Consider the following 115343-nt stretch of genomic DNA (forward strand, 5'->3'; position numbering starts at 1 on the left):
GGCATGTCCCAGGTTGGGGCTAGGGGTGGGCATGTCCCGCGGCTGGGGCTAGGGGAGTGCTCGTCCCGGGGGCCGGCGCGGCGTGGCGGGCGGCACTTCCTTGGCCGCCACGACGAGCCGGAGCGGGATGACAACGTCGGCGCGGCGGGTGCGGACGGTGCAGCCGCCGTCGGGCTTCCCGACGAGTTCGCCGAGCGCGTCCGTAAGGCCTCCCTCGATCCGGTACCGCACCACTACGCGGGTGCCCAGGGGCGCGTCGGAGAGGAACTGCTGCGGCTGGGGGATCGGTGAACTCACCCGTTCATAGTAGGACGCGCAGGCTCTGTGACGCCCGGCTAGGTTCGCGGGATCAGACTGGGAGATAATAGGCTCGGAAGTCAGCAGCCCGGCGCTCAGGCCGGGAGCAAGATCCGGCGGGACGCCGGAACCAACGTGGAGAGGCCAGGGACGTGACGTACGTAATCGCGCAGCCGTGTGTAGATGTCAAAGACAAGGCATGTATTGAAGAGTGCCCCGTCGATTGCATCTACGAGGGTGAGCGTTCCCTGTACATCCACCCGGATGAGTGCGTGGACTGCGGTGCCTGCGAGCCGGTCTGCCCCGTAGAAGCCATCTACTACGAGGACGACACCCCCGAGGAGTGGGCCGACTACTACAAGGCCAACGTTGAGTTCTTCGACGTGCTCGGTTCGCCGGGTGGCGCCGCCAAGATCGGCAACACCCACACGGACCACCCGATGATCGCCGCCCTGCCGCCGCAGAACCAAGACAACTAGGACGGCGCTCCGGTGACTTCTGCGGTGCGCAGCTTCGGCCTCAGCCTGCCCGACTACCCGTGGGAAGCCATGGCCCCGTATCTCGCCCGGGCCGCGGAGCACCCGGGGGGCGTAGCCAACCTATCGATCGGAACCCCGGTGGACGACACGCCGGCCCTGGTGCAGGAAGCGCTCCGGGCGGCGGCCAATGCGCCCGGCTACCCGACGGTGCACGGCACCCCGGCGCTCCGGGAAGCGATCGCGGCATGGTTCCACCGGCGCCGTGGCGTCCCCGGGCTGGACCCGCAGAATGTGATGCCCACCGTCGGGTCCAAGGAGCTCGTGGCCTGGCTGCCGTTCCTGCTTGGCCTCAAGGCCGGCGACGTCGTCGTCCGCCCGACCGTCGCGTACCCCACATATGACATCGGGGCCACCTTCGCCGGGGCGGAGCACGTGGCCGCGGATGACCTTGACGAACTCGACGCCGGCACCCGCTCTCGCGTCCGGCTCGTCTGGGTTAACTCCCCGGCCAACCCCACCGGCAGCGTCCGCGACGTCGCGTCGCTGCAGCGGATCGTCGGCCAGGCGCGGGAACTCGGTGCCGTGGTCGCCTCCGACGAGTGCTACGCCGAACTCGGATGGGGCGAATGGGACGTCCAGCGCGGCGGCGATTCGGTCCCCAGCATCCTCGACCCACGGGTGGCCGAGGATTCCCATGAAGGCCTCCTGGCGGTCTACTCGCTGAGCAAGCAGTCCAACCTCGCCGGCTACCGCGCCGCCTTCGTGGCCGGCGACGGCGCGATCATGGCCAACCTGGTGAACAGCCGCAAGCACGCGGGCATGATTGTGCCGTACCCGGTCCAGGAAGCCATGCGGGTGGCCCTCGGCGACGACGCCCATGTGGCGGCGCAAAAGGACCTGTACCGCGGCCGGCGCGAACGGATCGTCCCGGCACTGGAGCGTTTCGGGCTGGACATCCGTGAATCCCGCGCCGGACTGTACCTCTGGGCCACGGCGGGCGAGGCGACCTGGGACACCGTGGGCAGGCTTGCCGATCGTGGAATCGTCGTCGGGCCCGGCGTCTTCTACGGCGACGCCGGCAACGGCTTCATCCGGGTGGCGCTGACTGCCAGCGACGAGCGGATCGACGCCGCCGTCGAGCGGCTGGCTACGGGACCGTAACAATGCTGTGAGGAGGGCCACAAGATGCGCCATTTGGTCGTCTTGGGACCGCTCCGGATTAGTGCCACCCGCGAACTGGCGGTAGTTTTTAACTGACTATCAATGGTGGCTTTCCACAAGAAGGCAGCGCAGCCGTTGGAATCCGTGTCCAGATACAGGTTCCGTGGGCCGCTTCACCAGATGTTGGATCAAGCTTTCAACAGGGGCCCAGACGCCTCATGAGGAGAATCCATGACTGAGACCACCAGCGCAACCCTGCGTCATGCGGGCGGGGAGCTCGAGCTCCCGCGCATCAAGGTTGTTGAAGGAAACGAAGGCTACGACGTTTCCAAGCTGCTGAAGCAGACCGGCGCCGTCGCCTTCGACCCCGGTTTCATGAACACCGCGGCCACCACCTCGGCCATCACCTACATTGACGGTGACGCCGGCATCCTGCGGTACCGGGGCTACCCGATCGAGCAGCTCGCCCAGCACTCCAGCTTCCTGGAAGTTTCCTACCTGCTGATCTACGGCAACCTGCCGACTCCGGCCGAGCTGGAAGCATTCGACCAGCGGATCCGCCACCACACCCTGCTGCATGAGGAGCTCAAGGGCTTCTTCAGCGGCTTCCCGCGCGACGCCCACCCGATGCCGGTGCTGTCTTCGGCCGTCTCCGCCCTGTCCACTTTTTACCAGGACTCGCTGGATCCGTTCAACGCCGAGCAGGTAGAGGTTTCCACCTACCGGCTGCTGGCCAAGATGCCGGTCATCGCCGCGTACGCCTTGAAGAAGTCCGTCGGCCAGCCCATGCTGTACCCGGACAACTCCCACAACCTCGTGGAGAACTTCCTGCGCCTGAGCTTCGGCCTTCCGGCCGAGCAGTACGAGGTGGACCCGGTGGTCGCCAAGGCACTGGACCTGCTGCTGATCCTGCACGCTGACCACGAGCAGAACTGCTCCACCTCCACGGTCCGGCTGGTCGGCTCGTCCAACGCCAACCTTTTCGCCTCCGTCTCCGCCGGCATCAACGCGCTCTTCGGCCCCGCGCACGGCGGCGCCAACGAGGCCGTGCTCAAGATGCTCCGCCAGATCCAGGCCGACGGCATCAAGCCCGAGGACTACATGGAGAAGGTCAAGAACAAGGAAGACGGCGTCCGCCTGATGGGCTTCGGGCACCGGGTCTACAAGAACTACGACCCGCGCGCCAAGATCGTCAAGGCCACGGCTCACGAGATCCTCAGCAAGCTCGGCGGCAACGACGAGCTGCTGGAGATCGCGCTCCGCCTCGAAGAGAAGGCGCTGCAGGATGACTACTTCATCCAGCGCAAGCTCTACCCGAACGTGGACTTCTACACCGGCCTGATCTACAAGGCCATGGGCTTCCCGGAGAAGATGTTCACCGTGCTGTTCGCGATCGGCCGCCTGCCGGGCTGGATTGCCCAGTGGCGTGAAATGATCAGCGACCCGAACACCAAGATCGGCCGCCCGCGCCAGCTCTACACGGGAGAACCGGAACGGAACTACCCTTCGGTCTAAGCCAGAAACCGCTGACGACGCCGGCCGCGCACCTCGAGCGAGAGGAGCGCGGCCGGCGTCGTTGTTGGGTCACCGTGGTGCTGGAGTGAATGTGGCTGGAGTTGCGGGTGTGACCGGCGTGGGGCACCCGGGTCGGGGCACATCCGTGCTAAAAAGGGGCAATGCCCAAATTTGTCGACGCCGCATTGCGGCGCCAGGAAGTTGTCGAAGCCGTCTTCAGGATCGTCGCGGCGGACGGGCTCGAACGGGCCTCCCTCCGCGAAGTAGCGGACGAAGCCGATCTGGCGGTGGGCTCGGTGCGGCATTACTTTGCCAGCAGCGACGAACTCCTGGCCCACTCCTTCGGCGTCGTGGTGGACCGCATCGCCGGCCGGCTCGACGCCGCCGAGGACCGGCTGGCGGAAACCGCCCCGGGCACGGCCGAGCACCGGCGCGGTGTGTTAACCCTGCTGGGGGAACTGCTGCCGCTGGATGAGGAACGGGCCGTGGATGCCTGCGTCTGGATGGCCTTCAAGAACGCGGCCCGGACCAGGCCGTTCCTCGCCGCGGAAGCCGACCGCAGCCACCGCACGGTGGCGGCCGTCGTGGGCAGGTTGATGATGGACCTGGCCGGCATCGACGCCGCGGGCGGCACGGGCGGCCCCGGGCAACAGCGGCTCGTCACCGAGGCCGAGCGGCTGCTGGCGACCCTGGACGGACTCACCATGCACGCTCTGCTGCAGCCGGAATGGATGACGGCGCAAATGTGCCACGATGTGCTGGAAGCCCATCTGGCGAGCCTGGACAGCCGCGCTGCCAGCCATTAACGTGCGCTACCTTCAGGAATAGACTGGAAAAGTACGTCATGCCAAGGGAAGGCAATCGGATGCACCACACAGGCGGTCCCGGCTGGCGGATCACCATGGACACCTCAGGTCCCATGCTCATAGCGCTTTACATCCGCGACGCGGCCGGCCTGGACACCGCGGGCCACCCCGCGCTCTCCCACGTGGCACCGAAAATCCGGTCCTCCGACCATACGCACCTGATTGACGAGGTCGGCGGCATGCCGGCCCTAAAGACCGAGTGGGAAGCATGGTGGGCGCAGATCCTGAAGGCCCACCCTGAGATGGAGCCTGAGCTTGGCCCGCCTGGATTCCGGGCATTCGGTAACTCGCCGGCCCTCCGGCGCGTGCTGCAGGCCCACTTCGGCGCCGCCCTCAGCTGGGCCCGGGAACGCCGCGGCGAGTATCTTGCCCTCGAGGCCGAGCGGGACGCCAGCGGGGCCACCCAGGTGCTCGCCGACATGGTCGACGACCGGCTGCTGGAAGTCGGCCGGGCCGCGCGCGACTTCGAACTGACCATCATCGAGCTTCCCCTCGCCGAGCCCCGGGCCTGGTACCTGGAGCCGGACAAGATCATCATGAGCTCAGCCTTGCTGTCCGAACCGGAGCTCTTCCGCAGCTACGTCCAGCCGGTCGTCGAGCTGCTGGTCTGAGCGGGCCGGGCAGCTACGACGCGGGTCTGTCGGCGACCGTGATGGTGACCTGCCCCGCAGGCCCCTCCGCGGCTTGCCAGCCCTTGCGCGACACCCTGGTCCAGCTCTGCCCGTCCACCCGCACTTCGGTGACGGACAGGGCCTTGGCGTTCGCCACCGCCCACTGCGCCACCGCCCACGCCTCGTTGCCCTGGACCCGGACTGTCAGCGTCCGGCCGGCCGCCGTCGCCGGGGTGGTCCCGAAAGCGGCCAGCAGGCGCTGGCGGACCTGGCCGGCGTCCCCGGCGGTATCCGGCTTGCGCAGCGAGCAATCGACGCCCTGCGGGGTGTAGCCGGTCAGCGCCGAGGCGAAGGCGCGAGCCATCGGTTCGTGCTGCGCATAGGCGCCCGGGTACGCCGAACGCTGGACCCGCTGCGCGGCCTCGGTGATAGGAAGCGATTCGTAGCCCGGGATCTTCACCAGCGCATCGTAGAAGGCGTTCGTGGCGTGGTACGGGTCCATCACCTGCTGCTCGGTGCCCCAGCCCTGCGACGGCCGCTGCTGGAACAGGCCGCGGGAATCCGGTCCGGCCTGGTCGCCGTGGCCGATGTTGCGCAGCTTCGATTCCTGCATGGAGGTGGCCAGGGCGATGCTGACGGCGCGTGCCGGCAGCCCGCGCCGGACCGCAACGGCGCTGATCAGGGCGGCATTGGCGGCCTGGTCGGTGGCGAGATCTTCGCCGCCGGCGCCTACTGCGGTGCAGCGCTCCGTGATCAGGGTCTCGGAGCGCTGCAGGAATCCCACCGCCGTGTAGATGGCACCCGCCACCATGGCCAGGGTCAGCAACAGCACGATCCGACGGCGCCAGCCACCTCTGCGTGCCACGTAACTACTCCCTCAAGCCCGGACGGGCCGGTTCGTTCTTCAGCCGGTTGGTTGGCGGCAGCCGCCTAGTTGGCGTGCAGGGCCTCATTGAGCTCAACAGTCTGTCCCTTGCGGGGCAGTACTTCCACCTCGCCGCTGGAGGAGTTGCGGCGGAAGAGCAGGTTCGGGACGCCGGAGAGCTCGACGGCCTTGACGATTTGGCTGGTGTCCTCGCCGTCGGCGTCCTTCGGCCCGATCACCCGCACCCGGGTGCCGGCCGTGACGTAGAGGCCGGCCTCGACGACGGAGTCGTCGCCGATGCTGATGCCCACGCCGGAGTTGGCGCCGAGCAGGACTCGCTCCCCGAGGGAGATCTTCTCCTTGCCGCCGCCGGAGAGGGTGCCCATGATGGAGGCCCCGCCGCCGACGTCGGAGCCGTCGCCGGCCACCACGCCGGCGGAGATGCGGCCCTCGACCATGGACGTTCCGAGCGTGCCGGCGTTGAAGTTCACGAAACCCTCGTGCATGACGGTGGTGCCCTCGGCCAGGTGCGCGCCGAGGCGGACCCGGTCGGCGTCGGCGATCCGCACGCCGGAGGGGATGACGTAGTCGACCATCCGGGGGAACTTGTCCACGCCGTAGACGGTCACCGCGCCGCGCTTGCGCAGCCGCGCGCGGGTCAGTTCGAAGTCCTCGACGGCGGCCGGGCCGAAGTTGGTCCACACGACGTTGGGCAGCTTGCCGAAAATGCCGTCCAGGTTGATGCTGTTCGGCTGCACCAGACGGTGGGAGAGCAGGTGCAGGCGCAGGTACGCGTCCGCGGTGTCGGCCGGTGCTTCGTCGAGGTGGATCTGCGCGAAGACGACCTTTTGCTCGGTGCCGCGGTCCGCGTCGGCGCCGTGTGCGGCGATGTCGAGCAACGACTGGTCCGCGTTCGCGACGTCGCGCAGGTTTTCTGCAGCGGTTCCGAGCGCCGGCGTCGGGAACCAGACGTCCAGCATGGTGGCCGTGCCGTTGCGGGTGGCGATGGTCGCGAGCCCGTAACCGTAGGCGGAGCGGGAGTCGTCGGGCACAGCAGCAGAAGCGGGTTCAGTCATGCGTCAAGTCTATAGAGGGCCCCCGCGCTCCCCGAAACCGGTGACGGGGGCCGGGCAGATACAGTGGAACGGTGACTGAGCATACTGCCCCCGCCCGCCTGGATCTGCGCCAGGACGTTGCCCTGCTGACCGCGGACATCATCGACATTTTCAGCGTCTCCGGGGAGGAACGCCGGCTGGCTGACGCCGTGGAGCATGCCCTCCGCGCCATCCCGCAGTTGGAGCTGACCCGCGACGGCGACGCGATGATCGCCCGCACCAACCTCGGCAGGGCGGAGCGCGTCATCCTCGCCGGGCACCTCGACACGGTCCCGCTGCCCACCACCGAAGGCGCGCTGGGCACCGTCCCCTCCTACTGGCCCTCCGGGGCGCCGGGGGAGGGCATCCTGTACGGGCGCGGTGCCACCGACATGAAGAGCGGCGTCGCGGTGCAGCTCGCGCTGGCAGCGGGCCTGTTCGACGGCGGCGCGGCACCGGATAAGGACGTCACCTTCGTCTTCTATGACCACGAGGAAGTCGAGGGGGTCAAGAGCGGCCTCGGCCGGCTTGTCCGGAACCACGGCGGCCTGCTCGAGGGCGACTTCGCGATCCTGCTGGAACCGACCGACGGGACCGTCGAGGGCGGCTGCAACGGCACCATTCGCTTCGAGGCGACCACCCTCGGTGAGGCGGCCCACTCCGCGCGGGCCTGGATGGGCAGCAACGCCATCCACGCCGCGGCCCCGATCCTGGCCAGGCTGGCCGCCTACCAGCCGCAGACCGTCACCGTGGACGGACTGGATTACCGGGAGAGCCTCAACGCCGTGCGGGTCAACGGCGGGACGGCGGGCAACGTCATTCCGGACCGCTGCGTCGTGGAGATCAACTACCGCTTCGCGCCGGACAAATCCATGCAGCAGGCCGAGGAGCACGTCCGAGAACTGCTCGCCGGCTTCGACCTGGTCCGCACCGACGGGGCCAACGGGGCCCGGCCCGGCCTGAACCACCCTGCCGCCGCGTCCTTCGTCGCCGCTGTCGGCGCGGAGCCGAAGCCGAAGTACGGCTGGACCGACGTCGCGCGGTTCAGTGAGCTCGGCGTCCCCGCCGTGAACTTCGGGCCGGGCGATGCGCTGCTGGCGCACAAGGACGACGAGCACGTCGACGCCGAGGCGATCCGCGAGTGCCTGCGGGCGCTGCGGAGCTGGCTGGGCGTGTAGTCCTGCTGGGGGCGAAAGCTCAACCGAGTCCGCGTCAGCGTAGCGTCATTTAATGCGCCGTGCCGCCCTTTCTTAAGCGGTCAAGCCTGCAAGGGCCTTGGCGTCGATGTCCTCCGGGCCGCGATCATTGCCGCCGGGGCCTCCGAGAACAGTCCAGCACGCGACGAGCCCGGCGATGACCGCGGGCCCGGGTACCAGGTCCCGCGCCGGGTGCGGGCGCTCCGCCCGCAGCCCCAACACCGGCCTAGCGCCCGCCGCGCATGATCCCGGTTTCAGCCCCTAAGTTCCCCCGGCTTATCCAGTATCCGCGCCAACTTGGCGTGCCCCTCGCTGGCAACTTCTCGGCGTGCTCTGTGTGACGACCTTTCGCTGGCCCATCGTCAGTCTCATCTCTCAAAACGTGCTCGTCGGGAACTTGCCGGATCTTCAAAGGAGGCGACAAGACGGGCCTGTACGGACGGCTTCCCTGAGTCAACTCGAGCTGTTGACTTCCTCAAGTCACGTTTGTAACGTGAACTTGCCGATATTAGTCATATCGATTTAGAAAATGGGGAAGCAAATGACAAAAGTGTCACGAAACCTTCTTGGCCTGTTCTGCGCTCTGGTCCTAACACTTGCGGGGAGCTCCGCGGCCGTCGCCCAAACCGACGGTGCGCCACCAGGCGAATCGACTCAAGCAGGCACGCTCGGCTGCGTGGCAGAGGCCGGTTTGACCGTGGGGGCAACCGTCGTCTCGTCCGGGGCGGGTCGCTGTAGCTGGGTAGCCAAGGGTATGAACCTCGGGGTCACGGTGGCGACCTACGTGGACGGATGGTACGTCGATAGCTCCTACCGCGAGTGCTGGATTGCGGTAGGAGCAGGCGATACATGTCCCGGTACAAACGTTTATTCGACGCGCGGTCCGGGTCAGTATTGCACGAAGGTATGGCTCGATTACCAGGAGAGCGATGGGATATGGCAGCAGAAATCCACGACGATGGGCGCGGGGTGCCCGTGAAGCGACTTAAATTGCTGAGCTCGCGTCCGATGCAAAAAATAAGCATCCTGGTTGTGGCCCTGCTGGTGTCCGCTGGATTTTCACTTACAACCGCTCCTGCCAGTGAGGCGGCGAGTTGTTCAATCCAGTCTTGGGGGGAGGTCGACGGCTACCACGGCGTATATATCATATACCCCAGCATCACCTGTTACGGTGCCGACCTCACAGCGATTTCCATCTCCTCGATGAAGCCCGATTTTTCCTACACTCCGACAGCGTCCTATGCCCCGGTGCAGTCGGGAGCGTCCTATCCGGGCTACGGGGTCGAATTTAATCTCAACGACGGCAAATATTGCGCCTTCATTACTGCCACGATAGGAACCCTTACCGGTCCGAAGTACGAAAGCGTGAATCACTGCTATACGCGGTAAACAATCTTGAGGTTTACAGCTTTTGGGCAGGCTGCCTGATTTACCTTCTCAAGCTGTGGTGGATGTCGTGCCGAATGGTGCCGCGAATCGCGAGTATTTGCGGGAGCAGTGGGGCTGGCCGAAATTCTGACCTAGAGCAAAAGGAAGGCCCGGAACCTGTTGGTTCCGGGCCGCTCCTTGCTCCGGCGCCCCGTGGGCGCCGTCGTCCTGTCGTTACACCTCCGCGGGGACGCTGGCCGCCGGAACGACGGCGACGCCGGGCTTCCGGGAAAGCCGGCGCTCGAGCCACTTGGCGAACGCGGCCAGGATCAGGCACATGCCGACGTACAGGACGCCGGCGACGATGGCCGCCGGGATGATCGGGGACCCGTACTGGATCTGGCTGCCGAAAAACTTCGCTTGGAAGAGGATCTCGTTGTAGGTCACGATGAACCCGAGCGCAGTGTCCTTGAGGATCACCACGAGCTGGGAAATGATCACGGGGAGCATGGAACGGACAGCCTGCGGGAGCAGGATGCTGCTCATGACCTTGCTCTTGGGTAGCCCGATCGCGTAGCCGGCCTCGCTCTGGCCGCGGGGCAGAGACTCGATGCCGGCGCGGAAGACCTCAGCGAGGACGGATCCGTTGTAGAGCACCAGACCCGCTACGACGGCGGTGAACGGCGTAATGCCCTGCACCCCGACGGTCGGGAGGCCGTAGTAGAAGATCATCATCAGGATCAACAGCGGCACCGCCCGGAAAAGCTCGGTGAAGCCGTAGCAGGGGACGCTGATCCAGCGTCGGTCCGAGAGCCGCCCGAACGCCAGGAATACGCCGAGGACCAGGCTCAGGACTGCTGCGGTGCCGAACGCGGCCAGTGTGGCCCCGACCGACTGGGCAATGGTCTGCTGTACGAGCGGAAACGTGAACAACTGCCACTTCTTGGCATCGAACTGGCCGCTCTGGGCGAAGCGCAGGACGATGAAGCCCACGATCAACAGAATCACGAGGGCAGTGACAACGCCGAGCACCCGGTAACGGGACCGGGCCTTGGGGCCGGGGGCGTCAAAGAGCACAGAACTCATCGGGCAACCTTCCACTTTTGTTCAAGCTTTCGCTGCAATGCGGAAAGGATGAAGACAAGGATGACGAACACGAGCGCAATCCACAGGAGGCCGGTCAGGGCCGGCTCGCCGCGCTCCGAGAGGTTGGCCCGGATTGCTCCGGCCTCGAAGACGGAGAAGCCCGCGGCGACTGTCGTGTTCTTTAGCAGGGCGATGAACACACTGAACATCGGCGGGATCACGGCGCGGAACGCCTGCGGCAGGATCACGAGGGTCAGCGTCTGGGCGAAGGGCAGCCCGATGGCGCGGGCGGCTTCCGCCTGTCCCACCGGGACGGTGTTGATACCGGATCGGACAGCCTCGGCCACGTAGGTGGCTGTGTAGAGGCTCAGGCCGATGATGGCCGCCGTCGTGAAGTCAATGGGCACCAGACCGAGCTTCGGGTAGCCCAGTGCGAAGAAGAACAGCACCAGGGTCAGCGGCGTATTGCGCACCACGTTGACGTACAGCGTTGCCGCCGCGCGCATGGCGGGAACGGGCGAGACGCGCAGGGTGGCGACGATGGTGCCAAGGATGAGGGCAAAGATCGCGGAGAAGAAGAAGAGTATGAGTGTGTTCCGGAACCCCGTAATGAAGAGATCCGAATTGTTCAGCAGCGTATTCACAGAATCGTCGCTTTCAGCAGGTGCTGAGGGGGCGGCCTTGCGGCCGCCCCCTCAACGTCGGTTTAGTAGTTATCTACTGCGGGCTGCTTGACCTTCGTGCCCGACTGGCCCAGCGTCTGGTCATAGAGCTTCTGCCACACGGCGCCGCCGTCGGTGAACGTCTTGTTGATGAACTGGCGCAGCGCGGTGTCGCCCTTCTTCAGGCCGACGCCGTACTTCTCAACGGTGAACGGCTCGCCGACAACCTTCAGGCTCTCGGGATCCTGGGAAGAGTAACCGAGCAGGATGGCCTGGTCGGTGGTGACTGCGTCGACCTGGCCGCTCTTGAGTGCCTCGACGCACTGCGAGTACGTGTCGAACTCAGTGGTCTTGGTGCCCGGGAAGTTGGCCTTGATGTTCTGGATCGGGGTGGAACCGGTAGCCGAGCAAACGTTCTTGCCGGAGAGGTCCTTTTCGCTGTTGATGGTGGAGTTGTCCTTCTTCACCAGCAGGCCCTGGCCGGTGACGAAATACGGGCCGGCGAAGTCGATCAGCTGCTTGCGCTTGTCAGTGATCGAGTAGGTGCCGACGTAGTAGTCAATGTCGCCGTTGGTGATGGCCGACTCGCGGTTGGCGGAAGGGATCGGCTTGAACTCGATCTTGTCTTTGCTGACGCCGAGGGACGCCGCGATCCACTTGGCGATTTCGATGTCGAAACCGGTGTACTCACCGGTTGCGGCGTCCTTGAAACCCAGGCCGGGCTGGTCCTGCTTGACGCCGATCCGCAGCTTGCCGCTGGACTTGATGGTGTCGAAGGTGGGGCTTCCGGAAACGGAGACGTTCTCGGCGACCTTGTAGGGTGCTTCCGAGGCGGCAGGAGCGCCGGCGCCGCCGCCCGTTCCGCCGCAGGCGCTGAGGGAGAGGGCCAGGGCCGCAGTTGCTGCGACGAACATGGGCTTCTTCCGGGTAAAGAGTTTCTTCATCGGATACCTTTCATTGGGCGGCCGCCGCGCGGCGGCCAGAGACAATACCTTGTGGTCTAGTGCGTCAGGAGCTTGGACAGGAAGTCCTTGGCGCGATCGCTCTTCGGATTCGTGAAGAACTCCTCGGGCGTGGCGTCCTCGACAATCTGGCCGTCCGCCATGAACACCACCCGGTCCGCGGCCTTGCGCGCGAAGCCCATTTCGTGGGTCACCACGATCATCGTCATGCCTTCTTTGGCCAGCTGGACCATGACGTCGAGGACCTCGTTGATCATTTCCGGGTCCAGCGCGGAGGTGGGCTCGTCGAAGAGCATCACCTTAGGCTTCATGGCCAAGGCGCGGGCGATTGCCACGCGCTGCTGCTGGCCTCCGGAGAGCTGGGCGGGCAGCTTGGGGGCCTGTTGGCCGACGCCGACACGCTCCAGCAGCGCCATGGCGTCCTTATCCGCCTCGGCCTTGGATACTCCCTTGACCTTGATCGGCCCAAGCGTGACGTTTTCCAGGATCGTCTTGTGCGCAAACAGGTTGAAGGACTGGAAGACCATCCCGACGTCGGCGCGCAGCTTGGCCAGCTCCTTGCCTTCCGCGGGCAGCTCCTTGCCGTCAATCTTGATGACGCCGTCGTCGATGGTTTCCAGCCGGTTGATGGCGCGGCAGAGCGTTGACTTGCCGGAACCCGAGGGGCCGATGACAACAACGACCTCTCCCTTGCGGACGTTCAAATTGATGTCCTTGAGGACGTGCAACTGGCCGTAATGCTTGTTCACGGCATTCAGGGAGACGAGGGCATCGCCGGGCACTTGAGTAGTCATAAGAAGAATCTAGCGAACATTAGCGGATTATGACCCCAATCACTCGGAGTTGGTCAACATCGTGACCCAAGAGATATCCGCAGGTCAGGGGGCACGTTGCCGGGTCCGGCGGCCCCGTCGTGCCGAAGCGCCCGGCCTGCCGATCCGCGCTAGCCTATGGGCATGAGTACCGAGCCGCAGCCCACGTCAGAGCAGAACCCAGCACCGGACGCCGGGTCCGGGCGGCGGGACGCCCCGCCGGCCAACGGCATCCGGCACAAGGGCCCGTTGGAGCTGCGTCGCAAGGCTGCCAGGGTCACGATGTCGGACCAGACGCTGCTGGACACCAAGGGCCCCGGACAGTTTGTGCACACCGACCCGTGGCGTGTGCTGCGGATCCAGAGCGAATTCGTGGAAGGTTTCGGCGCCCTCGCCGACCTCGGCCCGGCGGTCAGCGTGTTCGGTTCCGCCCGGACGCTGCCGGGCAGCCTTAACTATGAGCTGGCCGTCGACGTAGGCCGCAAACTGGCCGAAGCCGGCCTGGCCGTGATCACCGGCGGCGGCCCAGGGTCCATGGAAGCGGCCAACAAGGGCGCGGTCCAGGGCAACGGGGTGTCGGTAGGCCTGGGGATTGAACTGCCCTTCGAACAGGGCATGAACCAGTGGGTAGACCTGGGCATCAACTTCCGCTATTTCTTTGCGCGCAAGACCATGTTCGTGAAGTACGCCCAGGGATTCATTGTCCTCCCCGGCGGCCTCGGCACGCTGGATGAGCTATTCGAGGCCATGGTCCTGGTCCAGACCCGGAAGGTGACTTCCTTCCCGATCGTACTGATCGGGACCGCCTTCTGGAGCCCGATGCTGGACTGGATCCAGACGACCTTGGTCGCCGAGGGCATGATGGCGGAGGAAGATCTCGACCTGGTGCAGGTGGTCGACGACCCGGCGCTCGCCGTCGAACTCATCGTCGAAGGCGCCGCCCGCCACCGCAACCCGAACGGAACCAACCCCGGCACGGGAAACGGCAGCTACGGCGGCAACGGCGCAGCTAACGGTCCGCGGGCCTGAGCTGCCCGCACGGCCGGGTCTGGCACGATGGAGCTGTGAGTTTCTTCCTGGTTTTCGTGGCGATCGTGCTGGCCGCCGTCGCCATCCTCGTCGGCACCGACCTGGTGCCGCGGATCTTCCGCCGACGTGCCGGCGAACAGCCCTTCAACGACGGCTTCGACGAGCCGGTCGCCTCGCTGCCGGCCGTGCTGCTGCCCGCCGACGCGGAACCGGCCGACGTCGACCGGATCCGATTCGCCGTCGGGCTGCGCGGCTACCGAATGGACCAGGTGGACCAGGTCCTCGACGAGCTGCGGGACCAGATCGCCCGGAAGGACCGAGAAATCGCCCGGCTCCGCACGGAGCGTGAGGCAACGACGCCGGAACGTTCCCCGCTGGAACACCCGCTGCCGGAAGGGGCGCCGGAACGGCACCCGGACACGGCGCCGGACCCGGCCCCGTGACCCCGGTGGCGCAGGAGAGCCTGAACTCCGCCGTGTGGAGCCGGATTGCGGCCGCCGGCACGCGCACCGCCCGCTGGCCATGGTGGCTGCAGGTCGGCGGCCTCTACCTCGCCGCGCGGCTGGTCAGTGCCTGCATCTTCATGGCGGCCGCCCTGCACCAGGGCGTGAACCCATGGTTTCCGGCGAAGCCCGACTATTGGAGCTTCATCAATATCTGGGACGCCCGCTGGTACGGCGAGGCCCTGCGGAACGGCTATCCCGCCGAACTGCCGACCGACGACGCCGGCGCGGTGCAGGAAAACACGTGGGCCTTCTACCCGCTCTTCCCGCTGCTTGGCCGGATCCTCGCCGGGCTGGCCGGAATCGCGCCCGCCGCCGCGCTCACCATCATCGCCATGCTCTCCGGACTGGCGGCGGCCCTGGTGGTCTACCGGCTATTCCGGCGCAAGGCCACCCACCGCACGGCGCTCTGGGGCACGGTGTTCTTTTGCACCTTCCCCATTTCGCCGATCCTGCAGGTTCCATACGCTGAGTCCCTGAATCTCCTGCTGCTGGCCGCGGCGCTGCTGCTCGTCCTGCGCCGGCGCTACCTTTGGGCCATGCCGGTGGTGCTCCTGATGTGCCTGTCGCGGCCCACCGGCGTGCCCTTCGCCGCGATGGTCGGGCTGCTGTTCCTGTACCGCGTGTACCCGCGCCTCGTTGCGACGTTCCGCGGCCGGCCCCGGACCGACATGGTGCACAGCCCCGCCGCGGGGACCCCCGCCGCCGGGCCGCACACCCCCGGAGAGCTGTGGTCGCTGGCCGGCCTTGCCGCCGTCAGCGGGCTGGGGGCGTTGTTGTGGCCCGCGTTTGCCTGGGCGGTCACGGGCGACATCCAGGCCTACACCAAGACCGAAACGGTGTGGCGCGGGCAGGACCTGGTGCCGTTCAAACCCTGGTTCGACACCGGCGTCCAGCTCTTCGGACCCGTCCTGGGGCTACTGGCGCCGTTCGTCTTCGTGGCCGCCTTTGTCCTCGTGATGATGTCCCGCCCCGTGGCGGCGCTGGGCACGGAGCTGCGGCTGTGGTGCGTTTGTTACGTGGGTTATCTGCTGGTGTTCCTGCACCCGCAGACCAGCACCTTCCGGATGCTGCTGCCGCTGTTCCCGCTGGCCCTCGGCGCGGCACTCGTTTCCCGCTCCCGCGCCTACCGCGCGACGGTTGTTGTCATGTTTATTCTGCTGCAAATCGTCTGGATCGTGTGGCTTTGGGCGTGGGCCCAATTGCCCGGCGGCGGCGACTATCCGCCGTGACGCCGAACACCTTTTCCTGCCATAAGAGCGGCATTCCCAAGGAGCATAGAAAGTCCATCGATTAGCTACAAGCGCGTAATTACGGGATAATGGGCCATAAGCTAAGGAAAACTAAGTGTTGAGCCACGGCGGCTGCCATCACGGCCGCCAGGCGGCTTGTTTGACCAAGCGGACACAGCCCGGCCGGGCTGGTAAGTCACGGGACTACTGGAGGGGATATTCCTCATGGCGGCTATGAAACCACGCACCGGCGACGGCCCTATGGAAGTGACCAAAGAGGGTCGCAGCCTGATCATGCGGGTTCCGCTCGAAGGCGGGGGACGGCTTGTGGTCGAACTCAACGCTGCCGAAGCGACAAATCTCAAGGAATGCCTGGTCGGCGTTACCGAATAGCCTTTTCGTCACAGGGAAAGGGGCCCGCAGCCGGTTGGCAGCGGGCCCCTTTCCGGCGTCCGGGGCTATTTCTTGACCGCCACCAGCAAACCGTCGCCGGTGGGCAGCATGGCTGAGGCGAGGCGGTCGTCGTCGCGGATGGATTTGCCGACCTGGCGCAGGACGACGGTGGTTGCCTCGCGGGCAGCGGGGTTGGAGACGCGGTCCTTGTCCAGGGCGTCGTTGACGATCAGCAGGCCGCCGGACTTGAGCAGCCGGATGGCCTGCTCCACGTAGCCGGGGTAGTTGGGCTTGTCCGCGTCGATGAACACCAGGTCGTAGGCGCCGTCGGTCAGGCGCGGCAGCACGTCGCCGGCACGGCCGGAAATGGTGCGCGTGCGGTTGGCGGGGCTTCCGGCCTCCTGGAAGGACTCCCGCGCGGCGCGGAGGTGTTCGACGTCGACGTCGATCGTCGTCAGCACGGCCTGCGGTCCGAGGCCCCGCAGGATGCAGACGCCGGAAACGCCGGCCCCGGTGCCGATTTCCACCGCGGTCTGAGCCTTGGAAGCGGCCGCGAGTACGGTCAGGACGGCGCCGACGCCGGGCCCGATCGGGGTGACGCCCAGTTCGAAAGACCGTTCGCGCGCGTGCAACAGAACCTCATCCTCGGCAGGCAGATCTTCTGCGTAGGACCAGCTCGTGGACTTATCGGCGCTCATGGGTATCGCTTTCCGGGCAGGAGGGGAGTGTTTCATACAGCGTACTGTGTCCTGCATGGTCTTCGGCGTTCCGCCGTGGGCGGAAGAACCCGCCACGTCAGGAAATTCCCAGCTTATTTTGAAATGATAGTTATCCGCTCATCCGCGTGGTGATCGGCGCCGAATCTAGGGGTGTAAAGGCTTGCAGAAGCAAGTGCCATCCAGGCGTAAGCACCATCCGCGAGGGGAGTGGACAATGTCGGTTGTGGCAGCTGTCCCGGTAACTGACGAGTCCCAGCCCACGGCCGAGGCCGAATGGGTCAGGCCGACGTGGGAAGAGGTGGTGACCAACCACTCCGCCAAGGTCTACCGCCTGGCGTACCGGCTCACCGGCAACAAGTACGACGCCGAGGACCTCACCCAGGAAGTCTTCGTCCGGGTCTTTCGCTCGCTGGACAACTTCAAGCCCGGCACGCTCGATGGCTGGCTGCACCGCATCACCACCAACCTCTTCCTCGACCAGGCCCGGCGCAAGAGCCGGATCCGCTTCGATGCGCTGGCCGAGGATGCCGAGTCGCGCATTCCCGGCCGCGAGCCCGGTCCGGAGCAGAGCTTTGAATTCAACAACCTCGATCTGGACGTGCAGGCCGCCCTTGAGGAGCTGCCGCCGGATTTCCGCGCCGCCGTGGTGCTTTGCGACCTTGAGGGCCTGTCCTATGACGAGGTTGCCGTGGCGCTGGACGTCAAACTCGGCACCGTCAGGTCCCGGATCCACCGCGGCCGGACGATGCTCCGCGAGAAACTCGCCCACCGCGACCCCAGGCCGCAGCCGGCCGCAAAGCAGTCACTGAAGCCGCGGCTCAAGATGCCCCGCATCGCCGGCCTCCTCTGAACCGGGCAATGGGTCAACTGAAACACTTCCTCGCGGGCCTCACGTGCACGTACTTCGGCCGGAAACCGGGCCGGGCCCGGCCGGGCGCGCAGCCGCTCACCGGCAGGGCCCAGGAGCGGCGCCGGAAACACCTTGAGCGGTGCACCGCTTGCCGTGCCCGGCTGCAGCGCGAACGCCAATACCTCGAACGGCTGCGCGGCGCCGCTGTGCCCGCCGCAAGCGAAGACCTGACCGCCCGCCTGCTGGCCCGCACCGGGGTCCTGGCCGCCGGGCAGCAGGACGCGGGGACAGAGGCGGCTACCGCGCCCGGTCCGCCCTCGGTTCCGCCGCAGCGCACGCTGCCGCAGCAGGGGAGGCCGCTGCGGCTCGCTGCCCAGATCGCCGGCGGCGTGGCCGCCACTGCCGTCCTGATGGGCGGCGCCGCCTACCTCATGGGCAGCGACACGGCGCTGCCCGCCGACGAGGCGTTCACCTCGGCCTTTCCCGGGACGAGCCCGTCCGGCCCGGCGCTGTCTTCCGAGAGCATCTCCGTGGCCGCGTGGAAGCTCAGCGGCGAGCCGGACGTCACGCCGGCCGGCTCGCTGAGCGCCGACCAGCTCTCCGCACTGCGTGCCCGTGGCTGGACCTGCCCGGAACTGCGGGAGCTGGGCTACCACCTCGTCTGGGCCCGCGGCGGAGTCGCCGACGGCTCGGAAGTCCTGGAGCTTCGCCTCACCGACGGCCGGCACTTTGCGACGGTCCTGGAACAACACGCCGATGGCACCGCCGTCCGGCACGGCGCGGCCGGCACTGCGCGGCCGACCCCCGGGCCGGCTGCCCCAGCACAGTCGGACGTTCCACAGTCGGCCGCGGCACAGCCCGCCGCCGGGCCGCCGGTGAACGTGCTGACCGGGCACCCGGCCACCGAGGACGGCTTTGTTGCCGCCCGGCTGGACACCGCCGCGCCGGACGGCCCCGCCGGCCCGGCCGGCTCGCTCTGGATCAACAAACAAGCGCCCTTCCGCGCCATCTACCGGACGTCCACGGCCACCTTCACGTATATCTCTGAGCTCCCGGCGGAGCAGGCCGACGACGGCGTGGGCGCCCTGGTGCATCCCCGTCCGGTCAAGGCGCCGCCGGCACACGGCGGCGAGGGAGTCCCGGCCCGCCTTGAGCGGGGCCTGGAACGGATTGTGGAGCTGCTGGCACGATGACCCGCGCCATGGCCCCGCACCATACCGGGGCCCGTCAGCCGGGCCCGGGCAGCGCTTTCTGGAATCGTCGCGCGCAGGACTGAGAGGGTAATCTTCCTAGGGTGCTTGGAATCAACGGACCGGAGTTCATACTTCTGCTGATCATCGGCCTTTTGGTGATCGGACCCAGCAGGCTGCCCGAATACACGCAGAAGCTGGCCAACATCGTCAAGGAAGTCCGCCGGATGGCCTCCGGCGCCCGCGAACAGATCAAGGAAGAAGTCGGCATCGACATTGACGATGTGGACTGGAAGAAGTACGACCCCCGGCAGTACGACCCCCGCCGGATCATCAAGGAAGCCCTCCTGGAGGACGATACCAAGCCCGTGAGCGCCGGTGCGCCCGCCGCGGTCGCCACCGCCGAAGAGCGCCGGCCGGCCCGGGTCATCGAGCGGCTGCCGGAGGGCGAGGCCGCGCCGTTCGACTCCGAGGCAACCTAAACAGGGCGTCCGGCCGGACCCGGTCCGGCCCGTGTCAGCGCGGCTGGAGGCCCAGCGACAGCCCTTTCAGCCCGCGCGGGCTGGCAGCCAGCTTGCCGGCAATGCCCGCCAGGGCCAGCGCGGCCGGAGTTTCGGGCCGGCCAAGCACCAGCGGGACCCCGGTGTCGCCGCCTTCGCGCAGCAGGATATCGAGCGGAATCTGGCCCAGCAGCGGCACCTCGGTGCCAACGGTGGCGGAGAGCCGCTCGGCGAGCACGGCGCCTCCGCCGCTGCCGAAGAGTTCCATCCTGCCGCCGTCGGGCATTTCCAGATAAGACATATTCTCCACGACGCCGGCCACTGACTGGCCGGTCTGGACCGCGATCGCCCCGGCGCGCTCGGCCACGTCGGCGGCCGCAGCCTGGGGAGTGGTCACGACCAGGATCTGCGCCTTGGGCAGCAGCTGGGCCACCGAGATGGCGATGTCGCCCGTGCCCGGCGGCAAATCCAGGAACAGGGCGTCGAGGTCGCCGAAGTAGACGTCGGTGAGGAACTGCTCGAGGGCACGGTGCAGCATCGGCCCGCGCCAGGCGACCGGCTGGTTGCCGGTGACGAACATGCCGATGGAGATGACCTTGACGCCGTAGGCCACCGGCGGCAGGATCATGTCGTCCACCCGGGTGGGTGCCTGGCTGATGCCCATCAGCGCCGGGACCGAGAAGCCGTACACGTCCGCGTCGACGATCCCCACCCGCAGCCCCTGCGCCGCCAGGGCGCAGGCCAGGTTCACGGTCACCGAGGATTTCCCCACCCCGCCCTTGCCGCTCGCCACGGCGTAAACCTTGGTCAGGGAGCCCGGCGCGTTGAAGGGGATGCCGCGCGCACCGCCCGGGCCGCGCAACCGCTCCTTGAGCGCATCGCGCTGTTCCTGGCTCATGACCTTGAGTTCGACGTCGACGGCGGTCACGCCCGGCACGGCGGCCAGCGCCGCCTCGCAGTCCGCGGTGATGGTGCCGCGCAGCGGGCAGCCCGCGATGGTGAGCAGCACGGCAATCCGTACCCGGCCGGAGCCGGAAACGTCCACCGAATCGACCATGCCGAGCTCGGTGATGGGGCGGCGCAGTTCCGGGTCGATCACGGTGGCCAGTGCCGCGTGCACGGCCTGTTCCAGGGGGGAACTCGGGCCGTTGTCCGCGGGGTTGTCCAGCGGGATGCCGTCAGGCGTGGTGCTCATGCGGTGAATGCTCAGCTTTCGGGATAGGTGCGTGGCGCCGGCGGGCCCGCGGCGCCCGGACCCGGCCCGGACTGTTTGTCAGGCTTTGCCTCACTCTTGACCCGGGGGATCTGCTGGGTGCGGGGGCCGCGTTGCTTGTCCCGGCGTTCCTTCAGTTTTTCCTTGACCTTGTCCCGCGGGGACTCATGGACACCCGCGGAGGGATCATGCGTGCGGAGTTCCTCCTGGGCTTCCAGCATGTCCTCGAGCAGGCTGCGCAGTTCGGCCCGGACGTAGTCGCGGGTGGCGACCTCGCGCAGGGCGATGCGCAGCGAGGCGAGCTCCCGGGTCAGGTACTCGGTATCGGACAGGTTCCGCTCGGCGCGTTGGCGGTCCTGTTCCAGCGAGACGCGGTCCCGGTCGTCCTGGCGGTTCTGCGCCAGCAGCAGCAGGGGCGCGGCGTAGGAGGCCTGGAGGGAGAGCATCAGGGTCAACAGCGTGTATCCGAGCGCCTGGGAGTCGAACTGCCACTCTTTCGGGGCGAAGGTGTTCCACACCAGCCAGAAAACGCAGAACACGGTCATGTAGACCAGGAACGTCGGGGTGCCCATGAAGCGCGCGAAGCCCTCCGTGGCGTGGCCGAAGGCGTCCGGGTTGGGGGAGAACTTGGGCAGGATCCGCGCGCGGCCGCTCAGGGGCGTGTCCAGGCTGCCCTTGCCGGGCGCCTTGCTGCCGGGCCGGACGTTGGAGGTCCGTGGTGCGGTGGGATCAGCCAATGCGGCCTCCAAGCTTCCTTATCGGGGCGTCGTCCTCGTGGGCGCGCCAGTCATCGGGCAACAGATGATCAAGCACGTCATCAACAGTCACCGCCCCGACGAGCCGGCCGTCGTCGTTGACCACGGGGAGTGAGTTGAGGTTGTAGGTGGCCAGGGTGCGGGCGACCTCGCTGATGTGCGCCTGGTCAGAGACCGGTTCGAGGTTCTTGTCCACCAGGTTGCCCAGCGGTTCCGGCGGCGGGTAGCGCAGCAGTTGCTGGATGTGCACGACGCCGAGGAAGCGCCCGGTCGGCGTCTCCAGCGGCGGACGGGCAATGAAGATCGAGGAGGCCAGCGCGGGGGAGAGCTCCTCGCGCCGGACGTGGGCGAGGGCCTCGGCGACGGTCGCTTCCGGCGGCAGGATGACCGGCACGGGCGTCATCAGGCCGCCGGCGGTGTCCTCGTCGTATTCGAGCAGGCGGCGAACGTCCTCGGCGCCTTCGGGTTCCATCAGCTGCAGCAGTTCCTCGGCCTGGGCGCTGGGGAGTTCGGCGAGGAGGTCGGCGGCGTCGTCGGGGTCCATCTCCTCCAGCACGTCGGCGGCGCGTTCGACGTCGAGGGCGGAGAGGATTTCCACCTGGTCGCCCTCGGGCATTTCCTGCAGGACGTCGGCGAGGCGTTCGTCCTGGAGCTCGCTGGCGACCTCGAAGCGTCGCTTGTCGCTCATCTCCTGAAGGGCCTCGGCAAAGTCGGCGGGCTTGAGGTCCTCGTGGGTGGCGACGAACTGGGTGGCGGCCTGGGGCTCGGTGCGGGCGCCCTGCTGGGCATCGGCCCAGTCGATGATCATGGTTTCGTTGCGGCGCAGCCGGCTCAGCGGCGAGAGGGAGTGGCCGCGGCGGACGAAGAGCTTGCTGACAAACCAGTCGCCGGAACGGTGCCGGTCCATCGCGATGTCCTCGATGGTGGCGTCCCCGCTGCCGTCGGCCAGGGTCACGCGGCGGTCGAACATCTCGGCGACCACGAGGGTTTCCGCGCCGCGCTGTTCGAACCGGCGCAGGTTCACCAGCCCGGTGCAGATGACCTGGGTCTGGTCGATCGAGGTGATGCGGGTCATCGGCACGAAGACGCGCTTCTTGCCGGGGACCTCGACGACGATGCCCACCACGTGCGGGGCGCCGCGGTTGCCGCGGGAGAGCACGACGACATCGCGCAACCGGCCCAGACGGTCGCCCAGGGGGTCGAAGACGTCCAGTCCGAGGAGGCGCGCGACAAATACCCGCGAAAGAGTTGTGCTCACACCTACAGGCTACCGAGTCCGCTCTCTTTTAGCTGAATTTGCAGGCGCTGCCCAGCTGGATGGGTGAGAATGGGCGTATGTCAAACATTTTTGGTGGTCCAAAGGCCGGCGCTCCCGGCGGGGCGGACGAGTCCCGCGCTGTTCCCAAGGGGGACACCGTCGGTTCCTACAACTCCTATCTGGACGCCCAGAAGGCGGTGGACTACCTGGCGGACCAGCAGTTCCCCGTGCAGCTGGTCTCGATCGTCGGCAATGACCTGAAGATGGTGGAGCGCGTCACCGGCCGGCTCACCTACCCCCGCGTGGCGCTGTCCGGCGCGCTGAGCGGCATGTGGTTCGGCCTCTTCGTGGGGGTCATGCTCTCCTTCTTCTCGGAGTCCGGCGGCTACTTCTCGATCGTCACCTCCGTGTTGATGGGTGCGGCCTTCTTCATGCTGTTCGGCATCGTCACGTACGCCATGCAGCGCGGCAAGCGTGACTTCACCTCCACCAGCCAGGTGGTCGCAACGAACTACGACGTCGTGGTGGCCTTCGAAGCCGCCCATGAGGCGCGCCGCCTGCTGCACCAGCTACCGATGACGCAGCATGACGCCTCCGCCCCGGGCTTCCAGCAGCACGACCACCAGCACCAGCCGTTCCAGCCCGGCCCGCAGCAGCCCGGCCCGCAGCAGCCCGGCCCCCAGCAGCAGCCCGGCCAGCAGGGGCCGATGCCCCAGCGTCCCGCGGGCTGGAGCGACCCGTATGGCCAGCGGACCACCGATGCCGGCCAGCCGGCGGCCGCCGGTGAGCCCGCCGCGGAGGAGGAACCGGTGCGGCCCTCCGGCGTCAGCTACCCGGACCTGCCCGACGGACGGCCGCAGTACGGCGTCCGGGTCACCGACGAACCCCGGCAGGGAGAGCACAGCCCGGACGGACCCCGCCGGGACGGCGAGCAGCGCTAAGGCCGCCAGACAGCAAAGGCAAGGCACCAGGCAAGAGAAAGGGAGGGCCGCCGGATCACACCGGCGGCCCTCCCTTTCCACTTACCCCGCTGCTAGGGCAGCTGGGCCTCAACGTCCTGGTAGATGCCTGCCATCCAGGACTCGACGTCGTCGGCCTTCCGCGGCAGCGCGGCGCTCAGGTTGACCGGGCCGTCCGCCGTCATCAGGATGTCGTCCTCGATCCGGACGCCGATTCCTCGGTATTCCGCCGGAATGCCAAGGTCCTCCTCCTTGAAGTACAGTCCCGGTTCGATCGTGAAGACCATGCCGGGGGCCAGGATCCCGTCCAGGTACAGCTCACGCTTGGCCTGGGCGCAGTCGTGCACGTCCAGGCCCAGGTGGTGGCTGGTGCCGTGCGGCATCCAGCGGCGGTGCTGCTGGCCTTCGGGGCTGATGGCTTCCTCGACGGACACCGGCAGGAGGCCCCATTCGGCGAGGCGTTCGGCCAGCACGGTGGTGGCCGCGGTGTGGATGTCGCGGAACTTGGTGCCGGGCTGCGCGGCGGCAAAGCCGGCGTCGGCGGCGTCAAGCACGGCCTCGTAGACCTTGCGCTGGACCTCGGAGAAGGTGCCGTTGGCCGGCAGGGTGCGGGTGATGTCCGCGGTGTACAGGGAGTCGGCCTCGACGCCGGCGTCCAGCAGCAGCAGCTCACCGGCGGTGACCTTGCCGGTGTTGCGGGTCCAGTGCAGCACGGTGGCGTTGTTGCCGGAAGCGGCAATGGTGTCGTAGCCGAGTTCGTTGCCCTCCTCGCGGGCCCGGGCGAAGAACGCGCCCTCGACCACGCGCTCGCCGCGGCGGTGGGTGAGGGCCCGCGGCAGGGCCTTGACCACCTCGGTGAAGCCTTCAACCGTGGCGGCCACGGCGGTCTTCATCTGCTCGACTTCCCATTCGTCCTTGATTAGGCGCAGCTCGGAGAGGGCCTCGCTGAGCTTCTCATCAAGCGCGTCCAGGACGCCCAGGTCCAGGTTCTCCGGATCCTTGGCGGTGTTGTAGCGGGCCGTGTCCACGAGCGCGTCGATGTTCTCGTCCACCTTGCGCACCAGCCGGATGGAGATGCCGCCGATCTCCGGGGCGCCGACGTTCTTGGTGATGGCGAGCTCGAGTTCGGCCAGGTCGGCGGTCTCCAGGCCCAGCTGGGCCTTGAACTCGGCGAGGGTCGGCCGGGCGCCGATCCAGAACTCGCCCGAGCGGGAGTCGGCGTAGAACTGCTCGGTGTCGCGGCCGGCCAGCGGACGGAAGTACAGCGTCGCGCGGTGGTGTCCGCCGTCGTCGCCCTTGCCTTCGTCGGCCGGCTCCAGGATCAGCACGGCGTCGGGCTCGTGGTCCAGGCCCAGGCCGGTGAGGTGGGCGAAGCCCGAGTGCGGCCGGAAGCGGTAGTCGCAGTCGTTGGAGCGGACCTTCAGCGGGCCGGCGGGGATGACCAGGCGTTCACCTTTGAACAACTCTGAGATGGCCCGACGGCGGGCGGCGGCGTGGCCGGCGACGGCGTCGAGTTCCGGCAGCTGCTCCCGGGACGGGGCCCAGTTGCTGGCCATGAACGCCTTGAAGGCATCGGAGCTGGGCCGCTGCGAGCGGTTGTTGACGCGCTCTTCGAGGGGCTGGGAAGCGGAGACTTGGGTGTTATCTGCATCGTTCACCGTCCCATAGTCTCACCAGCTGCGCGGCTTAGGCCAACAAGCCGCCCCGGCGAATCTACTAGGCTAGGGAGGTGAGGATTGACCTGCATGCCCACTCGAATGTTTCCGACGGCACCCAAGCGCCCGCGGAGGTGATCGCGTCCGCTGCGGGGGCCGGGCTGGACGTCGTCGCCCTGACCGACCACGACTCCACCGACGGCTGGGCCGAGGCCTCCGCCGCCGCCCGGGAACACGGCGTGGCCCTGGTCCCCGGCATGGAGATCTCCTGCCGGACCAGCGAGGGCATCAGCGTCCACCTGCTCAGCTACCTGCACGACCCGGCCCACCCCGGGCTGCTGGACGAAATCACCAAGGCCAAGGACGCGCGCTTCACGCGGGCCGAGCGGATGGTCAGCCTGCTCGCCGAGGACTACCCGCTGACCTGGGACGACGTCATCCACCACGTCGCCCCCGGCGCCACCCTGGGCCGGCCGCACATCGCCGACGCCCTCGTGGCCGCGGGCGTGGTCGAGGACCGCAGCGAAGCCTTCGAATCGATCCTGACCTCGCATTCCCGGTACTGGGTGCAGCACTACGCACCCGACCCGGCGTACGCCGTCGAACTGGTCCGCGACGCCGGCGGGGTGCCCGTGTTCGCGCATCCCGTGGCATCCTCCCGCGGACGGATCGTGGGGGACCGCACCTACCGGGAGATGATCGACGCCGGCCTGGCCGGGCTGGAGATCGACCACCGGGACAACCCGGAGGAGGGCCGCGCCTTCCTGCGCCGCCTCGCGGAACGGCACGGACTGCTCGTGACCGGGTCCTCCGACTACCACGGGGCCGGCAAGCCAAACTTGCTGGGCGAGAACCTGACCGCCCCCGAGGTCTTCGCGCGGATCGAGGAACTGGGCACCGGATCGTCCGTGGTGCGCTGATGGAGTGGATTGACCTCCAGCTCCTGGCCTCCGTGATCGTCACGCTGTTCGTGATCATGGATCCGCCCGGGACGGTGCCGATCTTCATGTCCTTGACGGCCCAGATGGACGTTAGGGACCGCAACCTGTCGGCGCTGCAGGCGCTGCTCGTGGCCACCGGCGTGATCGTGACCTTCGCGATTTTCGGGCAGTCCATCCTGAACTACATGCACATCTCGCTCGCTGCGCTGCAGGGGGCCGGCGGCCTGCTGCTCGTGCTGATCGCGCTGCAGCTGCTGACCGGCTCCACCAGCGGCGAGGAGAACGCCGCCAAATACAAGAACGTCGCGTTTGTGCCGCTGGGGACGCCGCTGATGGCGGGCCCGGGTGCGATCGTGGCCGTCATGGTGTTCGTCCAGCGCTCCGACAGCATGGCGCAGTACCTCGCCGTCGGGCTGGGGATCGCCGCGACGCTCGCGTCCCTGTACCTGGCGATGCGGTTCGCCGGCGTCGTGCAGCGCGCCCTGGGCGAGAACGGCGTCGAACTGGTCACCCGGATTGCCGGCCTGTTGCTCTCCGCGATTGCGGTGCAGATGATCGCCGACGCCGTGCACGCCTTCGTCAAGAGCTGGACCTGACGGCGCCGCCCAACTGACTGGCAGTTGTTGTCGCTTTGAGCGTCAAAACGACAACTACTGCGAGCTAGTTGGGGAGGGCCGGCGGCGGGGTGCCGGGCAGCGCGGTGAAGTCCGCGTGCGCGCCGAGCCGCTTGGCCATGACGTCGACGGCGGCCTGGTTCTGGTCCACGCAGACGAACTTCCGGTCGAGCTTGGCCGCGACTGCGCCGAGCGTGCCGGAACCGGCGAAGAAGTCCAGGCACCAGTCGCCGGGGCGGCTGGAGGCCGCGACCACCCGCCGGATCAGGCCTTCGGGCTTCTGCGTCGGGTAGCCGGTCTTTTCCTTGCCGGTGGGCGAGACAATCGTGTGCCACCAGACGTCGGTGGGAAGCTTGCCAAGCTCGCGCTTGGCCGGCGTGACGAGTCCGGGTGCCATGTACGGCTCCCGGTCCACCTCGGCGCTGTCGAAGTGGTATTTCGCCGGGTTCTTCACGTACACGAGGATGTTGTCGTGTTTGGTTGGCCAGCGGAACTTGGCCCGGGCGCCGTAGTCGTACGCCCAGATGATCTCGTTGAGGAAGCACTCGCGGCCGAAGATCGCATCCAGCATGACCTTGGCGTAGTGCACCTCGCGGTAGTCGAGGTGCAGGTAGAGGGTGCCGTCGTCGGCGAGCAGCCGCCAGGCTTCGACCAGTCGGGGTTCCAAAAAGGACCAGTAGTCGCTGAAGGCGTCGTCGTAGCTGTGCAGCGCGCCCTTGATGGTGTCGTAGGAGCGGCCTTTGAAGCCGACGCGGTCGCCCTCGCCGCCGGTGTTGAGCACCATTTTGGTTTCCTGGCGCCGCTGCACCCGGCCCGTGTTGAAGGGCGGATCCACGTAAATGAGTGTGAAGGCGCCGTCCGGCAGCGTCGGGAGGTACTCCGCGTTATCCGCGTGCACCACCAGGTTGCTGCCGTCCGGCGCCCAGACGGTGTCAGACATGTTGGGGATTAGGCCTCGGCGCTGCGTGCCGGAGCGCCGCCCTGTGCCTCGCCGGCCACCACTTCGCCGTTGCGGCGGCGGGTACGGGTCCGGCGGCGCGCCCGGGTGGCCCGGTCGACCTCGGTCGGAGCGCTCGCCGTTGCCGGGGCGCTTGCCTCGGCGGGTCCGGTGGCGGTCTCCTTCTCGGGGGAACGACGACGGCGCTCACCGGAGCGTCCGCTGTCACGGCCGCCCTCACGGGAGCCGTCGCGGCCGCCGTCGCGGGAGCCGGAGCGTCCGCCCTCGCGCCCGCCTTCACGGGGGGCGCGTCCGCCGTCGCGTCCGCCGGTCCTGGCGCTGTCCCGTCCGCTGGGACGGGCGTTCTTCTTGCCGGTCTCGCCGAGGTCCTCGAGGACTTCGGCGTCGACGCCGGCGAGCACCCGCTTGTCGCGCGGGAGGCGGCCCTTGGTGCCCTCCGGGATGTCCAGTTCCTCGAACAGGTGCGGCGAGGAGGAGTAGGTCTCAACCGGCTCGGGAACGCTCAGGCCGAGGGCCTTGTTGATCAGGCCCCAGCGCGGCATGTCGTCCCAGTCGACGAAGGTCACGGCGGTGCCCTTGTTGCCGGCGCGGCCGGTGCGGCCGACGCGGTGCAGGTAGATCTTCTCGTCTTCGACGCACTGGTAGTTGATCACGTGCGTGACGTCGTCAACGTCGATGCCGCGCGCGGCGACGTCGGTGGCAACGAGGACGTCCACCTTGTTGTTGCGGAAGGCGCGGAGCGCCTGCTCGCGGGCGCCCTGGCCGAGGTCGCCGTGGATGGCGGCCGCAGCAAAGCCGCGGTCCACGAGTTCCTCGGCGACCTTGGCGGCGGTGCGCTTGGTCTTGGTGAAGATGATGGTCCGGCCGCGTCCGCGGGCCTGCAGGATGCGCGCCACCACCTCGATCTTGTCCATGCTGTGGGCACGGTAGATCAGCTGGCGGATGTCGCGCTTGGTCAGGCCCTCATCCTCGGGATCCGCGGCGCGGATGTGGGTGGGCTTGGTCATATAGCGGCGTGCCATCGCGACGACCGGGCCGGGCATGGTTGCGGAGAACAGCAGGGTCTGGCGGACGGGCGGGGTGCCGGCGATGAGGGTCTCGACGTCCGGCAGGAAGCCCAGGTCCAGCATCTCGTCGGCCTCGTCGAGGATGACCATCTTGACGTTCTTGAGGACGAGGTGCTTCTGCTTGTAGAGGTCGATCAGGCGCCCGGGGGTGCCGACGACGATCTCGACGCCCTGCTGCAGCGACTCGACCTGCGGCTCGTACGCGCGGCCGCCGTAGATCGTGGTGATGCGGGCGTTGCGTTTGCGGGCCGCGTTCTGCAGGTCGCCGGCGACCTGCACCGCGAGTTCACGGGTCGGCACGATCACGAGGGCCTGCGGTGCGCCGGGGGCCGGGAGGTCGGCGAAGCCCGCGTCGTCGCGTCCGATGACGCGCTGCAGGGCCGGAATGCCGAAGCCGAGGGTCTTGCCCGTGCCGGTCTTGGCCTGGCCGATGATGTCGTGGCCGCCCAGGGCGACCGGCAGCGTCATGGCCTGGATCGGGAACGGGTGGGTGATCCCGGCGTCGGCAAGGGATTCAACAATGTCGGCGCGGACGTTGTAGTCGGCGAAGGACTTTTCCGCAATTTCGTGCGGGGTTTCGTCCGAGATGATGGTCTCTTCCGGCTCGATCGATTCCGTGCCGGATTCGTCAGTCAGAAGCTGGTGCGTGTGCAATTCACTCACAGGGGAGTTTCCTTATTCATTTGGGCTGCGCTGCTTGCTCAACGGGGCCGGCCGAGGGCCGTTCCGGAGCACGCTCAGGGGCGCAAGCAAGTCCAGTGGAAGCCGATCGCGGGCTATCTAAATGCTGGCACTGGGACCAGCGGGTGTGTCTCAAGATCGCGTAGGGGCGGGCTTGTTGAATTCGAAAAACATGGAAATCAACGACCGGGCATCCATTACTACCCTTCCAGTCTAGCTGTTCGCCGTTCGGAACCTCGACCGGGGCCCGCGGTGCGGCGCGGCAACGGCCCGGCTGCGCGGCGCAAGCGCGGCGCAATATCAGCCCACGAGTTCGAGCCGGACCTCCCGCGTGACGATGTCCGAGGACAGGACCCGCACCCGGACCTGGGTGCCGGATTCCAGTTCGCCGGGGCACCGTGCGGTCACCGCGGGCTCCGCGATCTGCACGATCCCGGACGGGCCGTTGCCGTTCCCGTTGCTGCCCTTACCGTTTCCGTTCGTGGTGCCGTTCTTCGCCGGCTTTGAGCCGGAGATGACGACGGCGTCGAACTCCTGCCCGATGTGATTGCTCAGGAGGGCCGCCTCCACGGTGTCCAGCGACAGCCGCTCCAGCTTGGCGGCCAGTTGGTCCGAGGCCGCCATGATGGCCGGCAGCGAGGGGAGCGCTTCGCGGGCCCAGCCCGGAACCTCGGCGCCGTTGGACAGGGCCTCGCAGATGACCAGGACGAAGCGGTCGATCAGGCGCCGCAGCGGTGCGGTGGAGTGGGCATACGCCGCGCCGATGGCGGACTGGATGGCGTCCTCCGGGACGGCGCCATCGAAATGGGTGTAGCCGGCGCCGCGGAAGAGCATCCCGGCCGAGTGCACGATGGCAAGCTGGCGCGGGTCGGTGGGGTCCAGGGTGCGCAGGTATTCCCCGTAGCTGATCCGGCCGTCCCAGGGCTTGCCGAGTGCGCCGGTCTGGCGCCGGAAGTGCCGCAGTGAGCTCTCATCCGGAGCGGGCATGGTCCGCAGGATGCCGACCTTGCCCTGCAGCATGAGCTCGGCTGCGGCCATGCCGGTCATCAGCGAAATCTGGGCGTTCCAGTCCTCCACCGGCAGCGGCGGCGCGGCGACGATCCGGTAGCCGCCGTCGGGGAGCTGCTCGATTTCCTGCTCCGGCATGTTCAGGCTGGCCCCGCCGCGCAGGCGCTCCAGCTCCACCCGCTTGCTGCCGACTTCCTTGAGCAGCTGCAGTACGGGGTGCGCGGTGCCGCCGTCGAGTTCGGCCTGCACGCCGTGATAGCTGAGCTTGGCCCGGCTGCGGACCTGTGCCCGGCGCACCAGCACGGAGGACACCTCGGCGGCGGCGTCGAGCTCGAACTCCCAGACGAAGGCCGCGCAGAGCTGGCCCGCCAGCAGGCTGCCGGCCGCCTCGCTGATGACCTCGGGGTGCAGGGGGATGCGGCCGTCCGGGGTGTAGAACGTCTGGCCGCGGCGCCGGGTCTCGGCGTCGAGCGCACCGCCGGGGGCGACGAAGGATGGGACATCGGCGATCGCGTAGAAAACCCTGTACCCGTCGCCGGCGCGGTCAATGAACAAGGCCTGGTCCAGGTCCGTCGAGGACGCCGGGTCGATGGTCACGAATTCCACGTGCGTCAGGTCCAGCTCCGGCAGCTCGTGGGAGGCGACGGCCGCCTCGGCGTCCCGGAGCACGGCTTCCGGAAACGGCCCCGGCAGCTCCAGGACGGTGCGCAGTGCGTTGAGCGCCTGGGCAAGCTGGTTCTTCTGCTGGCGGACGCTCGGAGTCAGGCGATGATGAGACACGGAATCAGGTTAGCCCGATTTCCGCTACTAGTCTTGAAGCATGAGCACCTCCCCGGCCGAGCCCGCCCGCTACAACCTTTTCCTCCGGGACCTGCTGGGCGTGATGGCCTACGGGGAGCTCTCGGCCTTCGAACGGCTCTCCTCCGACGCCCGGTATTCGCCCACCCTGCACGACCGGGCGGTGCTGGGCCGCCTCGCCGTCATCGAGTTCCAGCACTTCGAACTGGTCTGCGCGAAGCTGGCGGAGATGGGCATTGACGCGGAGGAGGCCATGCTGCCGTTCCAGCCTTCGGTGGACCACTTCCATGAGCGCACCCGCCCCGCCGACTGGCACGAGTCGCTCATGAAGGCCTACGTGATCGACACGGTCTCCGCGGACTTTTACCGGTCCATTTCGGGCTACGTCGACGCCGAGACGGCCGGGCTGATTGAACTGGTCCAGGCGGCCGGGGACGCCACGGTGGTGCTGCGGGACCGGCTCAAGGCCGCGCTCGCCGATGATCCCCGGCTGGCGTCCCGGCTGGCGCTGTGGGCGCGGCGGTTGCTCGGCGAGGCGATTACCCAGGCCCAGCGGGTCAGCGTGGAGCACGCCTTCCTCGGCGGCCTGACCGGCGCGGACGAGGCCCGGGCCGGCGAACTCGCCCGCGCCCTGACCGCCGAGCTTGCCGCCGCGCATTCCCGTCGGATGTCCGAGCTGGGACTCGCCGGCTAGTTGTCCGCGGCCCCGCTGCGGACGTCGGCGTCGGCGTCCGCCCCGGCGTCGAGCGCGGCAAGCAGGGCGCGTGCGGCCCCGGCAGGATCAGCGGCCTCGGTAATCGCCCGGACCACCACGATCCTTCTGGCTCCGGCGTCGACCACCTGCGCCACGTTGCCCAGGTCGATGCCGCCGATCGCGAACCACGGCACCACCCCGGCGACTTTCCCGACGTCGGCGGCCTCGGCCCGGCCGATCGCCGCGGCGGCGTAGCGCACCAGGTCCAGCCCGACGGCGGCGCGGCCCGGCTTGGTGGGGGTGGCCCAGACCGGCCCCACGCAGAAGTAGTCCAGCCCGCCCCGGCCCGGGGACGCAGCGATGGCCGCATCCACCTGTTGCGGCGTGTGCGTGGACATGCCGATCACGGTGCCCTTGCCCAGGAAATCCCGGGCCGCGGCGAAGGGGATGTCCTTTTGCCCAATGTGGAACACCGGCGCCCCGGCCAGCGAGGCCAGATCGGCACGGTCGTTCACCGCCCAGAGCCGGCCGTGCCGCCGCGCCACGGAGTGCAGGACCTCCAGCAGCTCAAGCTCCTCGGCCGCCTCCAGCGACTTGTCCCGCAACTGGATGATGTCGACGCCGCCGGAAAAGGCGGCGTCAACGAAGTCCTCGAAGTCACCGCGCTCCTTCCGGGCATCGGTGCACAGGTACAGGCGGGCGGTGGTGTGGACATCCTGGCTCATGCCCCAAGCCTAGTTCCTCTAAACTGGGCGCATACCGCGGGAGCCCGCGCGAGCCGTCAGACGGCCGCCGGGCTGAGAGGGCGTCAGAGCCGACCGCTTGACCTGATCCGGCTAGTACCGGCGTAGGGAAGGAACCCCATGGACATATCCGCCGCACCACCGGATTATTACGACGTCGTCGTGATCGGCGGGGGACTGATCGGCCACGGCATCGCCTGGGAGGCCCGCCGTTCGGGCCGTACCGTCGCGCTGGTCGACGATGCCCCCGGCACCGGCGCCAGCTGGGCGGCCGCCGGCATGTTGGCGCCCGTGAGTGAACTCCACTACCAGGAGGAGGAGCTCCTGGCCCTGATGCTGGAAGCCTCAGGGTTGTGGCCGGAGTTCGCCGCCGGCCTGGCCGGCGGCAGCGACGGTAGCAAGACTGACGGCGGCGGCACCGGATATCTCACGACGCCGACCCTCGCCGTCGGCGCGGACGCGGCCGACCGGCGGGCGCTGGCCGACCTGCGGGCCGCGCAGCAGGCCTGCGGCCTGGCCGTGGAGCCGCTGACCGTGCGTGAGGCACGCAACCGCGAACCGCTGCTCAGCCCGGGCATTTCCTGCGCCTTCGACATCCCTGCCGACCACCAGGTGGATCCGCGGCGGCTGCTGGCGAGGATCGGTTCACTGCTGGCCACCGACAGCGGGTTCACGGCAGTGCCCCGCCGCGCGGCCGGGCTGCTTTGGCAGGGCGGCCGCGTCGCCGGAATCCGGTTCGAGGGCGGCGGAGAGCTCCGTGCCGGCGAGACCATCGTCGCCAACGGCCTGGCGGCGGCGGAACTGCAGGGCCTGCCCGGGGGACTGTCCCTGCCGCTGCGTCCGGTCTACGGGGACATCCTGCGGCTCCGGGTCCCGGCACGGCTCCGGCCACTGCTGGGCTCGACCGTGCGGGGCCTGGTCCGCGGGGTTCCGGTGTACATCGTCCCGCGGGAGGACGGCACGGTCGTGATCGGCGCAACCCAGCGGGAGGATGCGCCCTCCGAGGCCAGCGCGGTCTCCGCCGGCGGCGTGTACCAGCTTCTGCGCGATGCCCAGCAGCTGCTCCCGGCCGTTGCCGAGCTGGAACTGCTCGAGGCCACGGCGCGGGCGCGGCCCGGGACCCCGGACAACGCCCCGCTGCTGGGGCGCGTGGCCAACGCCGGATCCGGGCAGGACGTCGAGGGACTCATCATTGCCACCGGGTTCTTCCGGCACGGGGTCCTGCTCACCCCGGTGGCCGCCGCCATCTGCCGGGCGCTGCTGGACGGACAGCCGGACCCGCGCTGGGCGGGCTTCCGCCCGGACCGCTTCTCCAGCCGCCGCCCGGTTTCTCCAGCCCACGACTTATCCGTGCGGGACGCTTCGCCCGCGGACGCTTCAGCGAAAGACAGGACAACAGCATGAATATCAGGCTCAACGGAGCGCAGCACGCCCTCGCCGACGGCGCCACCGTCAGCGCCCTGGTCAGCGGGGTCACCGGCCGGACGCTGGCCGCCGACGGCCAGGCCACGGACGGCCGGAAGCTCGGCGTCGCCGTCGCCCGCAACGCCGAGGTGGTGCCGCGCAGCCAGTGGCACGCGACCGCGCTCGCCGAGGGCGACGACGTCGAACTCGTCACGGCAGTACAGGGAGGATGAAGGCCATGGGAGAAACAGCGCTGACCGGGACCCAGCAGGCGCGCCGGGACCCGCTAACGGTCGACGGCGTGGAACTGGGCTCTCGCCTGATCATGGGCACCGGCGGTGCCCCCAGCCTGGACGGCCTCGGCGCCGCGCTGGTGGCCTCCGGAACGGAGCTCACCACGGTGGCCATGCGCCGCTACTCGCCGGCCGAGAGCGGCTCGCTGTTCCAGTTGCTGGCGGACCACAACATCCGGGTGCTGCCCAACACCGCCGGATGCTTCACCGCACGGGACGCCGTCCTCACGGCCGAACTGGCCCGCGAAGCGCTGGAGACGGACTGGGTGAAGCTCGAGGTGATCGCGGACGAACACACCCTGCTGCCCGACGCCCTGGAACTTGTGGAGGCAACCGAACAGCTGGTGGCGCGCGGCTTCAAAGTCTTCGCCTACACGAATGACGACCCGGTGCTGGCCCTCCGGCTGGAGAACCTCGGCGCCACCGCCGTGATGCCGCTGGGCGCCCCGATCGGCACCGGCCTGGGCATCCTGAACCCGCACAACATTGAACTCATCGTCTCCCGGGCCTCGGTGCCGGTGGTGCTCGACGCCGGCATTGGCACCGCCTCCGACGCCGCGCTCGCGATGGAACTGGGCTGCGACGCCGTGCTGCTCGCCACCGCCGTGACCCGCGCCCAGGATCCGGCGCTGATGGGTGAGGCGTTCCGGCACGCCGTCATTGCCGGCCGGCTGGCCCGACGTGCCGGCCGGATCCCGCGCCGCGAGCACGCCCTCGCCTCGTCCGCGATGGAAGGACGCGCCGAGTTCCTGTAGCGGCCCCGGCCAGGGAAACCGGCCGGAGTACGATTCCTGAAAAGAAAATTGGCGGCAGGTGTCCTTTTGGCGGCGTCGTCTTCGTCGTACTGATGTAACGACCTACTAGAAGGAGTCACCGTGGACTACATGCTTTTCATCTGTACCGACCCCACAGCACCGGAATATGTGCCCGCAGAGGACAATATCGAGGAATGGGCGGCAGAGATAGAAGCCCGAGGCATCGCCCGCCACGGCGACAGGCTCCGACCTGTCGAGGACGCGACCACCGTCACCGTGCGCGGAGGCGAGGTGATTGTCGCGGACGGCCCGTTTGCCGAGACGAAAGAATGGGTCGCGGGCTATGACATTATCGCCTGCACCGATCTCGACGAGGCCATTGAGGTAGCGTCCAAGCACCCGATGGCTAAATTCGGCAAGATCGAGATCAGGCCCGTGTGGCCGTTCGGTTCCTAGCCCTCCGCCCGAAGCAAGAGACAGCGGGACGGGGGACCGCGTGGCAGCGGAATTGACCGTGCGGACCGCCATCGAAAGCGCCTCCGCTGCGGAGACGGCAAGGATCATCGCCACCCTCATCCGCGTGACGGGCGACTGGAGCCTCGCGGAGGATTGTGTTCAGGACGCGTTTGCGCGCGCCCTCGTCGACTGGCCGGAGCGTGGAATCCCCGCCAACACCGGGGCGTGGCTGACAACTGTCGCGAAGAACAGGGCGATCGACCGGATGCGGAGTGCGGCCAGCGAAAAGAGGGCGGTGCGGGAACTCACAATCCTGGCCGAGCTCGAAGAGCTGGCTGACGAGCCACCCGGCGATCCAGCTGCCGATCCAGCTGGCGACGACGACCGGCTGCGGCTGATCTACACCTGTTGCCACCCCGCCCTCCCGCTCGAGGCCCGGGTGGCATTGACATTGCGCACAGTGGCGGGCCTGACGACAGGCGAGATCGCACGCGCGTTCCTCGTCCCGGAGGCCACCATGTCGAAACGGCTCGTCCGCGCCCGCGGCAAAATCCGGGATGCCGGCATTCCGTACCGGGTGCCGCCGCCGGAGCTGATCTCCGAACGCACGGCCGGGATCCTGTCCGTCCTTTACCTCATGTTCAACGAGGGATATGCGGCCACCGGCGGCACCACGTTGATCCGCGAGCCCCTTGTCCGCGAGGCGATCCGTCTCAACCGGCTGCTGATCCGTCTACTCAACGGGTCTCCGCAGGAACCGGAGGCCCTTGGCCTGCTGGCGCTCATGCTGTTCCAGCATGGCCGCCGGAAAACGCGGACGGACGCGGCAGGGGACCTGGTGACACTGGAGGACCAGGACCGCGAACGATGGGACCGGGCAGCGACGGCGGAGGCCGTCGCGCTCCTGGCGGCCGCCGACCGGCTCGGGGCTTCCCGCGGCTCCCGGCCCGGGAGCTACCGGATCCAGGCCGCCATCGCCGCGTGCCACATGACCGCCCCCGACTTCGGCAGCACGGACTTCGCCCGCGTGGCACTGCTGTACGACCGCCTCGCGCAACTGGCGCCCTCGCCGGTCGTCGAGCTCAACCGTGCCGTCGCCGTCGCGATGTCCCAGGGGCCGGAGGCGGGGCTGGCCCTCATGGAGCAACTGGACCGGACGCGGTCACTGGAGCGGTACTACCTCCTGCCTGCCGCGAAAGCCGATCTCCTGCGGCGCCTGGGCAGAATGCACGAGGCCGGCCGCGACTACCTGCGCGCCCGGGCACTCGCACCATCCGAGGTCGAGCGCCGCTACCTCAGCAAACGCCTGGCGGAGACCGGCGCCGAGGGAACCGGGGTACTGTGATGCGCATGGAGATGCGCCTCGAGGTCATACAAGTGCCGGTCGCCGACGTCGATAAAGCCAAGTCGTTCTACATCGACCAGTTGGGATTCGACCTGGACCACGACGTGGAATACATCCCCGGGATGAGGGTCGTCCAGCTCACCCCACCCGGATCCGCCGCCTCGATTGTCATCGGGACGGGAATGACCAGCATGGCCCCCGGAAGCCTGGAAGGCCTGCAACTCGTCGTACCGGACATGGCATCCACCCGCGCCGAGCTCCTCCGCCGCGGGGCAGAGATCAGCGAGGTCCAGGACCTTGGCGGAATCGCCTTCGCATATTTCAGCGACCCGGATGGCAACCGCTGGGTCATCCAGGAATCCACGTCCCCGGACGTCAAGGAAGCTCCCCGGCGCTAACGGCTTCAGCCGGTTAAAGCACTGTGGCCACTCACCCGAGGGGGAGTGGCCACAGAGCTTTACGACTTAGCCGCCCGCTAGAGGCGCAGGATGGCGGTCATCCGGGCAGTGTCCTGCCGGGTGCGCGACCTACCGAGGTAGAGCACCGCGCCGACCGCCGCCGCAGCGCCCAGCAGCAGGGGCAGGACCCACGGGATCCAGGTCAGTCCAGGCTGGTAGCCGAAGCCTGCCGCCATGAAAATGATCCAGCTCAGCATCCCCACGCCGAGGGCGATTCCGGCCGGCACGGTGATGCCGTACTTGGCGTGCCGCTTGTCGTTGGCCCAGACCACAAAACCCGCCGCTACGGCCACCATGGCCACCACAATCAGGGACAGCATTCAGACTCCTTTGGGAACTGCGGGTTGGGGGCGGGTTGAACGGTAGGGGTGCGGGTCCGGGGCGTTGCCTAGAGGGCGCCGAAGCCGACCCGGCGGACCTCTTCGGCGCCGATTTCCACGTAGCCCAGGACGTTCGCCGGGATGATGATCTGGCGGCCCTTCTCATCGGTCAGGCGGAGTTCGGTGCCCTTGGACAGGGCCTCTTCCACGAGCTTCGCCACTACGTCCGCTTCCTGGTTGGATTCGAGGGCAATTTCGCGGCCGATGTTCTGAATGCCGATCTTTACTTCCACAGCAAGGCCTCCCAGCCAATCAAAGTGTTCAAGTTTTCTCTGCGAGGGTTTTCTCTACGAGTTCCCTCTAGGAGGTGTTCTCTATTTGTAGTCTAGGACTCTTTGGGAAAGCGGGAGATTCCGCGCCAAGCTAAACGGTAGATCAGGTCACTGGCCACATCGATGTCCAGGTTACCGTCGGTTTCCAGCCAGTACCGGGCACTGACCTGCGCCATTCCGGACAGCCCCCGGCCCAGGAGTTGGGCTTCCAGGAGCGGCAGTTTGGTGTCCTCGGCGATGACTTTCGCGATCGCGTCGGCGAAGGTCTTGTTGAACGTTTCCAGCCGCGCGCTCACATCGTGGTCGTTGACCAGGTCGGATTCGAAGACCAGCCGGTGGGCCTGGTCATCGTTGGCGATGAAATGGAAGTAGGCCCGCATGACGGCCTGGACGCGCTCGTCGTTGTCCGTCGTGGAGTTCAGCGCACCGAGCAGCAGGTCCGTAAGCCCCGACAAGTGGCTGTCCAGCAGGGCCAGGTACAGCTCGCGCTTGGACGGGAAGTGCTGGTACAGCACGGGCTTGCTCACGTGCGCGGTCTCGGCGATTTCGTCCATGGCGGCGCCATGGTAGCCGTTGGCCACGAAGACCTCCTGCGCGGCGGCGAGCAGCTGGGCCCGTCGTTCATCGCGCGGCAGCCGCGCCGAGCGCTGCGTCCCGCTCCGCGTCTGGGCCGCCGACGACTTTCCGGTGTGTCCCCGCTCAACCGGTGCCTGATGAACCACTGTCGGCCTTCTTTCCTTCGCTGTTAGCTCCACTTTACGCGGGGGTAATATGACCTGGCGGCATCTTCGGGCATACATTGAAGTATGGCTTCCCAGTTGACCCCAAACGGAACCCCCGCAACCCCGCCGCCGGCGCCAGGACCGCTGGTCGAACCTGCGGACGCGCTGACGCCGGAGGAGGTGGAGCGCTACTCCCGCCACCTGATCATTCCCGAGATCGGTACGCTCGGGCAGCGCCGGCTGAAAAACGCCAGGGTCCTGGTGATCGGTGCCGGCGGCCTCGGCTCGCCCGCGCTGCTCTACCTGGCCGCCGCCGGGGTGGGAACCCTGGGCATCATCGACGACGACGACGTTGACCTCAGCAACCTCCAACGCCAGGTGATCCACGGTGTGGCCGACGTCGGCCGGCCCAAGACTGAGTCCGCCCGCGACGCGATCGCCGCGCTGAACCCCCTGGTCGATGTCCGGCTGCACAACGTCCGGCTGGATGCCTCCAACGCACTGGAGCTCTTCGCCGGCTACGACCTGATCGTCGACGGCGCCGACAACTTCGCCACCCGCTACCTGGTCAACGATGCCGCCGCCATCCTCGGAAAGCCCTACGTGTGGGGCTCGATCTTCCGCTTCGACGGACAGGTCAGCGTTTTTTGGGAGCAGCACGGCCCGACGTACCGGGACCTGTACCCCGAAGCGCCGCCCGCGGGTTCGGTGCCTTCCTGCGGGGAAGGCGGCGTCTTCGGCATGCTGTGCGCCGCCGTCGGCTCCCTCATGGTGACCGAGGCGGTCAAGCTGATCACCGGCGTCGGGCGTTCGCTGCTGGGCCGGGTGGCGCTGTTCGACGCGCTCGGCGGCAGCTGGCGCGAAATCAAAGTCTCCAGGGATCCCGAAGCCCCGCGCGTCGCCGAGCTCACCGACTACGAGGCCTTCTGCGGGATCGCCCCCGCCGCAGACGCCGGAACCGAACACACCGTCACCGCCACCCAGCTCGCCACCATGCTCGCGTCGCGCAAGGCCGGGCTGAAGGATTTCCAGCTCGTGGACGTGCGCGAAAGCGGCGAGTTCGACATCGTCCGCATCGACGGCGCCACGCTGATCCCGCAAGGCCGGATCCTGGCCGGCGACGCGTGGGCCGAGCTGCCGCAGGACACGGACATTGTGTTCCACTGCAAGGGCGGGACACGCTCCGCGGCCGTGCTCGCCGCCGCCCGGGCAGCCGGCTACGAACGGGTCAGCCACCTGGAGGGCGGGATCCTCGCCTGGGTGCGCGAGGTGGAACCGGGCAAACCGGTCTACTGACAATTTTGAACACCTTTCCCTGGGTACCTTGTCCGGAGTACCTTGTCCCCGGGCCGCCGGCCCCTACCCGAGAGGCACTGCCATGAGCCAAGACACGGACCTGACCCCGCAGCACAAGATCGGCTCGGGTTTCGGCCCGCGTTCGACGGCGGCGGAGGTCATCGCGGGTGTGGACCTGAGCGGGAAGACCGCCGTGGTCACCGGCGGCTACTCCGGGCTCGGCCTGGAGACGGTCCGGGCACTTTCTTCCGCCGGGGCCCGGGTGATGGTTCCGGCGCGGCGCCCCGACCATGCCCGCAAGGTCCTGGCCGAGGCCGGCCTCGAGGGGGTCCGCGTGGCCGGGCTTGACCTGGCCGAGCTCGACAGCGTGCGGGAGTTCGCGGCCGATTTCCTTGCCTCCGATTTCCTCGGCGACGGCAACAGCCTGGACATCCTGATCAACAACGCCGCCATCATGGCCAGCCCGGAGCAGCGCGTTGGCCCGGGGTGGGAATCCCAGTTCGCCACGAACCATCTGGGCCACTTCGTGCTCACCAACCTGCTGTGGCCCGCGCTCTCCGCGGGGGAGGGGGCCCGGGTGGTGGCACTGTCCTCCACCGGCCACAAGCTGTCGCCCATCCGGTTCGATGACATCAATTTCGACTCCGGCTACGACAAGTGGAAGGCCTACGGTCAGGCGAAGACGGCGAATGCGCTGTTCGCGGTGCAGCTGGACGCGCTCGGGAAACGTGCCGGTGTCCGGGCCTTCGCCGTGCACCCGGGAGGCATCATGACCGAGCTGCAGCGGCACCTGCCCCGGGAAGAGATGATCGCCTCGGGCTGGATGGATGCGGAGGGCAACCTCAACGAGCGGTTCAAGACGCCCGCCCAGGGGGCCGCGACCTCGGTCTGGGCGGCCACCTCGCCGCTGCTTGCCGGCAAGGGCGGCGTCTACTGCGAGGACTGCGATATTGCCGAGCCGACGGTGCCGGGAACGCCGGAAGCGCGGGTCAGGGGAGTGGATGCCCACGCCGTGGACCGGGCGGACGCCGAAAGGCTGTGGCAGCTGTCCGCCGAGCTGACGGGTGTCAACGCCTTCGCCGCGCAATCGGACTAACCGCGGGCCTGACCGCCGGACTGGCCGACCTGGCCAGCCGGACGGAACAGCGCCGGGCTAGCGGCTGAGGGGTATCAGGCCGTTTCCCGCTGGCCGTCGGCGGAGCGCAGCGCGTTGTGGTCGACCGGGCACTCTGCCTCAGTGCCGGAAGCGGGGCGCCGGCCCGCAGGTTGTTCAACCGTGATGCCGTAGACGGCCTCGAGGCCGGCCACATAGTCGTCCTGCTGGCCGTTCGCAGCGAGTTCCCGGGCACGGACGGTGGGCACGTGCAACAGCTGCTTGACCATCCGGCGCAGGGCAAACTCGACTTCCTCTGCCGCGGCGGTGCAGCCGTGGCGGGCGCGCACCTTTTCCATTTCGGCGTCGAGCACGTTCATCGTGTGGCGGCGCAGGGCGACGATGGCCGAATCAACCGAGCGCGCCTCTCGCTCCTGCTCGAAGGCGGTGGCGGCGCCGTCGACGATGCCGCTGGCCTGGTTCAGGGACTCCGCTTGCTCCTGCGGGGCGGCCAGCCGGACGGACTCCAGCGTGAGCAGTTCGACGCCGTCGAGTTCGGCGACGGCGGGGTCGAAATCGTGGGTGAGGGCCAGGTCGATCGCGATCAGCGGCTGCGGCGACGCCGAGCGGATCCGGGCCAGTTCGGAGGCCTCGACGCGGTTGTCGGAGCCGCTGCAGCCGATCATCACGTCGGCGGCCGCGACGGCGTCCGGCAGGGAAGCGCTGTCCAGGGCGGTGCCGCCGCGGGTGGCGACAAAGCCGGCGGCGCGGCCCGAGGAGGAGAAGACGGAGATGTCAGTGCAGCCGCGTTCGCGCAGCAGGGACATGGTTGCGCCGGCGTAGGCGCCGGTGCCGAAGACGACGGCCTTCTTGGTGGACCAGTCGGGGTTTTCGGAGAGGTCGGTGGCGAGGTCCAGGGCGACGGAGACGATCGACAGTCCGCGCGAGCCGAGGGCCGTCTGTGCACCGACGTCCTTGGCGGTCTTGGAGGCGGCCTGGAACAGCCGCACGAGACCGGAGCTCGCGGTGCCTTCGTGCTGCGCGGTGATCAGGGCGCGCCGGACCTGGCCTGCGATCTCGCGTTCCCCGACGACGGCGGAATCCAGTCCGGAACTGACCGCGAACAGGTGACGGCTGACGTCCGGGCCGGTGCGGGTACTAAAGGACCGGGAGACGAGTTGTTCGTTAAGTCCGCTGGCGCCGCTGATCTGGGAGACCAGCGCGGCGCGGGCCGCCTCGACGTCGTCCGGGTGCGGCGCTTCGCCGTAGATTTCGAAGCGGTTGCAGGTGGCAAGGACAACGGCACCCGCCACGGCCGGCGATTCGGCGAGGGCGGATGTGGCAAGCCCGGAAGCGCCGGTGCTCAGTTGAGCAACGGTCTCCAGGTCGATGTCGGCGTGTGTAGCCACCAATGAGAAAAGAACCACAGCACGACAATCATAGCTTTTTCGCGTCCGTGTAGAACAACTGCCGGGCGTGGGACTGCCCACCCGGGGTTGTGATTCCCGCCACGGAGGCGTCCGCAGCGGCTGCCCTGACAGGTTGTAGTTATCTTTTGGGGCCGATTTTCGGCACAATCAAAGGCATGACTCCTAGCGCTGCGGCCACGAACGGCACTGCAATTAACGGCACGGCAAACGACGGCACGGCACACAACAGTCTCGACGCCGGCCACCCCCTGATGGACGGCCGCACCGCCGACTCGCCGCTGATCACCGCCTACCGCGGCGGCAAGCCCTCCCGGCGGCCCGTCTGGTTCATGCGCCAGGCCGGCCGGTCGCTACCCGAGTACCTCAAGGTGCGCGAAGGCGTGGCCATGCTGGATTCCTGCCTGCGCCCCGAGCTCGCCTCCGAGATCACCCTGCAGCCCGTGCGCCGGCACGACGTCGACGCGGCGATCTTCTTCTCCGACATCGTCATCCCGCTCAAGCTGGCCGGCGTCGGCGTCGATATTGTCCCCGGCGTCGGCCCGGTGCTGGACAAGCCCGTGCGCACCGCCGCGGACGTTGCCGCGCTGCCCCAGCTGAGCTGGGAGGCGCTGGAGCCGATCCGTGAGGCCGTGCGGCTCACCGTGGCCGAACTCGGCAGCACCCCGCTGATCGGCTTCGCGGGCGCACCCTTCACACTGGCCGCGTACATGGTGGAGGGCAAGCCGTCCCGCGACCACCTCGGCCCGCGCACCATGATGCACGCGGATCCGGAGACCTGGACGGCGCTGGCCAACTGGGCAGCCGACGCTTCCGGGATGTTCCTGCGCGCGCAGCTGGAGGCCGGAGCCTCCGCCGGGCAGCTCTTCGACTCCTGGGCCGGCTCCCTGGGCCTGGCCGACTACACGCGGTTCGTGGCCCCGGCATCCGCCCGCGCCCTCGATCACGTCCGGCACCTCGGAGCACCCCTGATCCACTTCGGCACCGGCACCTCGGAGCTGCTGGTGGCGATGCGCGACGTCGGCGTGGACGTCGTGGGCGTCGACTACCGGCTGCCGCTGGACGAGGCCAACCGCCGGCTCGGCGGGACCGTGCCGCTGCAGGGAAACATCGACCCGGCACTGCTCTCCGCACCATGGGAAATCCTCGAGGCCCATGTCCGCGACGTCATCAAGGCCGGCGCCTCGGCCCCGGGCCACGTCCTGAACCTGGGCCACGGCGTGCCTCCGGAGACGGACGCGGCGGTGCTGACCCGCGTCGTCGAACTGATCCACTCGATCGCCCCGGAGTAAACCCGATGGCCACCGACGCCGCCACTGACACCACCGCTTCCGCGCCGACGGCCGTGGTGGTGGGCGGCGGCATCTCCGGCCTGCTCGCCGCCCGCGAGCTGGCGCGGGCCGGCGTCCGGACCACGGTGCTGGAAGCCTCGGGGGCCTGGGGCGGCTGCGTGGGCAGCCATGTGGTGGCCGGCCTGACCCTGGACAGCGGCGCCGAATCCTTCGCCACCCGGTCCGCCGCGGTGGCCAGCCTGGCCGAAGAACTGGGCCTCGGCGCGCAGATCGTTCCGCCCAACCCCGGCGGCGCCTGGGTCCAGCTGCCCGAGGGGCCGCGGGAACTGCCGAAGACCGGCGTGCTGGGAATTCCCGCCAACCCCTGGGACCCCGAAGTCCGGCGTTCCCTTGGCCTGCTCGGATCCCTGCGCGCCTCCCTCGACGCGCTGCTGCCGGCCTCCGCGGGGACCGCTGCCGAGGCCGCCAGCGTTGCGGCCCTAGTCCGCGCCCGGATGGGCAAACGCGTGCTGGAGCGGCTGGTCGCGCCGGTGGTCGGCGGCGTGCACTCGGCCGACCCCGCCCTGCTTGACGTGGACATGGTGGCGCCGGGACTGCGCGCCGGAATCCGCACGCACGGCTCCCTCGCCGCCGCCGTGGCCGCGCAGCGCCGGGGGGCCGGACCGCGGCTGGGTGCGCCGGGGTCCAGCGCTCCAGCGCCCGGCGCCCAGCAGCCCGGCCTGCAGAAGGCGGGCTCCGCCGTCGCCGGCCTCCGTGGCGGGATGCACACCCTCGTCACCGCCCTCCTCACCGAGCTGCGCGGGCTGGACGTGACCCTGCTCAGCGGCACCAGGGTAGACGCAGCCCAGCGCATCCCGGGCGGCTGGCGGGCCACCGCGGGCCAGGCCACCTTCGACGCCGAGCGGCTGGTGGTCGCGGTGGAGGGCCCGGCGGCCGTCTCGCTGCTCGCGGGCACGCTGCCGGCATTGGCGGCCCTCCGCCCGGACGCGGGACCCGACGTGCGGCTCGTGACCCTGGTGCTGGACAGCCCCGCCCTCGACGCCGCGCCGCGCGGCACCGGAGTGCTCGTGGCCCCGCAAAGCCCCGGCATCCGCACGAAGGCCCTCACCCACGCGACCGCCAAATGGGCCTGGCTAGCCGAACGGACGGCGCCCGGCCGGCACGTCCTCCGGCTCTCCTACGGACGCGGCGCGAACGTGCCGGACGGCGCGGCGACCCCGGAGCCCCGGAGCGACGAAGAGTTGTTCGACGCCGCGCTGCAGGACGCCGCCGCGCTGCTCGCCGTCCCGCTGTCCCGGACCGACGTCGTCGGCTGGGACGTGGTGCGCTGGTCCGGCGCGCTGCCCTTCGCCGCACTCGGCCACAAGCGGCGGGTCGAGCAGGTCCGGCAGCTTTGCGCGGCCGAAGGTGGCCTCGCCGTCGTCGGGGGCTGGCTGTCCGGAAACGGCCTCGCCGCCATCGTCGCCGACACCCCCAAACAGGTGGCCGCCCTGGTTCCCTGGAGCCTGCCCCCAGAGCCGGAAAGGCGGCCCCGGCACGGTTCCCGGTAGCCGGAAAGTAGGCGTTTGGGCAAATTTTCCACGTCAACGTTCTCCGGCTAGGCTCGATGACCATGGTTATGCACAGGTCCGAAGTTCCAGAAACGCCGGCCGGTCACCATGGGGGACTCCGACGCGGCACGGCAGTGGCAGCACTCGGAGCGGTACTGGCTCTCACCGCAGGGGTTCCTGCCACCCAGGCTGCCACCCCGACGCCCAGCCCGGACGGCCCGTCAGCCTCGATTTCCGTCGGCATCGACGACCTGATCGGCGGTCTGGTGGAATCCCCGACGCCGTCGCCCTCACCCACCTCCGACTCCGGCAGCCCGGACCCCACCGAAAGCACGGCCCCGCCGACGTCCGCCGAACCGGACCCGACCGAGACGCCGGAACAGCGGGCTTCCCGGCAGGCCTCCGAGCGGGCCACGGCCCCGGGGACCTCGGTTCCGCAGCCGGTGCCCGCGGCCCCGCAGCCGGTGCCCGCGGCCCCGCAGCCGGTAGCCGGCCAGCCCTCCGGAACCCAGCAGGCCCCGGCCCCGGTCCAGACGCCCGCGAAGGACACTCCCGCCGGTGCCGCTCCCGGTGTTGCGGCTGGTACGCCGACGGCAACGCCGAGCGGCACGCCCCGCTCCGCCACCACGATGTCCGCCGCCAAGGAGGCATCTCCCACCGCCACGCCCCGGTCCGGCGACAAGATGCAGGCTGCCTCCTCCGTCGAACCATCCCCCTCCGCCCTTGTCGGCTGGGGGATCTGCCTGGTCGCGGTGTCGGTGGGAGCAGGCGCCGTGGCCCTGCGGATGCGCCGGGTCTAGTTGGATCTAAGGGCCGCCGGAACCGTTCCGCTGTGAAATTGAGCACTTCTACACGCTGTAGAAGTGCTCTATTTCGACTTAGCTCGGGGGAGGGGGCAGACTGGTATCCATGAGCCACACTTCTGCCGAATCTGTCACTAAAACCGGAACAGTAGCCGAGGAATCTACCGAGCAGTTCTTCACGCTCTGGACAGTTTTCAAGCGCTCCGCCGATGTCCTGCGCAGCGGCGACGCGGCCGAGGACTTCGATGCACTCATCGGACGGCTGGCCGAGGACGGCGTCGTCCACCGCGGCAGCTACGACGTGTCCGCGATGCGGGCCGACGCGGACATCATGATCTGGCTGCACGGCCCGCGGGCCGAAGCGCTGCAGCGCGCCGTGCGCGACATCCGGCGCAGCAAGCTCTTCACGGGGACTGAGATCGCCTGGTCCGCGATGGGCGTGCACCGCGAGGCCGAGTTCGCCAAGAACCACACGCCGGCCTTCTCCCGCGGCGTGGAACCGGCCGAATGGCTCTGCGTCTACCCCTTCGTGCGCTCCTACGAGTGGTACCTGCTCCCGGACGCCGAGCGCGGCGCGATGCTCCGCGACCACGGACTGCTGGGCCGGGACTTCCCTCAGGTCATCTCCAACACCGTCTCCTCCTTCGCCCTCGGCGACTGGGAATGGATCCTGGGCCTCGAAGCCCCGGAACTCGTGGACCTCGTCGACCTGATGCGCCACCTGCGCGCCACCGAGGCTCGCCACCACGTTCGCGAAGAAGTCCCGTTCTACACCGGCCGCCGCGTCAGCGCCGTCGAGATTGCCGAGGTCCTAGCATGAGCCCGCTCGATCCGCAGGATCCCCAGGAGAACATGGCCGTCGCCGTGAATCCCGTCACCGAAGCCGGCCGGATGGCCCCCAAGGACTACGACGCCGTGCTGCTCGCCTCCTTCGGCGGTCCCGAAGGCCAGGAAGATGTCATCCCGTTCCTGCGCAACGTCACCCGCGGCCGCGGCATCCCCGACGAGCGGCTTGAAGAGGTCTCGCACCACTACCGCGCCAACGGCGGCATCAGCCCGATCAATCAGCAGAACCGCGAGCTCAAGGCCGCCATGGAGGCCGAGCTCGCTGCACGCGGCATCGGCCTGCCGGTCTTCTGGGGCAACCGCAACTGGGATCCCTACATCCCGCAGACCCTGCAGGAGATCTACGACGCCGGGCACCGCAAGGTCCTGATGATCACCACCAGCGCGTACTCCTGCTACTCCAGCTGCCGGCAGTACCGCGAGGACATCGGCATGGCCCTGACCGAGACCGGGCTGGACGGCAAGCTCGAGGTGGACAAGGTGCGCCAGTACTTCGACCACCCGGGCTTCGTGGAGCCCTTCATCGAAGGCACCGCCGCCGGCCTCGCCGACGTCCGCGCCCAGCTGGCCGCAACCGGCACCCCGGACGCGCCGGTGCACATCCTCTTCGCGACCCACTCGATTCCGACCCGCGACGCCGAAGCCGCCGGCCGCTCAGAGGGCGAGCCGCGCCAGTTCGAACAGGACTCCGCCTATGTGGCCCAGCACCTGGCCACCGGCGCCGAGGTCATCCGCCGGGTCGAAGCCGAAACCGGCCTGGCCGCCCCCTGGTCCCTCGTGTACCAGTCCCGGTCCGGGGCCCCGCATGTGCCGTGGCTCGAACCCGACATCAACGACGCCATCGAGGAGCTCGCCGGCCAGGGCATCAAGGGCGTCGTGATCGTGCCGCTGGGCTTCGTCAGCGACCACATGGAAGTCGTCTGGGACCTCGACACCGAGGCCTTGGAAACCTGCGGCAAGCTGGGCCTCGCCGCCACCCGCGTTCCCACGCCGGGAACGCACCGCAAGTTCGTCGCCGGGATCGTGGACTTGATCAGCGAGCGGACGGCGGCAAACAACATCGCCGACCGGCCGCACCTGACCAAGCTCGGCCCCTGGTACGACGTCTGCCGGCCCGGTTGCTGCGCCAACTTCCGCGGCGAAAAGCCCACCATCGCGGGCGCGGACACCACCGTCGGAACGGGGCACGATCCCTACCCGGCAGGGGCACCCGCGGCTGCGGACGGGGCGGTCCCGGCAGCAGGCCAGGCCACGCCGTGACCGTACGGATCGGCACCCGGGCCAGCAAACTTGCCCTCACCCAGACCCAGCAGACTGCGGACCAGCTGGCCGCCGTCGGCGGGTTCCCGGTGGAACTCGTACACATCCGCACCGACGGCGACGTCCTGACCGGCCCGCTGTCCCAGATGGGCGGCACCGGCGTGTTCGTTGCGGCGCTGCGCGACGCCCTGTTGCGGGACGCGTGCGACGTCGCGGTCCATTCACTCAAGGACCTGCCCACCGGCGCTGCGCTGGGCCTGACCCTCGCCGCGACGCCGAAGCGCGTGGACGTCCGGGACGTGCTCTGCGCCCGGGACGGGCTCACGCTCGCCCAGTTGCCGGCCGGCGCGACCGTCGGCACCGGCTCCCCGCGCCGGGCCGCCCAGCTGCGCGCCGCCCGGCCGGACCTGGACATCCGTGACATCCGCGGCAACGTGGACACCCGCCTGGGCCGCGTGCCGGGCCTGCCGGGGAACACCACCTCCGACGTCGTCGAAGGCAAGTCCGGCGACCTCGACGCCGTCGTGCTGGCCGCCGCCGGCCTGCACCGGATCGGCCGGCTGGACGCGGTCAGCGAATACCTCGACACCGAGGTGATGCTCCCGGCCGCCGGCCAGGGTTCGCTCGCGATCGAATGCCGCAGCTCCGACGCGCCGCGCAAGGCCGGGTCCACCGAGGGCTCCCAGGGCGTGCTCGCCCAGGCCCTCGCAGCCCTGGACGACCCAGACACCCGGCTGGCCGTCACCGCCGAACGCGCGCTCTTGGCCAGGCTGGAGGCCGGCTGCGCCGCTCCGGTGGGCGCCTACGCCTCCCGCAAGGGCAGCATGCTGCACCTCGAAGCCGTGGTCTGCGCCGTGGACGGCACCGCGACGGTCCGGGATAAGAAGGCCACCGACGGACTGACCGAGGTCGGCGCCACCCTGCTGGGAATCGAACTGGCCGAGGCGCTGCTGGCGGCCGGTGCTGCCGACATCGCCGACCTGGCCGCTTCCTGAGCCGGACGGATTCTCACCTGATGGGACGCCGCAGCGCCAGCCGCCGGCCGGACGGGGACGCCGGGCCCAGGGTCCTCGAGGGCGCCCGGGTCCTGGTGACCCGCAATCCGGACCGGGCCGGTGCTTTGGTGTCCGCGCTCCGCGAGACCGGCGCCGAGCCGCTGCTGCTGCCGCTCATCGACTTCGAGCGCGCCTCCGACCAGCACTCGCTGGATGTGGCCTTCGACGCGCTCGGCGCCGGCGCCTACTCCTGGCTGGTGGTCAGCAGCGTCACCACGGTCCAGGTCCTCGAAGCCAAGGCGGCCGAACGCGGTGCGGCCCTCAGCGCGTGGCTTCCGGGCAGCCTGCAGGTGGCCGCCATCGGCCCGGCCACCCGCCGCATGCTTGAAGGCCTGGACATCGCCGTGGACCTCGCGCCCGCCGGCCAACAGTCCGGAGCGGGGCTGCTCGACATCTGGCCCCACGGCCACGGCAGCGTGCTGCTGCCGCAGGCCGACATCGCCGACCCGCGGCTCCGCCGGGGGCTGGAGGCCCGCGGCGCCTCGGTCCAGGCCGTCACCGCCTACCGCACCGTCGACTTCCCCGCGGACCCGCGACGCAGCCTCGCCGCCGCCCCCGACCCGCAGGCGCACGACGCCGCGGTCCTGACCGTGGCCGACGCGAAAGCCGCGATCGACGCCGGAACCCTGCACGCCGTCGTCGCGGCGTCACCGAGCGCCGCGCGCCGCGTCCACACCGGGCTGTCGCCGCTGGGCGGCTGCCAGCTCGTCGCGATCGGACGTTCGACGGCGGCCGAGGCCCTGGCCCTCGGACTGCCGGTTGCCGCCGTTGCCGAGGAACCCACCGCCTCCGGACTTGTCGCCGCCGTCATCCGCGCCCTGGATCCGGCGCACCCCGCACCCCACCCCGACCCCGAGCAGACTGTGAAGGACCAGACATGAGCTTCCCGACCCACCGCCCCCGCCGGCTCCGCACCACCCCCGCGATGCGGCGGCTGACGGCCGAACACCGCCTCTCGGCAGCCGAACTCATCCTGCCCGCCTTCATCCGCGAGGGCCTCTCCGAGCCGAACCCGATCGCCTCGATGCCCGGCGTGCAGCAGCACACCACCGACTCGCTCAAGCGCGCCGCCGCCGAGGCCGTGCAGCTGGGCGTGGGCGGCATCATGCTCTTCGGCATCCCGGCCGAACGGGACGCCCGCGGCACCGCCTCGCTGGACCCCGAGGGCGTGCTGAACAAAGCCATCCGCGATGTGAAAGCCGAGGTCGGCGACGACCTGGTCATCATGAGCGACGTCTGCCTCGACGAATTCACCGACCACGGCCACTGCGGCGTCCTGGACGCGCACGGCTACGTCGACAACGACGCGACCCTGGAGATCTACGGCCAGATGGCCGTGGCCCAGGCCGACGCCGGCGCGCACGTGCTCGGCCCCTCCGGCATGATGGACGGCCAGATCGCGGTGATCCGGCAGGCCCTGGAGGAGGCGGGCCACGCCAACACGGCCGTGGTGGCCTACGCCGCCAAATACGCCTCCGCGTTCTACGGCCCCTTCCGCGAAGCCGTCGACTCGCAGCTCACCGGGGACCGGCGCACCTACCAGATGGACGCCGCCAACCGCCGCGAAGCGATCCTCGAAGTGGAGCTGGACCTCGAAGAGGGTGCCGACATGGTGATGGTGAAACCCGCCATGAGCTACCTCGACATCCTGGCCGACGTCGCCGCGATGAGCCCGGTGCCCGTGGCCGCCTACCAGATCTCCGGCGAATACTCGATGATTGAGGCCGCCGCCGCGAACGGCTGGATCGACCGCCGCGCCGCCATCACCGAATCCGTGCTCGGCATCAAGCGGGCCGGCGCCAACATGGTCCTGACCTACTGGGCCAGCGAACTCGCCGGCTGGCTGAAGGAAACCCGATGAGCGCCGCGGGAGTGCCGGACCCCGCGTCGGGCGCCAACCCGACCGCGCCGGTCGGCCCGGACCAGATCCTGCTCGGCCTGAACACCTTCGGCGACGTCGGGGTGTTCCCCGACGGGCACCCTGTCCCGCACGCCCAGGTGCTCCGGCAACTGCTGGAACAGGCCGAACTCGCGGACCAGGTGGGGCTGCACGCCTTCGGGGTGGGGGAGCACCACCGCCGCGACTTCGCCGTCTCCGCGCCCGAGGTCTTCCTCGCCGCCGCCGCGGCCCGGACCAAGAAGATCCGGCTCGGCTCCGCCGTCACCGTTCTCAGCTCCGATGACCCGATCCGGGTTTTCCAGCGTTTCGCCACCGTCGACGCCATCTCCAACGGCCGGGCCGAGGTCATGCTGGGCCGCGGTTCCTTCGTGGAGTCCTTCCCGCTGTTCGGACTGGACCTGGCCGACTACGAGGTCCTGTTCGAGGAAAAGCTTGAGCTCTTCGACAAGGTCCGCGCCCAGAAACCGATCAAATGGGAGGGCCGGACCCGCCGGCCCATCAACGGGCTCAGCGTCTACCCGCCGCTCGAACACCACCTGCTGCCGGCCTGGATCGGCGTCGGCGGCACCCCGGAATCGGTGCTGCGCTGCGCCGAATACGGCTACCCGATCATCTTCGCCATCATCGGCGGCCAGCCACGGTCCTTCGGTCCGCTGGCCGGGCTCTACCGCGAGGCCATGGCCAAATACGGGCACCCGCTGCAGCAGGTGGCCACGCATTCGCCCGGCCACATCGCGGCCACGGATGAGGACGCGCGGGAGGAGTTCTTCCCGCACTGGCTGGGCCAGCGCAACCAGATCGGCGCCGAGCGCGGCTGGGGTCCGGGCAGCCGCGACGAGTTCGACCACCTGTGCAGCCCCGAGGGTGCGCTCTACGTCGGCTCGCCGGACACGGTGGCGGCGAAGATCGCCCTGCTCAAACGGAACCTGGGCGTGGACCGCTTCGACCTCAAATACAGCAACGGCACGCTCCCGCATGCCGCCATGATGCGCTCCATCGAGCTGTTCGGCACCGAAGTTGCGCCCCGTGTGGCCGCCCTGGTGGCCGGCGGGGTGCCCGCCAGTGACCGGCCCCTGTGAGAACCACTGAGAGAATAGGAACCATGACTTCCAGCCACCCTCGCAACGAGGAACTCTTCGACCGCGCCCGCCGCCTGATGCCGGGCGGCGTCAACTCGCCGGTCCGGGCCTTCGGCTCGGTGGGCGGCACGCCCCGCTTCATGGTCTCCGCCAAGGGCCCGTACCTCACCGACGCCGACGGCGCCGAGTACGTCGACCTGGTCTGCTCCTGGGGGCCGGCGCTGCTGGGCCACGCCCACCCGGCCGTCCTCGCGGCCGTGCACGCCGCCGTCGACCGCGGACTGTCCTTCGGCGCCTCCACCCCGGACGAGGCCAACCTCGCCGCAATCGTCCAGGAGCGCGTCCCGGCGGCCGAGCGCGTCCGGATGGTCTCCACCGGCACCGAGGCGACCATGACCGCCATCCGGCTGGCCCGCGGCTACACCGGGCGCAACCTCGTGATCAAGTTCGCCGGCTGCTACCACGGCCACCTCGACGGCCTCCTCGCCGCCGCCGGATCCGGCCTCGCGACCCTCGCGCTGCCCGGCTCGGCAGGCGTCACCGCCGCCACGGCCGCCGAGACGCTCGTGCTGCCCTACAACGACCTCGCCGCCGTCGAAGCCGCCTTCGCCAAACACGGCGACAGCATCGCCGCCGTCATCACCGAGGCCGCGCCGGCCAACATGGGCGTGGTCACCCCGGGCGAGGGCTTCAACGCCGGCCTGGCCCGGATCACCCGCGAACACGGCGCCCTGCTGATCCTCGACGAGGTCCTCACCGGGTTCCGCACCGGCTACTCGGGCTACTGGGGCCTCACCGGCGGGGCGGCCGACGCCGCCGAGCCCTGGGCCCCGGACCTGCTGACTTTCGGCAAGGTCATCGGCGGGGGCATGCCGACGGCGGCCCTCGGCGGCCGCGCCGAGGTCATGGACTACCTCGCCCCGGTGGGCCCGGTCTACCAGGCCGGCACCCTCTCCGGGAACCCGGTGGCGATGGCTGCCGGCGTCGCTACCCTCACCTACGCGACCCCCGAGGTCTACTCATTCGTCGACGCCCGGTCGCTGGAACTCTCCCGCGCCCTGTCCTCGGCGCTGGACGCGGCAGGGGTGGACCACTCCATCCAGCGCGCCGGGAACCTGTTCTCGGTGGCCTTCGGCACCTCGGCCCGCGGCGTCCACAACTACGACGATGCGCAGGGCCAGGAGGTCTTCCGCTACGCGCCGTTCTTCCACTCGATGCTGGACTCCGGGGTGTACCTGCCGCCGTCGGTGTTCGAGGCCTGGTTCCTCTCCGCCGCGCACGACGACGCCGCGATGAACCGGATCTTCGAAGCCCTGCCGGCCGCCGCCCGGGCCGCCGCCGCGGCTGAAGCCTAGGAGCACGGCGCAGGCCTAGGATCACGGCGCAGGCCTAGCGAGCCGGCGGCTGCGGCCCTCGAGGCCGTCGCCGTCGTCGCCCTTTAAACACTTTCGGCACCCGCCGCGGCGGGTGCCGAAAGTCGTTAACGCTGGTCCGGGCCTAGAAGGCCGGGGTCACGTCGCCGTTGGGCCATTCCTTCTCGATGAAGGCCTTGACCTCGGGGGAGTGCAGCAGCTCATCAAGCTTCTTGATCCGCACGTCGTCCTTGGAGTCCTCACGCCAGGCCAGGAAGTTGGCGTAAGGGTTGTTGTCCACGGATTCCACCGCGAGGGCGTTCTTGGTGCTCAGTCCGGCCTTGAGGATGAAGTTGCCGTTGATCAGGGCCAGATCCACCGAGGGGTCCTTGAGGTCGTTGATCAGCAGTTCCGGCTGGTTCTCGGAGAACTTCAGCTTCTTGGGGTTCTGTTCGTCGCTGAGCGTCAGCACCGAGGTGTCGTCCTTGATGTCCTTGACCAGGCCGGCGACCTGGAGGACCTTGAGGGCCCGGACCTGGTTGGACGGGTCGTTCGTGATGGCGACCTTGGCCCCGTCCTTGATGTCCTTGATGTCCTTGACCTTTTCCGAGAACGCGGCGTAGGGCTCGATGTGCACGCCCGCACCGTGGCCGAACTTGTAGCCCTTGGTCTTGACCTGGTCCTCGAACCACGGCAGGTGCTGGTAGAAGTTGGCGTCCAGGGAGCCGTCGCTCAGCGCGGTGTTCGGCGTCTGGTAGTCCTCGATTTCCTTGATCTCCAGCTTGAGGCCGGCCTTGGGGGCGAGCTCCTGGTTGATGAATTCGAGGATCTTGGCGTGCGGGACCGGGCTGGCGCCGACCTTGAGGGTGGCGGGCTTCGCCGGATCCAGGGTCGTGACCTGGGCGCTGGGGGTGGACGAACCACCGCAAGCCGTCAGCGCCAGGGCAGTGACAATGCCGGTGGCCAAGAGGGTGAGTGACTTACGCATCGGATGCGTTCCTTTCGAAATAGGCGGAAAACACGACGGCGGTGCCGTGGTCCGCGCAGATGCAGAGGGCGGCTACCCGCTGCAAGGCTGGGGTGGTTGTTTGTCGGGTCAGCGGTGGTCGAGGCCGCGGGAAATCCGCTCGCCCACGAGTTGGATGACCTGGACGAGGACGACGATCAGGACGATGGTGACGATCATGACCGTGACGTCGAAGCGCTGGAAGCCGTAGTTGTAGGCCAGCTTGCCGAGGCCGCCGCCGCCGACGAGGCCGGCCATCGCGGAGTAGCCCACGAGGGTCACCACCGTGGTGGTGGCGGCCGCGACGAGGGCTGGCAGGGATTCGCGCAGCATCACCTTGCTGATGACCTGCATGTTGGTGGACCCCATCACCTGGGCGGCGTCGATCTTGCCGTGGTGCACATCGCGCAGGCAGGATTCGACGAGCCGGGCGAAGAAGGGGATGGTGCCGATGGACAGCGACACCGACGCGGCGATCGGGCCGAGGCTCGTCCCGGTCAGGGCGCGGGCCAGCGGAATGAGCGCCACCATCAGGATGGCGAACGGGATGGACCGGGTGATGTTGACGATCACGTCGCTGAGGATCCGGTTGGTGACGGGCATCGGGCGCAGTCCGCCGGGGGCCGTGACATGCAGGAAGACGCCCAGCGGCAGGCCGATCAGCACGGTGAAAAAGGCCGAGATGCCGACCATCTGCAGGGTCTCCATGATTGCCTCGGGGAGGGCCCTGGCCAGCACGGGGTTGCTGAAAATGTCGTTCATTAGTTGGCTCCTTCTTCCGCCGCAGCAGCATCGGCGGCGACGCGCTTGGCGCTGATGCCCCGCTCGTGCAGGTAGTGGAGGACGGCGTCGAAATCGGCGTTTTCGGCGAGCTGCACCCGGAGGTGCCCGAACTGCTGGCCGCCGAGGGTCTCGACGCTGCCGGCGAGGACGTTAAGGTCCATGTCGAAGTGCCGGGCGACGCCGGTAAGGACCGGTTCCTTGGCGCTCTCGCCGGAGAAGAGGATCTCCAGGACCGGCCCGCGCTGCAGCGCGCCGTGCAGGGGTTCCGACGGCGGCAGCGGAAGCAGGGCGCGGGCCAGCTTGCTGTCCAGCTCGCCGGCCACCTCCTGCAGGGCGCCGTGTTCGATGATGCGGCCCCGGGACAGCAGGGACACCGAGTCGCAGACCCGCTTCACGACGTTCATCTCGTGCGTGATGATCAGGACGGTCAGCTGCAGCCGCCGGGTCAGGTCCTGGATCAGGTCCAGGATTTCCTCAGTGGTGGCAGGGTCCAGGGCCGAGGTGGGCTCGTCGCAGAGCAGCACCTCGGGGTCCGAGGCGAGGGCCCGCGCGATCCCGACGCGCTGGCGCTGGCCGCCGGAGAGCTGGGACGGGTAGGCGTTCTCGAAGCCTTCGAGTCCCACGAGCTTGAGGAGCTCGGCAACGCGGGTCCGGATCTTGTCCTTGGGGGTCTTGACGAGCTCCAGCGGGTGCGCCACGTTGCCGGCGGCGGTCCGGGAGTCCATCAGGTTCGCGTGCTGGAAAACCATGCCGATGCGCCGCCGCGCAGCACGGATTTCCGAGTCCCGCACGGAACTCAGTTCGGTGCCGTCGATGCTGACGGATCCGGAGGTGGGGCGGTCCAGCAGGGTCAGGCAGCGCACCAGCGTCGACTTGCCGGCGCCGGAGTGTCCGATGATGCCGTGGATCGAGCCCTTCGGCACGGAGAGTGTGACGCCGTCGAGCGCCACCACTTCCATTTTGCCCTGCCGGTAGACCTTGCGAAGGTCGGTAACTGTGATCATTTATCCCTTGGCGGTTGGGGTCCGGGCGCGACATAACACACGCCCTGTTCTGAACTAAATTATGTCAGCGGCGCCAAAGGGCATCCACTCGCGCATTTAGTTCGTCATAAAGCGCCATTGGGTGCAGATAATTTCGACTTGAAGGTCACTGGGCGCGGCGGGAAACCGGGAGCGGTCCGGCGGCCAAATCCCTGAGGGCACCTGCAGCCGCCGGAAGGGGGGAACCGCCGCTGTGATCTCAGTCCCAGTAGCTTGGCAGGTCGGTGCCGCTGGCCCCGCGCGCCGGGCTAGAACCCGCGCGTAGGGCTAGAAGTCGCCCCGGCTGGCGTCTTCCGGCGGCAGAACCGGCCAGTCGCCCTCAATCACGGCCGCGGGCTTGGTCTTGCGCAGGTAGCTCTGGAAATCCGCGGCCTGGGCAGACGCCCACTCCACCTGGAGCTGGTGCAGGTGGGCGGCCGGCATCCGGAGCTTGGGGAACTTCCCGGCCATGGCGTCCAGCATCCGCAGCGTGGCCAGCGCATCGGCCGCGGAGGTGTGCGCATTGTCGAGGCTGACGCCGTACTCCTCGCACAGCGCGGTCAGGGTGCGCTTGCCCTTACGGTACCGGTCCACCTGCTTGTTCATGATGAACGGGTCCAGCACGGGAAAGCGGCTCAGCTGGGGCACGCCGTAGCGGGCCGACTCGGCGGCGAGCACGGTGAAGTCGTAGCTGGCGTTGAAGGCAATGACCGGCACACCGGTGTCGAACAGCTCCTGCAGCACGGCCGCCAGCTCCCGGGTCACCTCGGCCGCGGGCCGGCCGTCACGGCGGGCCTGCTCGGTGGTGACGCCGTGGACGTCGCTGGCCTCGGTGGGGATCTCCACCCCGGGATCGGCCAGCCACTCGTGCTCCTTGATGACCGATCCGTCGGCGTCCACCACGGTCACGGATGCCGTCACGATCCTCGCAGCGCGGGAATTCCGCCCGGTGGTTTCCAGGTCGAAGGCTGCGCGGGGGAGGGTGTGCCAGGTGCTCATGCTTCAACGCTACCTGCTGCCGCCGACAGTTTTTTGCAACGCCGTGCAGTGCCTTGCGATGACCGGCGGCAGCCGGCACCGGTAACCTTGGTCCATGCGGACGGAGTATGTGGAGGCGGTACTGGAGCTCGCGGAGATGGTCCCGGCGGGCACCGCCGTCGCCTACGGGGACGTCGCCGAACTCCTGGGCGCAGGCGGCCCCCGCCAGGTCGGCTCGGTAATGAGCCACCACGGCAGTGCCGTTCCCTGGTGGCGGATCCTCAAAGCCAACGGAGACGCCCCGCCCGGCCACGAGCGGGAGGCCCTGGCCTTCTACCTCGCCGAAGGAACACCGCTGCTGGGCAGCTATCTGGAATACGAGCGCACCGGCGAGGGCCGCTGGCGGGTCGACCTGATGGCGGCCCGGTGGGCGCCGTCCGAGCCGGACTTCGAGCAGATCGACGCCATCGCCGAACGCCTCGAACGGGAGCTGCATAAACTGTCTGTCCCCAATGATGAAATGTCTGTGTGAGTAGCCCCAGCCGGACCGCCCCCAACAAAACCGCCCCCAACAACACCCCCAACAAAAGCGTGCCCAGCCAGACGGGCCTGCGGCTGCTGCCGCCCCGGACGCAGCACAGCGCCGTCCCGGTACTCTCCCCGGACCAGCGGGACGCCGTCGACGTCGCGCACGGCTCCGGACCCGTCCTGGTGCCCGGCGCGCCGGGCACCGGCAAGTCCACGGTCCTGGTCGAGGCCGCCGTCCGCCGGGCCCAGCGCGACGGCCTGGACCCTGAGCGGATGCTGATCCTGGCCCCCGGCCGGCTGGCCGCCGATGCGCTGCGCGACCGGTTCACCGCGCGCCTGGACCGCAGCCTGAGCACGACGCCGGCCCGCACCTGGGCGTCGTACGCCTTCGACCTGATCCGGCGTGCCAAGGCGGAGGGCATCCTGCCGCTGCCGCGTGCGCCGAAGCTCCTCTCCGGGCCCGAACAGGACCTGATCATCAAGGAACTCCTCGAAGGCCATGCCCAGCCCGGGCTGGAGCTGCCCTGGCCCGAGGACCTGGCCGCCGCCCTGCAGACCCGCGGCTTCCGGCAGGAAGTCCGCCAGCTCTTCGACCGGATTATCGAATCCGGGCGCACCGCGCAGGACCTGGCGGCCCTCGCGCAGCGCTGCGGCCGGCCGGACTGGACCGCCGCGGCCGCCCTCTATGCCGAGTACCGCGACGTCCTTGACCTGCGGATGCCCGAATCCTTTGACCCGGCCGGGATCATCACGGCGGCACGCCAGATTTTCCAGGACGCCCCGGAATTCCTGGCCGCGGAGCGGGACCGGCTCCAGCTGATCCTCGTGGACGATATCCAGGAGGCGAACCCGGCCGTGTTCGAACTGCTTGCGGACATCGCCGCGGGCAAGGACACGATCGTCACTTCTTCCCCGGACACCGTGGTGCAGGGATTCCGCGGGGCGCGGCCGGACCTGGTGGCCGAGCTGCCCCGGCTGCTCGCCCCGGCCGGCGGCACCGTCCTGGAGCGGCCGCTCTGGACCGCACACCGCCACGCCCCGGCCGTCGCACAGGCCTGGCAAGGCGTCGCCGAGCGGATCTCGCTGCGTTCCGGCGGGACGGTGGCGCGCCGGCTCGAACCGGCGCCCCGGGGGCTTGAGGGCCAGGGCGACGGCGTCGTTGAGGCGCACCTGTTGCCGTCCCCGGTGCACGAACTGCGCTATGTGGCGCAGCGCATCCTGGAAGCCCAGCTGAACGACGGCCGGGATCTGGGAGACATCGCGGTGATCGTGCGCAACGGCGGCCAGCTCAGCCAGCTGCAGCGCCACCTGGCCGGCCAGGGCATCCCGGTCCGGATCCCGGTGGCCGAGTCCGCGGTCCGGGACGAGGTGGCCGTGCGGCCGTTGCTGGACGCCTACGCGGTGGCGCTGGACCCTGACGTCCTTACCCCGGAATCCGCCGTCTCGCTGCTCACCTCGAGGATCGGCGGAGCAACGTCGATCGAGTTGCGCCGGCTCCGCCAGTCCCTGCGCCGTGAGGAACTCCTGGGCGGCGGCGGCCGCACCAGCGACGCGTTGCTCGTGGAAGCACTCCTGGACCCCGGCGCCCTGGCGACGCTCGGCATCGAGGGGCATTCCGCCCGCCGCGTCGCCCGGATGATCCGCGCCGGCCGGGACGCCGCCGAGGCACCGGGCGGCAACGCCGAGACCGTGCTCTGGGCGCTCTGGCATTCCACCGGACTGGCCGGCCGCTGGACCGAGGCGGCCCTGGCCGGCGGGGCAGCGGGAGCCCGCGCGGACCGGGACCTGGACGCCATGATGGCCCTGTTCCACACCGCCGAGCGGTACGTGGACCAGCTCCCGGGCTCGGGTCCGGAGCAGTTCCTCGAGTACCTGCTCAGCCAGGAGCTGCCGATGGACACGCTGGCGGCCCGGGCACAGCTCGAGGACGCGGTGGAACTCATGACCCCGGCCAGCGCCGCGGGACGGGAATGGCCGGTCGTCATTGTGCCCGGCCTCCAGGAAGGCGTGTGGCCCAACACCCGGCTCCGCGGCGAACTGCTCGGCAGCACACTTTTCGCCGACGCCGTCGAACACGGTGTCGAATACGCCCTGCAGCTCGATCCGCTGAGCCGTCTTCGCGAGATCCGCTATGACGAGCTGCGGAGCTTCTCCACCGCCGTTTCACGGGCCCGCGAAGTGCTGATCTGCACGGCCGTCTCCTCCGAAGACGAACAGCCCTCCTCCTTCCTGGACTACGTTTCGCCCCTGCACCCGGACCAGGACCGGCGCGGCTTCACGCCCGTGGAGCGGCCGCTGACCCTGCGCGCGCTCGTCGCGGAACTGCGCCAGTACGCCCAGCTTGACGGCGGGGCCGCCGAGGCGGCCGAGGCCACCGCCGTGCTGGGGGCCCTCGCAGCCGCGCAGCCGGCCGTGCCCGGCGCCCACCCGGACAGCTGGTGGGGGCTGGCTCCGTTGTCGTCGACAGACCCCGTGGTGCCGCCCGGCAGTACCGTCTTCGTCTCGCCCTCCAAGGTCGAGACGGTGCAGAAGTCGCCGCTCGACTGGTTCGTCCAGGCTGCCGGCGGAGAGGCCGCGACGGATTTTGCCCGCAGCCTCGGAACCCTGGTCCATGCCATCGCCCAGGATCTCCCGGACGCCTCGGGCGGCGAGTACGTGGCCGAGCTGGTGAAACGCTGGCCCGCGCTCGGGATGAAGGACAACTGGGAAGGCAAACTCGACTTCCAGCGGGCCGAAACCATGGTCCGCAAGCTCGCCCAGTACGTGCTGGTCATGCGGAGCGAGGGCAGGAGCCTGCTCGGCGTCGAGCAGGACTTCGAGGTGAAGCTTCCCGATCTGGAGCCCGGGGACGCTGCCGGCGGTGAAGAGTCCTGGCCCGCGCGGCCCGCCGTGCTCCGCGGCCAGGTCGACAGGCTGGAGATCGACGCCGAAGGCCGGCTGGTGATCGTGGACCTCAAGACCGGCAAGCGTCAGCCGGGCAAGGCCGAGCTCGAACGCCATCCCCAATTGGGCGCCTACCAGGCCGCGGTCCTGGCCGGCGGGTTTACCGGCCCGGACGACGGTCCGCCGCCGCGGCCCGGCGGCGCGGTGCTGGCCCAGCTTGGCACCAGCACCAAAAGCCCCGGCGTGCAGAGCCAGCCGGCGCTGGATCCGGAAGCGAACTGGGCGCTGGAGATGGTCGGCGAGGCCGCCCGCGTCATGTCCGGCAGCACCTTCGAAGCCCGCCACGACCCCGCCAAGGGCGGGCACGGCGGCCACGGCTGCAGGCTTCCCGAAGTCTGCCCGCTGTGCGCACGCGGAAAGCAGGTCACCGAATGAGTATCGAGGCAACGACAACGGCGGCCGGGCCGGAGACCGCGGCGCGGGCGGACACACCGCCGAAGCCACTGCCGAAGCCCGTGCCCGAACCGCGGTTCAGCCCGGAGGAGCTGTCCGCGATGCTGGGGGAGAAGAACAGCCCCACCGCCGAACAGTCACGGATCATCTCATCCCCGCTGGCGCCCCGGCTTGTCATCGCCGGGGCCGGCTCCGGCAAGACCGCCACCATGGCGGACCGTGTGGTGTGGCTCGTCGCAAACGGTTGGGTCAGGCCGGAGGAAGTACTCGGTGTGACCTTCACCCGCAAGGCCGCCGGCGAGCTCGCCACCCGGATCCGGGCCAAGCTGGCCGCCCTGGCGCGGATCGCCGCGGCCGATCCGGACCACAAGGTGTTCCCGGCCGGACTGCTGAGCACCGACGCGCTGGAACCCAAGGTCTCCACCTACCACTCCTACGCGAGCGGCATCGTCTCGGACTACGGGCTCCGGCTCGGCGTCGAACGGGACGTTGTGCTCCTCGGCGGTGCCCAGTCCTTCCAGCTCGCGAGCGAGGTGGTGGAAGCCTACGACGGCGACTACCAGCACTTCCGCTCCGCCAAGTCCACCCTGGTCAAAGCGGTCATCCAGCTCGCCGGGGAATGCGCGGAGCACCTGCAGGACCCCGCGCAGGTCCGGGCCTGGTTGCTGGACCGGGTGGCCGAGTTCGAAGCGCTGCCGTATGTCGCCACGGCCAAGAAAAACCCCAGCCAGGCCGCGGGGGACCTCAGCGCCCTGCTCCGGACCCGCGCCAGCGTTGCGGACATGGTCGGCCGCTACGCGGAGGCCAAACGGGCCCGCGGAGCCCTGGACTTCGGTGACCTAGTGGCCCTCGCGGCCCGGGTGGCCAACGAGATCCCGGTGGCCGCGCAGACGGAACGCCAGCGCTACAAGGTGGTGCTGCTGGACGAATTCCAGGACACCTCCCACGCCCAGCTTGTCCTCTTCTCCCGGCTGTTCGGTGACGGGCACGCCGTCACCGCGGTGGGGGACCCGAACCAGTCCATCTACGGCTTCCGGGGCGCGTCCGCGGGCCAACTCTTCCACTTCGTCCGCGAATTCCCGGTCCGGGTTGACGGCGGTGGCAGTGAGCGCGATTCCGGCGACGCCGGCGGCGGCCCGCCACGGTTCGCCGTCGCGCCGACGTCGTACCTCACCACCGCGTGGCGCAACGGCCGTCACATTCTCGAAGCCGCCAACGTCATTTCGGCCCCGCTCAGCAAGGCGGCGGCCCATGCCGGTGCCGCCGGTGCCCGGGACAGCGCCGATACCGTGGAGGTCCCGCCGCTGCAGCCCAGCCCCGCCGCGGTCCAGGGCCGCGTGGTAATGGGTCGCTTCGGCACGGACGAGGACGAAGCGGCGGCCATCGCCGCCGACGTGCTGAAATTCCGGCGGACCGACTTCGACGCCGGCAAGACGGAGGAGCCCGAGCCGCCGGCGATGGCCGTACTGTGCCGCCGCCGGGCCCAGATGGAGTGCATCCGCCGCGAATTCGAGCTGCGCGGCATTCCCTACGAAATCGTGGGCCTCGGCGGGCTGCTGGACACCCCCGAAATCGTCGACCTCGTGGCGACCCTCCGGGTGCTGGCCGATCCGGGCCGCTCCGACTCGCTGATGCGGCTGCTGGCCGGCGCGCGCTGGCGGATCGGGCCTGCGGACCTGATGGCGTTCCGCGACTGGTCGAGCTTCCTGGCGCGGCGCCGCGGCCGCCCCGGTAGCGACACCGATACCGACGTCGACGGCGACACCGCCGACACCGTCATCGAGGGCGACCTCACCGACGCCGCGAGCCTGGTCGAGGCGCTGGATTGGCTGCCCCGCCCCGACTGGACGTCCGCCCACGGCCGCCGGCTGAGCCCGGAGGCACTGGAGCGGCTGCAGCGGCTCTCCGCCGAGCTCCGTCAACTCCGCAGCTTCATGGGCGATGACCTCAGCACCCTGCTGGGCGAGGTGGAGCGTGCCATGCTCCTGGACATCGAAGTCGCGGCCCGGCCCGGCATCAGCATCCATCAGGCCCGGCGCAACCTGGACGCCTTCCAGGATGCCGCCGCCGGGTTCCTGCACACCTCGCAGCGGGTCGACGTGCTCGCGTTCCTGGCCTGGCTGGAAGCGGCCGCAGCCGAGGAAAACGGCCTCGACGCCGCCGCGCCGGAAGTCAACCACGAGGCCGTCCAGCTGCTGACCGTCCACGCCTCCAAGGGGCTGGAATGGGACGTGGTGTTCGTCCCCGGCCTCAACGCCGGGGCGTTCCCGTCCAGCCGGGATTCGCGCTGGAGCAGCGGGTCCGCCGCGCTGCCGTGGCCGCTGCGCGGGGACCGCGCCGACCTGCCGCAGTGGGACCTGGACCAGCCGGACCAGAAAGGCTGGCTCGACGCCGAGAAGGAGTTCAAGTCCGCGGTCCAGGCCCACGGCGAGGCTGAGGAACGGCGTCTGGCCTATGTTGCCTACACCCGTGCGAAGCATGTGCTCTGGGTTTCCAGCGCAGCCTGGGTAGGCTCCCGGGCGGGCCTGGCCGAAATGTCCCCGTTCCTGGCCGAACTCGAAGTGCTGAGCGGGGCCGGCGCGGCCGAGATCCATCCGCTTTCCGTCGCCGAGGAGGCCCTGCCGGAGGAAAGCCCGCTGACCTCCGAGCTGGAGCTGGCACTGTGGCCCTACGATCCCTTGGAAGGACCAGTCCACCCGCACACCGGAGCCCGGTTGCGGCTCGTACCGGGCCGCCGGGCCGCCATGGAGGCCGCCGCGGCGCGGGTCCTGGAGCAATTGGAACAGCCCGGCGCCGGCTCGCTGCCGGTTCCGGCCGGGGCAGGCACAGCACCCGCAGCTTCGGTCCCCGCAGCTGCGGCGGCCGGGGCGCGCAGACTGCGCGGGCCGGCGGCCGGCTGGGCGCAGGAAGCGGCCACCCTGCTGGACCGGCGGTCCCGGCGGTCCGCCGTCCAGGAGGTGCACCTGCCGGGCCATATTTCCGCCTCCACCCTGGTGGACCTGGACGAGGATGCGGCCTCCGTGGTGGCCCGGCTGCGGCGGCCCGTCCCGCGCGAACCCGGGATGTCGGCCCGCAAGGGAACGGCCTTCCACGCCTGGGTCGAAGAATACTTCGGCACGTCCGGGATGCTGGACCTCGGCGAAGCCGCCGGCTCGGACGACCACATTGACGAGGCCTACGGCCTGGACGCCATGGTGGAGACCTTCCGCCAGTCGGAGTGGGCCCACCGGGCGCCCGCGCACGTCGAAGTTCCGGTGGAAACCCGGATCGGCGACGTCGTGGTCCGGGGGCGCATTGACGCAGTCTTCCGCGACGCCGACGGCGGCTGGGACCTCGTGGACTGGAAGACCGGACGCCGGCCCTCGGCCGGCCAGCTCAAGACCAAGTCCGTGCAGCTCGCCGTCTACCGCCTGGCGTGGTCCCGGCTCAAGGGCGTCCCGCTTGAGGACGTCCGGGCAGCGTTCTACTACGTGGCAGACAACCAGGTGGTCCGCCCGCACGATCTCGGCTCCGCGGAACGGCTGGAGGAGATCGTCGCCGCGGCCCTCGGAAGGAAGTCGGGCTAGCTGCCCTTAGTGGCGCTGGCCGGGTACCACGGTGAGCGCCGTGGTGGAGGTGTCATCCGCAGCGGACGGCTTTGGCGCGGCCGGAGCGTCGGCGACGGGCTTCCCGTCCTCCGGATCGCCGTCAGTGGCGGCGGCACCGGCGTCGTGAGTGCTGTCCTCCGGATCCCCGTCAGCGGCGGCCTGAGTCCCGGCGTCCTCCTGCGCCGCGGCGGGAAGCTCGTCGCGGGGGATCGGCGTGACATGGACAGCGGTCGCCATATCGCTGACCGGCTGCGGCTCCTGTCCGGGCGCTGAGCCGGGGGCATCCGGGCCGATCGGCTGCACGGTCACGGCCGGCTGCGGCAGCGGCTCAACGCTGATCGGCTGGCCGCCATGTTCCGCGACGTCCTCGGCCAGCACCGCGAGCATCGACTCGGCCTCGCGGATCATGTCCTCGTCGTCCGCCGCAAGGCCCTTGACCAGGTACTGCGCCAAGGCGAACTCGGCGGACAGTGCGGCGCGGCGCAGCAGATGGGCGTCGGGGGCGTCCCGGCGGCTGGACGTGTAGTGCGCAAGGACGGCGTCCACAAAGTCCTGGTCGTTGGACGCGACCAGCCACGCCATGTCGTCGGCCGGGTCCCCGATCCGCAGGTCGGTCCAGCCGGTCACGGCGGTGACCCGGTCGCCGTCGACCAGGAGGTTGTCCTCGTGCAGGTCACCGTGCACCACGCTGGGGTTGAAGCGCCACAGCGACACGTCCTCAAGCGCGTGCTCCCAGCGGCGCAACAGCAGCGGCGGGATCTTGCCCGTGGTGGCGGCCTGGTCCAGCTCGTTGAGCCTCCGCTGGCGGAACTCGTTCGGCGTGTAACTGGGTAGATCGGCGTTACTGACCAGCGAATGCGGGAGGTCGTGGATGGCCGCGAGGGCGGCGCCGAGTTCCCGGGTCAGCGCGGCGGAGCCGGTGCTGAGCTCCTCCACCGAACGCGTGGCGCCGGAAAGGTGGGAGTAGACGAAGGTGCTGAGCGTGCCTTGCCGGACGGTGCCGGCCACGGTCGGCATCAGGAAAGGAAGCTCGGCGCGGATGCCGGGGGTGAACGCGCGCAGCACCAGGAACTCGGTTTCGAGTCGCGCACTTGCCTCGGCATGCCGTGGCGAGCGAACACGCCAGCGTTTGCCTTCGGAGTCCAGGAGAAGGGCGGAATCGAAGTCTGCCGGATCGTCGGGCGCGGAGCTCACGGCGGTCGGGGTCAGGCCGGGGACAGCTGCAGTCGCTACAGCTGCCAGTTCGATTGGTTTTCTTCTCACGCTTCCACGGTAGATTGAGCCGGCCCTAAGACGGCGCTGCATTACGGCGAGTCTGAAAGATCGGCCCGAAATAGCGCCGAACGGCAACCGCTCAGGCAACCGCTCCCGCAATCGGCCAGGCGCGCGGCCGGAACCGCCCGCGGAAATGTCAATTGTCGGCGGGGGTCGGTACGGTGGGTACATGAGTCTTGCGGAGTCACCGGAGTCCGGTAATGCAGAAATCGATGGGCAAATTGCCGGGCAAAATGCCGGACAAATTGATCCTGAATCGGTGCCCGCTGCTGGGGCCACTCCGGCAGGGGGAGTTACGGTGGCCCGGGCCGCGGGCGACAGCCCCCCGGCCAACCAGTTGCGGGACACCGTTCTTCCGGTCCGCCCCGCGATGATTGATCGCGGCTCCGCGGCCAGGCTGAAGCCGGGAATGCTGGAGGAGCTGCTGAGTTCCGGCGGCGTGCAGGCGATGGTCCTGTCCCGGCGCCAGGCGCTGGTGAGCGGCGAGGGGCTCGTCTTCCTGGACGCGGCCGGCCTCGCCGGGCGGCTCAAGGGAACCGCGTACGCCCCGGAACAGGTCATTTACCTCGGCACCGCACTGCCCGGAGCGCGTGCGGCCGAGGGAACCCAGTACGTGCTGTTCGTCCTTCCGGAACAGTTCGAGGTCCGTGCCGAGCCGTTCGAGCCGCACGTCGAGGGCATCCCGGCGGGTGCGCAGTGGGCCGGCTTCCGCGAGGTGGCCGCGCAGCTGGACCCCACCGATGCGGCCCTGTTCATTGAGGCCAGCGCCATTGCCAACTGGCACGCCACCCATACGCACTGCCCGCGCTGCGGCGCCGCCACGGTCCCGGAGGCCGGCGGCTGGGTCCGGCGCTGCCCCTCGGACAATTCCGAGCATTACCCGCGCACCGACCCGGCCATCATCGTCACGGTCGTCGGCCCGGACGACCGGCTGCTGCTGGGCGGCGGCGGCCCGCTCGACTCCCGGAACTACTCGACCCTGGCCGGGTTCGTCGAGCCCGGTGAATCCCTCGAGCAGGCAGTGATCCGTGAAATTGGCGAAGAGGTCGGGGTGCGGGTCACCGCATCGCAGTACCTCGGTTCCCAGTCCTGGCCCTTTCCGGCATCGCTCATGCTCGGCTTCACTGCGACGACGGCGGACACGGAGGCCACGCCCGACGGCGTCGAGGTCACCCGGGCGCGCTGGTTCAGCCGCGCCGAGCTGCAGGAAGCGGTGCTGAGCGGCGAAATCGTCATCTCCAGCCGACTCTCGATCGCGCGGGCCCTTATTGAACACTGGTACGGGGGCGTCATCCAGGACCGCCCGGACAGTGCCTGACGTCCTCGTGACACCACCCGGCGGCGCCCCCGTGCGGCGGGTTCCACACGCCGCGGCGTCCACCGCACACACTCCAACGACTGAGCAGCAGAAGTGAACACAGATATCTTCCAGTCCAGCGCCTTTCCGGCCGGACAGTCCCACGACGGCTCACCCGCCGCTGAAGCTCCGGTGCCCGACGGCCGTTCCCTCGAGGAACGGATCCTTGGCGGCCTCGACGCCGAACAGCGCGAGGTGGCTAGCACCCTGAACGGTCCCATGTGCGTGCTCGCAGGCGCCGGCACCGGCAAGACCCGCGCCATCACGCACCGCATCGCCTACGGTGTGCACTCCGGCGTGTACAGCCCGCAGCGGCTGCTGGCCGTCACCTTCACCTCGCGGGCCGCCGCCGAAATGCGCAGCCGGCTCCGCGACCTCGGTGTCGGCAGCGTGCAGGCCCGCACCTTCCATGCCGCGGCGCTGCGCCAGCTCCAGTTCTTCTGGCCCCAGGCCGTCGGGGGCGCGCTGCCCAACCTGCTGGACCACAAGGCCCAGATGATCGCGGAGGCTGCCCGCCGGCTGCGGCTCAGCACCGACCGGGCCTCCATCCGGGATCTTGCCTCCGAAATCGAGTGGGCCAAGGTGTCCATGCTCACCCCGGCCAACTACCTGGAAAAGGCCCAGGGCCGCGGCACCCCCGGCGGGTTCGACCTGACCGCCGTCGCCCGCGTGTTCCAGTCCTATGAGGACGTCAAGACGGACCGGAACGTGATCGATTTCGAGGACGTGCTGCTGATCACCGTGGGGATCCTGCAGGAGGACCCCAAGGTCGCCGCCACCGTCCGCGAACAGTATCGGCACTTCGTGGTGGATGAATACCAGGACGTTTCGCCGCTGCAGCAGCGGCTCCTCGAACTGTGGCTCGGCGGCCGTGACGACCTCTGCGTCGTCGGCGACGCCAGCCAGACCATCTACTCCTTCACGGGCGCCTCGCCGAAGCACCTGCTCGGCTTCAAGGCGCAGTACCCAGACGCCACGGTGGTCAAACTGATCCGGGACTACCGTTCCACGCCGCAGGTGGTGAAGCTGGCCAACGATCTGCTGGCCGGCCGGCGCAGCGGCGGTCCCGTGGCGGACGCGGCCTGGGCCGCGCCGCTGCAGCTCGTGGCCCAGCGGCCGGCCGGCCCCGTGCCGCAGTTCACCGAATGTTCCGACGACGAAGCCGAGGCTGCCACCGTCGCCGTGAAGATCAGGGAACTGCTCGACGCCGGGACGCCCGCCAGCCAGATCGCCGTCTTGTTCCGCACCAACGGCCAGTCGGAGGCCTACGAACAGGCCCTCGCCTCGGCCGGTATCGGCTACCAGCTCCGCGGCGGCGAGCGGTTCTTCGCCCGCAAGGAAGTCCGGGACGCGATCCTGCAGCTGCGGGCCGCCACCCGCGCCGTCGCCGAGACCGCGACGCCGGAGCCCCTGGGCCAGCTGGTCCGCGACATCGTGTCCTCCCTGGGCTACACGGACGCGGCCCCGCACAGCGGCGGCGCCCTGCGGGAACGGTGGGAATCGCTGGCAGCACTCGTGGCCCTCGCCGACGAACTGGTGGTCAGCAGGGGGACGCAGTTCAGCCTCGCCGACTTCGTGAATGAACTGCAGGAGCGCTCGCTGGCGCAGCACGCCCCCACCGTCCAGGGCGTGACCCTGGCCTCGCTGCACGCCGCGAAGGGCCTTGAGTGGGAAGCCGTGTTCCTGGTCGGGTTGAGCGAAGGCCTGATGCCGATCTCCTTCGCGGACACTCCCGAAGCCGTGGACGAGGAGCGCCGGCTGCTCTACGTCGGCATCACCCGCGCCAAGGAGCACCTGCACCTGTCCTGGTCCACGGCCAGGACGCCGGGCGGCCGCGCCAACCGGAAACCTTCGCGGTTCCTGGACGGGCTGCGGCCCGACTCGGTCGCGAGCTCCTCCGTCCGCGGAAAGGGCGCCGCGCCGCGGCGCAAGGCGGCGGTGCCGGCGTCGTGCCGGGTCTGCGGGAGCATGCTTTCCAGCGGTGCCGAACGCAAGGTGGGCCGGTGCAGCCAGTGCCCGCCGAGCTACGAGGAACAGACCTTCGACGCGCTGCGGCAGTGGCGGAAGGAGACCGCGCTGGAGGCAGACGTCCCGGCCTTCGTGGTCTTCACCGACGCGACCCTGACCGCGATCGCCGAGGCGCGGCCGGAGTCCCTCGAACAGCTCGCCACCCTGCCAGGAGTCGGCGCGTCGAAGCTGGAAAAGTACGGCGAAGCCGTTCTGGCCGTCCTGGTCGAAAGCTCCAGCCTCTGATGGCCGGCGCGGCGAACACCAGCGTCACCCCGGTGACCACCGCCGACGGCGCTCCCGTGGAGGTGCGCCGCTCGGCCCGGCGGCGCCGCACGGTGGCCGCATTCTGGGAGAACGGCACCGCGGTGGTCGCCATCCCGGCGCATTTCAGCGGCGCCCAGGAGCGCGAATGGGTGCACCGGATGCTGGAGAAGCTCCGCCTACAGGGCACCCGCGGCCCCAAGGCCGCCGGCAAGCGCCGGGCCGGCAGCGACGCGGAGCTGGCGGCCCATGCGGCCGAGCTTTCCGCCAAATACCTCGGCGGCCGGGCGGTCCCGACGTCGGTCCGCTGGGTGACCAACCAGAACTCACGCTGGGGCTCGGCCACGCCGTCGGAGGGAACCATCCGGCTCTCGCACAAGCTGCAGCCGATGCCGCAGTGGGTCATTGACTATGTGCTGCTGCACGAGCTGGCGCACCTCCTGGTGGCCGCCCACAATGCCGCGTTCTGGCGGCTGCTGGCCGCCTACCCGGAAACCGAACGCGCCAAGGCGTTCCTGGAAGGCGTGTCCTTCGCCACCGCCCGCGGCCTGCCTGCTGACGGGGACGACGTCGTCGACAGCGCCGATGTCGATGACGCCGGGACCGCCGCCCGCTGACGACGCCGCCCGCTGACGATGCCGGGCACGGGAAAGCCCCGGCTGGAACCGAGGTTCCGGCCGGGGCTTTCCGGTGCCGTTCGCTGAAGCAGCCACTCAGGCCTTGGGGTTGCCGCTTTCGTCCCCGGCTCCGGGCTCACCGCTGGAATCGTCCCCGGTTTCGCCGGCATCGTCTCCGCCCTGCTCCGCCCCGGGTTCAGCCGAGTCGAACCCGCCGCTCAGCAGCTTTTGCAGCGCGTCGTCGACCTCGGTGTCACTCGCCTCGGCCAGCTTGCGGCGTTCGCTGAAGCCCTTCGGATCGTCCAGGTCTTCGGCCGTGGGCAACAGGTCGGGGTGCTGCCAGATGGCGTCCCGGCCTTCCACACCGCGTTCTTCCTTCAGCTGGGCCCACAGCGTGGCGGCCTCGCGCAGCCGGCGGGGCCGCAGCTCAAGACCGACCAGCGAGGAGAACGCGTGCTCCGCGGGGCCGCCGGTCGCGCGCCGGCGCCGGACGGTTTCGCGCAGCGCCGCCGCCGAGGGCAGCAACTTCTCCGTCGCGGCGGCCGTGAGTTCATCCACCCAGCCCTCCACCAGGGCCAGCGCCGTCTCGAGCTTCTCGAGGGCCTGGTCCTGGGCGGGCGTGCGCTGCGGCATGAAGACGCCCTGCGAGAGTGCTTCCTGGATGCCCTCCGGGTTGCTGGGGTCCAGCTCGCGGGCGAGTTCCTCGATCTTGGAGGTGTCGATGTGGATGCCGCGGGCGTAAGCCTCGATCGCGCCGAGCAGGTGCCCGCGCAGCCACGGGACCTGCACGAAGAGCCGGGCGTGGGCGGCTTCGCGGACCGCGAGGAAGAGGCGGATGTCGTTTTCCGGCAGGCTGAGGCCCTCGCCGAACTTCGCCACATTGGCCGGCAGCAGCGCCATTTCCAGGTCGGCCAGCGGGACGCCGATGTCGGTGGAGCTGACCACTTCGGCGGAGAGCGCGCCGATCGCCTGGCCCAGCTGCATGCCGAAGATGGCCCCGCCCATGTTCTGCAGCATCGAGGAGGCGCCGCCCATCATGGACTTCATTTCCTCGGGCATCTGCTCGGTCATGGCGGAGGAGAGCGCGTTGGCGATGCTGTTCGCGACGGGCTCCGTCAGCCGCTTCCACGTCCCCAGGGTTTCCTCGACCCATTCGGCGCGGGACCAGGCCCGGCCGATCAGTCCGGTGGCGGGAAGCTCGGTGACCTGGTCCAGCCAGAGCTCGGCGAGCCGGAGGGCCTCGTCGACTTCGCGGGACTGCGCGGCGGTGACGGACGGGTCGGACCCGCTGGCGGCCACCCGGCGGGCGTTCTCGTGCGCCAACTGCCAGTTCACCGGACCGTCGGAGGACGCGCTCATCATGGCCTGGACCTGCGAAAACATCTGGGCCAGCAGGTTCGGGTCGTTGGGCAGCCCGGCGGCCTTCGCGAGCTCTGCCGGATCGATGTCCCCCATGCCCTTGCCGCCCATCAGGTTCTGCAGCATTTCTGCCAGCGGATCCTTGGGTTCGTCGTCCCCGTTGGACGGATTGAGTGGGTTAGAGGTCATGATCCCGCCGATCGTCGGTGTGACTGGTGCTCATCTTCACGCTACCCCTCCGTGTGAGCGGCTGTCTCCCGAAACCCGGCCACGTTCGCTGTCGGCAAAGAGCCCCTGCGGTGCCCGAGCGCGTAGTGTTAGAGGCTGGAATATTTGAAGGCTGCGGAGCCGGTTTCGGCCGCAGCCGCAGCGCCCTGATCCCGGCCCCGCAAGGGCCAAAGGCGCCGGCACGGAGAGGTCCTTCATTGACGTTTAACCAGGGCGGACAGCTCCCGGCCGAACCCGCGCCCCGCGACGGCGGCAGCGGTAACCGCGGCGCCAGCGGCAAGCCCAGCCTCTGGTCCCGGTTCACCGCCGGACGCGGCGCCGCAGGCAGCGGAGGCAGTGCCCCGGGACGGAGGACCCGTGGTGCCAACGGCGGGGGAGAAGGCAACCGCTCCTCCACCATGCTCGTCTCCGGCGTGTTGGCGATGGCCCTCGGCCTTGCCGCCATGAGTCTGCCCGTTCCCTATGTGATCGAATCGCCCGGCCCTACGTTCAATACGCTCGGCACGGACAACGGCAAGCCGGTCATCACCGTGGCGGGACACGAGACTTTCCCGGCCAGGGGCAACCTGGACCTCACCACCGTCTACGTCGACGGCGGCCCCAACGGGCCGGTCACGGTCTTCGAAGCCCTGAGCGCCTGGCTGAACGCCTCCAAGGCGGTCTATCCGGAGGAACTGATCTTCCCCCAGGGCGTCACCAAGGAACAGTCGCAGCAGGAAAGCGCGGTCGCCATGACGACCTCGCAGGAGAACGCCGTCGCCGCGGCGCTCAAGGAACTCCGTATCCCGTTCGAGCAGAAGCTGCAGGTTGCCGGGATTCCGGACGACTCGGCGTCGAAGGGCAAGATCCAGGAAGGCGACGTGCTGGTCTCGATCGCCGGCAAGCCGATCACCGCACTGAGCGTTGTCCAGGCGCAGCTCGCGGCGGGGAACGGCAAGCCGGTCACGGTCGTCGTCGACCGCAACGGCAGGCAACTGCCGCTGACGGTCACCCCGAGCAAGTCCCAGACCGGCCGCTACCTCCTCGGCGTCGTGCTGCAGTACAAGTTCAAGTTCCCCTTCAACGTCAAGATCTCGCTGGACAAGGTCGGAGGCCCCAGCGCCGGCATGATGTTCGCCCTCGGCATTGTGGACACTGTGACGCCCGGTGACCTGACCGGCGGCAAGCATGTTGCAGGCACTGGCACCATCACGCCCGACGGCGCCGTGGGGGCCATCGGCGGGATCGGCCAGAAGATGGTCGGGGCCAGGTCCGGCGGCGCCACGATGTTCCTTGCCCCGGCGGCCAACTGCGACGACGTCGCGGGCCACATCCCGGCAGGCCTCCAGGTCGTCAAGGTGGAGAACCTGGCTGAGGCGCGCCGCGCCGTCGAGCTCGCCGCGGCTGGCGGCGACACATCGGGACTTCCGGCCTGCACCAGCAACTAGACTGACCCCGGAACTAAGCTCAGGCGCCACTCGTGGCACTAATGACGGCCGCTGCCGCCCTGACGGGGCGGCGCCGGCAGTCGCTAGACTGCAGCAACACGATGCACTTAGACAACTAAAAAACCAGCAGCACTGACGACCAGCTATGAGGTACCGAGTTTGTCCCGTCCCAGCACCGTCCCACCCGGAAGGCCACAGCAACGGCGAGGCGCACTGACGCCGACACTGATTGTTGTCGCCCTGATCGTCGTGGGCTTCATCTTCTTCGCCAATGTCTGGACGGACGTCCTCTGGTACCAGCAGTTGGGCTTCTTCGAAGTCTTCCTGACCGAGAACATCGCACGGATCGCTATCTTCCTGGCCGGCTTCGCCGTGATGTTCGCCGCCGTGTTCTTTGCGATCCGGATCGCCTATATCGCCCGGCCGGTCTACGCACCCGACTCGGACGTCCGCGACAACCTCAACCGCTACCAGGCCCAGCTTGAGCCGATCCGCCGCGTCGTCATGGTCGGCCTGCCGGTGCTCTTCGGCCTCTTCGCCGGCAGCGCGGCCGCCAGCCAGTGGCAAAAGGTGATGCTCTTCCTCAACCAGGAGCCCTTCGGCCAGAACGATCCGCAATTCAACCTGGACATCAGTTTCTACCTCATGACACTGCCCTTCCTGGGCTTCGTCACCGGTTTCCTGATCAGCGTCGCCGTCGTGGCCGGAATCGCCGGGATCCTCACGCACTACCTCTACGGCAGCATCCGCCTGATGGAGCGCGGCGTCTTCACCAGCCGCGCCGCCCAGATCCACCTCGCGGTCGCGGGCGCGGCGTTCCTGCTGCTGCTCGGCGTCAACTTCTGGCTTGACCGCTACTCCGCTGTGCTGAACAACGGCGGCCGCTGGGCCGGCGCGCTGTACACCGACGTGAACGCGGTCATCCCCACCAAGGCCATCCTTGCCGTCGCCGCCGCGCTCGTGGCCGTCCTTTTCATCGTTGCCGCCGTGATCGGCAAGTGGCGCTTGCCGGTCATCGGCACCGCCATGCTCGTGATCACCTCGATCCTGGCCGGCGGCGTCTACCCGTGGGTGATCCAGCAGTTCCAGGTCCGCCCCTCGGAGCAGACCCTGGAGAAGAAGTACATCGAGCGCAACATCACCATGACCCGCGCCGCCTATGGCCTGGATAAGATCCAGGAGAAGCGCTACGAGGCCACCACCAAAGCCACCACCGGCGCCCTCGCCCCGGACGCCCAGACCACCGCCAACATCCGCCTGCTGGACCCGAACCTGATCTCGGACGCGTTCTCCCAGCTGGAGCAGTACCGGCCGTACTACCAGTTCCCGAGCAGCCTGAACGTGGACCGCTATGAGGTCAACGGCAAGATCCAGGACACCGTCATCGCCGTGCGCGAGCTTAACCCGGGCGGCCTGGCCACCAACCAGCAGTCCTGGCTCAACAAGCACGTGGTCTACACCCACGGGTACGGCGTGGTCGCGGCCAAGGGCAACAAGTTCACCGCGGACGGCAAGCCCGAGTTCCTGCAGTCGGGCATCCCGTCCACGGGCGTGCTGGGGACCGACACCAGCTACCAGCCGCGGATCTACTTCGGCGAGAATTCGCCGGACTACTCGATCGTCGGCGCCCCGGCCGGTGCCGCGCACCGCGAGCAGGACCGCCCGGCGGCCAAGGAAGGCGACGCCGGAACGCAGTACACCTTCACCGGCAACGGCGGTCCGAACGTGGGCAGCTTCTTCAACAAGATCCTCTACTCGATCAAGTTCCAGTCCTCGGACCTGCTGCTGTCCGACGGCGTCAACGCCGAGTCGCAGATCCTTTACGACCGGAGCCCGAAGGACCGGGTGGAGAAAGTCGCGCCCTACCTGACCGTCGACGGAAACGCCTACCCCGCCGTCGTCGACGGCCGGGTGAAGTGGATTGTGGACGGCTACACCACGAGCCCGTATTTCCCGTACTCGCAGCAGGAGCAGCTCTCGGACGCCACGCGGGACTCGCAGACCTCGGCCGGCCGCACCGCCGCGTTGCCGAGCAACTCCGTCAACTACATCCGAAACTCGGTCAAGGCCACCGTGGACGCCTACGACGGTTCCGTCACGCTCTACGCCTGGGACGACCAGGATCCGGTCCTGAAGGCCTGGCAGAAGGTGTTCCCGACCTCCCTGAAGCCGTACTCGGAGATGTCCGGCGCCCTGATGAGCCATGTCCGCTACCCGGAGGACCTGTTCAAGGTCCAGCGCGAACTCCTGGGCCGATACCACGTGACGAACCCGGACAGCTTCTTCACCAACAACGATGCCTGGAGCGTGCCGAACGATCCGACCGTCAAGGAGGAGGGGGTCAAACAGCCGCCGTTCTACATGTCGCTGCAGATGCCCGACCAGGACAAGCCTGCCTTCCAGCTGACGTCTTCATTCATCCCGCAGGTAGTCAATGGCAATGCGCGCAACGTGCTCTACGGCTTCCTGGCCGCGGACTCGGATGCCGGCAACCAGAAGGGCGTGAAGGCGGCGAGCTACGGGCAGTTGCGGCTGCTGCAGATTCCGCCGGAAGCCAACGTCCCCGGGCCCGGCCAGGCGCAGAACAAGTTCAACTCCGATCCCACCGTGTCGCAGGCCCTGAACCTGCTGCGCCAGGGCGCATCGGCGGTGCTCAACGGCAACCTGCTGACGCTGCCGGTAGGCGGGGGCCTGCTCTACGTGCAGCCGGTGTACCTGAAGTCGACCGGCGAGACCTCCTACCCGACGCTGCAACGGGTCCTGGTCGCGTTCGGTGACAAGATCGGCTTCGCACCGACCCTTGACGAGGCACTGAACCAGCTTTTCGGCGGCCGATCGGGCGCGACCGCCGGCGACGCCGCCAACAACGGCCAAACCCCTGCCACCCCGGCCCCGGGAGCAACGCCCCCGGCCGCCGGCGGTACGACGGACGCCAAAGCGGAACTGAAGGCGGCCCTCGAAGAGGCCAACGCTGCGATCCAGGCCGGCCAGGCGGCCCTGGCCAAGGGTGACTTCGCGGCCTACGGCGAGCAACAGAAGAAGCTCTCCGCGGCCCTGCAGCGGGCGATCGACGCGGAAGCCAAGATCAACACGCCGTCGCCGTCGCCGTCACCGTCGGCCACGCCGTCGCCGAGCGGCAGCGCGTCACCGTCGGCCACGCCATCGCCCTCGCCGAGCAAGTAGGCGCAGGCGGCCCGACAGGCATTTGCAGGAAGGCCGAAGGCCGGATTCCCCGTTCCGTTGGAGCGGGGGATCCGGCCTTTCGCCTTGGCCTGGGCGGACGAACCGGCACGTTGCGGCCCCGGGCGGGGCCTCCGGGGCAGGATTCTTTTGACGTTCTAGTGACGGATGGGACGCACATCACGCCGCCCCGATTTGGCCTGCCGTTCACCGGCAGGTAAAGTTGATCATGCGACGCGGGGTGGAGCAGTTCGGTAGCTCGCTGGGCTCATAACCCAGAGGTCACAGGTTCAAATCCTGTCCCCGCAACTGAGAAGAAGTCCGGAACACTGGAAAGTGCTCCGGACTTCTTGCTTTAAGCCGTAAGGGCTTCGAAAGGATTCCCGGCGGCGCCCGGTTCTATCGGCGCCGGAGCGGGCAAGGGGCGCCCGTGGACCCGGCGGTGGTCGGGGCGGCGGCGAAAGTAGGGTAGTGTTGATCAAGCGACGCGGGGTGGAGCAGTTCGGTAGCTCGCTGGGCTCATAACCCAGAGGTCACAGGTTCAAATCCTGTCCCCGCAACCAATGGCAGTAACAGCAAAGGCCCGGATCCCAGGATCCGGGCCTTTGCTGTTTCCTAGGCTTCCTTAAGCCGCTGGTAGGTCTCCAGCGCCCGCGCCCGCGACTCGGGAAGGCCCACGATCGGGCCCGGGTAGCCGGCCGCGCCGCCGTCGGCCTTCCACGGTTCGTGTACCGCCTTGTCGTCGAGGCCGGCAAGCTCCGGAACAAAGGCCCGCAGGTAGCGGCCGGCGGCGTCGAACTTCTTGCTCTGGGTGACCGGGTTGAAGATCCGGAAGTAGGGGGAGGCGTCGGCTCCGGAACCGGCCACCCACTGCCAGTTGGCCGGGTTGCTCGCGGCGTCGGCATCCACCAGGGTGTCCCAGAACCACGCCTCCCCGAGCCGCCAGTCGGCCAGCAGGTTCTTGACCAGGAACGAGGCCGCCGCCATCCGGACACGGTTGTGCATCCAGCCGGTCTGCCACAGCTGGCGCATGCCGGCGTCCACCAGCGGATAGCCCGTGCGGCCCTGCTGCCACGCCTGCAGTTCGGCGTCCGACGGCGTCTGCCAGGCGAAGCGGTCAAACTCGGGGCGGTAGTTGCGGGTGGCCAGCTGCGGGTTCTCGTAGAGCAGCTGCCAGCAGAATTCCCGCCAGCCGAGTTCGGAGCGGAAGATTCCGACGTCGGCCGGTGCTCCGTGCGGGTAGCGTTCCCGCAGTGCATACCAGACCCGGAACGGGCTGATCTCGCCGAAGCGCAGGTGCGGGGAGAGCCTGCTGGTGCCCTCGACGCCGGGGACGTCCCTGCCGGTGCCGTAGTCGGCGGCCGGCCCGGCCAGGAAGTCTTCCAGCCTGCTCTGCGCGCCCGCCTCGCCCGGCGTCCATTCCGCGGCGAGCCCGGCGCTCCAGTCCGGGCTGTGGGGGAGCAGGTGCCAGCTTTCCAGAACTTCGCTCTCCGGGAGTTCACCGGCGCCGGTCTTGGCCGGCTCGGGGAGCCGCTGCGGCGCGTCCAGCGGCAGGCGGGGCTCCGGCGCGTCGAGGCAGGCCTTCCAGAACGGGGTGAAGACCTTGTACGGGCCGCCGGAACCGGTCCGCACCGTCCACGGCTCGAACATCAGACTGGCCTGGAAGCTCGAGGCGCTGATCTCCCGCCCCGCCGCCCAGTCCTTGAGGCCGGCGTCGATGGCGCGTTCCGGGCCGCCGTAGCGGCGGTTCCAGAGCAGCCGGGTGGCGCCGGTTTCCTCGGCCAGCCCCCGGATGACCTCCCCCGCCTGGCCACGCCGGAGGAGCAGGCGGGAACCTGCCGCCTCAAGGTCGGCGGCAAGCGACTCGAGCGAATGGTGCAGCCACCACTTCGCGGCGCCGCCGAGGGGCCGCACACCCGGCGAAACCTCGTCCAGCACATAGACGACGGTCAGAGGGCTGCCGAGCGCGGCGGCTTCCGCCAGGGCGGGGTTGTCGTCGAGGCGGAGGTCATCGCGGAGCCAGAGAAGGGTCGAAGACATGGCTCAACGCTACTGGATTGGGGGCGCTCCGGGGACACAGCAAAGGCCGGGCACCCAGCGGTGCCCGGCCCCGCCTCAAGGGTTAGAGCTTGTCGAAGTCGACTTCCTCCACCGTGGAGCGGGCGGCCGAGCCGTTTCCGGACCCGAGTGCCGGGGTGGCGCCGCCGGACTTGAGCGCCGCCAGGCGGGCCTCGATCTCGGTCTGCTCGCCGAGGTCCTCCAGGGAGTTGAACTGGGCGTCCAGGCTGGAGGCGGCGAGTTCCTGCTGGCCGCGGACCTTGGCCTCCTCGCGGCGGATCTTCTCCTCGAAGCGGCCCACCTCGGAGGTCGGATCCATGATGTCAATGCTCTTGAGGGCATCGTGCACCTGGGTCTGCGCGGCGGCCGTCTTGGACCGGGCCACCAGTTCGTTGCGCTTGCTGGTGAGCTCGTTGAGCTTGCCCTTCATCTGGTCCAGGCCGTGCTTGAGCTTGTCCACGACGTCGGTCTGGGAAGCGATGCTGGGCTCGGCCGACTTCGCCTCGTTCTCCGACGACATCTGGCGCTGCAGGGCCACCTTGGCCAGGTTGTCGAACTTCTCGGCATCCACAATGTCGCCCTTGGCACGGTATTCGTCGGCCTTGCGGGAGGCGGCCAGTGCCTTGTTGCCCCAGTCCTGGGCGTTCTTGATGTCCTCGTTGTAGTCGTCCTGGAGCATGCGCAGGTTGCCGATGGTCTGGGCGACCGCTGATTCGGCCTCGGCGATGTTGTTCGTGTAGTCGCGGACCATCTGGTCCAGCATCTTCTGCGGGTCCTCGGCCTGGTCCAGCAAGGAGTTGATGTTCGCCTTCGCCAGCTGCGCCATGCGGCCGAAAATGGACTGCTTAACCATGGTGTTACCTTTCGTCCTATCCAGTGGTGGCCACTGAATTCGGTGAACAGTGAATGTACCGCTTCTACCCGCCGGCTGGATCGAGTCCGCCGGCGCCTAGTCTGTAACCGGCCGGCTAGAAGTCGCCTCCGCCGCCGAAATCTCCGCCCCAGCCGCCGCCGGAGTCCCCGCCGCCACCCCAGCCGCTACCGGAGTCTCCGCCGCCACCCCAGCCGCCACCGCCGCCGCCACCGTGCAGGATGGAGTTGATCAGGATGCCGCCGAGGATGGCACCGCCGAGGCCGCCGCCTCCGCCGCCGCCGAACATCCCACCGCGGCCGTAGCCCTGGTTCGCGTAGCCGCCGAACTGGTCCACATCGGCCTGCGCCAGCTGTGCGGCCTGCGCGGCGAGGGAATGTGCCTGCTGTGCGTACTGCAGGGCCGTGACCGGGTCGGTGCGGGAGATGGACAGGGCGTAGTCGAGGTTGCGCTGCGCCTCGGCGAGCCGGGTGCGCGCCTCGGTGCCCACCCCGCCGCGGCGTGCCGTGATGTAGTCGGACGTCGCGCTGATCTGCGCTTGGGCGGACATGATGCTCTGCTGCAGCGAGGCCTGCGCCCGGCGGGCCTGCTCCTGCTGGTCCCGGATGCCGGTGAGGGCCGTGTCGAGGAACTGGTGGGCATTTTCCACGCGCTCCAGCGTGGTGATGGGGTCGATCTTGCCGGCCTGGATTTCGGCCTTGACCTGGGCCAGTGCGGCCTCCACGCCGGCGACCGGTCCGGCCAGTTCCGGGTGGGCGCCGGACTGGATCATGGCCCGGGCCTGGGCGAGGTCCTGCGACGTGTCCACGACGGCGGACTCGAGCCCGCCGCTGGCCTCATCCAGGTTGGCCGCCACCTTGGTGATGGCTCCAAGCAGCACGTTGGTTTGGTGCAGGCTCTCCTCTGCCGCCCGCACCGCGACGGCGGCGAGGCTGCCCTCACCGGCGTTGAGCTTGTCCCGGGCCGTGGCGGAGGCGTTTTGCACGAACGCCAGCCGTTCCTTGGCCTGGCTGATGTTGTCCGCGACCTGCGTCAGCGCGCTCTCCGCGTACTTGGCGCGCAGCCCGGTCAGGGATTCCTCCGCCGCAGCGATCTTCGCCTCGGCCTCGGTGGCGCCCGTTCCGACTGCCGCCAGCGCCTGCGGGGCGTTCTTCTCAAGCTCCCGCAAGGAATCGAAGTCCGCCTTCTGCTCCTGGAGGGAGGACAGTGCGGCCTCGGAGCGGCGGATGATTTCGCCGAGCCAGGTCCGCTGCTGCTCTTCGGTGTCCGGAATGTGGTCGTCGAGTTGCTGCTGCAACTTGAACGACTCGCTCATGTGGGCTTTGGCGTCCTGCAGTGCCTTCGTGAAGTTGCCGACGGCGGCATCGCCGTACTGCGCCTGCGCGAAGCCAAGCTCCTGTTCGCTGGACTTGATGGCGTCGTCCGCTTCGATCAACAGCGAACCGCTCTTTCGCCGCAGTTCCTCAACGCTCAGTCCCGCCAGCGGGTCGAGGTCGGCGCCCTGCGGGCCATAGCCGGCGCCGCCTGCCGCGGCGGCCTTCTTCCGACGGTTGCGCAAGTAGAGGTAGGTTCCCACGCCGCCGGCCGCCACGACGCCGACGCCGACAAGAACGCCGTTCCCCGCGCCGGATGGGACTGAACCACTGCCGCCACCTGCGGCGTCGCCGATCGCTGCTGCCGTGTCGATGGCTGCCTGCGCATAGTCTCCGTTGCGCAGTTGCGGGTCGACCGCGTTCTTAATGATGTTTTCCCGCTGGGCGTTCGTGATCTTGCTGTTGACCGGCTTGCTCAGCTGATACTTGCGGGCTTCAGTGGCCACGGCGAGTACTAGCGAGTTGGATCCAAGGTTGGCTTTCTCCGCCACGGTCTCAGCCCACTGCCCGCTGTCGCTTGGGTTCTGGAAAGTCTTCACGTAAACCACGTAGAGGTTCATCTGGTGGTCGGTGCCGAGTTTCTTGATTGCGGTCTCGACCTCTGGCTTCTTGCCGCCCAAGACGCCGGCCGAGTCGACAATCTTATTGGCCGGATCCAGTGTCACCGGATCTTCGGCGAGGGCAGGAGCGGCGGGGAGCGCCAGCAGTCCGGCCACGCCGAGAACGGCGAGGAATCGTTTCATCATTGACCGCATGTGCAACCCTTCAGCACTTCTGTGACCGGATCGAGCCGAGCCGGTCGTCTCAGAACGCAACAGCGCCCCCACGCAGGTGTAAAGCCGCAGGTCGCTGTGGCAATTCCATTTGATTCTATGGTGCACCCCAAAGGCCGTCCACCGCCGGGAATATGCCACCAGCGAAACGCGCTGAAGCCGGCGGGACGGCAGCACCCAGCCCCACCCCTCCGCGCGTCGGCATTCAGGAACCTCCCAGCAAATGTTCGCTCTTGTTCCAGTCTGGGCCGCCATAATTGACTGCAGACGAGGATGAAAGGAAGTCCCATGACTGAGAACCCAATGCAGGGCGCGTCACCGGATCCATCTAGCACGAACCGGGAGCCGCTTGAGCCGGGGGAGGCCGCTGCCGGGGCTCCGCACGGCGCTGCGGCGGAGGACTCAGCCCGGGAAAACCCGACCATGAGGCTTGACCACTCAGTGGACGGCTCCCCGCGTCCTGTATATCCGGAGCGTCCGCCGGCCTATGGCCAGCACGCGGCTCCCGAGACGCAGCAGTTTGGCGCGCCCTCGGCCGCAGAGCACCCCGCGCCCTACGGCCAGGGTGCCAGCGCCTACGGCGGTTACGTCAACCAGCCGCCGGCCGGCCAGGCTCTCCACAACAACGCGTTCAACCACCCCAGCAATGCGCCCAAGCGCAAGGCCGCCTTCGGCGTACCGACGCTCGTGGCCAGCATCCTGGCGGCCGGCCTGGTGGGCGGCGGAGTCGTCGCCGGCAGCAACGCGCTGATCGGGAACCGTCCGCTGGCGTCGACCGGCGGCTCCAGCCAGTCCGGGACCGTGATCGTGAACAACAAGGACGACGTCAACGCGATCACCGCCGCAGCCATGAAAGCCTCGCCCAGCGTCGTGACCATCAAGGCCACGAGCGGAAGCGACGGAGGCACGGGCTCAGGCATCATCCTGGACGGTGATGGCCACGTCCTCACCAACACCCACGTCGTCACCCTGGACGGCAAGACGGCCAACGCCGCCGTGGAGGTCCGCACGAGCGATGGCAAAGTCTTCAGCGCGAAGATCGTCGGCACCGACCCGCTCTCTGACCTCGCCGTGATCAAGATCGACAAACCGGCCGGGCTGGTTCCAGCCACCCTTGGCGACTCGGACAAACTCAACGTCGGTGATACCGCCGTCGCGATCGGCTCCCCGCTGGGACTGACCGGAACCGTCACGGACGGCATCGTCTCCACGCTCAACCGCACCATCAGCGTGGCCTCCTCGGCCGCCCCCAAGGGCGGCGCCGACAATTCCCAGGGCGGTGACCAGGGCTTCCAGTTCGCCCCTCCCGGTGGCGGCCAGGCGCCGAGCACCACCGATCAGGGCAGCATCTCGATCAACGTCATCCAGACCGACGCGGCCATCAACCCGGGCAACTCCGGCGGCGCGCTGGTGAACAGCAAGGGTGAAATCATCGGCGTCAACGTGGCCATCGCCTCCGCTGGCGGAGACGCAAGCGGCGGCACGAGCAGCGGCAACATCGGCGTCGGCTTCAGCATCCCGATCAACCACGCCAAGCGCGTCGCCCAGGAGATCATCAGCAGCGGCAAGGCCACCCACGGCCAGCTTGGAGTGAGCGTGAAGTCCAAGGCTGCCGGCACCTCGTCCTCCGGCTTCTCGGTCGGCGCCGACGTGGCTACGGTCGAGCCGGGCTCGGCCGCCGACAAGGCCGGCATCAAGGTGGGCGACGTCATCACGAAGTTCCAGGACCGGACCATCAGCGATCCGAACCAGCTGACGGCCGCCGTGCGCGAGCAGGCCGCCGGCGCGACCGTCAAGGTCACCGTCCTCCGGGGCGGCCAGGAACAGCAGCTCGACGTGACCCTTGGTGCGGCCGCCGACCAGTAACGACCAAAGGAATGAAGTGAGGGTCCCGGGGCCGCAGCGCCCCGGGCCCGTGACGCCGGCCGGCACCTTGGGGGTGCCGGCCGGCTCTGCTTTTCCCCGCTCCCTTTTGCGGCCCCCTGACGGCCGTTACTGCCCTTTCCGGGGCGGCCTGACACAGGCGTTAACCGAGGCGGCGCCAGGCCCGCGCTATATGGTTAGCTAGGAGCAACCCGGCACCCCGGGCGCTCCCTGGCCACGTCCCCACCCGGCTGGCTGCCCACCCGCATGGAAGGCTGCTGTAAACACAGTGGAAGAGACTTTGAAGATCATCGTGCTGGTCAAGCACGTACCGGACGCGCAGTTCGACCGACACCTCGGCGGCGGGGACAACACCACGGACCGGTCCGAAAGCATCCTGTCGGAGCTCGACGAATACGCCTTGGAAGCCGCGCTGCAGCTCATCGAGGCCCGCGGCGGCGAAGCGGCAGGCAACAAGGTCATCGCCCTGAGCATGGGCCCGGCCGGTGCCGTTAACGCCGTCAAGAAGTCGCTGCAGATCGGCGCCACCGAAGGCGTCCACCTCAGCGACGACGCGCTCGCCGGCTCGGACGCGGCGGCCACCTCGCTGGCCCTGGCCGCGGCGATCCGGCACCTCGGCGCCGACGCCCCCGCGGATCTCATCCTGACCGGCATGGCCTCCACCGACGGGGAGACCTCGCTGGTCCCGGCCCAGCTCGCCGAGCGCCTTGGCCTGCCGCAGGTGACCTTCGCAGCCTCGCTGGAACTCGACGGCGGCAAGCTCACGGCCCGCCGCGACGGGGACTCCCATGCGGACACCGTCGAGGCCACCCTGCCGGCCCTCGTCTCGGTCACCGACCAGATCAACGATCCCCGCTACCCGAACTTCAAGGGCATCATGGCGGCGAAGAAGAAAACCATCACCGCCCTGACGCTGCCGGACATCGGCGTCGAACCCGGTCAGGTGGGGCACGCCGGGTCCTGGACCGCCGTCGAGACAGCCGAGGCCCGCCCGCCGCGGACGGCCGGCACCATCATCACAGACGAAGGCGACGCCGGCCTCAGGCTGGTCGAGTTCCTGGCCGCCCAGAAGCTGCTCTAAGGGGAAATCCAGACATGGCAAAAGTACTTGTATTCATCGATACCCCCGGCCCGGCGCTGAAGAAGTCCAGCCTGGAGCTGCTCACCATCGCGCGGTCGCTAGGCGAGGCCGCGGTGGCGTTCAATGGCGAACTGCACGACGACGTCGCCGCCGAGCTGGCAGCCTACGGAGCTGGGGAACTCTACATCCCCGCGGCCGCGGACCTCAACGACTACCTCGTCGGCCCCAAGGCGGCGTTCCTCGCGGCCGCGGTCGGAACCTCCGGGGCCACGGTCGTCCTGGCCGAGAACTCGGCCGAGGGCAAGGAAGTCGCGGCGCGGCTGGGAATCAAGCTCGGCGCCGGTGTGATCACCGACGTCGTCGCGGTGGACCCGGACGGGACCGCGCACAAGTCGGTGCTCGCCGGCTCGTACACCACCACGGCCAGGGCCACCACCCCGGTGGCCGTGCTGTCCGTCAAGGCCAACAGCGTCGCCCCGGAGCCGGCCGCCACCGCAACCGCCCCGCGGCCCGTAACGGTCGAGCTGCCGGCCGACGCCACGGCCGGCGCGGCCAGGGTGACCGCCCGGACCGAGAAGGCCGCCAGCGGCCGCCCCGACCTTTCCGAGGCCCGGATCGTCGTGGCCGGCGGCCGGGGAGTGGACGGAAACTTCGGACCCCTGGAGGACCTCGCCGACGCCCTGGGTGCGGCCATCGGCGCTTCCCGCGCCGCCACGGACGCCGGCTGGATCGGCCATGATGCGCAGATCGGCCAGACCGGCAAGACCGTCTCCCCGCAGCTCTACATCTCGGCCGGCATTTCCGGCGCCATCCAGCAGAAGGCCGGCATGCAGACCGCCAAGGTGATCGTGGCGGTGAACAAGGACGCCGAATCCCCGGTCTTCGAGATCGCCGATTTCGGCATCGTCGGCGACCTCTTCCAGGTGCTGCCGCAGGCCACCGAAGAAATCAAGAAGCGCAAAGGCTGACCATTGAGCACCAACGCCCCCGCGGCACAGAGCCCGTTCGATCCGAACCACACCCGGATCGAGCGGGTGCTTTGTTTCACCGCCCACCCGGACGACATCGACTTCGGCGCCGCCGGCACCATCGCCGCGTGGACCGCCGCCGGGGTCCAGGTCAGCTACTGCATCATGACGGACGGGGACGCCGGCGGCTTCGACCCGGCAAAGCGCGACGAAATTGTCCGGCTGCGGACGGAGGAACAGCAGCGCGCCGCCGCACTCGTCGGCGTGAGCGATATCCACTACCTGCACCAGCGGGACGGCTACCTTGAACCCTCGCACGAGGTCATCCGCGAGGTGGTGCGCCTGATCCGCCGGCTCCGCCCCGACGTCGTGCTCGCCATGCATCCGGAACGCAACTGGAACCGGATCCAGAAGAGCCACCCGGACCACCTGGCGGTGGGGGAGGCGGTGACCAGGGCGGTCTACCCGGCGCTGGAGAACCCCTTCGCGTACCCGGAGCTGGCTGCGGCCGGGCTGGAAGCCTACAAGCTTCCCTGGCTGTGGCTCTTCGCCGGACCGGAGGAGCGGGAGAACCACTTCGTGGATGTCACCGGGAACGTCGAGGAAAAGCTGGCGGCCATCCACATCCACGCCAGCCAGCACCCCGACGTCGACGCCATGGAACGCACCGTCCGCGGCCTCATGCTCACCACCGGGGAACGCGGCGGCCTCGCTCCGGGCCGGAGCGCCGAGGCGTTCCACGTCGTCGCCGTCAACGGCCCGGGAACCATCGCCGGCTTCTAGTGTTGCCCAGGCGTGACCGCTGCCATATGCTTGCCATTGTTTAAATCATATTTATTGATGGAAGGCAGACTTTAATGGCGAAGACTGCGCAGCACCCCGTCCTGGTCATCATGGGCGTCTCAGGATCGGGCAAATCCACCGTGGCCGGCCTGTTGGCCGGGCGGCTGGGATGGGACCTCGCGGAAGGCGACGACCTGCATCCGGCGTCCAACGTGGCCAAGATGCACGCCGGCCAGCCCCTGACGGACGAAGACCGCTGGCCCTGGCTGGACAGCATCGCCGCCTGGATCCGGGAGCACACCGCCGCCGGGACGCCCGGCGTCGTGACCTGCTCGGCCCTGAAGAAGCGGTACCGCGACATCCTGCGCGGGGAGGGCGTGGTTTTTGTCTTCCTCGAAGGCAGTAAGGACCGGATCTCGGACCGCCTCGCCTCCCGGCACGGCCACTTCATGCCACCGGCGCTGCTGGAATCCCAGTTCGACGCGCTGGAAGCCCCCACCGAGGACGAAAACTTCATCACCCTCTCCGTCGGGGCAACCCCTGCGGACGAAGCCCAGGAAATCATCGACCGGCTCCACCTCAACGGCGCAGACGCCGCCACGCGCTAACCGCGCGCCGGTCACCATCCCCATATTCCAGCTAGGAAAACGTTTTGAATTCTCTTGCAGCAATGCAGCTTCCCGCTGCCCTCGAGGCCTGGACCGGCCACGACACCCAGCTCCTGGTGGTCGCCGGCCTCGGCATCGCACTGATCGTGGTGCTGATCGCCAAGTTCAAGCTCCACCCCTTCCTCGCCCTCGTGCTCGGCTCGGCCTTTGTTGGACTGGCCTCGGGCGTGGAACTGCCCAAGATCATCAGCAACTTCGAGGACGGCGTGGGCGGCGTCCTGAAAGAGGTCGGCCTGCTGATCGCCCTCGGCGCCATGCTGGGCAAGCTCCTGGCGGACTCCGGGGGAGCCAACCGCGTGGTGGACACGCTGCTCGCCAAGGCGGGCGGTAACCGGGTGGTCTGGTCCATCACGCTCGTCGCGGTGATCATCGGCCTGCCGATGTTCTTCGAAATCGGCCTCGTGCTGCTGCTGCCGGTGATTGTCCTGGTCACCCAGCGCTCCAAAATGCCGCTGATGCGCATCGCCATCCCGGCGCTGGCCGGATTGTCGGTGCTGCACGGCCTCGTGCCGCCGCACCCGGGTCCGCTGATCGCGATCAGCGCCGTCAAGGCCGAACTGGGCACCACGCTCGCACTCGGACTCCTGGTCGCCATCCCCACAGTCATCATCTGCGGGCCGTTGTTCTCCCGGCTCGCCGCCAAATGGGTGCCGGTGGGCGCCCCCGCCGTAGCGGGCGGCATCGACACCGAGCACGGCGCCGACCTCGAAGGCGTCAAGCGCCAGCCCAGCTTCCCGGTGACGCTGATGACCATCATCTTCCCGGTGGTCCTGATGCTGCTCAAGGCCGTCGTGGACATCATCTGGCCCGACCCCGCCACGGCGCCCTGGATCCGGGTCTTCTTCGATTTCGTGGGCCAGCCGCTCGTGGCGATGACCCTGGCGGTCCTGCTCGCCATCGGCACCTTCGGCTACGCCGTCGGCTTCACCGGCAACAAGATCACCACCAAGATCGGCGCGAGCCTCGGCCCGATTGCCGCGATCCTGCTGATCGTGGGCGCCGGCGGCGGCTTCAAGCAGACCTTGATCGGCGCCGGCGTCGGCGACGCCGTCAAGAAATGGGCCGAGGGCGCCAACATGTCCGTGCTGGTCCTCGGCTTCCTCGTGGCCGTGGCGCTGCGCCTGGCCACCGGCTCCGCGACGGTGGCTACCGTGACCGCGGCAGGCATCGTGGCACCGCTGGCCAGTTCGCTGTCCCCGACCCACGCCGCCCTGCTGGCCCTCGCGATCGGCGCCGGCTCGCTCTTCCTCTCGCACGTCAACGACGCCGGGTTCTGGCTGGTGAAGGAACTCTTCGGCCTCAGCGTCGGCCAGACGTTCAAGACCTGGTCCGTGATGGAGACGCTGATATCCGTGGTGGGCTTTGCCTTCGTGATGCTGCTCTCGCTGGTCATTTAGCGGGCCGGCACAACAACAAGAGCCGCGCAGGCCCCGAGCGATCGGGTCCTGCGCGGCTTTGTCGTTGTCAGATAGTTCGTCGTTGCCGGCTACTAGGCGCCCAGCGGGGCGGAGGCCACGGTCGGCATGGTGGGCGTCTTAGAGCCGCCCGCCGGCTCCACCGTGATGCCCAAGGCAGCGGCGGAACCGATGCCCGTGACGACGGCAGGCTTGGACAGCGCCTCCGCGTCCATCAGGCCCTTGGAGACCGGAGCCGAGCCGTCCTTCGGGATCAGCCACATCTGGTAGACCTTGCCCGTCGGCGGAGCGGGAACGCCGTTCATCTTCACAACCGCGGCGTCCTTCGAGGACGAGAGCGTCAGCGAGGCCGTGCCGCCGCCGATCACGTCGATCGTCGCCTTGCGCACGTCGCCGGCCTGGAGTACTTGGTTCAGCGGGTCGTTCTGGTTGGCGACATACGCGCCCACCCCGACCCCGCCTACGGCGATGGCGGCAGCCGCGGCGACGCCGATCAGCCAGTTGCGCATGCCCTGGGGCCGCCGTCGTTCCTCCCGGCGCTGGCGGGCGGCACTGAGTTCGTCGGTGACCGGAAGCCCGGGGTGTTCGCGGACCGGACGGGCCACCACCGGAGGAGCGGCAGGGCCCGGCCGTGCCTCTGCACCCGGCTCAGCTGCCTGCGCCGGCAGGGCCGCGACAATGCGGTCGAAGAGTCCGGCCGGCGGCTCCTCCTCCGCGCTAAAGCTCATCGTCAACGTCTCGCGGGCCTGCCGGACACGCTCCTCGAACTCGGCCCGTTCCGCCGGCGGGGCCTCCATGAGGTAGCGGTCGACGGCGGTGCGTTCGGCGTCGTCAAGGGCATGCAGCGCGTAGACCTCGGCGAGGTCGACGGCGCGGCCGGAGCTGAGGTCGCTGGCGATGTCGGCGGAAAAGCTGCCGGGCGTGCGGCCGCTGTTCTGTGGATTCATGTCATTCATCTCAACTCACCCCCAAACAGGTCTTCAGTCGGATCAGTCCGTCGCGGATGCGGGACTTAATGGTGGGAACGGCCGCGTTGAGCCTCTCGGCAACTTCCCGGTAGGTGAGCCCGCCGTAGTAGGCGAGCCGGACGGATTCCTGCTGCGTATCCGTCAGTGTCTCCAGGCACCGGACCACCGCTTCGGCCTCGAGCTTGCTGCCGACCTCATCGGACACGGAGTCGTGGTCGATCTCCTGGCTGCTCGCGCCGTACTTGGCCTCACGGTCGGTGGACGACTGCGAGGACCGGACCTTGTCCACGGCCCGGCGGTGGGAAATGGTCATCAACCACGCGAGCGGGCTGCCGGCGTCGGCGTTGAACTTCGCGGCGTTCTGCCAGACCTGGAGGAAGACTTCCTGCGTGGTGTCCTCGCTCAGCTCCGTGTCAATCAGGACCCGGCGCGCCATGCCGAAAACGCGGCGCGACGTCAGCTGATAGAACTCGGCGAAGGCGGCCTGGTCCCCGTTGGCGATCTGTCCGAGCAGGGCTCCCAGCCGGCGGTTAACGTCGGCTGAGGTACTGGGGGGAGCGGCGGCCTCGGGGTTCGGGGCATTCGGAGTTTCCATCACCCTCAAGCATAAGGTGCCAGCTGCCGGTCCGGGGCCAGAACGGGCTTCGACCGTGCCGTGGTTGCCCGCAGCCCAAGGGGCCGGGCGTCTATCCGCCTGCATCATTGTCACCTGCCGCTCCTCGCTCCCTTCGACTCTCGCCTGGATGGTCTCTCACAAAGGATTCGGCGCGGCAGGTAAATCGGATGGGCCGGATTTCAGGAAAATTTGCGTCAGCGGTCCGTTCCGGATCCAGCGCCGGACGCCCCGGTGCTACAGCTTGGCGCCCGCGAAGCCCTGCTGGCGCCAGGCCTCGTAGACGGCAATCGACGCCGCGTTGGCCAGGTTCAGCGAACGCAGCGCCGGCAGCATTGGCAGCCGGACACGGGAGGTCACATGCGGGTCGTGCTTGAGTTCCTCGGAAAGGCCCACGGATTCCCGGCCGAACATCAGCACATCGCCGGGCCGGTAGTTGATCTCTGTGTAGGAGGTTTCGCCGTCGGACGTGAAGGCGAAGACCCGCTCGGGCTGCAGTGCGTCCCACGCCGCGTCGATGTCCGGGTGGACGGTGACGACGGCGAGGTCGTGATAGTCCAGGCCGGCGCGGCGGAGCTTGGCGTCGGAGAAGTCAAAGCCCAGCGGCTCCACGAGGTGGAGTTCGGCCCCCGTGATGGCGGCCAGCCGGATGGCGTTGCCGGTATTGCCGGGGATTTCGGGGCTGTGGAAGAGGATGCGGAACACGCTCCCATCCTAGCGAGCGGCCGGCCGCTAGTGCATTCCGCGCAGCAGCCGGGCCAGCACCGGCACGTTTACCGTGTTCGGGGCGGGCCCGGAACTGAGGAACTGCTTGAGCCCGCGGGCCAGCCCGGCGGCATTGACCACCTGCACGAGCTCGTGGCTGTCGGCGCGGTCTCGGGAGCGGCCGTGCCGGTCAATCACCGGTTCGTGCAGGTTGCCGTCGGTGCTATGGACGACGGTCCAGCCGGTGACGTTCAGCTCCGGGAAGATGTCCTGCATCCGGCGCACCACATGGGCCAGCTGCGGCGGGGCGATGGACCGTCCGCCGTGGTTCAGGGTGCTGCCGTTCCAGGCGTAGGCTCCCGGCGGCAGGAGCATGGAACCGATGATGGCCAGCCGGTAGCCGGAGACCAGCACGTGGTCGATGTGGCTGTTGTCCGCGGGGGACTGCAGGCCGTTGATCAGCCGGGCGGCCGGGATGGCCGGCAGGATCTGCCGGGTGATCAGCTGCACCGTCCGCATTTCGCGCTGGATGCGCGCCTCGGCGCCGAAAATGCCCCGCCGGCGCGGCATGCCGTGGACCTGCTGCCGGGCCACCGACGCCGGGATCAGCGGCACCTCACCGGCCGCCGCCACCTCTTCGAAGGAGGGAACGTAGACCGGAGCATCCGCGGCGGTGTTGCGCGGCGTGTTCGGACGGCGGACATGCGCGGAAGCCCGGCTGCCGGCGGCCGGGGCGTCGAAGTGCGCCCCCTCCTCGGCCGGGGCCGTGCGGCTGGAGAAGGCGGTCCCGCTGCCGTAGGAACGGTCGTAATCGGCACGGCGCTTGGCATCGATGAGGGTCTCATAGGCCAGGGTCACCCGGCGGAACGTGGCGGCGTCGCCCCCGTGGTCGGGGTGGGCCGTGCGGGCAGCCTTACGGTAGGCCACCTTGATGTCCTTGTCCGTCGCCGTGACAGGGATCCTGAGGACCTGGTAATGCGAGCTGTTGCCCTGCGTCAAGCACGATTCCTTTGCGTCAGTGGAGCCGGTCCGGCCTGGACCTCCGGCGTGGACAGTTTAACCGGCTGGGGGAATAACGAGCGTGCAGCCGTGGATGGTTCCCGGCGGCTGGCATAATTCAGCGCATGAAGATTGCCCTCGCCGTCAACCCGCGCGCCTCCTTTGGCCGCGGTCAGCATGCCGGCCGGGAAGCGGCCGAGTGCCTCCGTGCGGCCGGGGTCCAGGTTCAGCTGCTGTGCGAGGACAGCTACCAGCAGCTGTCCCAGGCCGTGGACAAGGTGCTCGCCGACGGGGTGGACGCGCTGGTCGTGGTGGGCGGCGACGGCATGGTCCACCTGGCTGTCAACGCGCTCGCCGGGTCGGGTGCCCCGTTCGGCGGGACACCGCTGGGCATCATTCCGAGCGGAACCGGAAACGACATGGCGCGCGCGCTCGGCCTGCCGCGGCACGACATCCCGGCGGCCGCCGCACGCGTGCTGGCTGCCCTGCCGTCGGGCGGGCGCCTGATCGACGCCGGCCGGGTGAGCTCCGGCGGCCGGACTCACTGGTTTGCCGGGGTGGTCTCCGCTGGCTTTGACGCCGCGGTCAACGAGCGCGCCAACGCGTGGCGCCGGCCGCGCGGCCAGGCCCGGTACAACCTGGCCATGCTGCGCGAACTGGCCACCTTCCGCGCCATCGAGTACACCGTGACGGCCGACGGCGAACGCTGGCAGCAGGGAGCCATGCTGATCTCGGTGGCCAACGGACAGTCGATCGGCGGCGGCATGAAAGTCGTGCCCGACGCCGTGCTCGAGGACGGGTACCTGGACCTGTTCATCGTCCGGCCGTTGTCTCGCGCCGCTTTCCTGGCGGTGTTCCCCAAGGTTTTTTCCGGCAAGCACGTGGGCCACCCGGCCGTGGAGATCCGCCGGGTCCGGCGGGTTGACCTTGAGGCCGACGGCGTCGTCGCGTACGCGGACGGCGAGCGGGTCGGACCGCTGCCGCTGACCATCGACGTTGTGCCCGGCGCGCTCCGGGTCCTGGCGTAGGCAGGGGACGGGCATGGCGGGCCACGGCACGGCACGGTTCGGCGGCGCACTGCTGGCGCTGCTGCCCCTGCTGGCCCTGCTGGCAGGCTGCAGTGTGGGGGTTCCGGATCCCTCGGCGGCCAAGCCGGTGAGCAGCGCTGCCACCCTCGCCACCCCGACCGTGACGCCGGGGTACGACGCCGAAGCGGTCGCTGCGCGCAGCCTGCCTTTCAGCGCGGGGGACCGCCTCGCTGCCGGTGTGCCGGTCCGACTCTCCGACGGGCTGAGCGACGCCCCCGGCTGGAAGCCCGGCAAACAGGACGTGGCAGGAGCCAGCGAGTACCGGAAGGCCGACGGCTGCCTGGTCTCCGCCAGGGTCCGGGTGAACCAGTGGCCGCTCGTCGTCGCCGGCGACGACAAGGCGTCCACGGAGGCCCTCTTCCACTACCTGGACCCGAGCATCCTGCCGTCCTACCTCAAGACGGCAGCCCTGCGCTGGGGCGGCGAGCCGGACAAACCGGGCCCGCGGCTCGAGGTGCTGGTGCTCGAGGGCGGCAAGAAGGCCGGGACCCGGGCGACCGCCAGCTACGCCCGGCTCTTTGCCAAGGCCGGCTCATCCGTCTACGTCTCCGTCTCCTGCCCGGACGCCGCGGCGCTCGCGGCCGCGCGTGCCGACGTCGCCGCCCGGCTGGCCGTGCTGCCGCCGTCGTCCTGACCCGCCGAAGCGGGCGGGCCGACGGCGGCGGCGGGCGGGCTAGCGGATCTTTGCGGGCGAGAGCCTGTTCAGCGCCAGGGCCCCGACCAGCAGGCCGAAATCGCGCAGTGCCACGTCGAAGTAGCTGCCCAGGACCAGCAGGTTGACGATGATGCCGAGCAGCCACACGGCGACCAGCAGGGATCCGAAGCGCGGCCGGACCGCCACGGCGAGGCCGGCGATGATTTCGACGACGCCGACGATGTACATGAAGCTGTGCGCCGGCAACGGGATGACTGAGGTGGCCACCGGGGCGAGATACATCGTCCAGTCGGTCAGCAGGTTGGTGAACTTGTCCACGCCGAAAATGATCGGCGCCACCGTAAAGACCGTGCGCAGGCGGGGTTAAGCAATGGATCTTGTTTTTAGAGTTAAGCTGAGGCCATGAACCGTTTGCCGTGGAGCCGCAGGATTGCCGCCGTCGCGTCCCTGGGGGATGGAAACCGCCGGCGGCTCTTTGACTTCGTCGCCGCGGCGGAGCAGGCGGTGGGCCGCGACGACGCGGCCGGTGCCCTCGGGCTGGCACGGAGCACGGCGTCGTTCCACCTGGACCGGCTGGTCCACGACGGCCTGCTGGCGGTGGAGTTCCGGAAACTCGGCGGCAAAGAGGGGCCTGGCTCCGGCCGGCCGGCCAAGCTGTACCGCGCGGCCGTCCAGGAGGTCTCGGCATCGGTCCCGGAACGCAACTACGATCTGGCCGCCGAACTCCTGGTGACGGCCATTGAACAATCCGCGGCCGACGGCGGATCGGCCCGGGCCGCGCTGCTGCAGGCCGCCCGGGCGCGGGGCCTGGCCGCGGGGGAAGCCGCCGGCGCGGCCGACTTCGCCGAGCTGCTTGCCGCCGAGGGGTACCGGCCGGCGGACGACGGTGCCGGCGGGCTCGTGCTGCTCAACTGCCCGTTCCACCGGGTAGCCCAGGGCCATGCGGAGGTGGTCTGCGCCATGAACGGCGCGTTCCTGGGCGGGGCCGCGGCAGGCTGCGGGGTGGATCCGGCCAGGGTGGAAGCGCTCGACATCGAGGAACTCCGGGGGGAGGGCTCGGCTGCCCCGGCCCAGTGCTGCGCCCGGATCAGGCCGCTCTGAGCTTCGCCTGGCCCTTGATCCCGGTCAGCAGGACGCCGGCTACCACCATGATGCCGCCTGCTACCTGGACGAGGGTCAGCGGCGTGCCAAGCGCGACCGTGATGATGGCGGTGAAAACCACCATCAGGTTCAGATAGTTCCCGGCGGTCCCCGGCGGGGTGGTCTTCAAGGCCAGGTTCCAGAACAGGTAGGCGCCCAGTGAGGGGAAGACCGCTATGTAGGCCAGCGACCAGCCTTCGGCCGGGGTCTCCGGCAGCCGCACGTGCATGGCCAGGGCAAAGGGGGCCAGCGTCACGGTCGCCATGGCGACCTGCACCGCGGTGGCGGCGATGGCGGGAATGTCCAGCCGGCGGGCGATGATCGTATAGCTGCCCCAGACCACGATGGCGCCGATCATCAGGAGCTCCCCGGTGTTGATCGAGAGGCTGAATACCCGCTGCAGTTCGCCGCGGGTGAGTACCAGCAGCACGCCCAGCAGCCCCAGCCCGATGCCCAGCCAGCCGAGTCTGGTGGTCCTCTCGCCGAGCAGGAAAATTGCCATCACCACAATCAGGGCCGGGTTCGCCGCCGTGATCAGCGAGGCGTTCATCGCGGAGGTGTAGCCCAGCGCACCGTAGAGCAGCAAGGTGTAGCCGCTCATCCCCAGCGCGCTCAGCAGCAGCAGCACGGGCCAGCGGCGCAGGACCGCGCGCCAGTCCGGCTTTTCCACGAAGTGGGCCAGAGCCAGCAGCGGCAGTGCGGCCAGCGTCCAGCGCCAGAAGGTCAGGTCCAGGGGCGTCATCGAGGCGACCGCGGCCTGGCCGACGACGAAATTTCCGGACCAGAACAGGGTGGCCAGGACGAGGTACAGGGACGCTTTCACCGCTTGAATGTACACCAGTGCCGGCGCCGTCCGGCGTCGCCCTCCGGCGTCTTCCGGCCGGGCCGTCCCGCGGTGCCGAGCAAGCCGCCACGGTAGAATTGGCCTGTGCCCGTATACCTAGACCACGCTGCCACCACGCCGCTCGCCGCGGAGGCGCTGGCCGCGCTGACGCGTGAGCTGGCCCGCACCGGCAACCCGTCCTCGCTGCACGGGTCCGGCCGCCGCGCCCGCCGGGCCGTCGAGGATGCCCGCGAGGCCCTGGCCGCGGCAGCCGGGGCGCATCCTTCGGAGATTATCTTCACCTCCGGCGGCACGGAAGCCGACAACCTTGCCGTGAAGGGACTCTATTGGGCCCGCCGGGCCGAGGATCCGCGGCGAACCCGCATTCTCTGCTCCGCCGTCGAACACCACGCGGTGCTGGACACCGTCGAATGGCTCGAACGGCACGAAGGAGCCGACGTCCGCTGGCTGCCCGTGGACGCCGACGGCGTGCTGGACCTGGCCGCGCTGGAAGCCGAGCTGGCCGACGATCCCGCCTCGATCGCCCTGGTCACCGTCATGTGGGCCAACAACGAGGTAGGCAGCGTCCAACCGGTCGCGGAGGTCGTGCGGCTGGCGCACGCCGCCGGCGTGCCGGTGCATTCCGACGCCGTGCAGGCGTTCGGCTCCGTGCCGGTTGATTTCCGCGGGTCCGGCCTGGACGCCATGTCCATCTCCGGCCACAAAATCGGCGGTCCCGTGGGCGTCGGCGCCCTGCTGCTGGGCCGCGCCGTTAAGCTGACCCCGGTCCAGCACGGCGGGGGACAGGAACGCGACGTGCGCTCCGGCACCCTGGACACCGCTTCAATCGCAGCCTTCGCCGCAGCGGCGGAGGCGGCCACCGGAAATCTGGCCGCCGAGTCGGCACGGATCTCCGCGCTCCGGGACCGGCTGATCGACGGCGTCCGCGCCGCCGTTCCGGAGGCCGTGCTGCGCGGAGCCCCCGGGGCCGGCCGACTGCCGGGCAACGCGCATTTCACCTTCCCCGGCTGCGAGGGCGACTCGCTGCTGTTCCTGCTGGATCTCGCCGGGGTGGAATCCTCCACCGGCTCCGCCTGCACCGCCGGCGTGCCACGGCCCTCCCATGTGCTGCTCGCCATGGGCCTGGATGAGGACACCGCCCGGGGCGCCCAGCGCTTCACCCTCGGCCACTCCTCTACCGACGCCGACGTCGACGCGCTGCTGGCGGCCCTGCCTGCGGCGTACACCCGCGCCCGCCAGGCCGGCATGGCCGGACACGAGTCCAGCATCCAGACCGCGGGAACCGTCGCCCGCCAATCCGCCAACGGCTAGTCCCCGGGCAGTAGCTGCTCCAGCGGGACGTCCGGATCCGCCAGGGAGTCCGCGCTGACGGCGGCGCGTGCGGTAATGAGTGCCTTGATGGCTTTTTGCGGCTTGTCGGAGCGCGGCCAGTTGACGTTCATGCCTGCGACCACGCGGCCGTCACGCTGCCAGAAGGCGAGGAATTCCTGCCGCTCCAGTGAACCCCGGAGCACGGGAGGGCCCTCGACCAGGCTTGGGAAGCCGGAGTACTCCATGCTGACGTCGTACTGGTCCGTATAGAAGTAAGGAATGCTGTCCAGTACGGCTTCCCGTCCGAGCATTGCCCGGCCGGCGACCTTCCCGCCGTTGAGCGCGTTGGACCAGTGTTCGCTGCGGTGGTGCCCGCCGGTGAACGGATGCAGGGCGTTGGCGACGTCGCCGGCGGCAAAGACTCCCGGAGCCGAGGTCTGCAGCGAGGCGTCCGTGAGGATCCCGTTGTCCAGGTCGATGCCGGCGGCTGCGGCGAGCGATGTCTCGGGGACAACGCCGACCGCGATGACAACCAGGTCCGCGGCCAGGACTTCGCCGGCGTCGGTGCGGACGCCGGTGACCCGGCCGTCCACGCCCGTGATCGCTGCAGCCGACGCCGGCAGCCGGAACCGCACGCCCCGCGACTCATGCAGCGAGCGGAAGAAGGCTCCCAGTTCGGGGCCGATCGCCGCGGCCAACGGCACCTGCTCGAGGCCCAGCAGGGTGACGGAGTTGCCGTACGAGTTCGCAGCGGCCGCAAGCTCCATTCCGATCCAGCCCGAGCCGACCATCACCACGTTCCGGCCGCCACCGGAGAGGGCATCCCGGAGCCGGCGGCTGTCGTCGAGCGTCCGGAACGTCATGACGCCGTCGAGGCTGCTGCCGGGCAGTGGAATCGAGCGCGGACGTGCCCCCGTGGCCAGCAGGAGCGCGGAATAGGGGAGCCGGCCGCCGTCCCCGAGGGACACCGTGCGGGCCGCGGTGTCCAGCCCGGTGACCGGAACGCCCAGCCGGAGGTCGACGTCGTTCTCTCCGTACCAGCCGGCCGGTGCCACCGGGAGGGCGTCCTCGCCGTCCTTGCCCAGAAGGTACTCCTTGGACAGCGGCGGCCGCAGGTAGGGGGCCTGCGCCTCCTCGGCGAGCAGCGTGACCGGGCCCTCGAAGCCCTCCGCCCGCAGGGTCTTGGCTGCGGTGGCGCCCGCCAGGCCGCCGCCCACAATCACGATGTTCTCGACAGCCATCTCGCGCGTCCCGTCTGGGTTTCGCCGGCGTTTTTCTAAAACTGTTAATGCCGACTTTAGAAGCGCGGCAGGCTGCCGTCAAGCCTTTTTGGGGCAGGAATCGGCGTGGCGATAGAATCGGTAGGCGGGCGCTGTGTTATTCCTCTGCCCGCGAACCTCCCGATTCCTAGAGAAAGCCAGCATGCGAGTTCTTGCAGCCATGAGCGGCGGCGTCGATTCAGCCGTTGCCGCAGCCCGCGCCGTCGAGGCCGGCCACGACGTCGTCGGGGTCCACCTCGCGCTCTCACGCATGCCCGGAACGCTGCGCACCGGCAGCCGTGGCTGCTGCACCATCGAGGACTCGCGCGACGCCTGGCGGGCGTGCGACGTGCTCGGCATCCCGTATTACGTGTGGGACTTCTCCGAGCGTTTCAAGGAAGACGTCGTCCAGGACTTCATCGACGAATACGCCGCCGGCCGCACGCCCAACCCGTGCATGCGCTGCAACGAGCGGATCAAGTTCGCCGCGCTGCTGGAGAAGGCGATCGCGCTGGGTTTCGACGCCGTCTGCACCGGCCACTACGCCAAGGTGATCACGGACGCCGAGGGCAACCCCGAACTGCACCGCGCCGCAGACTGGGCAAAGGACCAGAGCTACGTGCTCGGCGTCCTCACGCACGAACAGCTCCGGCACTCGATGTTCCCGCTCGCGGACACCCCCTCCAAGGCCGAGGTCCGCGCCGAGGCCGAACGCCGCGGGCTTTCCGTGGCCAACAAGCCCGACAGCCACGACATCTGCTTCATCCCCGACGGCGACACCGCCGGCTGGCTGGCGGAGAAGATCGAGATGACCACCGGCGACATCGTGGACGAATCCGGTGCCAAGGTCGGCGAGCACCCGGGCGCCAACGCCTTCACCGTCGGCCAGCGCCGCGGGCTGAAGCTGGGCACCCCGGCCGCCGACGGCAAGCCGCGCTTTGTGCTGGAGATCCGGCCCAAGGAGAACAAGGTGGTTGTGGGCCCCGAGGCCCTGCTGGCGATCGACGAGATCCGGGGCATCAAGGTGTCCTGGGCGGGGCTGCCGATCGCCGAGATCGCCACGGGCGAGCAGTTCGACTGCTACGCCCAGGTCCGCGCCCACGGGGACCCGGTGCCGGCAACCGCCCGGATGGAACACGCGGGCGGCTCCGGGGACCTGGTGGTCACGCTGGTGGAGCCGCTCCGCGGCGTCGCCCCCGGCCAGACCGTGGTCCTTTACCAGGGCAGCCGGGTCCTGGGCCAGGCCACCATCGACGCCGCGCGCTCGCTGCAGCGCGCCGCCCTCTAACCGCCCTCCACACGCCGCGTCTTCCCGCCGCCGGGCGGGTCCGCCGCCAGGCCGGTCCGCCGGTTCCAGGAGCGCCGCACGCCATTGGCTTGTGGCGCTCCTGCCGTTAACCCTCTCCCGGGCGCGGGGCATGTCCATTCTTCGCGGCCACGAATGGGCACTTCTGGGTTATGTCCAGTCCCCGGCCCGGGCGGCGGGCATGTCCGACGGCGGTCGGCGCAATGTCCGGGGTGCCGAAGATCCGGGCGATATCCCGAAGAATGCGATAAGTTCCGCCTGTTCGTGTAAATTTTGTGTCTCAACTCACAAGATGCAGCGATTCGCCCGTGGTCTTCTGGTTGAATCTAGGAATCAGGACAGGTGCTGCCCAACGAGTCAAGCTACTTCGGGCTGCGCACTAGTACTCATCGAACAGAAAGTTCACAGATGGCAATGAACAAAAAGGCCCTGCAAAGCGCCATCGCGCTTGCCGGGGTTTCCGCCTTTGCACTGACGGCCTGCACCGGCCCTACCGGCGGCGGAACGTCCTCCGGCAGCGCCGCAGGCGGAGGCAGCATTACGTACGGCACCACGGATAAGGTGGTCACCCTCGACCCGGCCGGCTCCTACGACGCCGGCTCGTTCATGGTGATGAACCAGATCTACCCGTTCCTGATGAACTCGAAGCCCGGAACGGCTGACTCCAGCCCGGACATCGCCGAGTCCGCCTCCTTCACGAGCCCCACGGAATACACCGTCAAGCTCAAGTCCGGCCTCAAGTTCGCCAACGGGCACGCACTGACGTCCTCGGACGTGAAGTTCTCGATCGACCGCGTCATCAAGATCAACGATGACAACGGCCCGGCCTCCCTGCTGGGCAACCTCGCCTCGGTGGAAGTCAAAGACGACTCCACCGTGGTCTTCAAGCTCAAGGAAGGCAACGACCAGGTCTTCCCGGGCGTGCTTGCCGCGAACGCCGGCCCGATCGTCGACGAAGAGGTCTTTTCCCCGGACAAGCTGATGAGCGACGAGGACATCGTCAAGGGCAAGCCCTTCGCCGGCCAGTACACGATCGAAAGCTACAAGAAGAACGAGCTCGTGAGCCTCAAGGCCAACCCGGACTACAAGGGTCTGCTCGGCAAGCCGGCGAACGACAGCGCCACGATCAAGTACTACGCGGACTCCAATAACCTCAAGCTCGATGTCCAGCAGGGCAACATCGACGTCGCCGGCCGCAGCCTGACCGCGACCGACGCGGCCGACCTTGAGAAGGACTCCAAGGTAAAGGTGCACAAGGGCCCCGGTGGCGAACTGCGCTACATCGTCTTCAACTTCGACACCATGCCGTTCGGCGCCAAGGCTGCCGACGCCGACCCGGCCAAGGCACTCGCCGTCCGCCAGGCGATGGCCGACGTCGTCGACCGCGACGCGATCGCCAGCCAGGTCTACAAGGGCACCTACCTCCCCGCGTACTCCGTCGTCCCCGACGGTTTCGCCGGCGCCATCAAGCCGCTCAAGGAAATGTACGGCGACGGCAACGGCAAGCCCAGCGTCGAAAAGGCCAAGAAAGCCTTCAGTGACGCCGGCGTCACCGCCCCGGTCACGCTGAAGCTGCAGTACAACCCGGACCACTACGGCAAGTCCTCCGGCGACGAGTACGCCATGATCAAGGAACAGCTGGAGAAGTCGGGCCTGTTCAAGGTCGACCTGCAGTCCACCGAGTGGGTCACCTACTCCAAGGACCGCACCAAGGATGTCTACCCGGTCTACCAGCTCGGCTGGTTCCCGGACTACTCCGACGCCGACAACTACCTGACCCCGTTCTTCATCCCGGGCAACTTCCTCAAGAACCACTACGAGAACGCCTCCGTCACGGCGCTGATCAAGAAGCAGCTCACCACCGTTGACAAGGCCGAGCGCGAAAAGGTGCTCGGTGACGCCCAGACGGCCGTCGCCAAGGACCTCTCCACGCTGCCGCTGTTGCAGGGCGCCCAGCTCATGGTCGCCGGCAAGGACGTCCAGGGTGTCGAAAAGACCCTCGACGCGTCCTTCAAGACCCGTCTTGGTGTGATTTCCAAGTAGGTCCAATCCCCATCCGGTCCTGACCAGCCAAGGAGGCGGGGCGCCTGCGCGGCGTCCCGCCTTTCTTGCTGATAGCAGGACAACCGATTCCGGAAGCCCACGAAGCCGACGGAAGCACAAATTTAGGTACCAATGACAACACTTATTGAGGCGCCGCCCAGCGACGCCGACGGCCTATTGCCCACAAAGAAAAAGGCGTCCGGTGGGGGACTGGGCCAGTACATCCTGATCAGGTTCCTGCTGATCTTCCCGACCATCTTCATCCTGGTCACGCTCGTGTTCTTCCTGATGCGGATCACGGGCGACCCGATCACGGCCGCCCTCGGCGGCCGGCTCCCGCCGGAACAACTGGCGGAGCGCATCCACGCGGCCGGCTACGACCGGCCCATCTTCGTGCAGTACTTCGAGTACCTCGGACAGCTCATCACCGGCAACTTCGGCACCACGCTCTCGGACAACCGCCAGGTCTCCGAGATGCTGACCACCTACGGTTCGGCGACGCTGGAACTGTCCATCAACGCGCTGCTCGTGGCCCTGGTCGTGGGCATCCCGCTGGGCATGATCGCCGCGCACCGCCGCGACAAGGCGGCCGACGCCGTCCTGCGGATCTTCGCGATTCTCTGCTACGCCACGCCCGTCTTCTTCGCCGGCATGCTGCTGAAGCTGACCTTCTCGGTCTGGCTGGGCTGGCTCCCGGTTGCCGGCCGGGCCAAGACCTCCACCGAACTGGCCCTCACCGCACTGCAGGCGCCCACCGGCATCTACTGGCTCGACTCGGTCCGCAGCGGCAACATGGCCGCGCTCGGTGATGTCACCGCCCATGCCGTGCTGCCCGCCGTGGCCCTCGGGCTGCTGACCGCCGGCATCTTCCTGCGGCTGGTCCGCACCAACGTGATCGGCACCCTCGGCAAGGACTACGTGGAGGCCGGACGCTCCCGCGGCGTCAGCGAATTCCGCCTGGTCACCAAGCACGCCTACAAGCCGGCGCTGATCCCGATCATCACCGTGATGGGCCTGCAGATCGCGGTCATGCTCGGCGGCGCCGTGCTGACCGAGACCACCTTTGAATGGAAAGGCCTCGGCTTCCAGCTGGCGACCTACCTGACGGCCCGCGACTTCGTGGCCGTGCAGGGCATCGTGGTGCTGCTCGCCGTGATCGTGGCCGTGACCAACTTCATCGTGGACATCGTCGCCGCGCTGATCGACCCCCGCGTGAGGTACTGACATGAGCATCGAACCAACCATTGCCGCTGAAAGCCGCCGGGACCCCTGGTACCGGCGCCTGCCGGTCGTCTCCCACTTCAACAAGAGCGTCGGCCTGCAGCGGGGCATGCTCGTCACCGGGCTGATCCTGACCTCGCTGTTCCTGCTGACGGCCATCTTCGCACCGCTGATCGCACCGTTCGGCTTCTCCCAGATCTCCGACGCCGACGGCAGCTTCACCGCCCAGCAGGCACCCGGCGGCAAGCACCTGCTCGGCACCACCGTGGGCGGCTACGACGTGTTCTCCCGGGTCGTCTGGGGCGCGCAGACCGCCGTCATGGTCATCATCGTGGCCGTCATCATGTCGATCTTCATCGGCGTCATCCTCGGCCTGGTCAGCGGCTACATTGGCGGCTGGCTGGACCGGATCCTCGTGGTCATCGCCGACGCCGTGTACGCGTTCCCGTCCCTGCTAGTCGCCATCGTCATGGCGATCGTGATCAGCGGCGGACGTTCCAGCCTGTGGGGCGGCATCCTGGCCGCGGCGATCTCGATCACCGTGGTCTTCATCCCGCAGTACTTCCGCGTCATCCGCGCCGAAACCATCCGGCTCAAGGCCGAACCCTTCGTCGAATCGGCCAAGGTGGTGGGCGCGTCCAACATCAGGATCATGACCCGCCACATCTACAAGAACGCCACCCGCACCCTGCCGCTGATCTTCACGCTGAACGCCTCCGAAGCCATCCTCACCCTCGCGGGCCTGGGCTTCCTCGGCTTCGGCATCGAACCGACCTCGGCCGCCGAATGGGGCTTCGACCTCAACAAGGCGCTGGCGGACACCACCTCCGGGATCTGGTGGACCGGTGTCTTCCCGGGCCTGGCCATTGTCCTCACCGTGGTGGGGCTGACCCTGGTCGGCGAAAGCATCAACGACCTCAACGACCCGCGCCTGCGCGGCCGCAAGAAGGCTGCCTCCGGCAAATCCGGACCCGGCACTGCCGGATCCAGCTCCGCCGCCCAGGCAGCGCACTCAGCAGAAGTGAGCAGTTCATGAGCACCAATATCGGTTCCGTTTCAGACCAGCACGCCCGCGGCGCCGGGCCCGTGCTGGACATCGACCACCTCAGGGTCACCTTCGCCACGGACGCGGGGGACGTCTATGCCGTGAAGGATGTCAGCCTCGAGGTCAACCCCGGCGAAGTCGTCGCCATCGTGGGCGAGTCCGGCTCCGGCAAGACCGTCACCGCCAAGACCATCCTGGGGTTGCTGCCGGAGACGGCGATCAGCTCCGGCGCCGTGCTGATCAACGGCAACAACGTGATCAGCGTCAGCGCCTCGAAGCTGCGGGAAATCCGTGGCCGCGACGTGGCCATGGTGTTCCAGGAGCCCTCCACGGCGCTCAATCCGGTCTTCACCGTCGGCTGGCAGATCGCCGAGGGCATCCGCGCCCATGCCGGGCACGGGGGAGCGGCCCGGGTCAGCGCCAAGGAGGCCAAGGCACGCGCCATCGATGCCCTGCGCAAGGTGGGCATCCCGGATCCGGAAACCCGGGTCAACTATTACCCGCACCAGTTCTCCGGCGGCCAGAAGCAGCGCGTCGTCATCGCCGCCGCGCTGGCGCTCAACCCGGGGCTCATCGTCGCTGACGAGCCGACCACCGCGCTGGACGTCACCGTGCAGGCGGAAATCCTGGAACTCCTGCGCGAGCTGCGCGACCAGTACGGCACCTCGATCGTGCTGATCACGCACAACATGGGCGTCGTGGCCGACCTCGCCGACCGCGTCGTCGTGATGTACCAGGGCGACGTCGTCGAGGAGGCCAGCGCTCGGGTGCTCTTTGCGGAACCGAAGCAGGACTACACGAAGAAGCTGCTGGCCGCCGTCCCGCACCTGGGCCGGAACTCCGCCTCGGAGGGCATGACCGAACGCGCCCACCAGGGCGGCAAGGTGCTGGTCGAGGCCAAGAACCTCACCATCGAGTACCCCGGCCGGCTGGGCAGCCCGGCGTTCAAGGCCGTGGACGGCGTGAATTTCACCCTGTCCGAGGGAGAGGTCTTCGGCCTCGTCGGCGAGTCGGGTTCCGGCAAGACGACGATCGGCCGCGCCATCGCGGGCCTGAACAGGACCACGGGCGGCAGCCTGAAGGTGCTGGATTACGAGATGCTCAATCTCAAGGAGCGCACCTTCAAACCGCTGCGCAAGCAGATCGGCTTCGTGTTCCAGGACCCGGCGGCGTCGTTCAACCCGCAGCTCACCATTGGTGACTGCATCGCGGAGCCGCTCATCATCCACACCAAGCCGACGCCGGCGCAGGCACGCCAGCGGACCCGTGAGCTGCTCGAATCGGTGCAGCTGCCGGCGGCTTACGCGGACCGGTACCCGCACGAGCTCTCCGGCGGCCAGCGCCAGCGCGCCTCGCTGGCGCGGGCACTGATCCTGAACCCGAAACTGCTGATCGCCGATGAGCCGACGTCGGCACTGGATGTTTCGGTGCAGGCGAAAGTGTTGGAGCTGTTCAAGGAGATCCAGGCCGAATTCGGTTTCGCCTGCCTCTTCATCAGCCATGACCTCGCCGTGGTGGACATCCTCTCGCACTGGGTCGGTGTCCTGTACAAGGGCAAGATGGTGGAGCAGGGCCTTGGAAACCAGGTCATGGGGCACCCGCAGCACGACTACACCAAGAAGCTCATCGCGTCGCTGCCGGTCCCGGATCCGGACGAGCAGGCCCGGCGCCGTGAGGCGTTCCGCGCGGTGCTCGGAGCCTAGCAGCCGGCCGCGCTTGCCCCGCTTAACACCCGGCGGGATTTCCGTGCCAGCCCCTAGACTGGACCAATGACCGAGCAGAACCAGAACCTCCCTGACGCCGATTCCTATGACCCCACGGCCAGCTCGCTGGCCGGGCACGTGGATCCCGCGGTGATGGCGGAACTGCTCTCCATCCGCTCCAGCATCGACAACATCGATGCCACCCTGGTCTTCCTCCTGGCCGAGCGCTTCAAGGCGACGCAGAAGGTCGGCTTCCTCAAGGCCGCGCACAAGCTTCCCGCGGGGGATCCCGGCCGGGAGACGGCACAGATCGCGCGCCTGCGCCGTCTCGCCGCCGAAGCCCACCTCGACCCGGCGTTCGCGGAGAAATTCCTGAACTTCATCATCGGCGAGGTGATCCGGCACCATGAGGCCATCGCCGAGGACCATGAGGCCGCCGCGCACCGGACCACGGCTGCTGCGGACCCCGGCGTTTCCGCCGAGGCGTAGCCGTGTCCGTGCCAGATTTTCCCGGCCAGGTCACGGCCACCGCGCTTGGGCCGTGGCCGGGGGAGGACCCGGTCGAGGCTGCCCGCATCATCCGCGGCGAGCTCGGCAGTCCGCACCTTCCCTTCCTCGCCGAACTCCCGGACCGGGGCGTCGGTTCCGACGCGCTGGGCCGGACGGCGTCGCTGCTGGAGGGCCTCGCCGTCGACGTCCAGCCCTACGGCTGGCGGCTCGTTGACCGCCCCGGCAAGGACCTCATGCGGGCCCGTTCGGCGCTCTCCACCGACATCAACGTCCTCGCCGACGTCGTCGGGGCCGAGGACACACCGGCCGCGGAACTCAAGATCCAACTGCGCGGCCCGCTCAGCCTCGCCGCCGGACTGCACCTGCACAACGGGGAGCGGGCCCTCCTTGACCATGGCGCACGGCGGGACCTCGCTGCCTCGCTGGCTGCCGGTGTGGGCCCCTACCTGCGCAAGGTCGCCGCCGCCGCGCCCGGAGCCGGCCTGGTGGTGCAGCTCGACGAACCGGATATCGCCGCCGTGATGGGCGGCACCATCCCCACCTCCAGCGGCTACCGCACCCTGCGCGCGGTTGCGGGTTCTGAAATCACGGAGTCCTGGCGCCTCGTCATCGATGCCCTGAGGGCCGCCGGCGCCGCCGAAGTCGTGGTCTCCGTGCCTGAAGTCGAGGCACCCTTCGACCGGATCCTCGCCGCCGGAGCGGACGGGATCGCGGTGCCGCTCCGTGCCCTGACCTCCCGCCAATGGGAACAAATCGCGGCAGCCGTGGAGTCCGGGAAACGCTTTTGGGCTGGGGCGCTGCCGGTCGACGAGGCTGCCGCGGCGCTGCCGCGCGTGCCCCAGGCCGTCGAAACGCTCTGGCGCCCGTGGCGCCAGCTCGGGCTCCCGGCCACGGCGCTGGGCACCGTGCGGGTGACGCCCTCCGCAGGCCTCGCCGGACACACGCCGTCGTCCGCGACGGCGGTGCTGACCCGGCTGACGCAGCTGGCTGACGGCCTCAACCAGCTGGCACTCGGCTAGGACCTAGACGCGGCTTTCCCAGCGCTCGGGCCGGGCCCTTCCCGGAAGGTAGCCCGGCGCCAGGGCATCCGCCGGGTAAGGCTCAAGCCGGTAGTCGAAGTGCCCCGCGTACACCAGCACCAGGCCGATCTGCGGCTGGATCACCTTGACCTGGATCCGGTGCCGGCCCTCGTCCGGCTCCCACCACTGCTCGGCATAGGCCTTGGCATCCAAGGCGTCCGGCAGCGGGATCCGCAGCGGCCCCAGGAACAGCCGGGAGGCCTCGGAGACGCCGCGCAGCCTGCCTTCCGGAGTGACGCTCAGGTTGAGGTCGGTGACCAGCCGGCGGTAGCGGCCGACGTAATCAACCAGCCGCGGGGTGCCCCCGGAGGAGTCCAGGCTGGTGGTGTCGTGGAAGATCCGGGTGGTCTGCGGGAAGAAGATTTCCCGGCGCGCGGTCAGGCTGGAGCGCCCGAACGGGTCCAGGTGGGCGTGGTTCTCGATCCGGAACCTGATGCCCTCGCCGTATTCCGGGAAGAACGCCTGTTCACCGGTCGCGAGCCGCAGCAGCGGCCGCAGCCAGCGCTGCCGGCAGCCGACGACGTCGAAGACGCCCTCGCCCACCCCGTAGTGCCCGGAGCCCGGGGCGAGCGAGAAGTACTCCTGCAATTCCGGCTGCAGCCGGGAGAATTCACGTCCCAGGCCGAGCTGGTAGATGGGTTCGTAGCTGGTCACGGCATCCTCCTTGGGGTCACAGCCGTCCCGCGGCCTTCAATCGAATGTACGCGTCCGCCAGCGCCGGCGGCAGCAAGGATGGTTCGGCGTCGACCACTTCAACGCCGGCCTGGCGCAGCTGTGCGCTGACCGCCTCGCGTTCCAGCAGGGCCCGCTCGGCCGCCGCGGCCCGGAACACCCCGCTGGCGCTCGAACGCTCCTGCTGCATTTCGCCGAGCATGGGATCCCGGACCGAGGCCACCACCACCACGTGCTGCTGCGCTAGCAGGGCGGCCATCGGCAGCAGCCCCTCTTCGGGAGCGCCGCCGTCGAGCGCGGTGAGGAGCACCACCAGGGACCGGTGCGCGGAGACCGAGCGGATCTGGGCCGGGATCTGTGACCAGTCGAGTTCGATGAGTTCGGCGTCGAGCGGGACCATCGCCTGGACCAGCTGTCCCAGCAGGTTCCCCTTGGCCGCCGACCCGGCCCGCGCCCGGAGCCTGCGGTCGAAGGCGAGGAAGTCGACCCTGTCGCCGCCCCGTTCGGCAAGGACAGCCAGCAGCAGCGCCGCCTCGATGCCGGTGTCCAGCCGCGGCTCGTCCGCGATCCGGGCTGCGGCCGTGCGCGAAGTGTCCAGCAGGATGACGACGCGGCGGTCGCGCTCCGGCCGCCAGGTACGGACCACGACGGCGGAGCGGCGGGCCGTGGCACGCCAGTCGATGGAGCGCACGTCGTCGCCGCGGACGTAGTCGCGCAGGGAGTCGAATTCGGTGCCGGCGCCCCGGATCTGGACCGCCGCCTTGCCGTCGAGCTCCCGCAGCTGGCGCAGCTTGGACGGAAGGTGCCGCCGCGCATGGAACGGCGGGAGCACCCGGAGGGAACCGGGGCAGGGCAGGGTGCGTTGCCGCGCGGCAAGGCCCAGCGGGCCGAAGGCGCGGACCGTGACATGCTCGGCGCCCAGTTCGCCGCGCCGCGAGGGCTGCAGCGTGACGGTCATCCGGCGGCGCTCACCGGCCGGTACGAGCAGGCGCTGGCTCGGGTTCTGCGCGCCAGCCGAGGGCTGCCAGGCGTCCCGGACCAGGCCGTGCAGGGTGCGGCGGCCGGCGTTGGCCACCGTCAGGACGGACTCCGCCGAACCCGTGAGCGGGACGCTGCCGGGATCGGCGCGCTGCACCGAGACCTGCCGCAGCGGTACCGCGAGGCCCAGGTCGAGCAGCGCGGCGGCGGCCAGCAAGAGGAGAACAACCCCCGCGGACTCCCAGCCGGGCAGGAGCACGGCGGGGACCAGGCCAAGCAGTGCCAGCAGCACGAAGCGTCCGGAAATCGCCATGGCTCAGCGCGGCACCGGCACGGAAGCGAGGATGCTGCCCAGCACGCCGTCGACGTGCACGCCGTCCATCTCCGCCTCGGGGCGCAGGGCCACCCGGTGCCGCAGGCAGGGCAGCGCGAGGGCCTTGACGTCGTCGGGGGTGACGAAGCGACGGCCGGAGAGCCAAGCCCAGGCGCGGGAGCCGTTCAGCAGGGCCGCGGCGCCGCGCGGCGAGACGCCCAGCTGGAACGACGGCGCGGAACGGGTGGCGCGGACGACGTCGACGATGTAGGCCAGGACTTCGGGGCCGATCTCGACGGCGGCCACAGCCTGCCGCGCCTGCTCCAGCTCGGCGGGACCCGCGACCGGGCGGACGCCGGCCGCGGCCAGGTTGCGCGGATCGAAGCCGGCCGCGTGCCGCCGGATCACCTCGATTTCGTCCTCCCGGCCGGGCAGCGGCATGGTCAGTTTGAGCAGGAAGCGGTCCAGCTGCGCCTCCGGCAGCGGGTAGGTTCCCTCGTACTCCACCGGGTTTTGCGTAGCCGCCACGATGAAGGGCGCGGGAAGCTGGCGCGAGACGCCGTCGACCGACACCTGCCGCTCCTCCATGGCTTCCAGAAGCGAGGCCTGCGTCTTGGGCGGCGTCCGGTTGATCTCGTCCGCGAGCAGGATGTTGGTGAAGACGGGGCCCTCGCGGAAGCTGAACTCCGAGGTGTGCGAATCGTAGATGAGCGAGCCGGTGACATCGCCGGGCATCAGGTCCGGGGTGAACTGGATCCGCTTGGTATCGAGGCTGAGGGCGGCGGAGAGGCTGCGCACCAGCAGGGTCTTGGCCACGCCCGGCACCCCTTCAATCAACACATGTCCCCGGGACAGCAGGGCAATCAGCATCCCGGTGACGGTGGCGTCCTGCCCGACGACGGCCTTGGCGACCTCCTGGCGCACATCCAGCAGGGCCTGGCGGACTGGGTCCCGGTCCGCGGCGTCACAGTAGCCGTGGGTTCCCGCTGCCTGCTGCGGCGCCTGCTGCGGCGCCTGTTGCGCGGCGGGCCGTGGCGCGGGCCAGGGGGCGGCAGTGTTGGGTCCGGCAGCGGCTGTTGCGGCGGGGCCGGTGGAGACGCTTGGCTGATCGTTCATCGGGCGTGTACCTCTTTCTCTAGTCTTTCCAGCTGCTGGGCCCAGCGCACGAGCTCGGCTTCGGCCCGGGGTTCGGCGTCGAGGACACCGGCGACGCTTTCCGGAGTCCGGTCCAGGTGCCGGGCGGCCGCGTCGATGATGGCCGCGGCCCCGGCGTCCGGTCCCAGCCGGAGGGTCCTGGCCAGCCGCACCAGCGTGCCGGCCCGGAGGACGTCGGCGGCACGGTCCACGGCGCGGGCGTCGTGGTACAGGCGGGCCCGTCCTTCAGCCGTCTCCACCGCCTTGACCACCACGGGCAGCGGCTCGAAGACCAGCGGGCCAAGCCTGCGGCCGCGCCAGAAAATTGCCAGCACAGCTACGAACGCCAGCCAGGGCCCAAGGACGTGGGTCCACGGCGCGGCCAGCTCATCGAGGGTCACCGGTTTCTTCGCGGCGGGAACATCGGCGATCCCGGGCAGGTACCAGACCAGCCGCTGCTCCGCTCCGAGGGCCCGCAGCACAAGAGCGGCGTTGCCTTGTTCGGCGAGGGCCCCGTTGCTGAAGATTTCGGTGCTGCCCAGGACCACCGTCCGGCCGTCCTCGCTGCCGGCGTAGAGGCCGCCCCCGCCGTCGCGCGGCGCGTAACAGACCACTTCTCCGTCGTAGAGGTAGCCATTCGCGGCCGAGACCGTGCCGGCGGCGGCGGGGTCCGAAATAACGCAAGCCGGGGCGAGCACCTCGGTGCCGTCCCGAACCACTCCGGCTTGCACGATCCCGCCGCCTACGCCTTGCAGCGTGTTCAACCGGGGCGTGATCACCACCAGCCGGTCCGCGGCGCCGCCCAGGTACTGCAACTGGTCGCGGCCGAGGTAGCCGTTGGGGTCGTAGAGCAGGACAGTGCTGCGCTCGCCGGCGCGTTTGGCGCTTTCAAGCGTCTGGATCGTCGATTCGAAAGAGTCCCGCTGCTCCACGGCGACGCCATGGCGGCCAAGGATTTCCGCGGCGGCGCGCGCTCCTTCAGGGGCGGGATTGCGGATGGACAGCTGGGTCCGATCTCCGTGGGGTTGCAGCTGGAGCACCGCCGTGAGGACGAGGGCGGCGACAAAGACGACGCCGAGGATGGCCCAGGTGCGGTGCCGGCGGACCGCGCGCCGCAGCGCCGCTGCGCTGTTCACAGCGGCCTGACGAGCGCGTCCGAGCCGGTGCCCCGATAATCCGGAGTGGTGCCGGCCAGCGCCGCATCGAGCCGGACGAGCGCCGCGTGGTCCGGCGACCCGGCGTCCGCCCCGCCGTACCGGGCGGCGTCAAAAGTGAGCGCCGCCTCCTCCAGTTCGCGGGCGTAGGCTCCAAAGGCGCGGCCCAACCGGGCGGCGACCTCGCTGGCGGTCCGGCCGGGTTGCGGATCCAGTACGGTGCGCTCCTCCGCCGCCCGCACGAGGGCGCGGAACTGCTCGACGACGGCGGCGGACCAGTCCCCGCGAGCCGCGGCGGCGGAAGCCCGCTCGCGGTGCGCGTCCGGGCTTAGCGCCGCATCGGCGTCGAACACGTCCTTGGCGGCGGGCCGCCGGGCGTTGAGCCGCGGCCGCACCACCAGAACCGCGACGGCGATGATCACGGCGGCGATGATCAGCAGGAGCGGCACGGCATAGCCGCCGTCGGCGCCGGGGGTGCCGTCGCCGGACAAGGAGCGCAGCCAGCGACCGAACTCGGCAAGTGCCTTGTCCAGCCAGCTGGGCTCGGCTTCGCGGTACGGGGCCTTCGCGAGCTCCTCCGCCGCCCAGCGGCGAGCATCGTCCCGGTCGGGAAGCACGGGAGGTTCCGGCTGTAGCCGGGCCGACAGTACCGCCACCGCACGCTCGGCGGCGAGGACGGGGGCGGCCGTCACCGCCGAACCGGGGGAGGACCGTAGGGAGGCTGCTGCCAGGTGGAGGTGTCCCCGCGGATGGCCGCGGTCCGTCCCGGGACCCCCTCCGGGTCACTGCCCGTCTCCAGCTGCCGCAGCAGGGACAGATCGAGTCCGTCCTTGCGCATCCGCAGATCCAGATAGACCAGGGCAACGGTTGAGGTCTGGAAGGCGTAGCCCACGGCGGCCACCAGCGCGGTGACCGCGGTGCCGACGACGGCGACCAGGATCCGGACCACTTGGGACTCACCCTCGCCACCCTGGGAGAAGACGGTAAACCCGACGGCGTTGCCCAAGAGGCTTACCGGAATGAGGACGATCTGGGTGATAACCCCGACGAGCAGTCCCACCACCAGGGTGACGCCCAGGATGCGCCACCAGTTTCTGCCCGTGAGCTGCCAGGAACGGCGCAGCCCGGCGAAAGTGCCGATCTCCTCCACCACAATCGCCGCCGGCGCGACGAGGAACCGGATGCCGAGCCAGAGCAGCACAATCATCAGGCCGAAGAACAGGAGCACCACGGCAAGCACGGCGGCGCGGTCCATGGCCGCAATCAGTGCCATCGTTGCCACCACCGCGAGGGCGACGACGGCGGCCACACCCAGGATCAGCAGGCCTGCGAGTCCCAGCAGGGCGCCGGTCCGGGAACGGGAGAGCGTCCACATCTGGCGGAAGCTTGTCCGCCTGTTCAGCAGTGCCCGCGCCACGGGGACCGCCATGGCACCCTGCATGACCACCGAAATCAGCACGGTCAGGAGGAACAACAGGGCGCCGACGCCGGCCGCGGTGCCGAAGGCGAACGCCGTGGCTTGCGACGAACCCATGTTGCCCGGCCACGGTGCGCCTGATCCCCCGAAGAGGGCACCTGTCTGGGCCAGCGCGGAAGTGACAGACGTCAGGGCCTGGGCGATCACGCCCGCCCCCAGCATGGCCGCGGGATTCCGCCTTACGGTCCGGAAAGCGCCGTCGAGGATTTCGCCGAACATCAAGGGACGCAGCGGCACAATGCCCGGCTTGGGCGGCGCGACGTAACGCGGCTGGCCGTAGGGGGAGGTGACGTAGGGGTCGGAAAAGCGGGGGCCGGGATGAGGAGCGCCCCACTGCGGCTGCTGCCCCCATTGCGGGGTGGTGCCCCAAGCGGGTTGTTGGGCCGGCGGGGTGGTGCCCCATTGCGGCTGGCCGCCCCATTGCTGCGGCTCGCTAGGTTCCTGCTCGGACAAGCTTTTCCTCCCCAAGAAATTGCCCACCGGATGCACGCGGCCGGGGACCTGTTGCCCTGCCGCCCGCGCGTCCCGGCGTGAGTCCGGGCCAGGCTTGCCCCCAGCCTATAGTTTCGACGGCCGGCCGCAAGCATTCGGGCCAAGTCGCGGCACCAAATTTGCGGCGGGACCACCCCGGGTGCCGCAGCGGGCGCAATCGCCCGCGCCATGCCGGGGACTGCCCGAATACGACAAAGCCATTTCAATAGGGGAATATATAACCTATGAAGGCACGGATTTTGGTTGTGGACGATGACGAGGCGCTGGCCGAGATGATCGGTATTGTGCTGCGCAACGACGGCTTCGACCCCGTCTTCTGCGCGGACGGTGGACAGGCCCTGGAGGTTTTCCGCTCATCCAAGCCGGACCTGGTGCTGCTGGACCTGATGCTTCCCGGCATTGACGGCATCGAAGTGTGCCGCCAGATCCGCGGCGAGTCTGATGTCCCGATCGTCATGCTGACGGCAAAGTCCGACACCTCCGACGTGGTCCGCGGACTCGAGTCCGGCGCCGACGACTACGTTCCCAAACCTTTCAAGCCCGCCGAACTCGTGGCCCGGGTGCGGGCCCGGCTCCGTCCCGGCGACCAGAAGGCGCCGGAGACGCTGCGCATCGCGGACGTCACGATTGACGTCGCCGGCCACGTGGTCAGCCGCAACAGCGAACGGATCTCGTTGACCCCGCTGGAATTCGACCTGCTGGTCGCCCTGGCGCGCAAGCCCTGGCAGGTCTTCACCCGGGAGTTGCTGCTGGAGCAGGTCTGGGGCTACCGCCACGCGGCGGACACCCGCCTGGTCAACGTCCACGTCCAGCGGCTGCGCTCGAAGATCGAACGCGATCCGGAAGCCCCTGAAGTTGTATTGACGGTCCGTGGTGTCGGCTACAAAGCAGGTTCCTGAGCCGGCGGACGGCCCGCCGGGGACCGCCCCGGAGACCGCTGCCCGGCTTGATCGCCCGGAAACCGCCGGCCCGGCGGACGGCCAGCCGGAGGCTGCCGCGACTGAGGCCGCTGCGCCTGAAGGCCAGGCGGCGCCGTCGTCGCCCCGTGGACAGACCCCGCTTTTCAGGGCCCGCATCTGGACCCGCCGGGCCCGGATCGTCACCGCCCGCGTCGCCCGGCTGGTCCGCACCGGAGCGTCCCGCATCCTCCCGGCAACCAGGTATCTGCTGCGTGCCGTGCACCGGCGCTGGCGGCGGTCCCTGCAGTTTCGCACCGTGCTGACCACGCTCATGCTCGCGATCGGTTCCTTCGCCGTCGTCGGCGCGTATCTCTCGAACCAGATCGCCAACAACCTCTTCCAGGAGCGGCTGGCCCAGGCGGAGTCGGAGACCCGCTACAACGTCAAGCAGGTCCAGGACACGTTCGACGGCGCTCAGGTCACCGACCAATCCAGCGTCATCACCCTGGTCTACGACACCCTGAACGCCGTGGAGGGCCGCGGCTCGGTGATCCAGCGGCGCTACGTCTTCGAGGCCATGCCCGAACAGACCAAGCCGCGCAACCGGTGGGTCGAGTCGCGCGCCTCCGACCAGCTCACTATCAGTGTGATCCCGCCAGAGCTGCGCAAGGCAGTGCAGGACTCCGGCAAAGACCAGTTCTGGGCCTCCACGGAATTCCCGGTGGGAACCGAGGACCGCCCCGGGATCGCGGTCGGCAACAAGGTAACGTTCAACGGCACGGTCTACGAGCTCTACCTCATCTACGACCTCAACACGGCGCAAAAGACCCTGGACGAGATCCAGAACGTCCTGCTGGCCGGTGCCGCCGCGCTGGCACTCATGATCGGCGCCGTGGCCTGGTACGTTACGCGCAATGTGGTCAGCCCCGTCAGCCACGCCGCCGTCGTCTCCGAAAAGCTGGCCGCCGGCCAGTTGCAGGAGCGCATGGTGGTCAAGGGCGAAGACGAAGTGGCCCGGCTGGGCGCGTCCTTCAACCACATGGCCGCCAGCCTGCAGGAGCAGATCACCCAGCTGGCCACCCTGTCCCAGATGCAGCAGCGGTTTGTCTCGGACGTCTCGCATGAGCTGCGCACC

Annotated in this window: 105 protein-coding genes, 2 tRNA genes and 1 riboswitch (1 of these 108 running past the window's edge); of the genes, 65 read left to right on the forward strand and 42 right to left on the reverse strand. The window is 69.0% G+C overall.

Annotated features, from left to right (window positions below):
• Window positions 1–48: 48 nt before the first annotated feature.
• A complete protein-coding gene (locus tag HNO80_RS05020) occupies window positions 49–297 on the reverse strand; it encodes a putative acetyltransferase (RefSeq protein ID WP_175321748.1) in 249 nt (82 codons plus the stop codon).
• A 152-nt stretch (window positions 298–449) separates the two neighbouring features.
• Between HNO80_RS05020 and fdxA the strand changes: the two genes are divergently transcribed.
• The 5 genes from fdxA (at window position 450) to HNO80_RS05045 (ending at window position 4929) form a co-directional block, all read left to right on the forward strand.
• Window positions 450–776 (forward strand): ferredoxin, encoded by a 327-nt coding sequence (gene fdxA, locus HNO80_RS05025; protein WP_056737938.1) that lies wholly within the window; start codon window positions 450–452, stop codon window positions 774–776.
• A 12-nt stretch (window positions 777–788) separates the two neighbouring features.
• Window positions 789–1937, forward strand: coding sequence for a succinyldiaminopimelate transaminase (gene dapC / locus HNO80_RS05030; protein WP_175321749.1), 1149 nt, complete (start codon window positions 789–791; stop codon window positions 1935–1937).
• A gap of 231 nt (window positions 1938–2168) precedes the next feature.
• On the forward strand, window positions 2169–3452 hold the full coding sequence (locus tag HNO80_RS05035) for a citrate synthase (RefSeq protein WP_175321750.1): 1284 nt from the start codon (window positions 2169–2171) through the stop codon (window positions 3450–3452).
• A 161-nt stretch (window positions 3453–3613) separates the two neighbouring features.
• A complete protein-coding gene (locus tag HNO80_RS05040; RefSeq protein ID WP_175321751.1) occupies window positions 3614–4258 on the forward strand; it encodes a TetR/AcrR family transcriptional regulator in 645 nt (214 codons plus the stop codon).
• 59 nt (window positions 4259–4317) lie between these two features.
• Window positions 4318–4929 carry a hypothetical protein gene (locus HNO80_RS05045; RefSeq protein ID WP_175321752.1) on the forward strand — a complete coding sequence of 204 codons (612 nt, stop codon included), beginning with the start codon at window positions 4318–4320 and terminating at the stop codon, window positions 4927–4929.
• Window positions 4930–4942: 13 nt separating this feature from the next.
• On the opposite strand, the gene HNO80_RS05050 is transcribed toward HNO80_RS05045, so the two are convergent.
• Both HNO80_RS05050 and dapD read right to left on the reverse strand, forming a co-directional pair.
• On the reverse strand, window positions 4943–5794 hold the full coding sequence (locus HNO80_RS05050) for a hypothetical protein (RefSeq protein WP_502707812.1): 852 nt from the start codon (window positions 5792–5794) through the stop codon (window positions 4943–4945).
• A gap of 65 nt (window positions 5795–5859) precedes the next feature.
• Complete coding sequence (dapD, locus tag HNO80_RS05055) at window positions 5860–6870, reverse strand: 2,3,4,5-tetrahydropyridine-2,6-dicarboxylate N-succinyltransferase (protein WP_175321753.1); 1011 nt, start codon at window positions 6868–6870, stop codon at window positions 5860–5862.
• Between the two features lie 71 nt (window positions 6871–6941).
• Here dapD and dapE point away from each other — a divergent pair, with 71 nt between their 5' ends.
• Together dapE and HNO80_RS05065 are read left to right on the forward strand one after the other, a co-directional pair.
• Window positions 6942–8066, forward strand: coding sequence for a succinyl-diaminopimelate desuccinylase (dapE, locus tag HNO80_RS05060; protein WP_175321754.1), 1125 nt, complete (start codon window positions 6942–6944; stop codon window positions 8064–8066).
• Between the two features lie 954 nt (window positions 8067–9020).
• Entirely contained in the window at window positions 9021–9473 is a 453-nt protein-coding gene (locus HNO80_RS05065; protein ID WP_175321755.1) for a hypothetical protein, read from the forward strand.
• Between the two features lie 213 nt (window positions 9474–9686).
• Here the strand turns inward: HNO80_RS05065 and HNO80_RS05070 are convergent, their stop codons facing one another.
• The 4 genes from HNO80_RS05070 to HNO80_RS05085 form a co-directional block, all read right to left on the reverse strand.
• On the reverse strand, window positions 9687–10538 hold the full coding sequence (locus tag HNO80_RS05070) for an amino acid ABC transporter permease (protein WP_175321756.1): 852 nt from the start codon (window positions 10536–10538) through the stop codon (window positions 9687–9689).
• Complete coding sequence (locus tag HNO80_RS05075; protein WP_175321757.1) at window positions 10535–11182, reverse strand: amino acid ABC transporter permease; 648 nt, start codon at window positions 11180–11182, stop codon at window positions 10535–10537. Before HNO80_RS05075 ends, HNO80_RS05070 begins: the two co-directional genes overlap by 4 nt.
• Before the next feature lie 62 nt (window positions 11183–11244).
• A complete protein-coding gene (locus HNO80_RS05080) occupies window positions 11245–12144 on the reverse strand; it encodes a glutamate ABC transporter substrate-binding protein (protein WP_175321758.1) in 900 nt (299 codons plus the stop codon).
• 56 nt (window positions 12145–12200) lie between these two features.
• Window positions 12201–12956, reverse strand: a complete 756-nt coding sequence (locus HNO80_RS05085; protein WP_175321759.1) for an amino acid ABC transporter ATP-binding protein — start codon at window positions 12954–12956, stop codon at window positions 12201–12203.
• Between the two features lie 300 nt (window positions 12957–13256).
• On the opposite strand from HNO80_RS05085, the gene HNO80_RS05090 reads away from it, so the two are divergent.
• The 4 genes from HNO80_RS05090 (at window position 13257) to HNO80_RS05105 (ending at window position 16131) form a co-directional block, all read left to right on the forward strand.
• Window positions 13257–14003, forward strand: a complete 747-nt coding sequence (locus HNO80_RS05090; protein WP_502707823.1) for an LOG family protein — start codon at window positions 13257–13259, stop codon at window positions 14001–14003.
• A 35-nt stretch (window positions 14004–14038) separates the two neighbouring features.
• Window positions 14039–14446 (forward strand): DivIVA domain-containing protein, encoded by a 408-nt coding sequence (locus HNO80_RS05095; RefSeq protein ID WP_175321760.1) that lies wholly within the window; start codon window positions 14039–14041, stop codon window positions 14444–14446.
• Window positions 14443–15738: a putative hexosyltransferase gene (locus HNO80_RS05100; protein ID WP_502707814.1), complete on the forward strand. Its 1296-nt coding sequence runs from the start codon at window positions 14443–14445 to the stop codon at window positions 15736–15738. The genes HNO80_RS05095 and HNO80_RS05100 overlap by 4 nt, the downstream gene beginning before the upstream one ends.
• Window positions 15739–15963: 225 nt before the next feature.
• Complete coding sequence (locus HNO80_RS05105) at window positions 15964–16131, forward strand: DUF3117 domain-containing protein (RefSeq protein ID WP_079550332.1); 168 nt, start codon at window positions 15964–15966, stop codon at window positions 16129–16131.
• Window positions 16132–16196: 65 nt separating this feature from the next.
• Here HNO80_RS05105 and HNO80_RS05110 read toward each other — a convergent pair whose 3' ends face one another.
• Window positions 16197–16829 (reverse strand): O-methyltransferase, encoded by a 633-nt coding sequence (locus HNO80_RS05110; protein ID WP_175321761.1) that lies wholly within the window; start codon window positions 16827–16829, stop codon window positions 16197–16199.
• A 235-nt stretch (window positions 16830–17064) separates the two neighbouring features.
• On the opposite strand from HNO80_RS05110, the gene sigE reads away from it, so the two are divergent.
• From sigE to HNO80_RS05125, 3 genes are all read left to right on the forward strand, one after another.
• The gene (sigE, locus tag HNO80_RS05115) at window positions 17065–17700 is read left to right on the forward strand and encodes an RNA polymerase sigma factor SigE (protein WP_175321762.1); all 636 of its coding nucleotides are present in this window, start codon (window positions 17065–17067) and stop codon (window positions 17698–17700) included.
• 8 nt (window positions 17701–17708) lie between these two features.
• The gene (locus tag HNO80_RS05120; protein ID WP_175321763.1) at window positions 17709–18893 is read left to right on the forward strand and encodes an anti-sigma factor; all 1185 of its coding nucleotides are present in this window, start codon (window positions 17709–17711) and stop codon (window positions 18891–18893) included.
• A 101-nt stretch (window positions 18894–18994) separates the two neighbouring features.
• Window positions 18995–19372, forward strand: coding sequence for a twin-arginine translocase TatA/TatE family subunit (locus HNO80_RS05125; RefSeq protein ID WP_175321764.1), 378 nt, complete (start codon window positions 18995–18997; stop codon window positions 19370–19372).
• Window positions 19373–19406: 34 nt separating this feature from the next.
• Here HNO80_RS05125 and HNO80_RS05130 read toward each other — a convergent pair whose 3' ends face one another.
• The 3 genes from HNO80_RS05130 to HNO80_RS05140 are packed head-to-tail and all read right to left on the reverse strand — an operon-like array spanning window position 19407 to window position 22616.
• Window positions 19407–20585: an Mrp/NBP35 family ATP-binding protein gene (locus HNO80_RS05130; RefSeq protein ID WP_175321765.1), complete on the reverse strand. Its 1179-nt coding sequence runs from the start codon at window positions 20583–20585 to the stop codon at window positions 19407–19409.
• Between the two features lie 11 nt (window positions 20586–20596).
• Window positions 20597–21352 carry a DUF1003 domain-containing protein gene (locus tag HNO80_RS05135; RefSeq protein ID WP_502707815.1) on the reverse strand — a complete coding sequence of 252 codons (756 nt, stop codon included), beginning with the start codon at window positions 21350–21352 and terminating at the stop codon, window positions 20597–20599.
• Window positions 21333–22616, reverse strand: a complete 1284-nt coding sequence (locus tag HNO80_RS05140) for a magnesium transporter MgtE N-terminal domain-containing protein (protein ID WP_175321767.1) — start codon at window positions 22614–22616, stop codon at window positions 21333–21335. The genes HNO80_RS05135 and HNO80_RS05140 overlap by 20 nt, the downstream gene beginning before the upstream one ends.
• A 77-nt stretch (window positions 22617–22693) precedes the next feature.
• On the opposite strand from HNO80_RS05140, the gene HNO80_RS05145 reads away from it, so the two are divergent.
• Entirely contained in the window at window positions 22694–23557 is an 864-nt protein-coding gene (locus HNO80_RS05145; protein ID WP_175321768.1) for a YflT domain-containing protein, read from the forward strand.
• Between the two features lie 92 nt (window positions 23558–23649).
• Here HNO80_RS05145 and HNO80_RS05150 read toward each other — a convergent pair whose 3' ends face one another.
• Window positions 23650–25233: an aminopeptidase P family protein gene (locus tag HNO80_RS05150; RefSeq protein ID WP_175321769.1), complete on the reverse strand. Its 1584-nt coding sequence runs from the start codon at window positions 25231–25233 to the stop codon at window positions 23650–23652.
• A 71-nt stretch (window positions 25234–25304) separates the two neighbouring features.
• Here HNO80_RS05150 and HNO80_RS05155 point away from each other — a divergent pair, with 71 nt between their 5' ends.
• A complete protein-coding gene (locus HNO80_RS05155) occupies window positions 25305–26150 on the forward strand; it encodes a PHP domain-containing protein (protein WP_175321770.1) in 846 nt (281 codons plus the stop codon).
• An 8-nt stretch (window positions 26151–26158) separates the two neighbouring features.
• Complete coding sequence (locus tag HNO80_RS05160) at window positions 26159–26767, forward strand: MarC family protein (RefSeq protein ID WP_175321912.1); 609 nt, start codon at window positions 26159–26161, stop codon at window positions 26765–26767.
• 64 nt (window positions 26768–26831) lie between these two features.
• Here the strand turns inward: HNO80_RS05160 and HNO80_RS05165 are convergent, their stop codons facing one another.
• From HNO80_RS05165 to HNO80_RS05175, 3 genes are all read right to left on the reverse strand, one after another.
• Entirely contained in the window at window positions 26832–27725 is an 894-nt protein-coding gene (locus HNO80_RS05165) for a DNA-methyltransferase (protein ID WP_175321771.1), read from the reverse strand.
• A gap of 8 nt (window positions 27726–27733) precedes the next feature.
• A complete protein-coding gene (locus HNO80_RS05170) occupies window positions 27734–29473 on the reverse strand; it encodes a DEAD/DEAH box helicase (protein ID WP_175321772.1) in 1740 nt (579 codons plus the stop codon).
• A 318-nt stretch (window positions 29474–29791) separates the two neighbouring features.
• Window positions 29792–31279 (reverse strand): RNB domain-containing ribonuclease, encoded by a 1488-nt coding sequence (locus tag HNO80_RS05175; protein ID WP_175321773.1) that lies wholly within the window; start codon window positions 31277–31279, stop codon window positions 29792–29794.
• 40 nt (window positions 31280–31319) lie between these two features.
• Here HNO80_RS05175 and HNO80_RS05180 point away from each other — a divergent pair, with 40 nt between their 5' ends.
• Window positions 31320–31991: a ferritin-like fold-containing protein gene (locus HNO80_RS05180; RefSeq protein WP_175321774.1), complete on the forward strand. Its 672-nt coding sequence runs from the start codon at window positions 31320–31322 to the stop codon at window positions 31989–31991.
• On the opposite strand, the gene thiE is transcribed toward HNO80_RS05180, so the two are convergent.
• Entirely contained in the window at window positions 31988–32716 is a 729-nt protein-coding gene (gene thiE / locus HNO80_RS05185) for a thiamine phosphate synthase (protein ID WP_175321775.1), read from the reverse strand. The genes HNO80_RS05180 and thiE overlap by 4 nt on opposite strands.
• A gap of 26 nt (window positions 32717–32742) precedes the next feature.
• Window positions 32743–32863, forward strand: a riboswitch (TPP riboswitch).
• On the opposite strand from thiE, the gene thiO reads away from it, so the two are divergent.
• From thiO to HNO80_RS05215, 6 genes are all read left to right on the forward strand, one after another.
• Window positions 32855–34138 (forward strand): glycine oxidase ThiO, encoded by a 1284-nt coding sequence (gene thiO / locus HNO80_RS05190; RefSeq protein ID WP_175321776.1) that lies wholly within the window; start codon window positions 32855–32857, stop codon window positions 34136–34138. It overlaps the preceding riboswitch by 9 nt.
• On the forward strand, window positions 34135–34371 hold the full coding sequence (thiS, locus tag HNO80_RS05195) for a sulfur carrier protein ThiS (RefSeq protein WP_175321777.1): 237 nt from the start codon (window positions 34135–34137) through the stop codon (window positions 34369–34371). Before thiO ends, thiS begins: the two co-directional genes overlap by 4 nt.
• A 5-nt stretch (window positions 34372–34376) precedes the next feature.
• A complete protein-coding gene (locus HNO80_RS05200) occupies window positions 34377–35186 on the forward strand; it encodes a thiazole synthase (protein WP_175321778.1) in 810 nt (269 codons plus the stop codon).
• Window positions 35187–35315: 129 nt separating this feature from the next.
• Complete coding sequence (locus tag HNO80_RS05205) at window positions 35316–35642, forward strand: YciI family protein (RefSeq protein ID WP_217500640.1); 327 nt, start codon at window positions 35316–35318, stop codon at window positions 35640–35642.
• A 40-nt stretch (window positions 35643–35682) separates the two neighbouring features.
• Window positions 35683–36987 (forward strand): RNA polymerase sigma factor, encoded by a 1305-nt coding sequence (locus HNO80_RS05210; protein WP_349627224.1) that lies wholly within the window; start codon window positions 35683–35685, stop codon window positions 36985–36987.
• A 5-nt stretch (window positions 36988–36992) separates the two neighbouring features.
• The gene (locus HNO80_RS05215) at window positions 36993–37385 is read left to right on the forward strand and encodes a VOC family protein (RefSeq protein WP_175321780.1); all 393 of its coding nucleotides are present in this window, start codon (window positions 36993–36995) and stop codon (window positions 37383–37385) included.
• Window positions 37386–37462: 77 nt separating this feature from the next.
• Here HNO80_RS05215 and HNO80_RS05220 read toward each other — a convergent pair whose 3' ends face one another.
• From HNO80_RS05220 to HNO80_RS05230, 3 genes are all read right to left on the reverse strand, one after another.
• Complete coding sequence (locus tag HNO80_RS05220; protein WP_175321781.1) at window positions 37463–37765, reverse strand: hypothetical protein; 303 nt, start codon at window positions 37763–37765, stop codon at window positions 37463–37465.
• Between the two features lie 68 nt (window positions 37766–37833).
• Window positions 37834–38058, reverse strand: a complete 225-nt coding sequence (locus HNO80_RS05225) for a DUF3107 domain-containing protein (protein ID WP_175321782.1) — start codon at window positions 38056–38058, stop codon at window positions 37834–37836.
• Between the two features lie 92 nt (window positions 38059–38150).
• A complete protein-coding gene (locus HNO80_RS05230; protein ID WP_175321783.1) occupies window positions 38151–38897 on the reverse strand; it encodes a TetR/AcrR family transcriptional regulator in 747 nt (248 codons plus the stop codon).
• 6 nt (window positions 38898–38903) lie between these two features.
• Between HNO80_RS05230 and moeB the strand changes: the two genes are divergently transcribed.
• Both moeB and HNO80_RS05240 read left to right on the forward strand, forming a co-directional pair.
• Window positions 38904–40115, forward strand: a complete 1212-nt coding sequence (gene moeB / locus HNO80_RS05235; protein WP_175321784.1) for a molybdopterin-synthase adenylyltransferase MoeB — start codon at window positions 38904–38906, stop codon at window positions 40113–40115.
• An 82-nt stretch (window positions 40116–40197) separates the two neighbouring features.
• Window positions 40198–41211: an SDR family NAD(P)-dependent oxidoreductase gene (locus HNO80_RS05240; RefSeq protein ID WP_175321785.1), complete on the forward strand. Its 1014-nt coding sequence runs from the start codon at window positions 40198–40200 to the stop codon at window positions 41209–41211.
• Between the two features lie 74 nt (window positions 41212–41285).
• Here HNO80_RS05240 and HNO80_RS05245 read toward each other — a convergent pair whose 3' ends face one another.
• A complete protein-coding gene (locus HNO80_RS05245; RefSeq protein WP_175321786.1) occupies window positions 41286–42635 on the reverse strand; it encodes a glutamyl-tRNA reductase in 1350 nt (449 codons plus the stop codon).
• A gap of 158 nt (window positions 42636–42793) precedes the next feature.
• Between HNO80_RS05245 and hemE the strand changes: the two genes are divergently transcribed.
• The 10 genes from hemE to hemL all read left to right on the forward strand — a co-directional run bounded on the left by hemE (window position 42794) and on the right by hemL (window position 53775).
• Window positions 42794–43927, forward strand: coding sequence for a uroporphyrinogen decarboxylase (hemE, locus tag HNO80_RS05250; RefSeq protein WP_175321787.1), 1134 nt, complete (start codon window positions 42794–42796; stop codon window positions 43925–43927).
• Between the two features lie 5 nt (window positions 43928–43932).
• Window positions 43933–45477: a protoporphyrinogen oxidase gene (gene hemG / locus HNO80_RS05255; protein ID WP_175321788.1), complete on the forward strand. Its 1545-nt coding sequence runs from the start codon at window positions 43933–43935 to the stop codon at window positions 45475–45477.
• Window positions 45478–45611: 134 nt separating this feature from the next.
• Window positions 45612–46277, forward strand: a complete 666-nt coding sequence (locus tag HNO80_RS05260) for a hypothetical protein (RefSeq protein ID WP_175321789.1) — start codon at window positions 45612–45614, stop codon at window positions 46275–46277.
• 109 nt (window positions 46278–46386) lie between these two features.
• Window positions 46387–47100 carry a hydrogen peroxide-dependent heme synthase gene (gene hemQ / locus HNO80_RS05265; protein ID WP_175321790.1) on the forward strand — a complete coding sequence of 238 codons (714 nt, stop codon included), beginning with the start codon at window positions 46387–46389 and terminating at the stop codon, window positions 47098–47100.
• Window positions 47097–48386, forward strand: a complete 1290-nt coding sequence (locus HNO80_RS05270) for a ferrochelatase (RefSeq protein ID WP_175321791.1) — start codon at window positions 47097–47099, stop codon at window positions 48384–48386. Before hemQ ends, HNO80_RS05270 begins: the two co-directional genes overlap by 4 nt.
• Window positions 48383–49381: a hydroxymethylbilane synthase gene (gene hemC / locus HNO80_RS05275; protein WP_175321792.1), complete on the forward strand. Its 999-nt coding sequence runs from the start codon at window positions 48383–48385 to the stop codon at window positions 49379–49381. The genes HNO80_RS05270 and hemC overlap by 4 nt, the downstream gene beginning before the upstream one ends.
• Window positions 49382–49401: 20 nt before the next feature.
• On the forward strand, window positions 49402–50322 hold the full coding sequence (locus HNO80_RS05280) for a uroporphyrinogen-III synthase (protein ID WP_175321793.1): 921 nt from the start codon (window positions 49402–49404) through the stop codon (window positions 50320–50322).
• Window positions 50319–51302 carry a porphobilinogen synthase gene (gene hemB, locus HNO80_RS05285; RefSeq protein WP_175321794.1) on the forward strand — a complete coding sequence of 328 codons (984 nt, stop codon included), beginning with the start codon at window positions 50319–50321 and terminating at the stop codon, window positions 51300–51302. The genes HNO80_RS05280 and hemB overlap by 4 nt, the downstream gene beginning before the upstream one ends.
• Window positions 51299–52420 (forward strand): LLM class flavin-dependent oxidoreductase, encoded by a 1122-nt coding sequence (locus tag HNO80_RS05290; RefSeq protein ID WP_175321795.1) that lies wholly within the window; start codon window positions 51299–51301, stop codon window positions 52418–52420. Before hemB ends, HNO80_RS05290 begins: the two co-directional genes overlap by 4 nt.
• Before the next feature lie 23 nt (window positions 52421–52443).
• Window positions 52444–53775, forward strand: a complete 1332-nt coding sequence (gene hemL / locus HNO80_RS05295) for a glutamate-1-semialdehyde 2,1-aminomutase (RefSeq protein WP_175321796.1) — start codon at window positions 52444–52446, stop codon at window positions 53773–53775.
• Between the two features lie 142 nt (window positions 53776–53917).
• On the opposite strand, the gene HNO80_RS05300 is transcribed toward hemL, so the two are convergent.
• The 4 genes from HNO80_RS05300 to HNO80_RS05315 form a co-directional block, all read right to left on the reverse strand.
• Entirely contained in the window at window positions 53918–54760 is an 843-nt protein-coding gene (locus tag HNO80_RS05300; protein ID WP_175321797.1) for a MetQ/NlpA family ABC transporter substrate-binding protein, read from the reverse strand.
• Between the two features lie 108 nt (window positions 54761–54868).
• Window positions 54869–55540, reverse strand: coding sequence for a methionine ABC transporter permease (locus HNO80_RS05305; RefSeq protein ID WP_175321798.1), 672 nt, complete (start codon window positions 55538–55540; stop codon window positions 54869–54871).
• A complete protein-coding gene (locus HNO80_RS05310; RefSeq protein ID WP_175321799.1) occupies window positions 55540–56565 on the reverse strand; it encodes a methionine ABC transporter ATP-binding protein in 1026 nt (341 codons plus the stop codon). Before HNO80_RS05310 ends, HNO80_RS05305 begins: the two co-directional genes overlap by 1 nt.
• A 306-nt stretch (window positions 56566–56871) precedes the next feature.
• Entirely contained in the window at window positions 56872–57582 is a 711-nt protein-coding gene (locus HNO80_RS05315; protein ID WP_175321800.1) for a 3'-5' exonuclease, read from the reverse strand.
• Between the two features lie 94 nt (window positions 57583–57676).
• Here HNO80_RS05315 and HNO80_RS05320 point away from each other — a divergent pair, with 94 nt between their 5' ends.
• From HNO80_RS05320 to HNO80_RS05330, 3 genes are all read left to right on the forward strand, one after another.
• Entirely contained in the window at window positions 57677–58093 is a 417-nt protein-coding gene (locus tag HNO80_RS05320) for an MGMT family protein (RefSeq protein WP_175321801.1), read from the forward strand.
• A gap of 59 nt (window positions 58094–58152) precedes the next feature.
• A complete protein-coding gene (locus HNO80_RS05325; RefSeq protein WP_502707824.1) occupies window positions 58153–61407 on the forward strand; it encodes an ATP-dependent helicase in 3255 nt (1084 codons plus the stop codon).
• A 119-nt stretch (window positions 61408–61526) separates the two neighbouring features.
• Window positions 61527–64991, forward strand: a complete 3465-nt coding sequence (locus tag HNO80_RS05330) for an ATP-dependent helicase (protein ID WP_249777179.1) — start codon at window positions 61527–61529, stop codon at window positions 64989–64991.
• A gap of 6 nt (window positions 64992–64997) precedes the next feature.
• Here the strand turns inward: HNO80_RS05330 and HNO80_RS05335 are convergent, their stop codons facing one another.
• Entirely contained in the window at window positions 64998–66275 is a 1278-nt protein-coding gene (locus tag HNO80_RS05335) for a macrolide 2'-phosphotransferase (protein ID WP_175321803.1), read from the reverse strand.
• 382 nt (window positions 66276–66657) lie between these two features.
• Between HNO80_RS05335 and nudC the strand changes: the two genes are divergently transcribed.
• From nudC to HNO80_RS05350, 3 genes are all read left to right on the forward strand, one after another.
• Complete coding sequence (nudC, locus tag HNO80_RS05340) at window positions 66658–67605, forward strand: NAD(+) diphosphatase (RefSeq protein WP_249777181.1); 948 nt, start codon at window positions 66658–66660, stop codon at window positions 67603–67605.
• Between the two features lie 171 nt (window positions 67606–67776).
• Window positions 67777–69897, forward strand: coding sequence for an ATP-dependent DNA helicase UvrD2 (locus HNO80_RS05345; protein WP_175321915.1), 2121 nt, complete (start codon window positions 67777–67779; stop codon window positions 69895–69897).
• Entirely contained in the window at window positions 69897–70532 is a 636-nt protein-coding gene (locus HNO80_RS05350; RefSeq protein ID WP_175321805.1) for a M48 metallopeptidase family protein, read from the forward strand. The genes HNO80_RS05345 and HNO80_RS05350 overlap by 1 nt, the downstream gene beginning before the upstream one ends.
• A gap of 96 nt (window positions 70533–70628) precedes the next feature.
• Here HNO80_RS05350 and HNO80_RS05355 read toward each other — a convergent pair whose 3' ends face one another.
• Window positions 70629–72080, reverse strand: a complete 1452-nt coding sequence (locus HNO80_RS05355; protein WP_175321806.1) for a zinc-dependent metalloprotease — start codon at window positions 72078–72080, stop codon at window positions 70629–70631.
• 236 nt (window positions 72081–72316) lie between these two features.
• On the opposite strand from HNO80_RS05355, the gene HNO80_RS05360 reads away from it, so the two are divergent.
• From HNO80_RS05360 to HNO80_RS05375, 4 genes are all read left to right on the forward strand, one after another.
• Window positions 72317–73546 carry a YlbL family protein gene (locus HNO80_RS05360; protein ID WP_502707816.1) on the forward strand — a complete coding sequence of 410 codons (1230 nt, stop codon included), beginning with the start codon at window positions 72317–72319 and terminating at the stop codon, window positions 73544–73546.
• A gap of 159 nt (window positions 73547–73705) precedes the next feature.
• Window positions 73706–76729 (forward strand): UPF0182 family membrane protein, encoded by a 3024-nt coding sequence (locus HNO80_RS05365; RefSeq protein ID WP_175321807.1) that lies wholly within the window; start codon window positions 73706–73708, stop codon window positions 76727–76729.
• Between the two features lie 232 nt (window positions 76730–76961).
• Window positions 76962–77035 (forward strand) — tRNA-Met (locus HNO80_RS05370).
• A gap of 177 nt (window positions 77036–77212) precedes the next feature.
• Window positions 77213–77289 (forward strand) — tRNA-Met (locus HNO80_RS05375).
• A gap of 52 nt (window positions 77290–77341) precedes the next feature.
• Here the strand turns inward: HNO80_RS05375 and HNO80_RS05380 are convergent.
• From HNO80_RS05380 to HNO80_RS05390, 3 genes are all read right to left on the reverse strand, one after another.
• A complete protein-coding gene (locus HNO80_RS05380; RefSeq protein WP_175321808.1) occupies window positions 77342–78766 on the reverse strand; it encodes a cryptochrome/photolyase family protein in 1425 nt (474 codons plus the stop codon).
• 82 nt (window positions 78767–78848) lie between these two features.
• On the reverse strand, window positions 78849–79637 hold the full coding sequence (locus HNO80_RS05385; protein WP_175321809.1) for a PspA/IM30 family protein: 789 nt from the start codon (window positions 79635–79637) through the stop codon (window positions 78849–78851).
• Between the two features lie 115 nt (window positions 79638–79752).
• Window positions 79753–81783 carry a TPM domain-containing protein gene (locus HNO80_RS05390; protein WP_175321810.1) on the reverse strand — a complete coding sequence of 677 codons (2031 nt, stop codon included), beginning with the start codon at window positions 81781–81783 and terminating at the stop codon, window positions 79753–79755.
• 306 nt (window positions 81784–82089) lie between these two features.
• On the opposite strand from HNO80_RS05390, the gene HNO80_RS05395 reads away from it, so the two are divergent.
• The 6 genes from HNO80_RS05395 (at window position 82090) to HNO80_RS05420 (ending at window position 88582) form a co-directional block, all read left to right on the forward strand.
• Entirely contained in the window at window positions 82090–83667 is a 1578-nt protein-coding gene (locus HNO80_RS05395; protein ID WP_175321811.1) for a S1C family serine protease, read from the forward strand.
• Window positions 83668–83965: 298 nt separating this feature from the next.
• Window positions 83966–84766 carry an electron transfer flavoprotein subunit beta/FixA family protein gene (locus HNO80_RS05400; RefSeq protein ID WP_175321917.1) on the forward strand — a complete coding sequence of 267 codons (801 nt, stop codon included), beginning with the start codon at window positions 83966–83968 and terminating at the stop codon, window positions 84764–84766.
• 14 nt (window positions 84767–84780) lie between these two features.
• Window positions 84781–85734: an electron transfer flavoprotein subunit alpha/FixB family protein gene (locus tag HNO80_RS05405; RefSeq protein WP_175321812.1), complete on the forward strand. Its 954-nt coding sequence runs from the start codon at window positions 84781–84783 to the stop codon at window positions 85732–85734.
• Between the two features lie 3 nt (window positions 85735–85737).
• Window positions 85738–86517, forward strand: coding sequence for a PIG-L deacetylase family protein (locus tag HNO80_RS05410; protein WP_175321813.1), 780 nt, complete (start codon window positions 85738–85740; stop codon window positions 86515–86517).
• A gap of 74 nt (window positions 86518–86591) precedes the next feature.
• Window positions 86592–87125, forward strand: a complete 534-nt coding sequence (locus tag HNO80_RS05415; protein ID WP_175321814.1) for a gluconokinase — start codon at window positions 86592–86594, stop codon at window positions 87123–87125.
• Window positions 87126–87187: 62 nt separating this feature from the next.
• Window positions 87188–88582, forward strand: coding sequence for a GntT/GntP/DsdX family permease (locus HNO80_RS05420; protein ID WP_175321918.1), 1395 nt, complete (start codon window positions 87188–87190; stop codon window positions 88580–88582).
• A 92-nt stretch (window positions 88583–88674) separates the two neighbouring features.
• Here HNO80_RS05420 and HNO80_RS05425 read toward each other — a convergent pair whose 3' ends face one another.
• The 4 genes from HNO80_RS05425 to HNO80_RS05440 all read right to left on the reverse strand — a co-directional run bounded on the left by HNO80_RS05425 (window position 88675) and on the right by HNO80_RS05440 (window position 91885).
• Entirely contained in the window at window positions 88675–89547 is an 873-nt protein-coding gene (locus HNO80_RS05425) for an anti-sigma factor (RefSeq protein WP_175321815.1), read from the reverse strand.
• 10 nt (window positions 89548–89557) lie between these two features.
• Complete coding sequence (gene sigK, locus HNO80_RS05430) at window positions 89558–90163, reverse strand: ECF RNA polymerase sigma factor SigK (protein ID WP_175321816.1); 606 nt, start codon at window positions 90161–90163, stop codon at window positions 89558–89560.
• A 255-nt stretch (window positions 90164–90418) separates the two neighbouring features.
• Window positions 90419–90886 carry a tRNA (cytidine(34)-2'-O)-methyltransferase gene (locus tag HNO80_RS05435; RefSeq protein WP_175321817.1) on the reverse strand — a complete coding sequence of 156 codons (468 nt, stop codon included), beginning with the start codon at window positions 90884–90886 and terminating at the stop codon, window positions 90419–90421.
• Window positions 90887–90913: 27 nt separating this feature from the next.
• On the reverse strand, window positions 90914–91885 hold the full coding sequence (locus HNO80_RS05440; protein WP_175321818.1) for a J domain-containing protein: 972 nt from the start codon (window positions 91883–91885) through the stop codon (window positions 90914–90916).
• A gap of 125 nt (window positions 91886–92010) precedes the next feature.
• Here HNO80_RS05440 and HNO80_RS05445 point away from each other — a divergent pair, with 125 nt between their 5' ends.
• Together HNO80_RS05445 and HNO80_RS05450 are read left to right on the forward strand one after the other, a co-directional pair.
• A complete protein-coding gene (locus HNO80_RS05445) occupies window positions 92011–92913 on the forward strand; it encodes a diacylglycerol/lipid kinase family protein (RefSeq protein ID WP_175321819.1) in 903 nt (300 codons plus the stop codon).
• A gap of 13 nt (window positions 92914–92926) precedes the next feature.
• Entirely contained in the window at window positions 92927–93607 is a 681-nt protein-coding gene (locus HNO80_RS05450; protein ID WP_175321820.1) for a hypothetical protein, read from the forward strand.
• A 39-nt stretch (window positions 93608–93646) separates the two neighbouring features.
• On the opposite strand, the gene HNO80_RS05455 is transcribed toward HNO80_RS05450, so the two are convergent.
• The gene (locus tag HNO80_RS05455) at window positions 93647–93967 is read right to left on the reverse strand and encodes a hypothetical protein (RefSeq protein WP_349627230.1); all 321 of its coding nucleotides are present in this window, start codon (window positions 93965–93967) and stop codon (window positions 93647–93649) included.
• Window positions 93968–94030: 63 nt separating this feature from the next.
• Between HNO80_RS05455 and HNO80_RS05460 the strand changes: the two genes are divergently transcribed.
• Window positions 94031–94729 (forward strand): helix-turn-helix domain-containing protein, encoded by a 699-nt coding sequence (locus HNO80_RS05460; RefSeq protein WP_175321821.1) that lies wholly within the window; start codon window positions 94031–94033, stop codon window positions 94727–94729.
• Here HNO80_RS05460 and HNO80_RS05465 read toward each other — a convergent pair.
• Window positions 94716–95591: a DMT family transporter gene (locus HNO80_RS05465; protein ID WP_175321822.1), complete on the reverse strand. Its 876-nt coding sequence runs from the start codon at window positions 95589–95591 to the stop codon at window positions 94716–94718. The genes HNO80_RS05460 and HNO80_RS05465 overlap by 14 nt on opposite strands.
• 105 nt (window positions 95592–95696) lie before the next feature.
• Here HNO80_RS05465 and HNO80_RS05470 point away from each other — a divergent pair, with 105 nt between their 5' ends.
• Complete coding sequence (locus HNO80_RS05470; RefSeq protein ID WP_175321823.1) at window positions 95697–96923, forward strand: cysteine desulfurase family protein; 1227 nt, start codon at window positions 95697–95699, stop codon at window positions 96921–96923.
• Here HNO80_RS05470 and HNO80_RS05475 read toward each other — a convergent pair.
• Complete coding sequence (locus HNO80_RS05475) at window positions 96920–98164, reverse strand: NAD(P)/FAD-dependent oxidoreductase (protein ID WP_175321824.1); 1245 nt, start codon at window positions 98162–98164, stop codon at window positions 96920–96922. The two genes, HNO80_RS05470 and HNO80_RS05475, sit on opposite strands and share 4 nt — an antisense overlap.
• Window positions 98165–98345: 181 nt before the next feature.
• Here HNO80_RS05475 and mnmA point away from each other — a divergent pair, with 181 nt between their 5' ends.
• From mnmA to HNO80_RS05510, 7 genes are all read left to right on the forward strand, one after another.
• Complete coding sequence (gene mnmA, locus HNO80_RS05480) at window positions 98346–99470, forward strand: tRNA 2-thiouridine(34) synthase MnmA (protein WP_175321825.1); 1125 nt, start codon at window positions 98346–98348, stop codon at window positions 99468–99470.
• 426 nt (window positions 99471–99896) lie between these two features.
• Complete coding sequence (locus HNO80_RS05485) at window positions 99897–101531, forward strand: ABC transporter substrate-binding protein (protein ID WP_175321826.1); 1635 nt, start codon at window positions 99897–99899, stop codon at window positions 101529–101531.
• Between the two features lie 132 nt (window positions 101532–101663).
• Window positions 101664–102755 (forward strand): ABC transporter permease, encoded by a 1092-nt coding sequence (locus HNO80_RS05490; RefSeq protein WP_175321827.1) that lies wholly within the window; start codon window positions 101664–101666, stop codon window positions 102753–102755.
• A gap of 1 nt (window position 102756) precedes the next feature.
• A complete protein-coding gene (locus HNO80_RS05495) occupies window positions 102757–103788 on the forward strand; it encodes an ABC transporter permease (protein WP_175321828.1) in 1032 nt (343 codons plus the stop codon).
• Window positions 103785–105500 (forward strand): ABC transporter ATP-binding protein, encoded by a 1716-nt coding sequence (locus HNO80_RS05500; RefSeq protein ID WP_175321829.1) that lies wholly within the window; start codon window positions 103785–103787, stop codon window positions 105498–105500. Before HNO80_RS05495 ends, HNO80_RS05500 begins: the two co-directional genes overlap by 4 nt.
• Window positions 105501–105566: 66 nt before the next feature.
• Window positions 105567–105989 carry a chorismate mutase gene (locus HNO80_RS05505; protein ID WP_175321830.1) on the forward strand — a complete coding sequence of 141 codons (423 nt, stop codon included), beginning with the start codon at window positions 105567–105569 and terminating at the stop codon, window positions 105987–105989.
• A gap of 8 nt (window positions 105990–105997) precedes the next feature.
• Window positions 105998–107029 (forward strand): uroporphyrinogen decarboxylase/cobalamine-independent methonine synthase family protein, encoded by a 1032-nt coding sequence (locus HNO80_RS05510; RefSeq protein WP_175321919.1) that lies wholly within the window; start codon window positions 105998–106000, stop codon window positions 107027–107029.
• A 3-nt stretch (window positions 107030–107032) separates the two neighbouring features.
• Here the strand turns inward: HNO80_RS05510 and HNO80_RS05515 are convergent, their stop codons facing one another.
• The 6 genes from HNO80_RS05515 to HNO80_RS05540 are packed head-to-tail and all read right to left on the reverse strand — an operon-like array spanning window position 107033 to window position 113270.
• Window positions 107033–107743, reverse strand: a complete 711-nt coding sequence (locus HNO80_RS05515) for a DUF4166 domain-containing protein (RefSeq protein ID WP_175321831.1) — start codon at window positions 107741–107743, stop codon at window positions 107033–107035.
• A gap of 16 nt (window positions 107744–107759) precedes the next feature.
• Window positions 107760–109052: a DUF58 domain-containing protein gene (locus HNO80_RS05520; RefSeq protein ID WP_175321832.1), complete on the reverse strand. Its 1293-nt coding sequence runs from the start codon at window positions 109050–109052 to the stop codon at window positions 107760–107762.
• A 3-nt stretch (window positions 109053–109055) separates the two neighbouring features.
• Entirely contained in the window at window positions 109056–110168 is a 1113-nt protein-coding gene (locus tag HNO80_RS05525) for an AAA family ATPase (protein WP_175321833.1), read from the reverse strand.
• Window positions 110165–111322: a DUF4350 domain-containing protein gene (locus HNO80_RS05530; RefSeq protein ID WP_175321834.1), complete on the reverse strand. Its 1158-nt coding sequence runs from the start codon at window positions 111320–111322 to the stop codon at window positions 110165–110167. Before HNO80_RS05530 ends, HNO80_RS05525 begins: the two co-directional genes overlap by 4 nt.
• The gene (locus HNO80_RS05535; protein ID WP_349627231.1) at window positions 111319–112032 is read right to left on the reverse strand and encodes a DUF4129 domain-containing protein; all 714 of its coding nucleotides are present in this window, start codon (window positions 112030–112032) and stop codon (window positions 111319–111321) included. Before HNO80_RS05535 ends, HNO80_RS05530 begins: the two co-directional genes overlap by 4 nt.
• Window positions 112029–113270 (reverse strand): DUF7847 domain-containing protein, encoded by a 1242-nt coding sequence (locus tag HNO80_RS05540; protein WP_175321835.1) that lies wholly within the window; start codon window positions 113268–113270, stop codon window positions 112029–112031. The genes HNO80_RS05535 and HNO80_RS05540 overlap by 4 nt, the downstream gene beginning before the upstream one ends.
• Before the next feature lie 263 nt (window positions 113271–113533).
• On the opposite strand from HNO80_RS05540, the gene mtrA reads away from it, so the two are divergent.
• On the forward strand, window positions 113534–114208 hold the full coding sequence (gene mtrA / locus HNO80_RS05545) for an MtrAB system response regulator MtrA (protein ID WP_175321836.1): 675 nt from the start codon (window positions 113534–113536) through the stop codon (window positions 114206–114208).
• A 175-nt stretch (window positions 114209–114383) separates the two neighbouring features.
• Window positions 114384–115343 carry the 5' portion of an MtrAB system histidine kinase MtrB gene (mtrB, locus tag HNO80_RS05550; protein WP_175321921.1) on the forward strand. Its footprint extends 786 nt past the window's final position, so only the first 960 of its 1746 coding nucleotides appear in the window; its start codon is at window positions 114384–114386; its stop codon lies beyond the right edge, outside the window.

It is taken from the genome of Arthrobacter sp. C9C5 (assembly GCF_013359735.1).
Taxonomy (GTDB): Bacteria; Actinomycetota; Actinomycetes; order Actinomycetales; family Micrococcaceae; genus Arthrobacter.

Coding starts and splice junctions, on each gene's coding strand:
- HNO80_RS05305 (WP_175321798.1), bottom strand. CDS start 55,540: ATGAACGACATTTTCAGCAACCCCGTGCTGGCCAGGGCCCTCCCCGAG.
- thiS (WP_175321777.1), top strand. CDS start 34,135: ATGAATATCAGGCTCAACGGAGCGCAGCACGCCCTCGCCGACGGCGCC.
- HNO80_RS05070 (WP_175321756.1), bottom strand. CDS start 10,538: ATGAGTTCTGTGCTCTTTGACGCCCCCGGCCCCAAGGCCCGGTCCCGT.
- HNO80_RS05450 (WP_175321820.1), top strand. CDS start 92,927: ATGGCGGGCCACGGCACGGCACGGTTCGGCGGCGCACTGCTGGCGCTG.
- HNO80_RS05035 (WP_175321750.1), top strand. CDS start 2,169: ATGACTGAGACCACCAGCGCAACCCTGCGTCATGCGGGCGGGGAGCTC.
- HNO80_RS05355 (WP_175321806.1), bottom strand. CDS start 72,080: ATGACCTCTAACCCACTCAATCCGTCCAACGGGGACGACGAACCCAAG.
- HNO80_RS05490 (WP_175321827.1), top strand. CDS start 101,664: ATGACAACACTTATTGAGGCGCCGCCCAGCGACGCCGACGGCCTATTG.
- HNO80_RS05065 (WP_175321755.1), top strand. CDS start 9,021: ATGGCAGCAGAAATCCACGACGATGGGCGCGGGGTGCCCGTGAAGCGA.
- thiE (WP_175321775.1), bottom strand. CDS start 32,716: ATGAGCCAGGATGTCCACACCACCGCCCGCCTGTACCTGTGCACCGAT.
- HNO80_RS05130 (WP_175321765.1), bottom strand. CDS start 20,585: ATGAGCACCACGCCTGACGGCATCCCGCTGGACAACCCCGCGGACAAC.
- HNO80_RS05080 (WP_175321758.1), bottom strand. CDS start 12,144: ATGAAGAAACTCTTTACCCGGAAGAAGCCCATGTTCGTCGCAGCAACT.
- HNO80_RS05420 (WP_175321918.1), top strand. CDS start 87,188: ATGCAGCTTCCCGCTGCCCTCGAGGCCTGGACCGGCCACGACACCCAG.
- HNO80_RS05205 (WP_217500640.1), top strand. CDS start 35,316: ATGCTTTTCATCTGTACCGACCCCACAGCACCGGAATATGTGCCCGCA.
- HNO80_RS05085 (WP_175321759.1), bottom strand. CDS start 12,956: ATGACTACTCAAGTGCCCGGCGATGCCCTCGTCTCCCTGAATGCCGTG.
- HNO80_RS05395 (WP_175321811.1), top strand. CDS start 82,090: ATGACTGAGAACCCAATGCAGGGCGCGTCACCGGATCCATCTAGCACG.
- thiO (WP_175321776.1), top strand. CDS start 32,855: ATGGACATATCCGCCGCACCACCGGATTATTACGACGTCGTCGTGATC.
- moeB (WP_175321784.1), top strand. CDS start 38,904: ATGGCTTCCCAGTTGACCCCAAACGGAACCCCCGCAACCCCGCCGCCG.
- HNO80_RS05105 (WP_079550332.1), top strand. CDS start 15,964: ATGGCGGCTATGAAACCACGCACCGGCGACGGCCCTATGGAAGTGACC.
- HNO80_RS05500 (WP_175321829.1), top strand. CDS start 103,785: ATGAGCACCAATATCGGTTCCGTTTCAGACCAGCACGCCCGCGGCGCC.
- HNO80_RS05315 (WP_175321800.1), bottom strand. CDS start 57,582: ATGAGCACCTGGCACACCCTCCCCCGCGCAGCCTTCGACCTGGAAACC.
- sigE (WP_175321762.1), top strand. CDS start 17,065: ATGTCGGTTGTGGCAGCTGTCCCGGTAACTGACGAGTCCCAGCCCACG.
- HNO80_RS05220 (WP_175321781.1), bottom strand. CDS start 37,765: ATGCTGTCCCTGATTGTGGTGGCCATGGTGGCCGTAGCGGCGGGTTTT.
- HNO80_RS05380 (WP_175321808.1), bottom strand. CDS start 78,766: ATGTCTTCGACCCTTCTCTGGCTCCGCGATGACCTCCGCCTCGACGAC.
- HNO80_RS05110 (WP_175321761.1), bottom strand. CDS start 16,829: ATGAGCGCCGATAAGTCCACGAGCTGGTCCTACGCAGAAGATCTGCCT.
- nudC (WP_249777181.1), top strand. CDS start 66,658: ATGATTGATCGCGGCTCCGCGGCCAGGCTGAAGCCGGGAATGCTGGAG.
- HNO80_RS05415 (WP_175321814.1), top strand. CDS start 86,592: ATGGCGAAGACTGCGCAGCACCCCGTCCTGGTCATCATGGGCGTCTCA.
- HNO80_RS05495 (WP_175321828.1), top strand. CDS start 102,757: ATGAGCATCGAACCAACCATTGCCGCTGAAAGCCGCCGGGACCCCTGG.
- HNO80_RS05215 (WP_175321780.1), top strand. CDS start 36,993: ATGGAGATGCGCCTCGAGGTCATACAAGTGCCGGTCGCCGACGTCGAT.
- HNO80_RS05390 (WP_175321810.1), bottom strand. CDS start 81,783: ATGCGGTCAATGATGAAACGATTCCTCGCCGTTCTCGGCGTGGCCGGA.
- HNO80_RS05045 (WP_175321752.1), top strand. CDS start 4,318: ATGCACCACACAGGCGGTCCCGGCTGGCGGATCACCATGGACACCTCA.
- hemE (WP_175321787.1), top strand. CDS start 42,794: ATGACTCCTAGCGCTGCGGCCACGAACGGCACTGCAATTAACGGCACG.
- HNO80_RS05445 (WP_175321819.1), top strand. CDS start 92,011: ATGAAGATTGCCCTCGCCGTCAACCCGCGCGCCTCCTTTGGCCGCGGT.
- HNO80_RS05320 (WP_175321801.1), top strand. CDS start 57,677: ATGCGGACGGAGTATGTGGAGGCGGTACTGGAGCTCGCGGAGATGGTC.
- HNO80_RS05200 (WP_175321778.1), top strand. CDS start 34,377: ATGGGAGAAACAGCGCTGACCGGGACCCAGCAGGCGCGCCGGGACCCG.
- mnmA (WP_175321825.1), top strand. CDS start 98,346: ATGCGAGTTCTTGCAGCCATGAGCGGCGGCGTCGATTCAGCCGTTGCC.
- HNO80_RS05350 (WP_175321805.1), top strand. CDS start 69,897: ATGGCCGGCGCGGCGAACACCAGCGTCACCCCGGTGACCACCGCCGAC.
- HNO80_RS05145 (WP_175321768.1), top strand. CDS start 22,694: ATGTCAAACATTTTTGGTGGTCCAAAGGCCGGCGCTCCCGGCGGGGCG.
- HNO80_RS05230 (WP_175321783.1), bottom strand. CDS start 38,897: ATGTATGCCCGAAGATGCCGCCAGGTCATATTACCCCCGCGTAAAGTG.
- HNO80_RS05505 (WP_175321830.1), top strand. CDS start 105,567: ATGACCGAGCAGAACCAGAACCTCCCTGACGCCGATTCCTATGACCCC.
- HNO80_RS05475 (WP_175321824.1), bottom strand. CDS start 98,164: ATGGCTGTCGAGAACATCGTGATTGTGGGCGGCGGCCTGGCGGGCGCC.
- HNO80_RS05300 (WP_175321797.1), bottom strand. CDS start 54,760: ATGCGTAAGTCACTCACCCTCTTGGCCACCGGCATTGTCACTGCCCTG.
- hemB (WP_175321794.1), top strand. CDS start 50,319: ATGAGCTTCCCGACCCACCGCCCCCGCCGGCTCCGCACCACCCCCGCG.
- HNO80_RS05485 (WP_175321826.1), top strand. CDS start 99,897: ATGGCAATGAACAAAAAGGCCCTGCAAAGCGCCATCGCGCTTGCCGGG.
- HNO80_RS05425 (WP_175321815.1), bottom strand. CDS start 89,547: ATGAATCCACAGAACAGCGGCCGCACGCCCGGCAGCTTTTCCGCCGAC.
- HNO80_RS05180 (WP_175321774.1), top strand. CDS start 31,320: ATGAGCACCTCCCCGGCCGAGCCCGCCCGCTACAACCTTTTCCTCCGG.
- HNO80_RS05165 (WP_175321771.1), bottom strand. CDS start 27,725: ATGTCTGACACCGTCTGGGCGCCGGACGGCAGCAACCTGGTGGTGCAC.
- HNO80_RS05280 (WP_175321793.1), top strand. CDS start 49,402: ATGGGACGCCGCAGCGCCAGCCGCCGGCCGGACGGGGACGCCGGGCCC.
- HNO80_RS05240 (WP_175321785.1), top strand. CDS start 40,198: ATGAGCCAAGACACGGACCTGACCCCGCAGCACAAGATCGGCTCGGGT.
- HNO80_RS05330 (WP_249777179.1), top strand. CDS start 61,527: ATGCTGGGGGAGAAGAACAGCCCCACCGCCGAACAGTCACGGATCATC.
- HNO80_RS05120 (WP_175321763.1), top strand. CDS start 17,709: ATGGGTCAACTGAAACACTTCCTCGCGGGCCTCACGTGCACGTACTTC.
- dapD (WP_175321753.1), bottom strand. CDS start 6,870: ATGACTGAACCCGCTTCTGCTGCTGTGCCCGACGACTCCCGCTCCGCC.
- HNO80_RS05405 (WP_175321812.1), top strand. CDS start 84,781: ATGGCAAAAGTACTTGTATTCATCGATACCCCCGGCCCGGCGCTGAAG.
- HNO80_RS05090 (WP_502707823.1), top strand. CDS start 13,257: ATGTCGGACCAGACGCTGCTGGACACCAAGGGCCCCGGACAGTTTGTG.
- sigK (WP_175321816.1), bottom strand. CDS start 90,163: ATGGAAACTCCGAATGCCCCGAACCCCGAGGCCGCCGCTCCCCCCAGT.
- HNO80_RS05460 (WP_175321821.1), top strand. CDS start 94,031: ATGAACCGTTTGCCGTGGAGCCGCAGGATTGCCGCCGTCGCGTCCCTG.
- mtrA (WP_175321836.1), top strand. CDS start 113,534: ATGAAGGCACGGATTTTGGTTGTGGACGATGACGAGGCGCTGGCCGAG.
- HNO80_RS05290 (WP_175321795.1), top strand. CDS start 51,299: ATGAGCGCCGCGGGAGTGCCGGACCCCGCGTCGGGCGCCAACCCGACC.
- HNO80_RS05520 (WP_175321832.1), bottom strand. CDS start 109,052: ATGGCGATTTCCGGACGCTTCGTGCTGCTGGCACTGCTTGGCCTGGTC.
- HNO80_RS05525 (WP_175321833.1), bottom strand. CDS start 110,168: ATGAACGATCAGCCAAGCGTCTCCACCGGCCCCGCCGCAACAGCCGCT.
- hemL (WP_175321796.1), top strand. CDS start 52,444: ATGACTTCCAGCCACCCTCGCAACGAGGAACTCTTCGACCGCGCCCGC.
- hemQ (WP_175321790.1), top strand. CDS start 46,387: ATGAGCCACACTTCTGCCGAATCTGTCACTAAAACCGGAACAGTAGCC.
- HNO80_RS05310 (WP_175321799.1), bottom strand. CDS start 56,565: ATGATCACAGTTACCGACCTTCGCAAGGTCTACCGGCAGGGCAAAATG.
- hemG (WP_175321788.1), top strand. CDS start 43,933: ATGGCCACCGACGCCGCCACTGACACCACCGCTTCCGCGCCGACGGCC.
- HNO80_RS05040 (WP_175321751.1), top strand. CDS start 3,614: ATGCCCAAATTTGTCGACGCCGCATTGCGGCGCCAGGAAGTTGTCGAA.
- HNO80_RS05270 (WP_175321791.1), top strand. CDS start 47,097: ATGAGCCCGCTCGATCCGCAGGATCCCCAGGAGAACATGGCCGTCGCC.
- HNO80_RS05385 (WP_175321809.1), bottom strand. CDS start 79,637: ATGGTTAAGCAGTCCATTTTCGGCCGCATGGCGCAGCTGGCGAAGGCG.